Below are 113,799 nucleotides of genomic sequence, written 5' to 3' on the forward strand. Positions count from 1 at the left end.
CAGGACCGTTCCATCCCCCCTTGCCGCCTCCGGCGGGTGCAGTGCCGACGGGCCTGTTCGCTCACCACCGCCCTCTCGCCCCGGCAGGAGGCGGAGGCGAACCCCACGAGGGGCGCCCGAAAACCGCGGGCCGCAGGCCCGAAGGGACAACGCCCCACCGCCGAAGGCGAACAACCCGGGCCGCAGCCCCAGCGGCAGAGCCCGCACCGACCCACCCACCGCGACCACCCCCGCCGAAGGCGAAAAGGGCGGGCGGGTGGGCGAAAACCCCGGGCCGCAGGCCCGGCGCCAGCACAGGCGGGCGGAACCCCGAGACCGCAGGCCCGACGGCACAGCCCACCCCCCGCCGACAGGCGAAAACCCCCGGGCCGCAGGCCCACGGAAACGGCCCGGCAACCACCCCCCGCCGACAGGCGAGGAACCCGGGCCGCAGGCCCGGCGTCCGAGCGAGCCGCAGGCTATCCCTCGGCGATCACCACCGCCGACGCCACCCCCGCGTCATGGCTCAGCGACACGTGCCACGTCACCACCCCGAGAACCGCCGCCCGCGCCGCCACGCTCCCGCGCACCACCAGCCGCGGCCGCCCGTTCGCCTCGGGCACGATCTCCGCGTCCGTCCAGCGCAGCCCGCCCGGTGCGCCCAGCGCCTTCGCCACCGCCTCCTTGGCCGCGAAACGGGCGGCGAGCGACGCCACCCCGCGCCGTTCCCCCGTGGGCAGCCACAGCTCCCCCGGCGCGAACAACCGCTCGGCGAGCGCCGGCGTGCGCTCCAGCGCGGCGCCGAAACGTTCGATCTCCGCGACATCGATGCCGACGCCCACGATCACGCGGTGACCACGCTCCCCCCGGCGTCGGTGATCTCGCACCCCACGCCGTCCACGTCCCGCCGCAGCACCACCACCTGGTCATCCGCGAGCCCCACCACGTCCCGCGCCAGCCCGTCGAACGCCACCCCTTCCGACGCCACGAACAACTCCCCGTCCCCGAGCCCCACCACCAACGGCCGCCCGCGCCGCGCCCCCACCACCGTGAACGGCTCGTCCGCGTGCACCGCGAGCAGCGCGAACTCCCCCACGAGCGAACGGCACACCTGCCGCATCGCCTCCCCCAGGTCCTCGCACGACGAGAACTGCTCCGCCAGCAGGTGCGCCACCACCTCGGTGTCCGTCTCCGAGGCCAGCGCGTGCCCGCGCGCGGCCAACTCGGCGCGCAGCGCCGCGTGGTTGGCGATCTCCCCGTCGTGCACGACGGCCACGCGCCCGGCGTTGTCCAGCTGCGGATGCGCGTTGCCCTCCGACGGCGCGCCGTGCGTCGCCCGCCGCAGGTGGCCGATCGCGCTGCCGCCCGTCGGGAGCGGCCGCTCCCGCAGCACCCCGTGCAACGCCGCCAGCCCGCCCGCCGCCCGCGCCGCCGCGATGCCCCCGTCCTCCGCGAGCACCGCCACCCCCGACGAGTCGTGGCCCGGCCGCTCCAGACGGCCGAGCCCCACCAGGACCACATCGAGGGCGGACCGCGCCTGCGCCCCCACGTAACCGACCATCCCGCACATGCGGGCAGACTAGCCGGGCGGCGAGAATGTCCGGGTGGCAACCTCGCTCCAGCAGCACACCCCGTACGTCGATCTCAGCCGTGAGGAGTGGAGCGCCCTGCGCGCCCGCACGCCCCTGCCGCTGACCGCCGCCGAGGTGGAACGGCTGCGCGGCCTCGGCGACGTCATCGACCTGACCGAGGTCAGGGAGGTCTACCTGCCGCTTTCCCGCCTGCTGAACCTGTACGTCGGCGCCACGGAAGGGCTGCGCGGCGCGGTGAGCACGTTCCTCGGCGGGTCACCGCAGCCGCCGACGCCGTTCGTCATCGCCGTGGCGGGCAGCGTCGCGGTCGGCAAGTCGACGGTCTCCCGCCTGCTGCGCTCGCTCCTCGCCCGCTGGCCCGAACACCCGCGCGTCGAGCTGGTGACGACGGACGGCTTCCTGCTGCCCAACGCCGAGCTGCGCCGCCGTGGCCTGCGCAAGGGGTTCCCCGAGTCGTACGACCGGCGCGCGCTCACGCGTTTCGTGGCGGACGTCAAGGCCGGGCGCGCCGAGGTCGAGGCGCCCGTGTACTCGCACCTGACGTACGACATCGTGCCGGGCGCCCGGCTGACGGTGCGCCGCCCGGACATACTCATCCTCGAAGGGCTCAACGTCCTCCAGCCCGCGCCGCCCGGACGCGTCGGCCTCGCCGACTACTTCGACTTCTCCGTCTACGTCGACGCGCGCCCGGCCGACATCCGCCGCTGGTATCTGGACCGCTTCGGGAAGCTGCGCGCCACCGCATTCCGCGACCCGGATTCCTACTTCGCGAAATACGCGGCGGTCCCCGAGAAGGAGGCGATGGAGTACGCGGAGAACAATTGGCGCACCATCAACGAGCCCAACCTCCTGACCAATATCGCCCCCACCCGGGGCCGCGCCACCCTGGTCCTCCAGAAGTCGGAAAGGCACACGGTGAGAAGAGTGCGACTCCGCAAACTCTGATCCCGCCCACCCACCCCTTTCGGCCCCGGAGGCGGCCGTCGCGGGCGAGCCCCCGTGTCGACCCGACGGCCCAGGGACCCAGCACCACAGCCCCATGACCCGACCAACCGCCGAACCACCAGCCCGACAACACACCCCACAGCCAGCACCCCCCCGCCGAAGGCGAAACCCACCCGGACCGCAGGCCCGGCGTCCGAGCGAGCCGCAGGCTATCCCCGACGAGACCCACCACCCTCCCCCGCCCGCGGAGCGGGCGAAAACCCCCGGGCCGGAGGCCCGGCGTCCGGGCGAGCCGCAGGCGTCACCGTACGGCCGACGCGCGGGCGCGCCCTCCCCCCACCGCCGCCGGGTCCCCTCAGGGGCGGGTGGGCGGGAAAACCTCAGCCGAGCGCCGACTTCACCGCGTCCGCAAGGCCCGACGCCACCGCGCGGGCCTGGGCCGCGTCCGCGGCCTCCACCATCACGCGCACCAGCGGCTCCGTGCCCGAGGGCCGCAGCAGCACGCGGCCCGTCTCGCCGAGCACCCGCTCCGCCTCCGTCACCGCCTCGGCCAGCTCCCTGCTGTCGCCGACGCGCGCCTTGTCCACGTCGGGAACGTTGATCAGCACCTGCGGCAGCCGTTCCATCACGCCCGCCAGGTCCCGCAACGGGCGCCGCGTCGCCGCCACCCGCGCCGCGAGCAGCAGGCCGGTCAACGTCCCGTCGCCCGTGGTCGCGTGGTCCAGGACGATCACATGGCCCGACTGCTCGCCGCCGAGCGAGAAGCCGCCCCGCTTCATCTCCTCGAGCACATAGCGGTCCCCCACCGCCGTCTGCCGCAGCCGCAGCCCCTCGCGCTCCATGGCGAGCGCGAACCCGAGGTTGGACATCACCGTCGCCACCACCGTGTCCCCGCGCAGCGTGCCCGCGTCCCGCATCGCCACGCCGAGCACCGCCAGGATCTGGTCGCCGTCCACCTCGCACCCGCCGCCGTCGGCGGCCAGGCACCGGTCCGCGTCGCCGTCCACCGCGATGCCCAGGTCGGCCCCGTGCGCCGGGACCGCGGCCCGCAGCGCGTCCAGGTGCGTGGAGCCGTAGCCGTCGTTGATGTTCAGCCCGTCGGGCTCCGCGCCGATCGTCACCACCTCGGCGCCCGCCCGCGCGAACGCCTCGGGCGCCACGCGCGACGCGGCCCCGTGCGCCGCGTCGATGACGACCTTGAGCCCGTCGAGGCGGTTCGGCAGGACCCCCACCAGGTGCGCCACATAACGGTCGAAGCCCTCGCCGTACTCGGAGACCCGGCCGACCCCGGCGCCCACGGGGCGCTCCCACGGCGTGCCGCCCGCGTGCTCCCGGTAGGCCGCCTCGATGCGGTCCTCCGCCTCGTCCGCCAGCTTGTGGCCGCCCCGTGCGAAGAACTTGATGCCGTTGTCCGGCATGGGGTTGTGCGACGCGGACAGCATCACGCCGAAGTCCGCGCCGAGCGAGCCCGTCAGATACGCGACGGCCGGGGTCGGCAGGACGCCGACGCGCAGGACGTCCACGCCCGCGCTCGCCAGCCCCGCGACCACCGCCGCCTCAAGGAACTCCCCGGACGCCCGGGGGTCGCGCCCCACCACGGCCATCGCCCTGTGGCCGGACTCGCCCCCCGCTCCGGCGAGCACGCGCGCCGCCACGACCGACAGACCGAGTGCCATCTCGGCCGTGAGATCCGCGTTGGCGACGCCGCGCACGCCGTCCGTGCCGAAGAGTCGTCCCACTGTCATTCCTCCGAGCTTTTCCCAGCTTTCCGAGCAGCCATCCGCGTTAACCCTATAAAAGGAGCGCCCCGACAGCACGGAAGTGCTGTCGGGGCGTCAGCAAAAAGCTCCCGACCGGGTTAGCGCTTGCTGTACTGCGTCCCCTTGCGGGCCTTCTTCAGACCGGCCTTCTTCCGCTCGACCGCGCGGGCGTCGCGGGTCAGGAAGCCGGCCTTCTTCAGGGGGCTGCGGTTGTTGTCGACGTCGGCCTCGTTGAGCGCGCGGGCCACGCCGAGGCGCAGGGCGCCCGCCTGGCCCGAGATGCCGCCGCCGGAGATGCGGGCGACCACGTCGTAACGCTCGTCGAGCTCGAGCACCTTGAAGGGCTCGTTGACCGACTGCTGGTGCACCTTGTTCGGGAAGTACCCCTCCAGGGTGCGGCCGTTGATCTTCCACTTGCCGCTGCCGGGCACGATGCGCACGCGGGCGATCGCGTTCTTCCGGCGGCCGGTCCCGGCGCCGGGCTGCGGGTCGCCGAAACGGGCGGCCAGCGTCTCGGCGCCCGCGAACTCGTCGGGCGTGCTCTCGGTCGTGTACTCGTCGACCTCGGGGACCTCGGAGTCCAGGGTCTCAGGGGTGGTCTCGGCCACGGTTCTCCTCGAATTCTCTTTCGTGTTGACGGTGGCCGGGACTACTGCGCGACCTGGGTGATCTCGAACGGGACGGGCCGCTGCGCGGCGTGCGGGTGCTCGGGGCCCGCGTAGACCTTGAGCTTGGAGAACATCTGCCGGCCGAGGGTGTTCTTCGGCAGCATCCCCTTCACGGCCTTCTCGACGGCCTTCTCGGGGTTGTTCTTCAGCAGGTCCTCGTACCGGACGGACCGCAGACCGCCGGGGTAGCCGGAGTGGCGGTAGGCCAGCTTCTGGGTCCGCTTGTTGCCGGACAGGTGCACCTTGTCGGCGTTGATGATGACGACGAAGTCACCGGTGTCGACGTGCGGTGCGTAGACCGGCTTGTGCTTGCCCCGCAGAAGGGTGGCGGCCTGGGAGGCCAGACGGCCCAGGACGACATCGGCCGCGTCGATGACGTGCCACTGACGCTGGATGTCGCCGGGCTTGGGGCTGAACGTACGCACGGGTCGTAGCCTTCGCTTCTTCAGTGTTCGGGATCCTGACAAGGCCACCCAGAGAAGCCCGCAAAGGCCGCACACCGGTGACGCAAACCGGGTGCCGGCCGCTGACATCCATCCTGGTGGACCGGCGCAGGCCCCTCACGTGAGATCGAGCAAGCCATACGCATGATTTTTCGTTGTACGACGTTGCAGCGTACTGCCAGGGCCCGCACGGGGTCAAAACGGTGACGTCCACCGGCCCGCGAACCGCCGTTCTGCCCCCACCGCCCTGGCGCTAAGCTTCGCGCCATGAGTTACGGGCAGGGGGGACCAGGCGGCTGGGTCCCAGGGGGCTCGAGCACCCCCGACTGGAACGCTCTGGCCGCGGACGCGGAGCGGCGCCGCGGACGCCGTCGGACCACCGTCATCCTCGCCTCGGCGCTCGCCACCGTCCTGGTCGGCGCGGTCGTGGCCTTCCTCATCGTGAGCCAGAGCGGCGACGACGGCGAGCCCACCGCGAGCGGCGGCTCGTCCGACCTGCCCGACCCGTCGGACTCGGGCTCGGGCGAGCCGTCGTTCGAGCCCACGACCCTGCCGCCGCTGCCGCAGCCGCGCGAGTTCATATCCGACCCGGAGAAGGACATCGCGCCCTTCTCCGTCGACGAGTTCTACGCGGACGACACGATGGAGATCGAGGGCAGGTCGTACGCCAGGGCCGCCACCCAGGGCACGGCCGACTGCGCCGAGGCCGTCTCCACCGAGCTGGCGGGCGTCCTGGCCGACAACGGCTGCGCGGCCCTGCTGCGCGCCACCTACACCGGCGACGGCGTGGCCGTGACCGTGGGCGTGGCCCAGTTCGGCACCGAGGACGCCGCGATCGCCGCGCGCGAGGCCGCCACCGGGAACCTCCTGGCCCTCACCGGCGGCGACGCCCCCACGTTCTGCCAGCAGGGCGGCTGCCGCACCACGACGAACCAGGTCGGCCGCTACACCTACTTCACCATCGCGGGGAACGCCGACGGCTCCCCCGACAGCGGAGACGGAACGGCCGCCCAGCTGGCCGCCCGCGACGGCAACGACCACGCGTTCGCCCGCATCATCCAGCGCGGCGAGGCCCAGGCGTCGGCCTCGGCCAGCGCCCTGGTCGAGGAGCGCGAGAGCCAGCAGGAGTGAACGGGCCGGGCGGCGCTCAGCCCGTCGCGTCCGCATCCGCCAGCGTGCGCCTGGCGCGCGCCTCGGCGTTGCGCGCCGCCAGCTCGTCGGCCGACGGATAGGCGACCTCCTCGAGGGTCAGCCCGTGCGGCCGCACCACGTGCACCGCCGAGTCCCGCGTCCCGGCCGCGAGCACGGCCGCGGGCCACTGCCGCGGCCTGTGCCCGTCCCCCACGAACAGCAGCGCGCCCACGAGCGAGCGCACCATGTTGTGGCAGAACGCGTCCGCCCGCACCGTGCCCTCCACGATCCCGTCGGGCCTCCGCTCCCAGCGCAGGTCGCGCAGCGCGCGGATCGTGGTCGCGCCCTCGCGCCGCTTGCAGAACGCCGCGAAGTCGTGCGTGCCGAGCAGCCGCAGCGACGCGTCGTTCATCGCGGCCACGTCCAACGGCCAGTTGTGCCACAGCACATGGCCGCGCAGCAGCGGATCGACCCCGCCGGGGTGGTCGCTCACGCGGTACGCGTAGCGCCGCCAGATCGCCGAGAAGCGGGCGTTGAAGTACGGCGGCGCCTCCTCGGCCCGCCAGACCCGCACCTCGTGCGGCAGCCGCCCCGCCAGCCTGCGCACGAGCCGGTCCCGCTGCTCCGCCCACACGGCCTCGGGCAGGTCCACGTGCGCGACCTGGCCGCGGGCGTGCACGCCCGCGTCCGTGCGCCCCGCGACGGTGAGCTCGAAGCGCTCATCGGACCGCGTCACGATCCGCAGCGCCTCCTCGACCTCCCCCTGCACGGTCCGCCGCCCCTCCTGCCGGGCCCACCCGGAGAACGCCGCCCCGTCGTAGCTCAGATCGAGCCGCACCCGGACCAGGCCGGGCGCGACGAGGTCGCGGTCGTCGTACGCGGGGGTGCTCATGAGGAGGCTCTTCCCAACGGTGGCTGATCGGGGGTGGAAACGTCGCCGGGCCCGCCCCGGTGGTCAGGGCGGGCCCGGCGCGCGATGACGCGGAACGCCTCAGGCGTCCTTCTTCTCCTCGCCGTCCCCGGCGTCCTCGGCGGTCTCGGCGTTCTCCGCCTCGTCCTTGGGCTGCTCGCCCGCGGCCTCGTCGGCCGCCGCCTCGGGCTTCTTCTCCAGGTCCGCCGCCGCCGACTCCTTGACCGCGCGGCGCGTGGCGCCCTCGGCCTCGCCGACCGCCTCCTGCTGCACGGTCAGGGCCTCGACCAGCTCGATGACCGCCATGGGGGCGTTGTCACCGCGGCGCGGGCCGATCTTGGTGATCCGGGTGTAACCACCGGGCCTGTTGGCGAACTTGGGGCCGATCTCCGTGAACAGCGTGTGGACCACGCTCTTGTCGCGGATGGTCTGCATCACCTGGCGGCGGTTGTGCAGGTCGCCCTTCTTCGCCTTGGTGATCAGGCGCTCGGCCACCGGACGCAGGCGCCGGGCCTTGGCCACGGTGGTGGTGATGCGCCCGTGCTCGAACAGCGCGGTGGCCAGGTTCGCGACCATCATCCGCTCGTGGGCGGGGCTGCCACCGAGCCTGCGACCCTTGGTGGGCGTCGGCATGTCTCTCTCCTGTCGATCTGCACCGGCCGTGTCAGGTACCGATGTCAGCGAGAACGCTCCGAGGACGCTCCCCGGAACGCGGACCCCGGCGGGACGGCGCGAAACCGCCCCGCCGGGGTGTCGTTCAGTACTGCTCGGTCTCCACGAAGCCCGTGTCGCCGTCGTCCTCCGCGCCGAACGCGTCGGCCGCGGTGGTCGGGTCGAATCCGGGCGGGCTGTCCTTGAGGGCCAGGCCCATCCCGGCCAGCTTCGCCTTGACCTCGTCGATCGACTTCGCGCCGAAGTTGCGGATGTCGAGCAGGTCCGCCTCGGAACGCGCCACCAGCTCACCCACGGAGTGGATGCCCTCGCGCTTGAGGCAGTTGTAGGAGCGGACCGTGAGCTCGAGCTCCTCGATCGGCAGCGCCAGATCGGCGGCGAGCGCGGCGTCCGTCGGCGACGGGCCCATGTCGATGCCCTCGGCGTCGACGTTGAGCTCGCGCGCCAGGCCGAACAGCTCGACCAGCGTCTTGCCCGCGGACGCCATCGCGTCGCGCGGACGCATGGCCTCCTTGGTCTCGACGTCGACGATCAGCTTGTCGAAGTCGGTGCGCTGCTCGACACGGGTGGCCTCGACCTTGTAGGTCACCTTCAGCACGGGGCTGTAGATCGAGTCCACGGGGATGCGGCCGATCTCCTGGCCGACCTGCTTGTTCTGCACGGCCGAGACATAGCCGCGACCGCGCTCGACGGTCAGCTCCATCTCCAGCTTGCCCTTGCTGTTCAGGGCGGCGAGCACCAGGTCGGGGTTGTGCACCTCGACGCCCGCGGGCGGCGCGATGTCCGCCGCGGTCACCAGGCCAGGACCCTGCTTGCGCAGGTACATCACGACCGGCTCGTCGTGCTCCGACGAGACGACCAGCTGCTTGATGTTGAGGATCAGGTCGGTGACGTCCTCCTTCACCCCGGGCACCGTCGTGAACTCGTGCAGCACGCCGTCGATGCGGATGCTGGTGACGGCGGCGCCGGGGATGGAGGAGAGCAGCGTGCGCCGCAGGGAATTGCCGAGGGTGTAGCCGAAGCCCGGCTCGAGCGGCTCGATCACGAACCGCGAACGGAATTCGTCGACGACCTCTTCGGTCAGGGACGGGCGCTGAGCGATCAGCATGGGGATGACTCCAGTCTTCGGCACCCGCTATTTGATGCCGAGCCAGACGATATGTACAAGAAAAGGGTACCGGCGGGACCGCGTGACCACGCGACCCCGCCGAATCCCTGGCCGAGCCCTACTTCGAGTAGAGCTCGACGATCAGCTGCTCCTGCACCTGGGTGTCGATCACCTGGCGCTCGGGCAGCGAGTGGACGAGGATCCGCAGCCGCGAGGGGATGGCCTCGAGCCACGCGGGAACGGTCTTGTCCCCGGCCTCGGCCACGGCCACCTGGAAGGGGGTCAGGCCACGGGAGGACTCGCGCACCTCGACGATGTCGTTCGGCGAGACGCGCGCGGAGGGGATGTCGTTCTTCCGGCCGTTGATCAGGATGTGACCGTGCCGGACGAGCTGACGGGCGTGGTCGCGGGACTTGGCGAAGCCGGCCCGGTAGACCACGTTGTCGAGGCGGGACTCGAGGATGCGGAGCAGGTTCTCGCCGGTCTTGCCCTGCTGCCGGTTGGCCTCGTTGTAGTACCCGCGGAACTGCTTCTCCAGGACACCGTAGATCCGCGCGCACTTCTGCTTCTCGCGCTTCTGCTGGAGGTACTCGCTGTCCTTGGTGCGCCCGCGTCCGTGCTCACCCGGGGGGTAAGGACGGATCTCGATCGGGCACTTAGCGCTCTCGCACTTGGCTCCCTTGAGGAAGAGCTTCTGCTTCTCCCGACGGCAACGCTTGCAGTCGGCCCCGGTGTAACGCGCCATGATTCTTCTCGTCTCCTACTTCGCCTGGTCAGACTCGGCGGCGCTTGGGCGGGCGGCAGCCGTTGTGCGGGGTCGGGGTGACGTCCTGGATCGAGCCGACCTCAAGCCCCGTGGCCTGGAGCGAGCGGATCGCGGTCTCACGGCCTGAGCCGGGACCCTTCACGAAGACGTCGACCTTGCGCATGCCATGCTCCTGGGCGCGGCGCGCGGCGTTCTCCGCGGCCATCTGCGCGGCGAACGGCGTGGACTTGCGCGACCCCTTGAAGCCGACGTGGCCGGCCGAGGCCCAGGAGATCACGTTCCCGGTCGGGTCGGTGATCGAGACGATGGTGTTGTTGAACGTGCTCTTGATGTGGGCGTGCCCGTGAGCGACGTTCTTCTTCTCCTTGCGGCGCACCTTCTTGGCGCCGGCCGTACGGCCCTTTGGAGGCATCTGCTTCTGAACTCCCGTGGAGGTGGTCGGTCCTGGTGCACGGACCGCTGTCAGCGTCCGTGCGGACTACTTCTTGCCCGGCTTCTTCTTGCCGGCGATCGCGCGACGCGGGCCCTTGCGGGTGCGGGCGTTCGTCTTGGTGCGCTGGCCGTGGACGGGCAGGCCGCGGCGGTGGCGCAGCCCCTCGTAGCACTGGATCTCGACCTTGCGACGGATGTCGGCCTGGATCTCCCTGCGGAGGTCACCCTCGGTCCTGAAGTTGTTGTCCACGTACTCGCGGAGCTTGACCAGGTCCTCCTCCGCGAGGTCCCGCACGCGGGTGTCGGGGTTGACCCCGGTGGAGGCGAGGGTCTCCTTGGCAAGGGTGCGTCCGATGCCGAAGACATAGGTGAGGGCCACCTCGACGCGCTTGTCGCGCGGGAGGTCGACGCCTGCGAGGCGTGCCATTCTGTGTGGCTCCTGAACTGATATCGGCGGAGGTCTTCCGCAGCACCGTTCCCGAGAGCCCGGAATGAGCTGCCGGGCCGGGTCCCCGGCCTCCGACCGGGGGTGTCGTCCCCGCGCTGAGCGAGGGGTCGGGTGACTGCGTATCTGCTGGTGTCGCGTTGTCGAGGGACTGCGAAAGTGCTGCGGTCAGCCCTGGCGCTGCTTGTGGCGCAGGTTCTCACAGATGACCATGACGCGCCCGTGGCGGCGGATCACCTTGCACTTGTCGCAGATCTTCTTGACGCTCGGCCTGACCTTCATGGGTTGTGAGGTTCTCCGGTCGTGATCTGCTCGATCTGCTCGATCTACTTGTAGCGGTAGACGATCCGCCCGCGCGTCAGGTCGTAGGGCGAGAGCTCCACCACGACCCGGTCGTCGGGAAGGATACGGATGTAGTGCATCCGCATCTTGCCGCTGATGTGCGCGAGGACCTGGTGTCCGTTCTGGAGCTCCACCCTGAACATCGCGTTCGGCAGAGACTCGACGACGGTGCCCTCGATCTCGATGGCCCCTTGTTTTTTGGCCATACTTGAGCGCTTCACCTTCCGGGATCGGCTACCTGGATGATCCCGGACAGAAGGGTGCACGGGACCGACAAGCCAGTCTACGGCACCCCACCCGAAAAGACGAATCCATGATCTTTACCCGGTGAGGAGATCGTTAACCGCGCGATCCTCAGGCCAACGGGTCGGGAGCCGCCGTCACACCCAGCTCGGCCAGCCTCGCCCGGCCGCCGTCGGGGGCGGTCAGCACCAGCGGGCCCTCCTCGGTGAGGGCGACCGAGTGCTCCCAGTGCGCGGCCCACGTGCCGTCGTTCGTCTTCACGGTCCACTCGTCGGCCAGCACGTGCGTCTTCGGCGTGCCCAGCGCGATCATCGGCTCGATCGCCAGGCAGAAGCCCGGCACCAGCCGGGGCCCGCGGCCGCGCCGCCGGTCCACGTAGTTCAGCAGGTGCGGGTCCATGTGCATCTCGCTGCCGATGCCGTGGCCGCCATAGCTCTCGACGATGCCGTACTTGCCCGACGGCGGCAGCGGCTGCCGCCTGATGTAGGTCTCGATGGCCCGCGACACGTCCACGAGCCTGGCGCCCTTGCGCACCGCGGCGATGCCCGCCCACAGCGAGTCCTCGGTCACCCGGCTCAGCTCGCGCGCCTCGGGCGCGTGGCCCTCGCCCACGAAGACGGTCAGCGCCGCGTCCGCGTGCCAGCCGTCCACGATCGCGCCCGCGTCGATCGACAGGAGGTCGCCCGACGCGAGGACCGTCTCGCGGTCGGGGATGCCGTGCACCACCACGTCGTTCACCGAGGTGCAGATCGTCGCGGGGAAGCCGCCGTAGCCGAGGAAGTTCGGCTTGGCGTCCCGCTCGGCCAGCACCGCGGCCGCCACGTCGTCCAGGTCCTTGGTCGTCGCCCCCGGCACCGCCGCCTCCGCGCACCTGCGGTGTATCTCGGCGACGACCAGCCCGGCCGCCCGCATCCTGGCGATCTGCTCGGGGGTCTTGATCTCGACCATCAGCTGTCCCGGCCGCGCGCGGGAAGCGCCTCGATGGCGCGCCGCGTCACCTCGACCACGGGGGCCACCGCGGGGATCGTGGAGACCAGGCCCTGCTCGCGGTAGTACCCGATGATCGGCTCGGTCTCCTCGTGGTAGATCGCGAGGCGCTTGCGCACGGTCTCCTCGCGATCGTCGTCCCGCTGCTGCAACTCCCCGCCGCAGACGTCGCACACCCCCGGCGCGCGCGGCGGCTTGTTCTGGACATGGAACGTGTGGCTGCTGTCCTTCACACACGTGCGCCGCCCGGCGATGCGGCGCACCACCTCGTCCTCGGGGATCTCCAGGTCGAGCACCGCGTCCAGCGCGTGCCCGCCCTCGGCGAGCAGCTCGTCAAGGGCCTTCGCCTGCGCGATGTTCCGGGGGAACCCGTCGAGCAGGAAGCCCCCCGCGGCGTCGGGCCTCGCCATGCGGTCCGCCGCCATCGCCACCGTGACCTCGTCAGGGACGAGCCCGCCCTCGCTCAGGATCGACTTGACCTGTTCCCCGAGCTCCGTGCCCTGGGAGATGTTCGCGCGGAACAGGTCACCGGTGGAGATGTGGGGAATGGAGAGACGCTCGGCGAGCAGCGCGGCCTGCGTACCCTTGCCCGCGCCCGGCGGTCCTACGAGGACGATTCGCATCAGCGGAGGAACCCTTCGTAATTACGCTGGTGAAGCTGGCTCTCGATCTGCCGCACCGTCTCAAGACCGACACCCACGATGATCAGGATGGAGGTACCGCCGAAGGGGAAGTCCTGCTGCGCGTTGAACATCACCAGCGCCACGGTGGGCACCAGGGCGATCAGGCCGAGGTAGAGCGACCCGGGCCACGTGATGCGGTTCAGCACATAGCTCAGATACTCCACGGTGGGCCGCCCCGCCCGGATACCCGGGATGAAACCACCATACTTCTTCATGTTTTCCGCCACGTCCTCAGGGTTGAACGTGATCGCGACGTAGAAGAACGCGAAGAAGACGATGAGCAGGAAGTACGTGATGATGTAGTACGGGTGGTCGCCACCGGTGAAGTACCGCTGCACCCAGTCCGTCCAGCCGCCGGAGTCCGTCCCCGCGAACTGCACGAGCAGCTGGGGGATGTAGAGCAGCGAGGACGCGAAGATGACGGGGATCACACCCGCCTGGTTCACCTTGAGCGGGATGTAGGTGGACGTGCCGCCGTACGACCGGCGGCCGATCATGCGCTTCGCGTACTGGACCGGGATCCGGCGCTGGGCCAGCTCCACGAAGACCACGAGGCCGACCATCGCGAGACCGCACGCGACGACCACGCCGAACTCGATCCAGCCGTCGGCCAGGCTGCCCTGCTGCTTGATCTGCCACAGCGAGGCCGGGAAGCCCGCGGCGATCGAGACGAACATCAGCATCGACATGCCGTTGCCGATGCCGCGGTCGGTGATCAGCTCGCCCATCCACATGATCAACGCGGTGGCGGAGGTGAGCGCGATCACCATCACCAGCGTCGTGAAGATCGAGTCATCGGGGATGATGTCGTTCCGCACGGTGCACTGGGGGAAGAGGGTGCCACTGCGCGCGGTGGCCACAAGACCGGTGGCCTGGAGCACGGCAAGCGCCATCGTCAGATAGCGTGTGTACTGCGTGATCTTGGCCTGGCCCGACTGCCCCTCCTTCTTGAGGGCCTCCAGGCGAGGGATCACCACCACGAGCAGCTGAAGGATGATGCTCGCGGTGATGTAGGGCATGATGCCAAGGGCGAACACGGTCAGCTGGAGCAACGCCCCACCGCTGAACATGTTGACCAGACCGAACAGACCGGAGCCGGCCCCGAGGGCGTCGGCCTCCTCAACACACTGTTCGACGTTCTGGAAGCTGACCCCCGGGACCGGCACATGCTGGCCGAACCGGAACACCACGACGATGCCGAGGGTAAAGAGCAGCTTCTTACGCAGGTCGGGCGTCTGGAACGCCCGGGCGAACGCGGTGAGCACGGCTCCTCCTGCGCCCCCCGCACTCATCGCGAGAGGTGACGGTCTTGAAGTCCAACGGATATGACAGATCTGGTGACGACAACGGACGCCACCTTACCGGCGTATGTGCCAGGCCGGAACGACTGACCGGGGACGCCTATCACTCAGGCACCCCCGGTCACTCACATATCCGGCCAACCGCGCACCGGCTCAGGAACGCTCGGTGACCGTGCCACCGGCGGCGGTGATCTTCTCCTTGGCGGAGGCGGAGACGGCGTCCACCGTCACCGTCAGCGCCACCGAGATCTCGCCGCTGCCAAGGACCTTCACCAACTCGTTCTTCCGCACGGCGCCCTTGGCGACCAGGTCGGCCACGGTCACCTCGCCACCCTCCGGGTAGAGGACGGCGAGCCGCTCGAGGTTGACGACCTGGAACTGCTTGTGGGCGGGGTTGCGGAAGCCCTTGAGCTTCGGCAGCCGCTGGATCAACGGCAGCTGCCCGCCCTCGAAGCCCGCCTTCACCTGGTAACGCGCCTTGGTGCCCTTGGTGCCGCGACCCGCGGTCTTGCCCTTGGACGCCTCACCGCGACCGACGCGGATCTTGGCCCTCTTCGCGCCGGGCGCGGGCCTCAGGTCGTGGAGCTTGAGCGGCGAACCGCCACTCTCCGTGCTCTCGTTCTTGGCGAGTTCGGCCATGTCAGTCCACCTCCTCGACCGTCACCAGATGCCGCACGGTGTTGGCCATGCCGCGGATCTCGGGGCGGTCCGCCTTGACGACCACGTCGTTGATCCGCTTCAGCCCGAGCGAGCGCAGCGTCTCACGGTGGTTCTGCTTGGTCCCGATCCGGGACTTGACCTGGGTGATCTTCAGCTGCGCCATCACGCACCCACCCCGGCGCGCGCCCGCAGCAGAGCGGCGGGGGCGACGTCTTCGAGCGGCAGGCCGCGGCGGGCGGCGATCTCCTCGGGACGCTGAAGTCCCTTGAGAGCGGCCACCGTCGCGTGCACGATGTTGATCGGGTTGGACGAGCCGAGCGACTTGCTCAGCACGTCGTGGATGCCCGCGCACTCCAGGACGGCGCGCACCGGGCCACCGGCGATCACACCGGTACCGGGCGAGGCCGGCTTCAGCAGGACGATGCCCGCGGCCTCCTCGCCCTGGATCGGGTGCGGGATGGTGCCCTGGATCCGGGGGACCTTGAAGAAGTGCTTCTTGGCCTCCTCGACACCCTTGGCGATGGCGGCCGGCACCTCCTTGGCCTTGCCGTAGCCGACACCGACGGTGCCGTCGCCGTCGCCCACCACGACAAGCGCGGTGAAGCTGAAACGGCGACCACCCTTCACTACCTTGGCGACGCGGTTGATCGCGACGACGCGTTCGACGTACGCGGTCTTCTCGGCGGCGGCGCCGCCGTCTCGGCCCTTACGGTCCCGCCGCTCGCCGCCACCGGCGCCGCCACCGCGGCGCTGGGGTCCAGCCATGGGAATTACCTCTCTCGATTCAGTCGACGGGACCGGCTCAGAACTTGAGCCCCGCCTCGCGGGCGGCGTCGGCCAGTGCGGCGACCCGCCCGGCGTACCTGCTGCCACCACGGTCGAACACGACGGTCTCGACGCCCGCGGCCTTCGCCCGCTCGGCCACGAGCGCGCCGACGTGCTTGGCCTTGTCGCTCTTGTCGCCGTCGACGCCCCTGATGGAGACGTCGAGCGAGGACGCCGACGCGACCGTGTGGCCGATGGTGTCGTCCACGACCTGCGCCACCATGTGGCGGTTGGAGCGCGTCACGACCAGGCGCGGGCGCTCGGGCGTGCCCGAGATCTTCTTGCGGATGCGCACGTGGCGACGCTTGATCGCCGCGCGCTTCCTGGCGTCGCCCTTGGCGATCTTGACACCGTATGCCATGGCTACTTACCAGCCTTTCCGACCTTGCGGCGGATGACTTCGCCCTCGTACTTGACGCCCTTGGCCTTGTACGGGTCGGGCTTCCGCAGCTTGCGGATGTTCGCGGCGACCTCGCCGACCTTCTGCTTGTCGATGCCCTCGACGCTGAAACGCGTGGGGTTCTCGACCTTGAAGGCGATGCCCTCGGGCGGCTCGATCACAATCGGGTGGCTGTAGCCGAGCGAGAACTCCAGGTTGGAGCCCTTGGCCTGGACGCGGTAGCCGACGCCGCTGATCTCCAGCTTCTTGATGTATCCCTGGGTCACACCGGTGATCATGTTGGCGACCAGGGTGCGGGAAAGACCGTGCAGGGCACGGATCTTGTTCTCGTCGTTGGGACGGGTCACCAGGATGGTGCCGTCCTCGGCCCTGGCCACCTCGATGGGCGCCACGACGGTGTGCGACAGCGAGCCCTTGGGGCCCTTCACCGCGACCGTGCGGCCGTCGATCGTGACATCCACACCGGCGGGAACCGGGATCGGCTGCTTGCCAATGCGCGACATGCTGTTCCTCCGTTCCCTTCCGTCACCAGACGTAGGCGAGGACTTCCCCACCCACGCCCTTCTTCTGCGCCTGCTTGTCGGTGAGCAGACCGTTGGAGGTGGAGATGATCGCCACCCCGAGGCCGCCGAGCACCTTCGGCAGGTTCGTGGACTTCGCGTAGACCCGCAGGCCCGGCTTGGAGATGCGCTTGATGCCGGCGATCGAGCGCTCGCGGTTCGGGCCGTACTTCAGCTCGAGGACCAGGTGCTTGCCCACCTGGGCTTCCTCGGTCTTCCACCCGGTGATGTAGCCCTCCTGCTGGAGGATCTCCGCGATGTGCGACTTGATCTTGCTGTGCGGCATCACCACGTTGTCGTGGTACGCCGAGTTCGCGTTCCGCAGACGGGTCAGCATGTCCGCGATCGGATCGGTCATGGTCATGTAACGGCCTTCGGCCTCTCTCGCCGGGGTTTCCTCGCCTGTGCTGTGCCGCCTCGACGGACACGCACACGCACGGGACCTACGGCGTAGCAGTGTTTACCAGGAGCTCTTGGTGACGCCCGGCAGCTCGCCGCGGTGCGCCATCTCACGCAGGCACACGCGGCACAGGCCGAACTTGCGGTACACGGAATGGGGCCGACCGCACCGCTGGCAGCGCGTGTAGGCACGCACGGCGAACTTCGGCTTGCGGCTGGCCTTGGCGATCAAAGCCTTCTTCGCCATAGGTCACGCCTCCTTGTTCTGATCCTCAGCCCTCGTCACAGCTCAGGCCTCCTTGAACGGGAACCCGAGGTGACGCAGCAGGCTGCGGCCCTCGTCGTCGGTGGTCGCCGTGGTGACCACGGTGATGTCCATGCCGCGGACGCGGTCGATGCGGTCCGGGTCGATCTCGTGGAACATGACCTGCTCCGTGAGACCGAACGTGTAGTTCCCGCGGCCGTCGAACTGCTTCGGCGACAGGCCGCGGAAGTCACGGATGCGCGGCAGCGCCAGCGAGAGCAGCCGGTCGAGGAACTCCCACATCCGGTCGCCGCGCAGCGTCACATGGGCGCCGATCGGCTGCCCCTCGCGCAGCTTGAACTGCGCGATGGACTTCCTGGCCTTGGTGACGGTCGGCTTCTGACCGGTGATCGTGGCGAGGTCGCGCACGGCGCCCTCCATCAGCTTGGAGTCGCGGGCGGCGTCGCCCACACCCATGTTGACCACGATCTTGGTCAGGCCCGGGACCTGCATGACGTTCGGGTAGGCGAACTCGTCGCGCAGCTTGCCGACGATCTCCTCCCGGTACCGCGTCTTCAGGCGCGGAATGGCGGTGGTGGTGGCAGTGGTCATTTGATGTCCTCACCGGTCCGGCGGGCAACGCGGATCTTGTTGCCGTCCTCGTCGAAGCGGTAGCCGATACGGGTGGTGACCTTCTTGCCGTCCTTCTCCACCACGAGCGCCACGTTGCTCACATGGACCGGGGCCTCGGTCGTGATGATGCCACCGGTCTTGGAACCGCGCGGGGTCGTGCCGGACTTGACGTGCTTCTTGACCCGGTTCACACCCTCGACCAGGACGCGCTCCTCGCGGGGGAAGGCCACGATGACCTTGCCCTGCTTGCCCTTGTCCTTGCCGGTGATGACCTGGACCAGGTCACCCTTCTTGATCTTCATGTTCACAGCACCTCCGGCGCGAGAGAGATGATCTTCATGAACCTCTTCTCGCGCAGCTCACGGCCCACGGGGCCGAAGATGCGGGTGCCACGGGGGTCACCGTCGTTCCGCAGAATGACGGCGGCGTTCTCGTCGAAGCGGATGTACGAGCCGTCGGGGCGCCGACGCTCCTTCACGGCGCGCACGACGACGGCCTTGACGACATCGCCCTTCTTGACGTTGCCACCGGGGATCGCGTCCTTGACGGTGGCCACGATGACGTCACCGATGCCCGCGTAGCGGCGCCCGGATCCGCCGAGAACGCGGATGCACAAGATCTCCTTGGCTCCCGTGTTGTCGGCGACGCGCAGTCGCGACTCCTGCTGGATCATTGGTTACTTCGCCTTCTCCAGAATCTCCACGACGCGCCAGCGCTTGGTCGCGGACAGCGGACGGGTCTCCATCAGAAGAACGCGGTCACCGACGCCGGCGGCATTCTGCTCGTCGTGCGCCTTGAGCTTGCTCGTGCGGCGGATGATCTTGCCGTACAGGGCGTGCTTGACACGGTCCTCGACAGCGACGACGACGGTCTTGTCCATCTTGTCGCTGACGACCAGACCCTCCCGGGTCTTCCGCCGGCCGCGCTCAATCGTCTCAGTCACAGTCTTCTCACTCATCAGGCGTTCTCCACCGCCTCGGCGACGGGCTCCACCGTCTCGATGCCGAGCGCGCGCTCCTGCATCACGGTGTAGATCCGGGCGATGTCCTTGCGGGCGGCCTTGAGCCGGCTGTTGTTCTCCAGCTGTCCGGTCGCCGCCTGGAAGCGGAGCTTGAACAGCTCCTCCTTCGCCTCGCGCAGCTTCACAACGAGCTCGTCGTTGTTCAGCTCCCGCAGCTCGGTGACCTTGGTACCGGCTGCCATCACGCCTCACCTGCCTCGCGCCGGACGATCCGGCACTTCATCGGAAGCTTGTGCGCGGCGCGGATGAGCGCCTCACGAGCGATCTTCTCGTTGGGGTAGGAGAGCTCGAACATCACGCGTCCGGGCTTGACGTTCGCGATCCACCACTCGGGAGAGCCCTTGCCGGAACCCATGCGGGTCTCGGCGGGCTTCTTGGTCAGCGGACGGTCGGGGTAGATGTTGATCCAGACCTTGCCACCACGCTTGATGTGCCGGGTCATCGAGATACGCGCGGCCTCGATCTGCCGGTTGGTCACATAGGCGCCGGTGACGGCCTGGATGCCGTACTCCCCGAAGGCGACCTCGGTGCCGCCCTTGGCGGCACCCCTCCGCTTGGGGTGGTGCTGCTTGCGGTACTTGACCTTGCGAGGGATCAGCATGGTCTCAGCTCTCCGTTCCGGACGTTCCGGACGCGCCCTCGCCGCCCTGAGCGGCGGCGGGAGCCTCGGCCCTGGGGGCCTCGGCGGCCGGCGCGCCCTGCTGCTGCGGCCTGCGGCCGCGGCCGCCGCGCTCGCCACGGCCACGGGCCGGGCGGTCGCCGCCGCCACCGGGGCCGCCGCGCGCCGGGCGGTTGCCCGCGCGGGCCGCGGCGTTCTCGGCACGGACCTCGGCGATGTTCTTCACGTCGCCCTTGTAGATCCAGACCTTGACGCCGATGCGCCCGAACGTGGTGCGGGCCTCGAAGAAGCCGTAGTCCACGTTGGCGCGCAGGGTGTGCAGGGGAACGCGGCCCTCGCGGTAGAACTCCGAGCGGGACATCTCGGCACCGCCGAGACGGCCACCGCACTGGATCTTGATGCCCTTGGCGCCGGCCTTGAGCGTGCTCTGCATCGACTTGCGCATGGCACGCCGGAACGAGACGCGGGACGACAGCTGCTCGGCGACCGCCTGGGCCACCAACTGGGCGTCGAGCTCGGGGTTCTTGACCTCGAGGATGTTGAACTGGATCTGCTTGCCGGTCAGCTTCTCCAGGTTCCCCCGAAGGCGGTCGGCCTCCGCGCCGCGGCGGCCGATGACGATGCCGGGCCGTGCGGTGTGGACGTCGACGCGGACGCGGTCACGGGTGCGCTCGATCTCCACCTTGGAGATGCCCGCGCGCTCCATGCCCTGCGTCAGCATGCGGCGGATGGCGACGTCTTCCTTGACGTAGTCCTTGTACAGCTTGTCGGCGTACCAGCGCGACTTGAAGTCGGTCGTGACGCCGAGACGGAACCCGTGCGGGTTTACCTTCTGGCCCATTACCGGGTCCCTTCCTTGCTGCTGACGACCACCGTGATGTGGCTGGTCCGCTTGCGGATCCGGTAGGCGCGGCCCTGGGCGCGCGGCTGGAACCGCTTCAGGGTCGGACCCTCGTCGACGTAGGCCTCCTTGATGTAGAGGGTGTCGACGTCCGGGTGGTTGTAGTTGTGGGTGGCGTTGGCGATGGCACTGGCCAGCACCTTGCCCACCGGAACGCTGGCGGCCTGCGGGGCGAAGCGCAGGACCGCCTGGGCCTCCGTGGCGTCCATGCCCCGGATGAGGTCCACCACACGGCGGGCCTTCATGGGCGTGACGCGGATGTGCCGCGCGATAGCCCTGGCTTCCATGGTTGTCCCTTCGGTGTCGGTCGGGGAGTCGGTCATGATCTGCACACCCCGCTCAGCGCCGCCGTGACTTGCGGTCGTCCTTCACGTGGCCGCGGAAGGTGCGGGTCGGCGCGAACTCGCCGAGCTTGTGGCCGACCATCGACTCGTTGATGAACACCGGGACATGCTTGCGGCCGTCGTGCACCGCGATGGTGTGGCCCAGCATCGCCGGGACGATCATCGAGCGGCGCGACCAGGTCTTGATGACGTTCTTGGAACCGGACTCGTTCTGCGCGTCCACCTTCTTGATCAGGTGGTCGTCGACGAAGGGCCCCTTCTTGAGACTGCGCGGCATCGCACGTGCTCCTAGCGCTTCTTGTTCGTCTTGCGGCGGCGGACGATGTACTTGTTGCTTGCCTTCTTCGGCGAGCGCGTACGGCCTTCCTTCTTGCCCCAGGGCGAGACCGGGTGGCGACCACCCGAGGTCCGGCCCTCGCCACCGCCGTGCGGGTGGTCGACGGGGTTCATCACGACGCCGCGGACGCTCGGCCGAACGCCCTTCCAGCGCATCCGGCCGGCCTTGCCCCAGTTGATGTTCGACTGCTCGGCGTTGCCGACCTCGCCCACGGTGGCGCGGCAGCGGACGTCGACCAGGCGGATCTCGCCCGAGGGCATGCGCAGGTGGGCCATGCGGCCCTCCTTGGCGAGCAGCTGCACCGAGGCACCCGCGGAGCGGGCGAACTTGGCGCCGCCGCCCGGCTGGAGCTCGATGGCGTGGATGACGGTACCCACCGGGATGTTGCGCAGCGGCAGGTTGTTGCCGGGCTTGATGTCGGCCCCGGCGCCGTTCTCCACGCGGTCGCCCTGCTTGAGGGAGGCCGGCGCGATGATGTAGCGCTTCTCGCCGTCCGCGTAGTGCAGGAGCGCGATGCGCGCGGTGCGGTTCGGGTCGTACTCGATGTGCGCGACCTTCGCCGGCACGCCGTCCTTGTCGTGCCTGCGGAAGTCGATCACGCGGTAGGCGCGCTTGTGGCCACCGCCTTGGTGGCGCACGGCGACGCGACCGGCGTTGTCCCGGCCACCCTTGCTGTGCAGGGGGCGGACCAGCGACTTCTCCGGCGTGGACCGCGTGACCTCGACGAAGTCGGCGACGCTGGCGCCACGACGGCCCGGAGTCGTCGGCTTGTACTTGCGGATTCCCATGTTGTGTCCTCGTCCGGTATCGGACGGGCCATCGCCTAGGAGGCGATCGGCCCGCCGAAGATGTCGATGCTGTCGCCCTCGGCGAGGGTCACGATGGCGCGCTTGGTGCTCGCGCGCCTGCCGTAGCCGGTGCGGGTCCGCTTGCGCTTGCCCTGCCGGTTGATGGTGTGGACCGAGGTGACCTTGACCGAGAAGACCGCCTGGACGGCCTGCTTGATCTGGGTCTTGTTGGCGCGCGGGTCGACGATGAACGTGTACTTGTTCTCGTCGAGGAGCGCGTAGCTCTTCTCGGACACCACGGGCTTGATCAGGATGTCGTGGTGGTCCGGGAAGTGCTTGCTCGAGATGTCGGCGGCGGTGAGCACGTCACTCATCAGGCGTCACTCCCTTCGGGCTTCTTGTCGAGCGCGACGCCGACGGCCGTCGGGCCGGCCACGAAGCGGTCGAAGGCGGCCTTCGTGAACACCACGTCGTCGGACTCGAGGACGTCGTAGGTGTTGAGCTGGCCCGGGTCGATGAGGTGCACCTGCGGAAGGTTCCGCGCGGAGCGCCACGCCGTCTCGTCGGTGCGCTCGGCGACCAGCAGGAGCTTCTTGCGGTCGCTGATCCTGCCGAGCAGCGTGCGGGCGGCGCGCGTGGAGATCTCGCCGTCCACGACGCCGGTGACCACGTGGATGCGGTCGTGGCGGGCGCGGTCGGTGAGCGCCCCGCGCAGGGCCGCGGCCTTCATCTTCTTGGGGGTCCGCTGCGAGTAGTCGCGCGGCACGGGCCCGTGCACGACGCCACCGCCGGTGAACTGCGGTGCGCGCACCGAGCCCTGGCGGGCACGGCCCGTGCCCTTCTGGCGGTACGGCTTCTTGCCGCCGCCGCGGACCTCGCCACGGGTCTTGGTCTTGTGGGTGCCCTGGCGCGCGGCGGCCAGCTGGGCGACGACGACCTGGTGCATCAGCGGAACGCTGACCTTGGCGTCGAAGATCTCCGGCGGCAGCTCGACGGTGCCGGCCTTCTCACCCGCGGGCGAGAGGATGTCGATGTTCTTCGGGGTACTCATGGCTTAACTCAGGCCCCCTTGGCCGCGGTGCGGACCAGGACGAGGCCGCCGTTGGGGCCGGGGACCGCGCCCTTGATGAGCAGCAGGCCCTTCTCCGCGTCAACGGCGTGGACGGTCAGGTTCTGGGTGGTGACGCGCTCGTTGCCCATGCGGCCGGCCATGCGCAGGCCCTTGAACACGCGGCCCGGGGTGGCGCAGCCGCCGATGGAGCCGGGCGAGCGGTGCTTGCGCTGGGTGCCGTGCGAGGAGCCGAGGCCGCTGAAGCCGTGGCGCTTCATGACGCCGGCGGTGCCCTTGCCCTTGCTGGTGCCGGTCACGTCCACGCGGACGCCGGACTCGAAGACCTCGGCGGTGACTTCCTGGCCGAGCGTGTACTCGGCGGCGTCGCCGGTCCGGATCTCCACCAGGTGGCGGCGGGGGGTGACATCGGCCTTGGCGAAGTGGCCCTTGAGGGGCTTGTTCACCTTGCGGGGGTCGATCTCGCCGAACGCGATCTGGACGGACTCGTAGCCGTCCCTGTCGTTGGTGCGCACCTGGGTGACGACGCAGGGCCCGGCCTTGACGACGGTCACGGGAACGACTCGGTTGTTGTCGTCCCAGACCTGGGTCATGCCGAGCTTCTCGCCCAGGACACCCTTGATCTGCTTGGTCATCTCTCTTCCGCGCCTCTCAGAGCTTGATCTCGATGTCGACGCCGGCCGGGAGGTCAAGGCGCATCAGCGAGTCAACGGTCTTGGGGGTCGGGTCGAGGATGTCGATCAGGCGCTTGTGGGTGCGCATCTCGAAGTGCTCGCGCGAGTCCTTGTACTTGTGCGGCGACTTGATGACGCAGTACACGTTCTTCTCTGTGGGCAGCGGCACCGGGCCCGCGACCGACGCACCCGTGCGGGTCACCGTCTCGACGATCTTCTTCGCCGAGTTGTCGATGACCTCGTGGTCGTAGGCCTTGAGCCTGATGCGGATCTTCTGTCCCGCCATGGCTACTTCGTGATCCCTGTCTCTTGCGCCCTGGCCCCCGGCGGGACGTCTCCGAACCCGCGCCTTCCGACCCACGCGGTCGGGCGTGTCGCGCTCGCTCCCATGGGTCACCGCTGAAGAACCTCCCGGCCGAGGGGCTGGAGGAGGTTTCCTCTACGAGGAGTGGGGGGAGAACTTCCACCGGGCGCCTGGTCGATACGTCGCCCACGCTTCCCGGAAGATCCCGGTATTTCCGCCCCTGCCCTGATCAGGGCGTATATGGAGCGACGAATACAGTGGGACTCGCTTCCAGTCCTCCCGGCGGGAGGCGCGCGGCATCGACTCTCAACCGAGCAACCTGGTCAGTGTGCCACAAGGCCCGCCACGGGTGCCAATCGGCCCGGGGCCGACAGGACGCCCGGCCCATCCGTCCATGCCTTTCCGCTGTGGCGTTGATCACGTCAACGCGTCGGGCGGCGCGCGGCGTTGACGCGCGGGGCCGCCTCACGCGTTCGGGCTGTGCAGCCGCAGCACCGCGCGTTCGGCCCACTCGGGCGGGCGGCCGAGCAGCGAGACGCCGATCATCACGGCGAACGCCAGCGGGACGGTCCAGGCCGCGGGCTGGGCGAGCAGCACGACGAGCCAGCCGGGGCCCGGGTCCGTGAGCACGGAGGCGAGCGCGGAGCCCGTCGCCGCGCACACCCCGGCCGCGAGCCCGGCGGCCGCGCCCGCCGGGGTGAGGCCGCGCCACCAGATGCCGAGCACGAGCAGCGGGCAGAACGTCGAGGCGGCCACGGCGAACGCCCAGCCCACCGCGACGTTGATGTCCACGCGCTGCGCGGGCAGCGAGAGCAGCACGGCGACGAGCGCGCCCGCGGCCACCGCGAGCCGCAGGCGCGGCACGCTGGGGCGGGTCAGGTCGTGCGAGAGGCCGCCGGCGAGCGCCATCAGCAGCCCGGACGACGTGGAGAGGAACGCCGCGAACGCCCCGGCCGCCACCACCGCGGTGAGCACCGAGCCCCAGGTACCCGGCACGATCTCGCCGGGGAGCACGACCGTCACCGTGTCCGTGTCGCCGCCGTCGACGAGCTCGGGCGTGAACACCCGGCCGAGGAGCCCGTAGACGGCGGGGAAGAGATAGAAGACGCCGAGCAGCACGATCACGCCGACCGCGACCCTGCGGGCCATCCACGCCGACGCGCTCGTGTGGAAGCGCATGATGACGTGCGGCAGCCCGACCGCGCCGAGCGTGGTGGCGAGCAGCACCGACCAGGTGGCGAGCAGGGGTTGGCCCGAGCTCTCCAGGTCGAGCAGCGGGCGGCTCCAGTCGGAGACGTCCATGCGCAGCGCCTCGGTGCGCGCCCCGTCCCCGGCGTGGGCGACGAGGAAGACCGCGGGGACGGCGATGAACAGCAGCTTCACCACGTAGTGGAAGCCCTGCACATAGGTGGCCGAGCGCATCCCGCCCGCCGCGATCGACGCGGTGACCACGGCGCCCGCGAGCACGACCCCGACCCAGTAGGGGGTGCCGCTGACCAGGTGGAGCACGACGCCCGCGCCCTTGAACTGCGGCACGAGGTAGAGCCACATGATGACGAGCACGATGACCGCGCACAGCTTGCGGATGCGTTCGGAGCCAAGACGGTAGTCCGCGAAGTCGGGCACGGTGTACGCGCCCGAGCGGCGCATCGGCCCGGCGACCAGGGCGGCGACGGCGACATAGCCCGCGGTGAAGCCGACGGCGTACCAGAGCGTGCCGATGCCGTTCTTGAGCATGAGCCCGGCCAGGCCGAGCACGGAGGCGGCGGAGACGTACTCGCCCGCGATGGCCATGGCGTTCCAGCCGGGCGAGACGCGGCGCGAGGCGACCAGGAAGTCCGGGGTGGTCGAACGGGTGGCGCGGACGCCGTAGACGCCGATCGCCATGCTCGCGGCGAAGAGCAGGCCGATCGCCAGCAGCGCCGTCATCGTCCCCGTCTCCTGGATGGTCCCCGTCTTTCGGATGGCCCAGGTCTCTCGGATGGCCCAGGTCTCCCGGATCGTCCAGGTCTCTCGATCCGCTCGGCGCCGCGGACGTGGAACACGGCGATGACCAGCAGGAGGGGGTAGCTCGCGGCCATCAGCAGCAGCCAGGAGACCGGGATGCCGAGGACGCTGACGCGGCCGAGCCACGCGGCGGCGCCGAGCAGCCCGCTGAGGCCGAAGAGCAGCAGGGCGAGCAGGCACAGGGTGCGCGCCGCGAGCCGCCGCTGGCGGTGGAACACCGCGCGGGCATGGGCGAGTTCGCCCTCGTCGGGCGAGCCGGGGACGGGCTGGGGCAGCAGGTGCTGGGCGGGCCTGTGGCCGCGCGAGAGGGCGATCCTGGTCTGCGGGCTGGTGACCCTGACCCGGCGCGGGCCGCTCATGCCCGTTCCGCCTCCCTCATCTTGTCTCGTCTCTCATCTCGTCTCGTCCCGCACAGCGGCGAGCAGGCGCTCCTTGAGCGCGCGGGCGTGACGCCTGCTGACCGGCACGTCGCCCGCGGGCGTCGAGGCGAGCAGCCCCGACGAGCTGGTGACGCGCAGGTCGCGGACCCAGCGGATGGCGACGAGGTAGCCGCGGTGGGCGCGGACGAAGCCCGCGGGGGCCCAGACCTCCTCCAGGTAGCTGAGGGAGAGCCGGATGAGGTGGGACTCCTCCGCCGTGTGCAGCCTGACGTAGTCGCCGTGCGCCTCGGCGAACTGGATGTCGTCGCGGTGCACGAACAGCGTGTGCCGCCCGCTCTCGATCTGGACGACGGACAGCTCGTCCGCGGGCGGCGGCCCGGCGCTCGGGCGGCGCTGCGCGCCGGCGCGCGAGACGGCTTCCGCCAGGCGCTCGTGGCGTATGGGCTTGAGCAGGTAGTCGGTCGCGCCGATGCCGAACGCCTCGACCGCGTGGTGCTCGGACGCGGTGACGAAGACGATGGAGGGCGGCGCGGAGAGCATGCTCAGCACGCGGGCGACGGCCATGCCGTCGAGTCCGGGCATGGAGATGTCGAGGAACACCGCGTCGAACGTCTCGGTGCCGAGCAGCCGCATGGCGTCCTCGCCGCCCTCGGCCTCGGTGACCGCGTGGATCTCGGGGAAGGCGGCCAGCATGTCGGCCAGCTCCTCCCTGGTGGACGCCTCGTCCTCCACGACGAGCGCGCGCAGCGCCTGTCCGATCAATTCGCCACCACCCCCCGCATGAAGCGCGGCACCCGGATGACGACCTTGGTGCCGCCGCCCCGCGCCGTCTCGATGACCAGCCCGTACTCGGGGCCGTACACGGTCCGCAGCCGCTGGTCGACGTTGGCGAGGCCGACGCTCGCGCGGCCCGTGTCGGGCGAGACCACCGCGCGGCCCCCCGAGCCCGCGAGGATGGCCTGGGCGAACTCGGGCTCCATGCCGACCCCGTCGTCCTCGATCTCGATCACGCAGAGCGGGCCCTCGCCGAAGCCCGAGACGCTGATCGAGCCGGGTCCCGGCTTGGGCTCGAGCCCGTGTCGTACGGCATTCTCCACGATGGGCTGGATGACGAGGAAGGGGATGGCGACCGGAAGGATCTCGGGGGCCATGCGCACCGAGAGCTCCATGCGGTCGTCGAAGCGGGCGCGTTGCAGCTCCAAGTAGGTCTGGATCGCCTGGAGTTCGTCGGCGACGGTGGCGTAGTCGCCCTGGGCGGAGAAGCTGTAGCGCAGATAGTCGGCGAAGTCGTTGAGCAGCGTGCGGGCGCGGGCGGGGTCGGTGCGGATGCGGGCGCCGATGACGGAGAGGGCGTTGTGCAGGAAGTGCGGGGAGATCTGGGCGCGCAGCGTCCGCAGCTCGGCCTGGGCGATGCGGCCTCGGGCCCGGCGCAGCGCGGCGTGGTCGAGCGAGCGTGACACCAGCGTGCCGACGGCGGCCAGCTCGGCCTCGGCGCCCTCGCGGACGGCGAGCGCGCCGGACAGCTCGCCCGCGACGATCAGCGGGACGGCGGACCAGGGCGGGCGGTGGGCGGGGGTGCCGTTCTCATAGGTCTGGGCGAGGAGCGCGGCCAGCTCGTCCGGGTCGGGGTCGGGCCCCGCGACGGCCACGGTCCCGTCGAGCCCGGCGAGCACCACGGCCTGGGCGGCCAGCAGCCGGCGCAGCCGCCGGGCGGCCGAGGGCGCGCCCCGGCCGCCGAGGCCGTGGCGCAGGTCGGTGTCTATGTCCTGGACCACGGTGAGCACGCGAATGGTCATGCCCTCGTCGGGTCGCGGTCGACGCATCCGGTCCAGCATGGCCGCACGCTAGCCGAGTGCGGGCGAACCGAGTAGGCCCCTGACAAGGGGCGTATCCCGCGGGGGCGCTCACTCGCCGCCGTGCGCCGCGCTCTCGCCCTCCGCGCCCGCACCCTCGGCGTCCGCGCCTTCCACGCCCGCGCCCGCCGCCCTGGCGCGCTCCTCCTCGGCCTTCTTGCGCGCCTGGTACTCCTCGACCTCGGCGAGCGGCGGGTGGATCTGCATCGGCCCGTAGGGGTCCTGGTCGGTGGGGCGCGGGGTCTCGGGCCCGTCGGGGCCGATGCGCATCAGGCGCTCGACGCGGATGATGCTGAAACGCCGCCCCAGCACGTCGAGCGCGTCGCTCGGCGGCCCCTTCCGGTAGGTCTCGGCCGCGCGGGCGTAGGTCTCGGCGTCCTCATGGGAGACCCCTTGCTCCAGCTTGGGCAGGAACTCCGAGAGGTAGTTGTACAGCGTGGTGCGCGCCTCGTGCGGCGTGCACTGGGGCCCGGCCATCGGCTCCCAGGCGTTGGCCTTGCGCTCGGCGAAGGTGAACGTGGCGGGCAGCAGCACGACGCCGGGGTGGGTCGTCAGCGCGCGGCGCGAGTCCTCGCGGACGTCCTCGGGGATGCGCGTCGCCTCGTAGTGCAGCGAGAGCAGCTCCATCCGCTGGAGGCTCTCCATGATCCCGGTGGGCCTCGCGTGGTCGATGACGAAGCCCTTGGTGCGGCTGACCGTCTCGCGGCGGCTGCGGTCCCCGATGTCGCGCGAGGGGTCGTCGGGGTCGGTGGGGCGCGGGCCTTCGAGCCCGTCGTCGCCGATGCGGGCGAACTCGTCGCCGCGCACGACGCGGTACCTGACGTCGCCGACCATGATCTCGTCGAGCGGCTCGGTCTCGAGGCGGGCGACGGCGGCGAGCAGCTGCTCCCGGTAGGGGTCGCCGGGCCGGGTCTCGTCCCTGGCCTTGAACCAGAGGTATGAGTTCAGCCCGTCGCGCGAGTGCTGGGCGAAGCCGTCCCCGACGTCGCTCAGCAGACGCCACGCGGGCCCGTCCTCGGGTCGCTGCTCGGCGAATCCGAAGACGGGCCCACGGACGATCACATGGGGGTAACGTTCCGCGGCGCGCATGGCGTCCTGCTCGACGACCTCGGAGACCGGATCGTCCCGATGTGTCACGCGGAAGGTGAGATGGCGTGGTGGGCTCTTGGGGTGATCCTCCATGCGCTCAGTGTGAGGGCAAACCCGGGGCGCGGTCAGTCGATTACACAAAGTCCCCCCGAGGGAGGGGCTAACTTGCCCCCATGTTCACGTCCTCCCGCCGGTGTTCTCCATGGCTCGGGGCCGCCTCGACCGTTTCGCCATGGCTGATCCTCGGGAGCCACGAGAGCGCGCGCGGCAGGTACCAGCTGCGCTCGCCGAGCAACGCCATCAGCGCCGGGAGCAGCACCATCCGCACCAGGGTGGCGTCGACCAGGACGGCGACCGCGAGGCCGATGCCCATCTGCTGCATGTCCTGCATCCGCAGGAGGGCGAAGACGGAGAAGACCGCGATCATGATCGCCGCCGCCCCGATCACGGGCCCGGCCGTGGCGCGTATGCCATCGGTGATGGCGTCGCGGTTGGCGAGCCCGCGGTCGTGGGCCTCGCGGATCCTGGAGACGACGAAGACGTGGTAGTCCATGGAGAGCCCGAAGAGGATCACCAGGACGAACAGCGGCATCCACGCCTCGATCGAGCCCGCGGGCTCCATGCCGAGCAGGTCGGCGCCCCAGCCGTGCTGGAAGACCGCGGTCATGGCGCCGAACGCCGCGCCCACCGACAGCAGGTTGAGCACGATCGAGGCCAGGGCGATCGGGACCGATCGGAAGCTAAGCAGCATCAGTACGAAGGTGATCGCGGCGACATACAGCAGGACCGGGAACAGGTCCTCGCCGAGCTGATCGTTGAAGTCCTCTGAGCCCGCCAGGTCACCGCCCACATACGCCTCGTCGGCCACCGGCTCCAGGGTCTCGGGAACAACCGTGCCTCGCAGCGTCTCGAGGGCGTCGCGCGACGTGTCGTCCGACCCTGACCCGGCCAGCGGGACGGCGATGACGGCGACGTTCTCCTCCTCGTGCAGGGTCACCTCGACGGCCTCGCCGAACTGCCCGGCGTCGGCGAGCCGTTGCTCGAACGCGACGAGCGCGTCGGCGAACTCGGGCGCGGTGACGTCGTCGGCGCGCACCACGACCTCGGCGGGCGCGGGCCCACCGGGGAAGCTCTCGCTGATCTCGGAGTACGCCACGCTCAGCTCCGCCTCGGAGCCGAACTGCTTCTCCAGGCCCAGGAGTTCGGTCTTCATGCCCAGCGCGGGCGCGCACAGCGTGAGCAGCACCACGGCCGAGGCACCGGCCGCGATCACGGGCCGCGCGAGCACCGCCCGGATGAGCGACCCCACGACCCGACCGCCGGGGCGCCGCCCGCCGTTGCCCTGACGCGCGCGCCGGTTGAGCAGCGGAACGCGCCCGGCCTCGACGCGGTCGCCGAGCCAGGAGAGCGTGGCGGGCAGCACGGTGACCGAGCCGACCATGGCGAGCAGCACCACCAGGATGGTGGCCACGGCGAAGCCGTGGAAGAGCAGCAGCCCCGAAAGGAACATCCCTGACATCGCCAGCATCACGGTGATGCCGGAGATCAGCACGGCGCGGCCGCTGGTGCTCGCCGCGATCCGCAGCGCCGTCTCGGCGTCCCGCCCCGCGGCGCGCTCGTCCCGCTCCCTGCGCAGGTAGAACAGGCAGTAGTCGACGCCGACCGCGAGGCCGACCAGGAACATCACGGAGTTGGTCGACTCGAAGATCGGCACCTGGTGCGAGGCGAGCGCCAGCAGCCCGAACGTGCCCGCGCACGCCGTCAGCGCCAGGAACACGGGCAACAGGGCGGCGGCCAGCGCCCCGAAGACCACCAGCAGGATGCCGAGGGCCAGCGGAACGGCCGTGAACTCCGCCGTCCTCAGGTCCTCCGTCAGCATGTCGGACAGCGCGGCGTCGGCGCTCGCCTTGCCGAACTGGTGGATCTCCAGGTCGTCATGGGCCTCGGCGACATCCGCGACGACCTCGACCACGGGCTCCACCCGGTCCCCCGCGGTGGCCGGGTCGCCGTCCATCGCGAAGCCGATCAGCCCCTCGTGCCCACTCTCGGAGCGCAGCGGCTCCTGAACGCCGAGCACCTCGCCGGTGGCCTCGATCCCCGCGATCAGCTCCTCGGCGGCCACCGTCCAGCCGTCGGGCTCGGCGCTGCGGAGCAGCACCTGCTCCGCGGCCGGGCTCACCAGGTCCGTGTCCTCGAGGACCTCGTCGGCGCGGCCCGAGTCGCCCGCGCCGCCCTCGGAGTCCGTCATCTCCCTGGCCCCGGTCGCCCCACCCACCACGGCCGCGACCACGACGAGGAGTAACCACCCCGCGATGGCCGCCCTGCGGTGCCGTGTGCTCCAGCCACCCAGCCGGGCGGCGATCCCTTTCGGTATGTCCTTCACATCACGTGTCATGCACTCGACGTTAGAAAGGCGAAGGGCCGCGTCCCAGCCGTTGGGCCCCCCACACGAAGAGTGTCAACAGGTCTACCCCGGACGGGCGTTGGGACACCCACATCGGGGTGTCAGCACCCTTGACAGAATCTGTACCAGGCGGCAGGACCCGCGCCGTCGGCGGCCGTCCCCCGTCGGACGCGCCGTCCGACTCAGTATCCGACGGTGAAGCGCCGCCCGGTGTGGCGGCCCTCCTCGATCTCGTCCACGACCGCCACCGCGAAGTCCTCCGTGGAGATGCGGCTGACCCCCGCGTCGTCGGCGACCAGCTCGTCATAGGCAGTGCGGTACTCCCCGGTCCGCTCCCCCGGCGCGAGCTCGGCCGCGGGCGAGACGGAGGTCCACCGCAACTCCCCCGCCACGGTCCGCAGATAGGCCAGCGCGTCGCCGTGCGCGCGCATGACCCGCCGCGCCTCGTCCGGGACGTCGGGCGCGTCCCACAGCGGGCGCCCTTCCCTGGTGCGCAACGAGCCCGCGCCGCCCACCATGATCAGCCGCGGCGCCTCGGGGCCCAGCGCGTGCAGCCCGGCCACCAGCGCCTGGGCCGCGGGCCGCAGCACCGCCTGCGCCCCCGCGCCGTCCCGCCCGCCCACCGCGCTCACCACCACGTCCCGCCCCTCGGCCACCGCGCTCACACAGGCCGGGTCGAGCACGTCGCCGCGCGTGACGGTCAGCCGCTCGTGCTCGTCGGGGACGGTCGCGGGGTCGCGCACCACCGCGGTGACCCGGTGACCGCGGTCGAGCGCCTCGGCGACCAGCCTGTGGCCGATGGCGCCGTTCGCCCCGAAGATCGCGATGGTGGCCATGGCCGCCTCCCTGGGCTCGCCGCGCTTTCCCCCAACAGCCTGCCACCGGCCCCTCCCCCGCGCACGGCGAGGCGGGCACGCGGGTCAACGCCCCCCGCGCAACGCGCCCGGACAGCAACGCGCCCGGACAGCAAGGAGCCCGGGGCCCTGAGAGGGGAAGCTCAGGGCCCCGGGCGGGGAGCCGGGCGGGGATTCCCGGCGGCGTGGCAGTCGGCTCAGTGCGTGGTCGCCCGCTCGGCGCCCGCGCCGGTCAGCGCCCTGACCTGGAGCTTGGCGAAGCGCTGCGGGTCGCTCTCGTTCGACGACAGGGTCCCGATGATCGCGAAGAGCAGGCCGACGGGGATGGAGACAAGGCCCGGGTTCTCCAGCGGGAACCAGGAGAAGTCCACGTTCTCGGGGAAGAGCGACAGGTTGTTCCCGGCCGCGTCCACGCCCTTGCCCGACACGACGGGCGAGAAGAACACCAGGCCGACCGAGCTGATCAGGCCCGCGTAGATGCCCCACACCGCGCCCCTGGTGTTGAACCGCTTCCAGAAGAGGCTCAGCAGGATCGTCGGCAGGTTGGCCGACGCGGCGATCGCGAACGCCAGCGCCACCAGGAACGCCACGTTGAGGTTCTGCGCGAAGACCGCGAGCACGATGGAGATCGCGCCCACGCCGATCGCCGCGAACCGCGCGACCCGCACCTCCTCCTGCTCGCTCGCCTGCCCCTTGCGGAGCACGCTGTTGTAGAAGTCGTGCGCCAGCGAGGACGACGACGCGATGGTGAGGCCCGCGACCGTCGACAGGATCGTCGCGAACGCCACCGCCGCGATGAACGCCAGCATCACCGCGCCCCAGAAGTCACCGCCGAAGTGGTCGCCGACCGCCTGCGCGAGCTGTGGCGCCGCGGTGTTGCCCGCGGTGTTCTGCTCCGTGATCGCCTCATGGCCGACCACCGCCGCCGCGCCGAAGCCCAGGATCAGGGTCAGCAGGTAGAAGGTGCCGATGATGCCGATGGCCCAGTTGACCGACTTCCGCGCGGTCTTGGAGTCGGGGACCGTGTAGAAGCGGATCAGGATGTGCGGCAGGCCCGCGGTGCCGAGCACCAGCGCGAGGCCGAGGCTGATGAGGTCGAGCTTGTTGACCATCGTCTGCCACGCGTCGCCCGCGACTTCGACGCCGTAGCGTTGCCCCGGTTCGAGGAACGCGTCACCCGCGGCGCTCGATGCCGCCGCGTCGTTCATGAGCGAGCCGAAGTTGAAGTCGTACATCGACAGGACGAGCAGGCTGACCAGCAGCGCGCCGCCCATCAGCATCACGGCCTTGATGATCTGCACCCACGTCGTGCCGGTCATGCCGCCGAACGACACATAGGTGACCATCAGGATGCCGACGACCACGATGCCGACGATCTTGGCGACATCCGCGCTCATCCCGAGGTAGGTCTCGCCCTCCTCGATGCCCAGCAGCAGCGCCACGAGCGCGCCCGCGCCCACCATCTGGGCCAGCAGGTAGAAGATCGACACCGTCAGCGTGGAGACCGAGGCGGCGGTGCGCACCGGGCGTTGCCTCATCCGGTACGAGACGACGTCCGCCATGGTGAAACGGCCGGAGTTCCGCAGGAGTTCGGCGACCAGCAGCAGGGCCACGAGCCACGCGACCAGGAAGCCGATCGAGTACAGGAAGCCGTCGTAGCCGAACAGCGCGATCGTTCCCGCGATGCCGAGGAACGACGCGGCCGACATGTAGTCGCCGCCGATCGCGAAGCCGTTCTGGATGCCGGTGAAGCCGCGGCCTCCGGAGTGGAAGTCGGTGGCCGACTTGGTCTGCCTGCTGGCCCAGACGGTCACCCCGAGGGTGACGGCGATGAGGACCGCGAACAGGATGACCGTGATCAGCCGCTCCTGGTTCGTGGTGTCCTGAGCGATGACGTTCACGCGTCCTCCCCCTTACGGGCGCCGGGGACGGCGGCCGCGCCCTCGAGTTCCTCGCGCAGCTCGTCGGCCAGCGGGTCGAAACGGCGGTTGGTGTAGCGGGAGTAGAGGACCGCGATGCCGAACGTCGTCACGAACTGCGCCAGGCCGAAGAAGAGGGCGACGTTGGCGCTGCCCACGACCTCCGTGGACATCACGCCGCCCGCGTAGGCGGACATCAGCACATACAGCAGGTACCAGGCGAGGAACGCGACGCTCGCCGGTACCACGAACCGCAGCAGGCGCGAACGCAGCTCCTTGAAGCGCGGATCGTCGTGCAGCGCGGCCGAGCGGGCCTCCAGCTCGCTCTCGGAGGGTGGATTCCCTCCTCCGCCCTGCGGCGGGGGATCGCTGCCTTCCGGCACGGAGTGCGTCGTCGTCATCACCGGCTCCTGGTCGAGGGGAGTGCTCCGGGAAATGTAAGGAGCGTCACACCGGAAGGACACCGCGCGCCCGGCACCGCGCGCCGAGCGGTCGTAATCAGCGCCGAGCGGACGACAAGGGGGCCCCTCGATCGACGGGGCCGACACGCGACAGGGCCGACACGCGACGAGGCCCCGTTCCCCGACGGGAACGGGGCCTCGTACGGCCCTGAGGGTCAGCTCACTTGACGATCTTGGTGACCTGACCGGCGCCCACGGTGCGGCCACCCTCGCGGATGGCGAACTTCAGGCCCTCCTCCATGGCGACGGGCTGGATCAGCTCGACGCGCATGTCGGTGTTGTCGCCGGGCATGACCATCTCGGTGCCGTCGGGCAGGTGCACGACACCGGTCACGTCCGTCGTCCTGAAGTAGAACTGCGGGCGGTAGTTGTTGAAGAACGGGGTGTGACGACCACCCTCGTCCTTCGACAGGATGTACGCGGTCGCCTCGAACTCCGTGTGCGGCGTGACCGAACCCGGCTTGATGACGACCTGGCCGCGCTCGACGTCCTCGCGCTTGATGCCGCGGAGCAGCAGACCGACGTTCTCACCGGCGCGACCCTCGTCGAGCAGCTTCCGGAACATCTCGATGCCGGTCACCGTGGTGGTGGCCTTCTGCTCCTTGATGCCGATGATGTCGACGGTCTCGTTGACCTTGAGGATGCCGCGCTCGATACGGCCGGTCACGACGGTGCCACGACCGGTGATCGTGAAGACGTCCTCGATCGGCATCAGGAACGGCTTGTCGACGTCGCGCTCCGGCTGCGGGATGGACTCGTCCACCGCCGCCATCAGCTCGAGAACGGTCTTGGCCCACTCCGGGTCGCCCTCGAGCGCCTTGAGCGCCGAGACCTTGACGACGGGCACGTCGTCGCCCGGGAACTCGTACTCCGTGAGCAGCTCACGGACCTCGAGCTCGACGAGCTCCATGATCTCCTCGTCGTCCACCATGTCGGCCTTGTTCAGGGCGACGACGATGTACGGGACGCCGACCTGGCGGGCCAGGAGCACGTGCTCCTTGGTCTGCGGCATCGGGCCGTCGGTGGCGGCGACCACGAGGATGGCGCCGTCCATCTGGGCGGCACCGGTGATCATGTTCTTGATGTAGTCCGCGTGGCCCGGGCAGTCGACGTGGGCGTAGTGACGGCTCTCCGTCTGGTACTCGACGTGCGCGATGGAGATGGTGATACCGCGCTGGCGCTCCTCGGGCGCCTTGTCGATGTTCTCGAACGCGAACGTCTCATTCAGGTCCGGGTATGCGTCGTGCAGCACCTTGGTGATCGCCGCGGTGAGCGTCGTCTTGCCGTGGTCGATGTGACCGATGGTGCCGATGTTGACGTGCGGCTTAGTCCGCTCGAACTTCGCCTTCGCCACTGGGGTCCTCCTGTGGACTGGTGCTGTACGCCCCCCGCACCTTGCGGAAGGTTTCAGATGGTCGACCGAACCGGTCAGGACCCCGAGGGGATGCCCTTGACCGCTTCGCTGAAGGGCCGGACACCGGGGGCGAAATGCCCCCGGATGCCCGTTGCTCAAGCTTAGGGGTTACTCGCCCTTGGCCTTCGCGATGATCTCCTCGGCGACATTCTTGGGAACCTCGCCATAGGAATCGAACTGCATGCTGTAGCTCGCCCGACCCGAGGTCTTGCTGCGCAGGTCACCGACGTAACCAAACATCTCGGACAGCGGCACGAGCGCCTTGACGATCTTGGCGCCGCTGCGGTCCTCCATGGCCTGGATCTGGCCACGGCGGGAGTTGATGTCACCGATCACATCGCCCATGTAGTCCTCGGGCGTGGTGACCTCGACGGCCATCAGCGGCTCGAGAAGCGCCGGGCTGGCCCGCCGCGCGGCCTCCTTGAACGCCATGGAACCGGCGATCTTGAAGGCCATCTCGGAGGAGTCGACGTCGTGGAACGCGCCGTCGAGCAGGGTCACCTTGACGCCGGTGAGCGGGTAGCCGGCGAGCACGCCGAACTCCATCGCCTCCTGGCATCCCGCGTCCACCGAGGGGATGTACTCCTTGGGGATGCGGCCACCGGTGACCTTGTTCTCGAACTCGTACCCGTCGCCCTCGAGCGGCTCCAGGCGGATCTGCACCTTCGCGAACTGACCGGAGCCACCGGTCTGCTTCTTGTGCGTGTAGTCGACCTTGTCGACGGCGCGGCGCAGGGTCTCCCGGTAGGCGACCTGCGGCTTGCCGACGTTGGCCTCGACGCGGAACTCGCGCCGCATGCGGTCGACCAGCACATCGAGGTGCAGCTCGCCCATGCCCGAGATGATCGTCTGACCGGTCTCCTGGTCGGACTTGACCTGGAAGGACGGGTCCTCCTCGGCCAGGCGCTGGATCGCGATGCCCAGCTTCTCCTGGTCGCTCTTGGACTTGGGCTCGATGGCGACCTCGATGACCGGGGCCGGGAAGTCCATCGACTCCAGGATCACCGGGTTGCCGGGGTCGCACAGGGTCTCGCCCGTGGTCGTCTGCTTCAGGCCCATGACGGCCACGATGTCGCCGGCGCCGACGCGGTCGATCTCCTCACGCTTGTTGGCGTGCATGCGGTAGATCTTGCCGATGCGCTCCTTCTTCTCCTTCACGGAGTTCTGCACCTGCGCGCCCGCGGTGAGCACGCCGGAGTAGATCCGGATGAAGGTGAGCTTCCCGAGGTGCGGGTCGCTCGCGATCTTGAAGGCGAGCGCGGCCAGCGGCTCCTCCTCGGACGGCTTGCGGAGGATGACCTGCTCCGCGTCGCGCGGCGAGTGCCCCTCGACGGCCTCGACGTCGAGCGGCGACGGCAGGTACCGCACGACCGCGTCGAGCAGGGGCTGAACGCCCTTGTTCTTGAACGCGGTGCCGCAGAACACCGGGGTGACCGTGATGGAGCCCTCGGCGCCCGTGGAGGCGAGGGTGACCCGGCGGATGGCCGCCGTGAGCTGCTCCGGGGAGGGCTCCTCGCCCTCCAGGTACAGCTCCATGATCTCCTCGTCGTTCTCCGCGACGCCCTCGACCAGCTTGCCGTGCCACTCCTCGGCCTGGTCCTGGAGGTCCGCGGGGATGTCGACGACGTCGTACATCTCGCCGAGCTTGGTCTCCTCGGACCACACCAGGGCCTTCATGCGGACCAGGTCCACCACGCCCTTGAATCCGGCCTCGGCGCCGATCGGCAGCTGCATGACCAGCGGGGTCGCGCCCAGCCGGTCGACGATCATGTCGACACAGCGGAAGAAGTCGGCCCCGGTGCGGTCCAGCTTGTTCACGAAGCAGATGCGCGGCACACCGTAACGGTCCGCCTGGCGCCAGACGGTCTCCGACTGCGGCTCGACACCGGCCACACCGTCGAACACCGTGACGGCCCCGTCCAGGACGCGCAGCGAACGCTCCACCTCGACCGTGAAGTCGACGTGCCCGGGGGTGTCGATGATGTTGATGGTGTTGTCGACGTCGTCGAGGGACCAGTGACAGGTGACCGCGGCGGACGTGATCGTGATGCCGCGCTCCTGCTCCTGCTCCATCCAGTCGGTGGTCGCCGCACCGTCGTGAACTTCACCGATCTTGTAGCTCATGCCGGTGTAGTACAGGATCCGCTCGGTGGTCGTCGTCTTGCCCGCGTCGATGTGGGCCATGATCCCGATGTTGCGGACCCTGGCCAGGTCAAGTGAAGTGGTAGCCATCTGGCTTCAGTCTTCTCTCGGTCTCGATGGGGTTGCGACTACCAGCGGTAGTGCGCGAAGGCCTTGTTGGACTCGGCCATCTTGTGGGTGTCCTCACGCTTCTTCACGGAGGCACCGAGCCCGTTGGAGGCATCGAGCAGCTCGTTCATCAACCGCTCGGTCATGGTCTTCTCGCGACGGGCACGGGAGTAGCCCACGAGCCAGCGCAGGGCGAGGGTCGAGGAACGACCCGGGCGGACCTCGACCGGCACCTGGTACGTCGCGCCACCGACGCGGCGAGAGCGGACCTCGAGGGTCGGCTTGACGTTCTCCAGCGCGCGCTTGAGCGTGATGACCGGGTCGTTGCCGGTCTTGTCCCGCAGACCCTCCATGGCGCCGTAGACGATGCGCTCGGCGGTGGAGCGCTTGCCGTTCAGCAGCACCTTGTTGATGAGGGAGGTCACCAGAGGAGAGCCGTACACCGGGTCGATGTGCACGGGACGCTTCGGGGCTGGGCCCTTACGAGGCATGCTTACTTCTCCTTCTTGGCGCCGTAACGGCTGCGGGCCTGCTTGCGGTTCTTGACGCCCTGGGTGTCCAGGGAGCCACGGATGATCTTGTAGCGAACACCCGGCAGGTCCTTCACACGGCCACCGCGCACCAGCACGATGGAGTGCTCCTGAAGGTTGTGGTTCTCACCCGGGATGTAGGCCGTGACCTCGATCCCGTTGCTCAGCCGCACACGGGCGACCTTGCGCAGGGCGGAGTTCGGCTTCTTCGGGGTGGTGGTGAACACACGCGTGCAGACGCCGCGCCGCTGAGGGGAGCCCTCGAGCGCCGGCGTCTTGTTCTTCTCGACCTTGTCCTGCCGGCCCTTACGGACCAGCTGCTGGATCGTTGGCACGATTTCTCCGGTTTCTCTGTGCCGATCTCAATAAAGCTAACCTGGGCCACAGCACCGACCCACGCGGTCGGGCGTGTCGAAGACTCCACGGTCCAGCTGCCACGCGCGTGCGGGGAGCGGATGCAGATCCCGGAGTTCCTGTCTGCGGCTGAAAGAGCGCAGGGAACACCCCAGGCACAAGGTCAGAGCGTACCTACCCCACGGGCTGGGGTCAAAACGCGTTCTCTCCACGCGAAGAGGCGGGCGGATGGGGATCCCATCCGCCCGCCTCGGCGCCGTATCAGCCCTGGTAGGGACCGTAGTCGTAGTCCTCGAGCGGGACCGCCTGGCCCGAGCCCGAGCCGAAGGGCGAGTAGTCGATGTCGTCGTAGCCGACGGCCGAGTACATCGCGGCCTTCGCCTCCTCGGTGGGCTCCACCCGGATGTTCCGGTAACGGGACAGGCCCGTGCCGGCCGGGATCAGCTTGCCGATGATCACGTTCTCCTTGAGGCCGATCAGGGAGTCCGACTTGGCGTTGATCGCCGCGTCGGTGAGCACCCGGGTCGTCTCCTGGAACGACGCCGCCGAGAGCCACGACTCGGTGGCGAGCGACGCCTTGGTGATGCCCATCAGCTGCGGGCGGCCCGAGGCCGGGTGACCGCCCTCGGCGACCACGCGGCGGTTCTCCGACTCGAACTTCGAGCGCTCGACCAGCTCGCCCGGCAGCAGCTCCGCGTCGCCGGACTCGATGATCGTCACCCGGCGCAGCATCTGCCGGACGATGATCTCGATGTGCTTGTCGTGGATGGCCACACCCTGGGAGTTGTAGACCTTCTGGACCTCGCCCACCAGGTAGATCTGCACGGCCCGCTGGCCGAGGATCCGCAGCACGTCGTGGGGGTTGGCGGCGCCGACCGTCAGCGGCTGGCCGACGGTGACGTGGTCGCCCTCGCCCACCAGGAGCCTGGCCCGCTTGGAGACCGCGTAGGAGGTCTCGTCGGAGCCGTCGTCCGGCGTGACGATGACCTTCTTGGTCTTCTCGGTCTCCTCGATCCGCACGCGGCCAGCCGACTCGGAGATCGGCGCGACGCCCTTGGGCGTGCGGGCCTCGAACAGCTCGACCACACGCGGCAGACCCTGCGTGATGTCCTCACCCGCGACACCGCCGGTGTGGAACGTCCGCATGGTCAGCTGCGTACCGGGCTCACCGATCGACTGGGCGGCGATGATGCCGACCGCCTCGCCGATGTCCACCAGCTTGCCGGTGGCCAGCGAACGCCCGTAGCACATCGCGCACGTGCCGACGGCCGACTCGCAGGTGAGCACGGAGCGGGTCTTGACCGTCTCGACGCCGTGCCTGATCAGCTCGTCGATCAGCACGTCGCCGAGGTCGGTGCCGGCCGGGGCCAGGACCTTGCCGTCCGCCACGATGTCCTCGGCCAGGCAGCGGGCGTAGACGCTGGACTCGGCGTCGTCCGCCTTGACCAGCGCGCCGTCCGTGCCCTTGGAGGCGATCGTCAGCTTCAGGCCGCGGTCGGTGCCGCAGTCCTCCTCGCGGATGATGACGTCCTGGGAGACGTCCACCAGACGCCGGGTGAGGTACCCGGAGTCGGCGGTCCGCAGGGCGGTGTCGGCCAGACCCTTGCGCGCGCCGTGCGTCGAGATGAAGTACTCGAGCACGGTGAGGCCCTCGCGGAACGACGCCTTGATCGGCCGCGGGATGGTCTCGTTCTTCGCGTTGGACACCAGGCCGCGCATACCGGCGATCTGGCGCATCTGCATCATGTTCCCTCGGGCGCCCGAGTCGACCATCATGAAGATGGGGTTGGTCTTCGGGAAGTTGTCGCTCATGGCCTCGGCGACCTCGGCGGTCGCCTTCGTCCAGATCGCGATCAGCTCCTGCGTGCGCTCGTCCTTGGTGATCAGACCGCGCTCGTACTGCTTCTGGACCTTCTCGTCCTGTGCCTCGTAGTTGGCGATGATGCTCTTCTTCGCCTCGGGCACGACGATGTCCGAGACCGCGACGGTGACGCCGGACCGGGTGGCCCAGAAGTAACCGGCGGCCTTGAGGTTGTCCAGCGCGGCCGCGACCACGACCTTGGGGTACCGCTCGGCCAGGTCGTTGACGATGCGGGACAGCTCCCGCTTGCCCACGGACTGGTCGACGAACGGGTAGTCCTCGGGCAGCAGCTCGTTGAACAGCGCGCGGCCCAGCGTGGTGCGGAGCCTGAAGCTGTCGCCCGGCTGCCACTCGCCCGCGGCGGAGCCGCCGTCGGACCCGCCCTCGGCGGGCTCCGGCGGAGTCCAGCCGCGGTAGGGCACCGAGCCGACGGGGAAGCGGATGTCGATCTTCGCCTGGAGCGACAGCTCCCCGGCGTCGAACGCCATGATCGCCTCGGCGGTCGAGGCGAACGAACGCCCCTCGCCGCGGACCTCCCGCTCCTCCTCGTCGGTCGTGAGGAAGAACAGGCCGAGCACCATGTCCTGGGTGGGCATGGTCACGGGGCGGCCGTCGGCGGGCTTCAGGATGTTGTTCGACGACAGCATCAGGATGCGGGCCTCGGCCTGGGCCTCGGCGGACAGCGGCAGGTGCACCGCCATCTGGTCACCGTCGAAGTCGGCGTTGAACGCCGTACAGACCAGCGGGTGGATCTGGATGGCCTTGCCCTCGACCAGCTGCGGCTCGAACGCCTGGATGCCGAGCCGGTGCAGGGTCGGCGCTCGGTTCAGCAGGACCGGGTGCTCGGCGATGACCTCTTCGAGGACGTCGTACACCACGGTCCGCTGGCGCTCGACCATGCGCTTGGCCGACTTGATGTTCTGCGCGTGGTTCAGGTCGACCAGGCGCTTCATCACGAACGGCTTGAACAGCTCGAGCGCCATCGCCTTGGGCAGCCCGCACTGGTGCAGCTTGAGCTGCGGGCCGACGACGATCACGGAACGGGCCGAGTAGTCGACGCGCTTGCCGAGGAGGTTCTGGCGGAAGCGGCCCTGCTTGCCCTTGAGCATGTCGGACAGCGACTTCAGCGGCCTGTTCCCCGGGCCCGTGACGGGACGGCCGCGGCGGCCGTTGTCGAACAGGGCGTCCACGGCCTCCTGGAGCATGCGCTTCTCGTTGTTCACGATGATCTCGGGGGCGCCGAGGTCGAGAAGCCGCTTCAGGCGGTTGTTCCGGTTGATGACGCGGCGGTACAGGTCGTTCAGGTCGGAGGTCGCGAAGCGGCCACCGTCGAGCTGCACCATCGGGCGCAGGTCCGGCGGGATCACCGGGACGCAGTCGAGCACCATGCCGCGCGGGCTGTTGGACGTCTGGAGGAACGCGGAGACGACCTTGAGCCGCTTCAGGGCGCGGGTCTTCTTCTGGCCCTTGCCGGTGCGGATGATCTCCCGCAGCCGCTCGGCCTCCTCGTCGAGGTCGAACGTCTCAAGGCGCTTCTGGAGCGCGGCGGCGCCCATCGAGCCGTCGAAGTACGTCCCGAAGCGGTCGCGCAGCTCGCGGTAGAGCAGCTCGTCGCCCTCGAGGTCCTGGACCTTGAGGTTCTTGAAGCGGTTCCACACCTCGTCGAGGCGGTCGAGCTCGCGCTGGGCCCGGTCGCGGAGCTGCTTCATCTCGCGCTCGGCGCCCTCGCGCACCTTGCGCCTGGCGTCGGCCTTGGCGCCCTCGGCCTCGAGCTCGGCCAGGTCGGCCTCCTGCTTCTTGGCCCTGGCCTCCAGGTCCGCGTCGCGGCGCTGCTCGATCTGCTGGCGCTCGACGGAGATGTGCGCCTCGAGCGACGGCAGATCGCGCGTGCGGCGCTCCTCGTCCACGAACGTGATCATGTACGCCGCGAAGTAGATGACCTTCTCGAGGTCCTTCGGGGCGAGGTCGAGCAGGTAGCCGAGGCGGGAAGGAACGCCCTTGAAGTACCAGATGTGGGTGACGGGCGCGGCAAGCTCGATGTGGCCCATCCGCTCACGGCGCACCTTGGCGCGGGTCACCTCGACGCCGCAGCGCTCACAGATGATGCCCTTGAAGCGGACGCGCTTGTACTTGCCGCAGTAGCACTCCCAGTCCCGGGTGGGGCCGAAGATCTTCTCGCAGAAGAGTCCGTCCTTCTCGGGCTTGAGCGTGCGGTAGTTGATGGTCTCCGGCTTCTTGACCTCGCCGTGTGACCACTGACGAATGTCGTCAGCGGTGGCCAGGCCGATCCGCAGCTCGTCGAAGAAGTTGACGTCGAGCACTCTCGTCAATCCCTCTCAGGGTCGTGTCAGTCAATGGTCTGTCGGGGTCCGGGGTGGGGAGGCCGGCCGGGGTGAGAAGCTCGCCCCGGCCGACTCGGCCCGTCAGACCTCTTCGACGCTGCTCGGCTCGCGCCGGGACAGGTCGATGCCGAGCTCCTCCGCGGCGCGGAAGACGTCCTCGTCGGTGTCCCGCATCTCGATGGACATGCCGTCCGATGACAGCACCTCCACGTTGAGGCAGAGCGATTGCATTTCCTTGATGAGCACCTTGAAGGACTCGGGGATCCCGGGCTCCGGGATGTTCTCGCCCTTGACGATGGCCTCGTAGACCTTCACGCGGCCGGTGACGTCGTCGGACTTGATGGTCAGCAGCTCCTGGAGGGCGTAGGCCGCGCCGTACGCCTCGAGCGCCCAGACCTCCATCTCGCCGAAGCGCTGGCCGCCGAACTGGGCCTTACCGCCGAGCGGCTGCTGGGTGATCATCGAGTACGGCCCCGTCGAGCGGGCGTGCAGCTTGTCGTCCACCAGGTGGTGCAGCTTGAGGATGTACATGTAGCCGACGGAGATCGGCTCGGGGAACGGCTCTCCGGACCGGCCGTCGAACAGCTGGGCCTTGCCCGAGGGCAGCACGAGCCGGTCGCCGTCGCGGTTGGGGATGGTCGACTCGAAGAGACCGGCCATCTCGTCCTCGCGGGCGCCGTCGAACACGGGGGTCGCGACGTTGGTGCCGGGCGCGACGTCGTCGGCGCCGATGGCCGCGAGCCGCTCCTTCCACTCCGCGTCGAGGCCCTCGACCCGCCAGCCCTGGGAGGCCAGCCAGCCCAGGTGGATCTCCAGGACCTGCCCAGGGTTCATCCGGGAGGGGACGCCCAGGGGGTTCAGGATGATGTCCACCGGGGTGCCGTCCTCGAGGAACGGCATGTCCTCCACGGGCAGGATCTTGGAGATGACGCCCTTGTTGCCGTGGCGGCCCGCCAGCTTGTCGCCGTCGGTGATCTTGCGCTTCTGCGCGACATAGACGCGGACCAGCTGGTTCACGCCGGGGGGCAGCTCGTCGCCCTCCTCGCGGTCGAAGACGCGCACGCCGATGACCTTGCCGGTCTCGCCGTGCGGCACCTTCAGCGAGGTGTCGCGGACCTCACGGGCCTTCTCGCCGAAGATCGCGCGCAGCAGCCGCTCCTCGGGGGTCAGCTCGGTCTCGCCCTTGGGGGTCACCTTGCCGACCAGGATGTCCCCGGCCTCCACCTCGGCGCCGATGCGGATGATGCCGCGGTCGTCGAGGTCGGCGAGGACCTCCTCGGAGACGTTCGGGATGTCCCGGGTGATCTCCTCGGGGCCCAGCTTGGTGTCGCGGGCGTCGACCTCGTGCTCCTCGATGTGGATCGAGGAGAGGACGTCGTCCTGCACCAGGCGCTGGGAGAGGATGATCGCGTCCTCGTAGTTGTAGCCCTCCCAGGGCATGAACGCGACCAGTAGGTTCTTGCCGAGGGCCATCTCGCCGCGCTGGGTCGAGGGGCCGTCGGCGATGACCTGCCCGGTCACCACGCGCTCGCCCTCCTCGACCTGCACCTTCTGGTTGTACGAGGTGCCCTGGTTGGACCGGTGGAACTTGGCGAGCCGGTGCGTGACGTGCGTGCCGTCGTCGTTGGCGATGGAGATGTAGTCGGCGGAGACGTCGGTGATGACGCCGTCCTGCTCGGCCTTGATCACGTCGCCCGCGTCCACCGCGGAGCGGTACTCCATGCCGGTGCCGACCAGCGGCGACTCGGCCTGGATGAGCGGCACGGCCTGGCGCATCATGTTCGAGCCCATGAGCGCTCGGTTCGCGTCGTCGTGCTCGAGGAACGGGATCATGGCGGTCGCGACCGACACCATCTGGCGCGGCGAGACGTCCATGTAGTGGACCTCGGTGCCGGTGACGTAGTCGATCTCACCGCCGCGGCGGCGGACCAGCACGCGGGACTCGGCGAAGTGGTAGTCGTCGGTCAGGCGGGCGTTCGCCTGCGCGATGACGTACCGGTCCTCCTCGTCCGCGGTGAGGTAGTGCACCTCGTCCGTCACGACGCCGTCGGTGACCTTGCGGTACGGGGTCTCGACGAAGCCGAAGGCGTTGACCCGGCCGAACGCCGCGAGCGAGCCGATCAGGCCGATGTTCGGGCCCTCGGGGGTCTCGATGGGACACATGCGGCCGTAGTGCGACGGGTGCACGTCACGGACCTCGAGACCGGCCCGCTCACGGCTGAGGCCACCGGGGCCGAGCGCCGAGAGGCGGCGCTTGTGGGTCAGCCCGGAGAGGGGGTTGGTCTGGTCCATGAACTGCGACAGCTGGCTGGTGCCGAAGAACTCCTTGATGGAGGCGACGACCGGCCGGATGTTGATGAGCGTCTGCGGCGTGATCGCTTCGACGTCCTGCGTGGTCATGCGCTCGCGGACGACGCGCTCCATCCTGGCGAGGCCCGTGCGGACCTGGTTCTGGATGAGCTCGCCGACGTTGCGCAGGCGGCGGTTGCCGAAGTGGTCGATGTCGTCCGTCTCGACCACGATCGTCCGGCCCGTGCCCGTGGCCGTCTCGGTCTCCCCCGCGTGCAGCCTGACCAGGTACTTGATGGTCGCGACGATGTCCTCGACCGTGAGCACGCCCGCGTCGAGCGGCTCGTCCCCGCCGAGCTTCTTGTTGATCTTGTAACGGCCGACCTTGGCCAGGTCGTACCGCTTGGGGTTGAAGTACAGGTTCTCCAGGAGGGTCTGCGCGGCCTCGCGGGTCGGCGGCTCGCCCGGGCGGAGCTTGCGGTAGATGTCGAGCAGCGCGTCGTCCTGGCCCTGGGTGTGGTCCTTCTCCAGGGTGGCCCGCATCGACTCGTAGTCGCCGAACTCCTCGAGGATCTGGTCGGAGGTCCAGCCCAGCGCCTTGAGCAGCACGGTCACCGACTGCTTGCGCTTGCGGTCGATGCGCACGCCGACCATGTCGCGCTTGTCGATCTCCATCTCGAGCCAGGCGCCCCTCGAGGGGATGATCTTGGCGGAGAAGAGGTCCTTGTCCGAGGTCTTGTCGATCGTGCTGTCGAAGTAGACGCCGGGGGAACGGACCAGCTGGGAGACGACCACGCGCTCGGTGCCGTTGATGACGAACGTGCCCTTGTTGGTCATCAGCGGGAAGTCGCCCATGAAGACCGTCTGGGACTTGATCTCACCGGTCTCGTTGTTCGTGAACTCGGCGGTGACGAAGAGCGGCGCGGCGTACGTGAAGTCGCGCTCCTTGCACTCGTCGATCGAGTTCTTCGGGGGCTCGAAACGGTGATCGCGGAACGTCAGGGACATCGACCCCGAGAAGTCCTCGATGGGGGAGATCTCCTCGAAGATCTCCTCGAGACCGGACTTCGTCGGAACGTCCTGTCCACTGTCAAGCGCGGCCTCGACGCGGGCTTTCCAGGCGTCGTTCCCGAGCAGCCAGTCGAAACTCTCGGTTTGCAGCGCAAGGAGATTCGGAACCTCGAGAGGCTCCTTGATCTTCGCAAAAGAGACACGCAGGGGTGCGGTGCTGGTGCCATTATTCGTACTGTTGGTCGAGGCGGTGCGCGAGGCGGCCAAGAGGGGGTCCTTCCGAGGGCTCGGACTCTCTGCGCGCGGACCGGCTCTCCTGGTGACGGGCAGGGAGCAGCCAGGCAGCGCAAAGGGTCAGTGTAGCCACAAGACCCACTGATGTCCAATGTGCCGGTCAAGCATCGAGGAGCCACCCTCGGTGTTCTTCACGCAGTGCCCATCGTGCGGTACTTCCCTGCCACTTCGCCGTGCTGCCCTCGGGGTCTGCTCCCGGCCGCCTCGATGGCCGAGGTGCGGACCCGCCTGCCGCATCACTTCCCGCCCCGCCGTGGATTCATGCCTCGGATCATGGACCGATCTGGCGGCGCGTGAAGGAGAATCGCGCGCCCGGTGCGGTTCGTCAAGGCCCCTGCTCCGTCGCCACCCGTCAGGGGCGCGACCGGTGAGCGACCGAAGATCACCATACCCCGCACCGCGCGAAGGGCAAGGAGACAGTCGCCACAACGTCAGGGGGCGACCACCCAAGTGGGTGATCGCCCCCTGAGAGCGTCAGCGGTTCAGACCGGTGTCACTTGACCTCGACGCCCGCGCCGGCGGCCGCGAGGGACTCCCTGGCCTTCTCCGCGGCCTCCTTGTTGACCTTCTCGAGGACGGGCTTCGGGGGGTTGTCCACGAGCTCCTTGGCCTCCTTGAGACCCAGCGAGGTCAGCTCGCGCACGACCTTGATGACCTGGATCTTCTTCTCGCCCGGGCCGGTGAGGATGACGTCGAACTCGTCCTTCTCCGGCTCGGCCTCGGCGGCGGCCGCGCCACCACCCTGCGCGGCGGCGGCGACGGCGACCGGGGCGGCGGCCTCGACGTCGAACTTCTCCTCGAACTTCTTCACGAACTCCGAGAGCTCGAGCAGGGTCATCTCCTCGAACTGCCCGAGCAGCTCTTCCTGGCTGAGCTTCGCCATGATGGCGGTCCTTCCACGTAAGTCGGCTGGTGCCGGTTGGATATGACGGGCGGGCGGTTGCCTACTCGGCAGGAGCCGGCTCCCCGGCACCGCCCTGCTCCACCTTGCTGCGCAGCGCGTCCGCGGTGCGGACGAACTTCGAGAGCGGGGCCTGGAAGGTCGCCGCGGCCTTGGCCATGGACGCCTTCATGCCACCGGCCAGCTTGGCGAGCAGCACCTCACGGGACTCGAGGTCCGCGAGCTTGTTGATCTCTTCGGCGCTGAGCGCCTTCCCGTCGAGCACGCCACCCTTGATGACGAGCGAGGGGTTGTCCTTGGCGAAGTCACGCAGGCCCTTCGCCGCTTCGACCGGGTCGCCGGTGACGAACGCGACGGCCGTCGAGCCCTTGAAGAACTCGTCGAGGCCGGAGACCCCGGCCTCGTTGGCCGCGATCTTGGTCAGCGTGTTCTTCGCCACACGGTACTGGGCGTTCTCGCCGAGGGAGCGGCGGAGCTCCTTCAGCTGCGCCACGGTGAGCCCGGTGTACGCGGTGACGACGGCCGCGTTGGAGACCTCGAACTTCTCCTTGAGATCCTCGACGGCCGCGCTCTTGTCGGGACGCGCCATAACCTCGGCCCTCCTTCCGGGGTGCTGTGTTCCCGAGTGCTTGGCTCCCGAGAGATGGGACCGCACGGAAGGTGCCGGACACGGCAAAACGCCCCGGGCGCAGGCGCACTCGGGGCAAGAAACGAACTCTCTCCACGGTCACCTGCGCAGGCCGTCCGCGTCTGCGGATCCTTCGGCCACCGAACGCTCCTCGCGGAGCACACGGCGGCAACCAGCGGTCTTTGGCTACCGTGCGAGAGTACGTGACGGGGCGGGCGGCGGGCAAATCGGCCCGCGGGGCTCAGCCCTGCGCCATCCCGCTCTCCAGCTGCTCGAGCAGCTCCATGAAGTCCACGACCGTCTCGGCCGGCGGGGCCTCGGCGGTGACGTCGGCGCCGTAGTCGCTGTACCTGACCTCGTACTCCACGGGCCCCGCGTCGGTGTCGAAGGACTGGTGGATCTGGACCGGGTAGTCGTGTTCGTCGACCCACACGTCGAGCTCGTAGCTCTCGATCCCCTGGGAGTTCATCGCCTCGACGAGCTGGTCGCGCTCCCCGTCGGTCAGCAGCGCCTCCGTGCTGCCGTCGCGCTCGATCGCGTCCTCGACGGAGATGGTGCCCTGGTAGCGCGTGGTCCCGACGCCGTCGAGCGTCTCCTCGCCGACCAGCTCGATCTCGGGGGCCTCGAGGAGCAACGCGAGCTGCTGCGCCGGGTCCTGGTTCGCCGAGTCGAGGCCGAACGACATCGAGTCGGCCACGGTCGGGTCGCCCGTCTCCTCGGCCAGGGACATGAGGTCCATGGCCATCCAGCTGCGCCCGTCGAACTCGGCCGCGAACTCCTGGCCCATGTCCATGTACATCACGCCGTCGACCCAGACGACGTCGACCTCCTGGGGCACGGCCGGGTCGGCCGCGAGCGCCTCGCCGGTCATGGTGAGGTCCATCGCGAGCTCGGGGTCCCACGACATGGCGCCCGACATCTCGACGTTGCCGCCCGCCTGGGCGGGGCTGCTCATCGTGGCCTCGAAGCGGGCCGAGGTGACCTCCCGCGTCGTCTCCGCGGCCGCGGAGACCGCCTCGAAGGGTGATCCAGCCGAGCGGTCCCCGCCGTTCCCGGAGCTGCCGTCCGTCGTCTCGTCCGAATCGCCGCACGCCGCCGTGCCCGCGAGCAGGGCGGCCGTCGCGATGCCGAACGCGACCTTCCGTGTGGGACGCATGTCTCCCGGTCCTTTCGTGGTCCGTCAACGCCTGTGTCGATCTCGTTTCACGCTAACTCGACCCCCTGACAACGAAAATGCCCGCCCCCGCTCTGTGACAGAACGGGGACGGGCGCGACATCTCCGGCTCAGACGCCGGCTTCCTCCGCCAGGAGGTCACGCGTGCGGTTGGTGTCGACCGGCACGCCGGGGCCCATCGTGGTGGTGATGGTCGCCTTCTTGAGGTAGCGCCCCTTGGCCGCGGACGGCTTGAGCCTGAGGATCTCGTCGAGCGCGGCGGCGTAGTTCTCCACCAGCTTGTTCTCGTCGAACGAGACGCGGCCGATGACGAAGTGGAGGTTCGCGTGCTTGTCCACGCGGAACTCGATCTTGCCGCCCTTGATGTCCGTGACGGCCTTGGCGACATCGGGGGTCACGGTGCCGGTCTTGGGGTTCGGCATGAGACCCCGGGGGCCGAGCACGCGGCCGAGGCGGCCGACCTTGCCCATCAGGTCGGGGGTGGCCACGACGGCGTCGAAGTCGAGGCGCCCGCCGGCCACCTCGTCGATCAGCTCGTCGGAGCCGACGATGTCGGCCCCCGCGGCCTCCGCCGCGGCGGCACGGTCACCGGTCGCGAAGACCAGGACCCGGGCGGTCTTGCCGGTGCCGTGCGGCAGGTTGACGGTGCCGCGGACCATCTGGTCGGCCTTGCGCGGGTCGACACCCAGGCGCATGGCGACCTCGACGGTCGCGTCGAACTTGGTGATCGAGGTGTCCTTGGCGAGGCGGACGGCCTCGAGCGGTGCGTAGACGCGGGTCCTGTCGACCTTGGCGTCCGCGCCGCGGAGGTTCTTGCTGCGCTTCACTGCTGCTCCTACGGGCGTATCAGGGGAGTCGTGGTCCGGGCCTGCGCGGGCCCTGCCACGGTGGGCTTGCGGTGCGCCGAATCGCGCGTCGCGCGTCAGCCCTCGACGGTGACGCCCATGGAACGGGCGGTACCGGCGATGATCTTCTCGGCGGCGTCCAGGTCGTTGGCGTTGAGGTCGGGCATCTTGGTGGTGGCGATCTCCCTGACCTGGGCGCGCGTGATCTTGGCGACCTTGGTCTTGTGGGGCTCGCCCGAGCCCTTCTCCACGCCCGCGGCCTTGAGGATCATCTTCGCGGCCGGCGGGGTCTTGGTGATGAAGGTGAAGGAACGGTCCTCGTAGACCGTGATCTCCACCGGGATGACCCAGCCGCGCTGCGACTCGGTCGCGGCGTTGTAGGCCTTGCAGAACTCCATGATGTTCACGCCGTGCTGGCCCAGCGCCGGACCGACAGGCGGCGCGGGGTTGGCCGCGCCGGCCTGGATCTGGAGCTTGATCAGCCCTGTGACTTTCTTCCTCGGCGGCATGCGCTCGCCCTCCGGGTCCTTCTGGGGGTTGGTGTTCGCCGAACGCGGGGGGCATGTGCCGTGCCCGTCCGCGGGCATACCGCACTACGGTAATGGCTGACATCACCCGGCCCAAATCCGAGCCGGGTGATCAGGGTTCTCGCGGCGGCGGTACGAGGTCCTGTCCGCCCGGACAGGACCTAGCTAGTTCTTCTGGATCTGGTCGAAGCTCAGCTCGACCGGGGTTTCGCGGCCGAAGATCTCGACCAGGCCCTTGACCTTCTTCGAGTCGGCGTTGATCTCGTTGATCGTCGCCTGGAGGGTCGCGAACGGGCCGTCGGTGACCGTGACCGAGTCGCCGACCTCGAAGTCGAGGACCTGGACCTCGACCTTGCGGCCGCCCGCCTGGCCGCCGCCCTCGGCCGCGGCCTCCGCGGCCTTCTGCTCGGCCTCGGGGGCCAGCATCTTGACGATCTCGTCGAGCGTCAGGGGGTAGGGGTCGTAGGCGTTGCCCACGAAGCCGGTGACGCCTGGGGTGTTCCGCACGACGCCCCAGGACTCGTTCGTCAGGTCCATGCGCACCAGGACGTAACTCGGCAGCTTGTTCTGCTTGATGGTGCGGCGGTCGCCGTTCTTGATCTGGACGACCTCTTCCTGCGGCACCTCGACCTGGAAGATGTAGTCCTCGACGTTCAACGAGACGGCGCGCTGCTCGAGGTTCGTCTTGACCCGGTTCTCGTAACCGGCGTAGGTGTGCACGACGTACCACTCGCCGGGGAGGACGCGCAGCTCCTCGCGGAGCTGGGCGATCGGGTCGACCGGCTCGGGCTCGGGCTCCGGCTGCTGCTCCGGCTCCTCCGCCGCCGCCTCCGCCTGATCGACGTCGGTGGCGTCCGCGGTGTCGACCGCCGCCTCCGCGGTATCGCGGGCGGTCTCCTCCTCGCCCTCGGCGTCGGGCGCGGCGTGGTAAGGATTCGGGTCAGACACGGTAGCTGCTTCTTCCTGACTTTCGGGAGAGGGGAGCGAATCAGCCGAAGACGTACTCGACGGCCCGGCTCATTCCCCAGTCAAGCACGGTCAGGATCAGGATGACGACGACGACGAAGACGATCACCGCTGTCGTGTACGTGGACAGCTGGCGCCGCGACGGCCAGACGACCTTGCGCAGCTCCGCGATCACCTGGCGGTAGAACAGCGCGAGACGGCCGAAGGGCCCCCTCTTGGCGCGCCTACCCCGGCGGCCGGTGCTGCCCTCGCCCCGGGGCTCCCGGGGCTCTGGCGTCTCCACGGAGTCCGTGATCCCAGCCACTCGTCCTCACCTGATCCCGGTCATGGTCATAAGCCGCCCGGCCACCCGGACGGCTGTTCACTTTGTGTAGCAGGGCCGGAGGGACTTGAACCCCCAACCGCTGGTTTTGGAGACCAGTGCTCTACCAATTGAGCTACGACCCTCTGCCGCGTGGTGCCCGACAACGTACCGCATCGGAGGCGCCACCGGTGAGGAGTGTACGTGGTGAATCATCAATCGTCGAACGGTTCATGGGTCCACCGCCCGCAACCTCCCGGCAACCCGGGTGCCACGTCAGGGGGCGGTCTGGGACGATGCCCCCATGAGTGCCGTTTCCCCTTCCTCCGCAGCCTCCTCCCCAGCCTCTCCCTCCCCCTCCCCCTCAGGACGCCGGGTCTCCGCCCGGGTCGGGGCGATCTCGGAGTCCGCGACGCTCGCGGTGGACGCCAAGGCGAAGGCCCTCAAGGCCGCCGGGCGGCCCGTGATCGGCTTCGGCGCGGGAGAGCCCGACTTCCCCACGCCCGACTACATCGTGGAGGCCGCGGCGGCCGCGTGCCACAACACCCGCTTCCACCGTTACACCCCGCCCGGCGGGCTCCCCGAGCTGAAGGAGGCGGTGGCCACCAAGACGCTGCGCGACTCGGGGCTGCGGGTCGAGCCGTCGCAGGTGCTGATCACCAACGGCGGGAAGCAGGCGATCTACGAGGCGTTCGCGGCGCTGCTCGACCCGGGCGACGAGGTGATCGTTCCCGCCCCGTACTGGACCACCTACCCCGAGTCGATCCGGCTCGCGGGCGGCGTTCCCGTCGAGGTGGTCACGGACGAGACGAGCGGCTATCTGGCCTCCGTCGCGCAGCTCGAGGCGGCGCGGACCGAGCGGACGAAGGTGCTGCTCTTCGTCTCCCCCTCGAACCCCACGGGCGCCGTCTACTCCCGTGAGCAGACCGAGGAGATCGGCCGCTGGGCGCTCGAGCACGGCCTGTGGGTGCTGACCGACGAGATCTACGAGCACCTGGTGTACGGCGGCGCGAAGGCCACGTCGCTGCCGGTGGCCGTGCCGGAGCTGGCCGACCGCTGCGTCGTGGTGAACGGCGTCGCCAAGACGTACGCGATGACCGGCTGGCGCGTGGGCTGGCTGCTCGGCCCCGGCGACGTGGTCAAGGCGGCGACCAACCTCCAGTCGCACGCGACGTCGAACGTCAGCAACGTCGCGCAGGCCGCCGCCCTGGCCGCCGTCTCGGGCGACCTGACGGCGGTGGCGGCGATGCGGGAGGCGTTCGACCGGCGGCGCAGGACGATCGTGCGGATGCTCAACGAGATCGACGGCGTGGAGTGCCCCGAGCCCGTGGGCGCGTTCTACGTGTACCCGTCGGTCAAGGGCCTGCTCGGCCGCGACATCCGCGGGCGGCGCCCGGCGACGAGCCTGGAGCTGTCCGGGGTGCTGCTCGACGAGGCGGAGGTCGCGGTGGTGCCGGGCGAGGCGTTCGGCACGCCGGGGTATCTGCGGCTGTCCTACGCGCTCGGCGACGACGATCTCGTCGAGGGCGTCTCGCGGTTGCAGAAGCTGCTGGGCTGAGGCGGTTGTTCGGGCGGGCCACACGTCCGGGTCATGCGACTACCAGCGATCTGCCAGGATGCGGCAAGATCTTGGGATGGCTCGTGTTGGTCCAGGACGTGATGTCCATTCGCTTCCCAAGGCGCATCTGCACCTGCACTTCACCGGCTCGATGCGGCCCGGCACGTTGATCGAGCTGGCGGACAAGTACGGCGTTCACCTGCCCGAGGCGCTGAGCGGCGCGCGGCCGCCGCGGCTGCGCGCCACGGACGAGCGGGGCTGGTTCCGCTTCCAGCGGCTCTACGACATCGCGCGCTCGTGCCTGCGGCGGCCCGAGGACATCCAGCGGCTGGTGCGCGAGGCGGCCGAGGAGGATCTGCGGGACGGGGCGCGCTGGCTGGAGATCCAGGTCGACCCGACGTCGTACGCGCCGCGCCTCGGCGGGCTCTCCCCCGCGTTGGAGATCATCCTGGACGCGGTCGAGACGACGTCGCGCGAGACGGGGCTCGGGATGCGGCTGCTGGTCGCGGCGAACCGGATCAAGCACCCCCTCGAGGCCAGGACGCTGGCGCGGCTCGCGGTGCGCTACCGGGACAGGGGGATCGTGGGGTTCGGCCTGTCCAACGACGAACGCCGGGGCTTCGCACGGGACTTCGACCGCGCGTTCGCGATCGCGCGGGAGGGCGGGCTGCTCGCGGCGCCGCACGGGGGCGAGCTCTCGGGGCCGCGCAGCGTGCGGGACTGCCTCGACGACCTGCGGGCGAGCCGGATCGGGCACGGGGTGCGGGCGGCGGAGGACCCGCGGCTGCTCGAGCGGCTGGCCGAGGCGCGGGTGACGTGCGAGGTGTGCCCGGCGTCGAACGTCGCGCTCGGCGTGTATCCGACGCTTGCGGACGTGCCGCTGCGGACGCTGTTCGGGGCGGGCGTGCCGATGGCCCTGGGGGCCGACGACCCGCTGCTGTTCGGCTCGCGGCTCGCGGCGCAGTACGAGATCGCGCGCGAGCACCACGGCTTCACGGACGCCGAACTGGCCGAGCTGGCCCGGCAGTCGATCCGCGCCTCGGCGGCACCCGAGGACGTGCGGGACAAGATCCTGGTGGAGATCGACGAGTGGCTGGCCCTTTGAGGACTCTCGGGGCGAGGGCCCCTGGGCCGGGCGGCTACGGGCTGGACGTCCTCCCGTTCGCCGTCGGCCGGGTGGTCGGCTTCGTGGTGGGTGCGGGTAAGAGCTGGCACCTACGGGGGAGGGGGCGTCGGGTGACCGGCCGTCCCGGTAACCGGTCGGTTTCGTCGTGGGTTGGACCCGTTCGCCGAACGGGCGCGGCCGCGTCCCTCGTTGGCGGCCGCCTGGCCGGTGGTCGGTTGCGGTGGCGCGCACCCTTCGGGCCTGCCCTGGCCGCCGCTCTCGTCGTTCACCGCGCGCACGTTGAGCTGAGGTAGCGGGTCGGTGCGAGGCCAGGGCGCGCGTCATTCAGCGGGCGCGCTCGCGCTTATGCCCCGCTTACGCGGGGAGGTGGTCTCTTCCGAAACGCGGCACACTTTGTTCAACACACACCGTGCCGACGGGCTCGGCCGGATCTCGGCGTGGCCAGCGCAGCGTCAGAGCGTGGTGCCCACCAGCACCGGCTCGTTGGTCAGGGTCACGCCGAACGTCGTGCGTACGCCGTCGCGGACCTCGCGGGCCAGGGCGAGCAGGTCGGCGGTGCGGGCGTCGCCGCGGTTGGTCAGGGCGAGGGTGTGCTTGCCCGAGATGCGGGCCGGGCCCGTTCCATAGCCCTTGGTGAACCCCGCGCGTTCGATCAGCCAGGCCGCCGACGTCTTGGTGAGGCCGTCCTCGGCCGGGTAGGCGGGCGCGGCGACATCGGGGCCGAGGCGGTCGGCGACGCGGTCGAGGAAGTCGGCGAACTGACCCTCGTCGAGCAGGGGGTTGGTGAAGAACGAGCCCGCCGACCACGTGTCGTGGTCCTCGGGGTCGAGGACCATGCCCTTGCCGGTGCGCAGCTTGACGACCGCGTCGCGGGCCTCGGCCGCGGGAACGCGGTCGCCGGGCTCGACGCCGAGCAGCCTGGCGGCCTCGGCGTAGCGGATGGGCGCGGACAGGCCCCCGGCGTCCTCGAGCGCGAACCGGACGCGCAGCACGACGAAACGGTCGGGGTCGGCCTTGAACCTGCTGTGCCGGTAGGCGAATCCGCACGCCGTGGCGGGGAGGGTGACCGTCTCGCGGGTGAGGCGGTCGTAGGCGACGACCTCGGTGAGGACGGTGGAGACCTCCTGGCCGTAGGCGCCGACGTTCTGCACGGGGGTGGCGCCCGCCGACCCCGGGATCCCGGCGAGGCACTCGATCCCGGCGAGCCCGGCCTCGACGGTGCGGGCGACGGCGGCCGACCAGTCCTCGCCCGCGGCCAGCTCGAGGCGGGTGCCGTCGAGGGCGAAGCCGGTGGTGGCGATGCGCAGGGCGGTGCCGGGGAAGCCGCTGTCGGCGATGACCAGGTTGCTGCCGCCGCCGATGAGGAGGAGCGGCGTGCCGCTCGTGTCCGCCTCGGCGACGGCGGCGACGATCTCGTCGTCGGTGGTGGCGGTGATCAGGCGTGCGGCGGCCCCGCCGAGCCTGAGGGTGGTCAGCGGGGCGAGCGGCGCGTTACGGGTCTCGTGCACGGTCCTCAGGGTAAGGGGGACGCCCCCCGCCCGCCCCTCCACCGCGGGCGGGGGGCGCCGGTCATGCGGTCGTGGTGACCGGGGTGCGCGGGGGCTCCTTGGCGAGGGGTGAATCGGGCTCGGGGCCCGGGCGGCGGGCGTTGGTGGTGAACAGGATCGCCACCGTCGCCGCGAGCAGGGCCGCGACGCCGATCCACAGCGCGGGGACCAGCCCGTCGGTGAAGCGCCGCGGGGTCTCGTAGCCGCCCTGGGAGGCGAAGACGGAGGCCAGGACCGCGACGCCGAGGGCGCCGCCGACCTCGCGGAGCGCGTTGTTCACGCCCGAGGCTATGCCCTCCTCCTCGGGGGAGACGGTGCCCATGACCATGGCCCCGGTCGGCGCGAAGAACATCGCCATGCCGATGCCGCAGATCACGAACGCGGGCACCTGGCTCGCATAGCTCACGTCGGGCTCGGCGAGCAGCGCGAACCAGCCGAGGCCCGCGGCCATCAGCGCCAGGCCCGTGGCCACGATGGGCCGCCCGCCGACGCGGTCGCTCAGCGCGCCCGCGAGGGGCGCGACGACCATGGGCATCGCGGTCCACGGCAGCATGCGCAGGCCCGCCTCCATGGGTGAGTAGCCCTGGATCAGCTGGAGGAACTGCGTCAGCAGGAAGATCGAGCCGAACATCCCGAGGTACATCAGGAGGCTGGCCACGTTGATCGCGGCGAACGACCGGGACCTGAAGAAGCGCATCGGGAGCATCGGGCGCGGCGTGCGCAGCTCCCACAGGACGAACGCCACGAGCAGCACCGCGCCCACGGCGAACCCCGCGAGCACGGGGCCCGAGGTCCAGCCGTGCTCGTGGCCGCGGACGATCGACAGCACGATCCCGAAGAGGCCGCCGCTGGCGAGGGCCGCGCCGATCAGGTCGAGGCGGTTGTTGGGGCCGCGGCTCTCGACGAGGCGCGAGTGGACGAGGGGCAGGAGGGCGATGCCGATCGGGATGTTCAGCCAGAAGATCCACTGCCAGGTCAGGTGTTCGGTGATGGCGCCGCCGACGAGCGGGCCGCTGGCGATGGCGAGGCCGTTGACCGCGCCCCAGATGCCGAACGCGGCGCCGCGGCGGGCCGGGGGCACGGCCGCGGAGATCAGGGTGAGGCTCAGCGGCAGCAGGATCGCCGCACCGGCGCCCTGGGCGGCGCGCGCGGCGATCAACGCGCCGGGCGATCCGGCGAGCGCGGCGGCCGCGGAGGAGAGGGTGAAGAGCGCGACGCCGATGCCGAAGATCCGGCGGCGCCCGAAGCGGTCGCCGAGCGCCGCGCCGAGCAGCAGGAGGCAGGCGAACGGGAGCGTGTAGCCGTTGACGATCCACTCGAGGTCGGCCAGGTCGCCGCCGAGGTCGTCGCGGATGACGGGCAGGGCGGTGGTGACGACGAGGTTGTCCAGGGAGGCCATGAAGGTGGCGGCCCCGGTGATGAGCAGGGTCCAGACGACCAGGGCGCGATGGGCGCCGGGCCGCGCGGGCGGTGCGTTGTCGGACATGTCCCCCTCCGGAGAACGGCGTTGGCGGTCCGGGCGACCGCGAAGATAGTGATCGGTCAATAACTTTTCGGTACACACGGGTGCACCGCGCGTGACGAGAGAGCGAATCGGCGGGCGGTCAGGCGTCGTGCATGCCGGGGCAGATGTTCCAGACCCGGTGCTCCGGCGGGAAGCCCATGGCCACCAGGACGTTGATCAGCATGCCCGCGCTGAAGAACGCGCCGATCAGCTCGTCGTCGCCGCCCAGGTGCATGCGCGCGGAGTCGTACAGCTCGAGCCACGCGGCCCTGATCCGCTCGCCGAACTCCGCGTCCCCCGACGCCTCGGCGATCTGCACCGCCACATACATCTGGAGCTGGAACAACAGGCCGTCGCGATCCTCGACCAGATCCAGATAGGCGCCGGCCATCGCCTCCTTGACCTCGAGGATCTCGGACGGGTCGACCTTCCGCGCCGCCTCGTCGAAAACGCGGCAGATGTCCTGCGTGCACCGCTCGGCGGCGGCCAGGAAGATCTCGCGCTTGTCGGGGAAGAGGCGGAACAGATACGGCTGGGAGACCCCCACGCGGCGGGCGATGGCAGCCGTCGAGGTCCCCGCGTACCCACCACGGGCGAACTCGACGATGGCGGCCCGCACGACGCTCTCGCGCCGCTCCTCGGCCGACATCCGGCTGCTCTCCTTGGCCATGGGGAGTAAGTTAGTGCTCGATCACTAACTTGGTCAACCCTGCGGGCAGCTGGCGACGGCGGCCGCATGGGGCACGGTGTGTGTTGAACAAAACGTGCCGCGTTTCAGAAGAGACCACCTCCCCGCGTAAGCGGGACATAAAGCCCGGTGTGCCCGCTGAACGACGCGCGCCCCGGCCCCGGACCGGCCCGCTCCATCAGCTCAACGTGCGCGCGGTGAACGACGAGAGCGGCGGCCAGGGCAGGCCCGAAGGGTGCGCGCCACCGCAACCGACCACCGGGAAAACGGCCGCTAACGAGGGACGCGGCCGCGCCCGTTCGGCGAACGGCCCCAGCCGTCGATGAGACCTCCCGTTTACCGAGACGGCCGCACACCCGACACCCCTCCCCCCGTAGGTGCAAGCCCTGACCCGCACCCCCACAACACCGGACACCCGGCCGACGGCGAACGGGAGGACGTCCAGCCCGTAGCCGCCCGCCAGGCCAGCGCAGCGCGCACGCAGCGATTCACGCCAGGCGGACGACCGCTCGCGCCATGCCCAGGACCTTCTGGCCCGCGCTTCGTGCCGTCAGGTCGACGCGGACCGTGCGGGCCTCGTCGTCCAGCTTCGCGGCCACCGTGCCGGTGACCTCGATCAGCGCACCCGTCTCGTCGTTCGGCACGACGACCGGCTTGGTGAAGCGGACGCCGTACTCCACGACCGCCGCCGGGTCACCCGCCCAGTCGGTCACCACGCGCGCGGCCTCGGCCATCGTGAACATGCCGTGCGCGATGACGTCGGGCAGGCCGACCTCGCGGGCGAACTTCTCGTTCCAGTGGATGGGGTTGAAGTCCCCCGAGGCCCCGGCGTAGCGCACGAGCGTCTCGCGGGTGACGGGGAACGTCGCCGCGGGCAGCTCGGTGCCCGTCTCGACGTCCGCGTAGGCGACCGTGGCGGTCATGACGCCTCCTTCTTGCGCGACACCAGCTTCGTGAACGCGGTCACGACGTGCTCGCCCGTCTCGTCGTGCACGTCGCCGCGCACGTCGATGACCTCGTTCCCGGCCATGGAGCGCACCGACTCGATCGTGGACGTCACGGTGAGGCGATCGCCCGCGCGCACGGGGCGTGAGTACGCGAACTTCTGGTCGCCGTGCACCACCCGCGTGTAGTCGAGGCCGAGCGCCGGGTCGCGCACCACCTGGTGCGCGGCGCGGTAGGTGATCGAGAAGACAAACGTCGGGGGCGCGATCACATCGGGGTGGCCGAGCTGCTTGGCCGCCTCCGGGTCGGTGTACGCCGGGTGGGAGTCCCCGATGGCCTCGGCGAACTCGCGGATCTTCTCGCGCCCGACCTCATAGGGCGGCGTGGGCGGGTAGCTCCGCCCGGCGAAGGACTGATCCAGGGCCATCGATGACTTCCTCGTCGGGTCCGGATGCGCCGGAAGGCCGCCCCCCATGGAGGAGCGGCCTCGAGGCGATGCGATGGGGAGTGAGGGGCGCGTCAGCGCGTTTCGCGGTGGGCCGTGTGGGCGTTGCAGCGCGGGCAGTGCTTCTTCATCTCCAGGCGGTCCGGGTCATTGCGCCGGTTCTTCCTGGTGATGTAGTTCCGCTCCTTGCACTCCACGCAGGCCAGCGTGATCTTCGGGCGGACGTCTGTGGCAGCCACGTGAGTGCTCCTTGACGGATGAACGGGTGAAACGGGATCGAACGCGATCGAACACGTACGAGAGTAGCCGATCGGAGGACCGACCCCGCAATCGGCTACTGTGCGTAGCGGCGACCGGACTTGAACCGGTGACATAACGATTATGAGCCGTTTGCTCTACCGACTGAGCTACGCCGCCATGAGATGAGCTACCCCGCGTCGCGAACGGGAGGTCTCACACCTCAGAGCCCCAAAACGGAATCGAACCGTTGACCTTCTCCTTACCATGGAGACGCTCTGCCGACTGAGCTATTGGGGCGAGCGCTCAAGAGATTACACGCTGAGGCGGCCAAGGCGAAATCCGATTTGGGTGGAGGCGACCGACCGCGCCGGGGGGCCGGGGACGCCCGCAGGGCCACACCGGTATGACTATTCTCTCCCTCCCCACGCCCACCTGGCCCGAGCCTTACGCTCCTTCCGATGCCAGAGCGTCTCGTACTCAGCGGACCCCGGCTCGCCGACGGCCGGACCGTCGACGTCCGGCTGTACGGCGGCCGGATCGAGGCCGTCGGCACCCCAGGAAGCCTCGCGCCGCGCGGCGCCGCACCGGCCGAGGGAACGCGGGTGGACCTCGCGGGTCATCTGCTGCTCCCCGCCCCCGCCGAGCCGCACGCCCACCACGACACCGCGCTGACCGGCATCGCGGCGGACCCGCCGCCCGACACTCCCGACGAGCTGCGCCGCAGGATCACCGAGGCCGCGCTCATCCAGCTGGGCCACGGGGCCACGGCGCAGCGCAGCCACATCAGGATCGGCGACACGCGCGGCCTGGCCGATCTCGAGGGGGCGCTGGCCACCCGGCGGGCCCTGCGCGGGCTCGCCGAGCTGACCACGGTGGCGATGCCGCGCCTGCTCACCGGTCGCGCGGGCGCGGACAACCGCGCGCTGTTGCGCGACGCGTTGAAGATGGGCGCGGGCGCGCTGGGGGGTTGTCCTGATCTGGACCCCGATCCGGCCGGATATCTCGAGATCCTGCTCTCCCTGGCCGACGAGCACGGCTGCCCGATCGACCTGCACACCGAGGCGGACGACCCCGCGCGGGTGGCCCGGCTGGCCTCCGCCGTGGCGGCCTGCCGCTCGGGCGTCGCCGTGGGCCCCTGCACGGGCCTGTCCCGGCTGCCCGCCCCGCTCGCCGCCCGTTGCGCCGAACGGCTCGCCGCCGCCGGGGTCACCGTGATCTGCCTGCCGCAGGGCGGCTGCGGCCTGGCCCACCGGGCGCGTGGGACCACGCCCGTGCGGCTGCTCTCCGCGGCGGGGGTCGCGGTGGCGGCGGGCGGGGGCGCGCTGCGGGACGCGGCCAACCCGGTGGGGCGTGGCGATCCGCTGGAGGCGGCGTTCCTGCTGGCCTCGCGCGGGGCGTGCGAGGCGCCCGAGGCGTATGACGCCATCAGCGGGCGCGCGCGGCGCGCGCTCGGGCTGCCCGAGGTGCGGATCGAGGCGGGGTTCCCGGCCGAGCTGCTCGCGCTGCGCGGCGAGACGGTCGCGGGCGTGCTGTCGCAGGCGTACAGCAGGCTGGTGATCCACCGCGGCCGGATCGTGGCCAGGACGAGCGCGGTGCGCGAGTACTGCGGCTCGCCCGCGGACGGCGGGCTCGAGCTGCCGCGCCAGGCCACCGGCTGAGGCCCCCACGCACAACGCCCCGCAGCGCCCTCCAACCGCCGCCCCACGAAAGGCAGTCGAGACATGGCGTCAGCCCTCCCCGTTCCGCTCCGCAGGGCGGCGGGTCCGGCCGCCGCGGCGGCGTTGGTCCTGCCGCTCGCCCTGGCGCCCGAAGCGCCCGCGGCGGTCGCCGAGCCCGAGCAGAGCGTGCTGTTCTCGGCCGCGGACGACGACGGCTACGCCTGCTTCCGGATCCCGGCGCTCGTGCGCACCACCGACGACACCCTGCTCGCGTTCGCCGAGGGGCGCCGCGAGCACTGCGGCGACGCGGGCGACATCGACATCGTGCTCAGGCGTTCCGACGACGAAGGCCGCACCTGGGGCCCGGTCGAGCTGGTCGACGAGGGCGGCGGCGACACCCATGGGAACCCCGCGCCGATGGTCGACGCAGCGACGGGCCGCGTCCTGCTGGCCAGCACGCGCAACCCCGACGCGGGCACGGGGAACTGCCCGGCGCCGTGCGAGCGCGTGCCGTTCCTGTCGGTGAGCGACGACGACGGCGTCACATGGTCGGAGCCGCGCGACCTGGGCGCCGAGCTGCGCCCCGACGGCTGGAACTCCTGGTACGCGACCGGGCCACTGCACGGCGTCCAGCTGGCGTCGGAGCCGCACGAGGGCCGCCTGGTCTTCAGCGTCAACGCCGAGAGCTGGGCGGATGGCCGGATCACCGAGAACCACGCGGCCCTGGCCCTGAGCGACGACGGGGGCGCGACGTGGCGGCTCGGCGCCGTGGACAGCTGGCCCGTCGCGGCCGACGGCACCCACCGACAGCGGCCGTCCGAGATGGCCGTCGCCGAGCTGGGCGACGGCTCGGTCTATGTCAACACCCGCGAGCAGGACGGCACCGACCTCGGGCACCGCGACCACGCGGTCAGCAGGGACGGCGGCGAGAGCTTCGCGGCGCCGTTCGAGGCGATCCCCGACCTGTACGCGCCGCAGGTGCAGGGCTCGCTGCTGCGGCTGCGCACGGCGGCGGACGACGGCCACGACCGGCTGCTGCTCGCCGTGCCCGCCGACCCCGACCGGCGGCGCACGATGATGATCCGCTCGTCGTGGGACGAGGGCCGCACCTGGGACTCGGCGGACCGGGGCGCGGTGCTGACGACCGACTGGGCGGGCTACTCGGACATGGCCGAGACGGCGGACGGCGCGGTGGCGCTGCTCTACGAGGCGGGCGCGGTGGACGCGCGGGACGAGATCCGTTTCGCGCGGGTCTCCGAGGAGTGGCTCGGCCCCCGGCGCGCGCCCGACCCCGTGACCCCGGACGACGCGCCGGGCGCTCCCCCCGCGCCGGTGCTCGGGGGCGCGGCGCCCGTGGCGGGGCGGTTCGGGAACGGGCTGGCCTTCGACGGGGTGAACTCGGCGGTGCGGCTGCCGTTCAGGACGTCGCTGCCGCTGGGCGAGGCGGACTTCACGGTGAGCCTGTGGTTCAGGTACGAGGCGGGGAGCGGGGAGCACCCGTTCCTGTGGATGGGCGGGGTCGGGGGCGCGCCCCAGGTGTGGGTGCGCGGGGAGCCGGAGCGCGGCCGGGTCCGCGCGCTGCTGACCGCGGTGGAGGGCGGGAACGAGCCCGCGAACGCCGAGGTGGCGACGGAGGGCGCGTTCAACGACGGGGGGTGGCACCATCTCGCGCTGACCCGCTCGGGCGGGAGCCTCTCGCTCGCGGTGGACGGCGGCGCGGCGGTGACGGCGCCCGATGTGCCGGGGACGGTGAGCCGCTCGTCGACGTTCGGCGTCCACCTGGGCCAGCGCCCCGACAACGCCCAGCGCCTGGTGGGCGCGCTCGACGAGGTCCGCGTGTGGCGGCGGGCGCTGACGCCCGATGAGCTGACGGACGTCCGGGAGTCCAACGCGGCCCCGCCGGAGGCCGATGACGCCGCGGTGCTGCGGCTGCCGCTCGACACGGTGGACGAGCCGTAGTGCGCCGGGGGCGTACGGTCGGGGCATGCGTACTGTCATCGCTGGAGGACATGGCAAGATCGCCCGCCGCCTGGAGAGGCTGCTGGCGAGCCGGGGCGACCAGGTCGCCGGGCTGATCAGGAACGGGGACCACGCGGGCGACCTGCTCGACGCCGGGGCCGAGCCGATCGTGTGCGACCTGGAGTCGGTGAGCGCCGAGGAGGTGGCCCGCCACCTCGCGGGGGCGGACGCGGCGGTCTTCGCGGCGGGGGCGGGCCCTGGCAGCGGGGCGGCGCGCAAGGACACGGTGGACCGGGGCGCCGCGGTGCTGTTCGCCGACGCGGCCGAACGGGTCGGCGTGCGGCGGCTGATCGTCGTCTCGGCGATGGGCGTGGACCACGAGCCGCCGCCGGGCACGGACCCGGTGTTCGCGGCGTATCTGCGGGCCAAGGGCGCGGCGGACGCCGACGTGCGGGCGAGGTCGGGGCTCTACTGGACGATCCTGCGGCCAGGGCGGCTGACCGACGACCCGGGAACGGGCACGGTGCTGCTCGCGGAGAGCACCCCGCACGGCGCGGTGACCAGGGACGATGTGGCGGCGGTGGTCGTGGCGTTGCTCGACCACCCGGCGACGGCAGGGCTGACGCTCGACCTGGTGGGCGGCCCGACGCCGATCGACGAGGCCGTGGCGGCGGTGCTGACCTGACGGGGCGTCGGGAGCGTTCGGGTGTGTTCCGGTGCGTCGGGTGCGTCGAGGTGCCTTGTCGGGTGGGGGGTTTGCTCGTATCGTCCCCGGAGGTGGGACGTCCCATCTCCTGTCCCGCCGCCACCCCACAGCGAAGGGACCTCCGACGCGATGAAGTCCTCGATCCCGGCCCTGCGCGTGCTCGTCGTGACGACGACCGCCGTGCTCGGCGTGCTGGCCACCTCCGTGGTGGCCCTGGCGGACCCGGGCCCCGACGGCGAACGGGAGGGGGCGCGCGACAGGCCGTCGTGCGACTCGTCGGTGCCGTTCGCCTCGGGCACCGAAGGCTATGACACCTTCCGCATCCCGGCCGTGGTGACCACGGCGGACGGCGCGCTGCTCGCGTTCGCCGAGGGCCGGGTCGGGGGCGCCGGGGACACCGGCAACATCGATGTGGTCGCCAGGCGTTCGGATGACGGCGGGTGCACGTGGGGCGCGTTGCTCCTGGTGGCGGGCGGCGAGGGGGACACCAGGGGCAACCCCGCCCCGGTCGTGGACCCGGCCACGGGCCGCGTGGTGCTGCTGACATCGTTCAACAGCGGCGAGGTGACCGAGGCGCAGATCATGCGCGGGGAGGTCACGCCCGAGCAGAGCCGCCGGGTGTTCGTGCAGACGAGCGACGACCACGGGCGGACGTTCGGGCCGCCGCGGGAGATCACCGAGGACGCCAAGCTGCCGCACTGGCGCTGGTACGCCACGGGTCCAGGGCACGCCGTCGCGCTCACGCGCGGGGAGCACGCGGGCCGCCTCGTCGTCCCGGCGAACCACTCGGCCGCGCCGCCCGATGGCTCGACGGACACCGGGCAGGAGGCCAAGTACTACGGCTCGCACGCGCTGTTGAGCGACGACGGCGGCGCGACGTGGCGGATCGGCTACGTCGACGACGACTACGAGGGCGTCAACAACTCCAACGAGTCCATCGCCGCCGAACTCCCGGACGGGCGGCTCTACTTCAACGTCCGCGACCAGAACGGCACCAGCGCGGGCAACCGCCTCGACTCCTATTCGAGCGACGGGGGCGAGACGCTCGACCGGGACTTCGCGGTGCAGCCCACGCTCTCGGATGTGCCGGTCGTCCAGGCGACCGTGCTCCAACTCGAAGGCCGCCGGGCGCCGTTGCTCTTCGCCGGGCCCTCGGTGCCGACGCGCAGGGCGGCCCTCGCGGTGTGGCGGAGCGACGACGCGGGGCAGACGTTCACGCGCGTGGAGACGCTGTCGGAACGGCCCGCCGCGTACTCCGACCTGGTCCAGATCGATCGGCGCACGGTCGGGGTGCTCTATGAGACGGGCACCGAAGGACCGTACGAGACCATCGAGTTCCGTCGCCTGACCGACCTCTGATCAACGGCGTTCGACCGGCCGCCGGGCCCGCCTCCGCGTCATCACAGCAGCCCGGCGGCCGTCAGGTGTCCCGCGATCAGGGCCGTCTCCTCGTCGGTCAGCGGCGTCTGCGGCTCGGCGACCGTCGCGTGGTCGATGACCCCGCGCAGCCGCAGCGCCGCCTTGAACGCCCCGATCCCCGCCGCGCCCCTGCCCATGCGCGCGGGCGAGCCGACGCCCACGATGGCGAACAGCGCGGCAAGCCGCTCCTGTTCGGCGCGGGCGGCGGCCCAGTCGCCCGCGACACAGGCCCGGTGGACGCGGACATAGCCCGCGGGGTCCACATTGCCGAGCCCGGGCACGGCGCCGTCGGCGCCGATCAACATCGCGGTGTCGACCAGCAGTTCGGAGCCGGTGAGCACGCTGAAGCCGGGGGCGCGGCCGCGCACCACCTCGCGCAGCGCGCCCTCGTCGCCGCTTGAGTCCTTGAGCCCCGCGAGCACCCCGTCGGCCGCCAGGCGCAGCACGACGTCGGTGGGCAGCTTGGTGCCCACCGACGTGGGCAGGTCGTAGGCGACCACGGGAACGCCCGCGGCCTCGGCGATCAGCCGGTAGTGCCGTTCGATCTCGGCGGGGTGGGTGCGGGTGTAGAACGGCGCGGTGGCCACGATCGCGTCCGCGCCCGCCGCGACGGCCGCGCGCGCGTGGTCGAGGACGCGCGGCGTGGTCATGTCGATCGCCCCGGCGAGCACGGGCAGCGCGCCGCCGACGTGGGCGACCACGGCCTCGGTCACCGCGCGGCGCGCGCGGTCGGTCAGGAACGCGGCCTCGGACGACGAGCCGAGGACGAACAGGCCGTCCACGCCCGCGCCCATGAGGTGGTCGACGAGCCGGAGCAGCGAGCCGGTGTCGAGCTCGCCGTCCGGGGTGAACGGGGTGCAGACGGGTGGGATGACGCCGGTGAGCCGGAGCGGGTCGCTCATGGCAGCCGCTCCGTGGCGGCCGCGCCGGGCGCGCCGCCGGTGGCCTGGGCGACGAGGTCGCGCGTCGACTCGTGCTCGCCCACGGGGTGATGACAGCGGAATCGGTGCATACCGTCAGTCTTCCCGCCGTCCGCGCTGACGTCGGGCATCGACTCGGCGCACACGTGGTCGGCCTTCCAGCACCGGGTGCGGAACGGGCAGCCGCTGGGCGGGCGCACGGCCGAGGGCACGGGGCCGACCAGCGGGATGGGGTCGATGGGGTCGAGGAGCCCGGGGGTCGCGGAGAACAGCGCGCGGGTGTACGGGTGCCGCGCGTGCGCCGTGACGCGCGCCGCCGGGGTCTCCTCGACGATCCGGCCGAGGTACATGGTGATGACGCGGTCGCTCACGCGGCGCACGGTCTGGATGTCGTGCGACACGAAGACCAGGGCGAGGCCGAGCCGTTCCTTGAGGTCGAGGAGGAGGTTGAGGATCTGGGCGCGCACGGAGACGTCCAACGCGCTCGTCGGCTCGTCCGCGACGACCAGCTCGGGCTCGAGGGCGAGCGCGCGGGCGATGGCGACGCGTTGGCGCTGGCCGCCGGAGAGCTGCCCCGGCAGCGCGTCGGCCAGCTGCCGGGGCAGGCCGACCAGGCCCATCAACTCCCTTACCCGCTCCTCCCGTCGGGCCGGGGTGCCCACGCGGTGCACATCGAGGGGGTCGCGCAGGACGCGGCGCACGGGCAGCCTGCGGTTGAGGGCGGTCGAGGGGTCCTGGAAGACCATCCCGACCTGGGCGCCGATCGTGCGGCGGCGCTCGTCGGCGGTCATGGCCCACAGGTCGCGGCCCCGGTAGGACACCGTGCCGCGGGTGGGGCGTTCGACCCCGACGAGGACGCGGGCCAGGGTGGACTTGCCGCAGCCGGACTCGCCGACGACGCCGACCGTCTCGCGCGGGGCGATGTCCAGGTCCGCGCCGGTCAGCGCGTGGACCTTGTCGGGGCGGAAGAGGCCGCCGGTGCGGGCGTGGTAGACCATGTGCGCGTCGCTGACGGTCATCAGGGGCGTCGTGGGGGTCATCGGGCTGCCTCGCTGCTCTCTGAGCCGTCGCTTCCGGCGACGGTCGCCGGGTGGTGGCAGGCGACCGTGTGCAGGCGCCCAGGGGCGCGGACGTCGGGGAGCGGCGTCGCGCACACGTCGGTGGCCATGGGGCAGCGGTCGCCGAAGCGGCAGCCCTCGGGGAAGTCGGCGGGGGACGGCACCACGCCCCGGATCTGGGTGAGCCGCTCGGCGGCGGACTCGAGGGAGAGCACCGAGCCGAGCAGGCCACGCGTGTAGTGGTGCGCCGGGTGCTCGACGAGGTCGGCGGTGACGCCCTTCTCGACGAGCTGCCCCCCGTACATCACGACCACCCGGTCGGTGACGTCGGCGACGAGCGCCAGGTCGTGGGAGACCAGGATCAGCGCGAAGCCGAGATCGGCGCGCAGCCGCAGCAGCAGCTCGATGACCTGCGCCTGCACGGTGACGTCGAGCGCCGTGGTGGGCTCGTCGGCCACGATGAGGCGGGGGTCCCGGGAGAGCGCCATCGCGATCAGCACGCGCTGCCGCTGGCCGCCCGACAGCTCGTGGGGGTAGGCGCGCAGGGTGCGTTCGGGGTCGAGGCCGACGAGCGCGAGCAGCTCGGCCGGGGTCCTGCCGCCGCCGCGCCGCACGAGCTGCTTGAGCTGGGCGCGGATGGGCATCGCGGGGTTGAGCGAGGAGAGCGCGTCCTGGTAGACCATCGCCATCTCGTGGCCGAGGAGGGGGCGGCGGGCGCGCGGCGGGAGACCGTTGAGCTCGCGCCCGTCGAAGCGCACGCTGCCGCCCACGCGGGCCGTGCGCGGCTGGAGGCCCATCACGGTCAACGCGGTCAGCGACTTGCCGCAGCCCGACTCGCCGACAAGACCGAGGACCTCGCCGGGGTGGACGTCGAAGCTGACGCCGTCCACGACGTCACGCCCTCCGTGGGCGCGGTCGAAGCCGATGGTCAGGTCGCGCACGGACAGGATCGGCTCGCCCAGGCCCGTGGGGCGGGCGCGCTCGCGCAGCCGGTGGGCGGCCTCGGCGAGGCCGGGCAACGCCAGGGGCGCGCGCGGGCGTTCCCGCTCGTCCGCGGGCCCGGCCGCCTGCTCGGGCAGCGCCGGAACGTCCCGCGCGGGCGCCTCGGGAACCCTTCGCGCGCGGGGCGCGGCCCAGGCGTCGGAGACGCCCTCGGCGAGGATGTTGAGCGACAGGACGGTGGCCAGCATCAGCAGCCCGGGGAAGACGGTGGCCCACCAGCCGCCGAGCAGGACCAGGTTCTTGCCCTCGGCGATGACGCTGCCCCACGACGGCTCGGGCGGCCGCACGCCCGCGCCGATGAACGAGAGCGACGCCTCGAGCACGATCGCGTCCGCCACCATCACCGTGCAGAACACCAGGATGGGCGCGGCGCAGTTGATGGCCACGTGCCGGATCAGGATGTGCCGGGTGCGGGCGCCGATGACGCGCTCGGCGGTGACATAGTCCTCGCCGTACTGGGCCATGACGTTGGCGCGCACGACGCGCGCGATCGGCGGCGTGTAGAGGAACGCGATCGCGCAGATCAGCACGGGGATGCCGCCGCCGAAGACGGAGATCAGCACGGCGGCGAGGGCGATGCCGGGGAAGGCCATCACGATGTCGAGCGAGCGCATCAGCGTCTCGTCCACCGCCTTGCGCGACGTGGCGGCGATCGCGCCCAGGACCGCGCCCGCGGCCAGCGCGAGCAGCGTGGCGCCGAGCCCGATGGCCAACGACCAGCGCGCGCCGTGCATCAGGCGGCTGAGGATGTCGCGGCCGAGGCTGTCCTGGCCCATCCAGTGCTCGCCTGAAGGGCCTTCGGCCGCGGCGTCCTGCGCGTACGGATCGTGCGGGGCGACGAGCGGCGCGAGGAGCGCGGTCAGGACGATGACGGCGACGAGCAGGAGCGCGCCGCGGGAGAGCGGCGGGAGCCGGGTGAACCACGCGGGGGACTTCATGTGGCGCTCCTCAGCCGGGGGTTGACCAGGAGGTAGAGGATGTCGATCACGAGGTTGACGACGACGAACCCGGCGGCCGTGGTGAGGACGACGCCCTGGACGACGGCGGGGTCGCCGTTGCGCACGGCGTCGATCATCAGCTTGCCCATGCCGGGCAGCGAGAAGATCGTCTCGATCACGACCGCGCCGCCGAGCAGGTAGCCCACGCGCAGCCCGAGCACGGTCAGGGGGTTGATGAGGGCGTTGCGCAGAACGTTCCGCCCGACCACGACCACCGGCGGCAGTCCGCCGCCGATCGCGGTGCGGACGTAGTCGCGGTCGAGCTCCTCGACCACCGCCGTGCGGACGATGCGGGTGAGCTGCGCGGCGACCGGCAGGGAGAGCGCGAGGGCTGGCAGCGTCATCGTCTCCAGCCAGCCGGTGAACGAGTCGGCGGGGTTGGTGTAGCCGCCCGTCGGGAACCAGCCCCACTCGACGCCGAAGTACTGGATCATCAGCAGCGCCAGCCAGAAGCTGGGCGCGGCCACGCCGGTCAGCGACACGACGCGGATGAGCTGGTCGAGCGCCCTGTCGCGGTGGATCGCCGCGGTGACGCCCAGCACGAGGGAGAGGACGACGGCGATCCCGAGGCCGAGGAAGGTGAGTTGGAGGGTGAGCGGCAACGCCGTGCTCACCTGGTCGATCACGGGGGCGCGGGTCAGCACGCTGATGCCCAGGTCGCCGGTGAGCAGGTCGCCCACGAAGTCGAGGTAGCGCACGGGCAGCGGGTCGAGGAGCCCGTTCTCCTCGCGGAACCGGTGGAGCTGCTCCTCGGTGGGGTTGGCGCCCTGGAAGTAGGCGGAGGCCGGGTCCATGTCCGAGAACCGCATGACCAGGAAGACGAAAAGGACGATGCCGAGCATGAGCGGGATCAGCAGGAGGACGCGCCGCAGCAGCATCCGGGCGACGACGATCACGACGAGGCGGGCCTTGCCTGGAGCACGTTGATGCCGGGGTAGGCCTGGGCGCGGACCCCGGTGATCCGGTCGGGGTCCCAGGCGGTCAGCAGCTCGGTGTGCACGATCGGGTAGAGCACGGCCTGCTCGGCGACGATGTCCAGGTACTCCTGGGTGAGCTCCAGCTTGCGCCCCGGGTCGGGCTCGGCGCTCGCCTCGTCCATGCGCGCGAACAGGTCGGCGGCGTCGTCGCTGCCGCCCCAGCGCGCGTACCGCATCCACAGCCCGTCGGCCGTGTAGTTGTAGCGCAGGATCAGGTCGGCGTCGAGGCCGAACTGGTTGGGGTTGGAGACGGCGGCGACGACCTGGTAGTCCTGGTTCTGGTCCATCTTGGTGAAGAGGGCCGAGGTCTCCTGCGGCTCCAGCGTCGTCGAGACGCCGATCGCGTCCCATGACTCCTTGATGGTCGGCAGGCAGTCCACCAGCCAACTGACGTTCACCGCCATCAGGTTGACGCTCAGATCGGTGACGCCCGCCTCGGCGAGCAGCTCCCTGGCGCGGTCGGGGTCGTAGGCGTAGACGGTGCTCGCGGGGCGGTGCGTGGGGTTGCCCTCGTCGAGGAACGACGTGGCGGGGGCGCCGTAGCCGCGCAGGCCGACCTCGACGAGCTGGTCGATGTCGACCGCGTACAGCAGCGCCTGCCTGACGCGGACGTCGTCGAACGGGGCGTTGGCCGTGTTGAACATGAGGAAGGCATGATTCATGCCCGCGCCGCCCCGCACCTCGCGGCCGTCGTCGCGCAGCTGCTCGACGTTGGCGTAGGGGATGTTCTCGGCGATCTGGGCCTCGGCGCTGTCGCCGGAGACGCGGGCGACGCGGGGGGCGGCGTCCACGACGCTCAGCCAGTTCATGCGGGGGAACGCGGGCGGGCGCGGGCCGTTGTAGCCGTCGAACGCCTCGAACGTGGTGTTGGACTTGGGCTGGTGCGAGGCCAGCCGGTAGGGGCCCGAGCCCACGACGAGGCCGCCGGTGGCCTCGTCCCACGCGCCCTCCTCGCCGAAGACGTGCCGCGGCATGATCTTGGCGATGCCGAGGCGCTTGGCGGCGTCGGGGAACGCGTAGTGGAAGCGCAGCTCGACGGTCCGGTCGTCGACCCGGGTGACCTCGCGCAGCCAGGTGTGGAAGAACGACCTGGTCAGCACCATGGCCTCGGGGTCGAGCACCCGCTCGAACGTGAAGACCACGTCATCGGCGGTCACCGGCTCCCCGTCGTGCCATGTCGCGCCCTCGCGCAGGGAGAAGCTCCACGTGGTGGCGCTCGTGTCGGCGGGCAGCGCGGTGGCGAGCGCGGGGTAGGGCTCGCGCGTGATCGGGTCGGTGTCGAGCAGGCCCTCGTAGAGGTGCTGGATCGCCGCCATGGAGAACGCGGACGCGGTCTGGGTCGGGTCCCAACTCTGGTCGTTCCCATAGCCGATGACCGCGGTCAGCTCGTCGAGCCCGTCACCTCCCGCGCCGCTGTCGTTGGTCGAGGCGGGGCCCGAGCAGGCCCCCACGGTGGCGGTGATCGCTCCCGCGGCGCCGAGGGCGCCGGTGAACTTGAGAAAGGCCCTGCGGTCAAGACTGTGGCTCACGTCGCCTCCAGCGGCTCCGGGGAGGTCCTACGTTCTACGTCCTACGCCCGAACGTAGGAGGGCGCCGGGAGAGAGGTCAAGACCTGTGCGCATACCGTCAACGGACCAGACATCCCATGTCCCACCTCCGGTGGCAGAATGTGAACTCGGGGTCAGGAGTTGGTGCTCATCCGTCCGGGGGGAAGGAAGGGGCAGGCCATGGCAGCCCGCCGCATGATGTCCGACGAGGTCCAGGAGCAGATCAAGAAGCTGATCCTGCGCCGCCGCCTCGCCCCCGGGGACCCGCTGCCCACGGAGACCGACATGATGGGCCTGTTCGGCGTCAGCCGGAACTCCGTGCGGGAGGCGCTCAAGGCGCTCCAGGCCGTCAGCATCGTGGACATCAGGCACGGCTTCGGCACCTATGTGGGCTCGCTCAGCCTGGACTCGTTCATCGACGGCATGGTCTTCAGGGCCGCCGTCAGGCACCGCAGGGGGGAGGCCAGCCTCGACGAACTCCTGGAGGTGCGGGAGGCGTTGGAGGCCGGGCTGATCGTCGGCGTCGCGGGGCGCGTGCCGCGGGAGGACCTGGGGACGCTGCGCGAGGTGGTCGCCACGATGGAACGTGAGGCCGCCGTGGGCCGGGTGACCGCGGCGACGGACCGCGCGTTCCACCTCGCGCTCTACCGCTCCCTGGGGAACCACCTGCTGAGCGAGGTGCTCGACGCGTTCTGGGCGGCGTTCCACCGGGTGCGCGAGGAGCTGAGGGAGGACCGGCACGACCCGCGCGTCACCTGCGACCGGCACAAGGAGATCCTCGCCGCGCTCGAGTCGGGCGACGGGCCGCGGGCGGCCGAGGCGATGCGGCGCCACTTCGCGGGGATCCGCCAGGTGCTGAGCGAGAGCGCGACGCGCTGAGGGGGCGCGGCGGGGGCCGCGCCGAGAAGCGGCGGCGAGGCGTCGGACGGGTCGATGACGATGTCGATGTCGCCGCGCTCGACGCCCTCGGTGCTGGCGGATCCGGTGCGGATCATGGCGTTCCCTGCCCCGTGGCCAGCGCACCGACCACGTGCGCGAGGTCCTCGTCGAGCGGCACGGGCGAGCCCCAGCTCCGCCACTCGCCGCGCCGCTCCGGCTGGCGCACCGCGTAGAACGAGAGGATGCCGAGCAGGCCCCACAGCTCGAAGTGCGGCACCATGGCCGCGTCATCGGGGCAGAGCCGCTCCGCCGCGGCCGCAAGGAACGGGCCGCGGGGCGCGCGCCCGCGCAGGTGCGTGGTGATCGCGCCCACGGCGTGCGCGGGCGTGGAGTAGCCGGCGATCGGCACGTTGAGGGTGACGATGCGGCGGTCGGGGGTCATGAGGAAGTTCTTCAGGTTGGCGTCGATGGCCACCACGGTGAACGGCGCGGGATGCCGCCGCGCCGCCGCCGCGAACCCCCCGTCGAGCCACGCGTCGACGGCCAGGCCCACGGGCGTGTCCACATAGAACGGGCGCGCCCGGCCCCAGTAGCGGCGCGCGTAGTGCTCGACGAACGCCTGATGCGCGTCGTGGACGGGCGCGTCGCGCTTGTAGAGGCCGAACCCCTCGTGCGGGCGCGGCAGCTCGCGGCACGCCAGGACGAACCGGCACAGGTGGTCGACCAGCTCATCGGTCGTCGGCGCGCGCCGCTCGTCCTGCATGACCGACGCGAGGTCCTCGCCCTCGACATACTCGGAGAAGACCGCGTCGAACGGGTCGCCGCGCTCCGTCTCGAACACCCGGAGGATCCGCTGGACGGGCAGGAACGAGGCGAGCGTGGCGTTCGACTCCGCCAGGTAGGACAGCGGGATGTCGGTGTCCGTCACATGCTTGGCCACGACGGTCTCGTCGGCGGACTTCACCAGGAACACCGCGTTGTTCGAGTCGCTCAGCTCGCTGATGTGCGCGCCGGGGAACTCGGCGGCGAGGAAATCTCGGAACATACGCATTCACTCTCCGATCGGGCGCGATGAACTACCCACTGAACAGCGGCGCGTAACGCGACGACCGGGGGTGCCAGCGGAAAGCTCGGTGTTGACCCCTGAGGGACACCCGTCATCCCGCGCGGCGCCGCTGACCGACTTTGACTGGGAAGCCGGACGGCGGGCGGGGCCGGGCGTGACGATGCTGGCCACAGAAGGAGGGAACACCTTGCGCTTTCTCCCACGACTCCTGGCGCCCGTGGCGATCGTGATCGCTGCGCTCCTCGGCTCACTCATGACCGCGACCCCCGCGGCTTCCGCCGCGGCGACCGCTCCGGCCAACATCCCCCTGTCCCTCGGCCCCGGCGAGGCCTCCGGCCTCGACGGGGACATCGGCACCGCGGCCTACAGCGACTGTCCCAGCGGCTCCATCTGCTTCTGGTCCGGCGCCAACGGCCAGGGCCTGCGGTGCACGTTCGGCAGGAACTACCCGGACGTCCTGGCGGCGTGCTCCTGGATGGCCAACGGGGTCATCCCCCACTCGGTGTACAACCGCACCGCGTACCGCTACCACTACTACATGGACGCGGACTACGAGACCCGCATCGGCAGCACCGTCGCGGGCGACAGCGGCAACCTCAGCGGCCGTTACCTCGTCGGCTCCCTGTGCCGCCACAACTCCACCGGCTGCCCGAACTGACCGCCGCGAGAGGCGGCGATCCCGGCCGCGCCCGGCATGGCCGGGCGCGGCCGCGGGTAGGGTGACCGCTGGCACCGGACGGGTCACCGAGGGGAGTGGATGACGTCCTCCGCACGCGACGGCGACGACGGCGCGCCGCCCGAGCCCGACGGCGCCAGGACGGTGGACGACCTGGTGTGCAGGCTACGGGAGTTGCGCGCCTGGGCGGGCGTGTCGGAACGGGAGGTGCACCGGCGGGTCGGCCGTGCCAGGGCCGCCCGCGGGGTGCCGGAGACGCCCGCCTACGACACCGTGCACCGGTGCTTCAGGCCGGGCCGCCGCCGACTCGACGCGGACCTGCTCGCCGACGTCGCCGAGGCGCTGGTGGACGGCGGTGCCGCCAGGTGGCGGGCGGCCTACGCGCGGGTGGTCGGCGCGTCGGCGGGCGCCGGGGTGGTCACGGTGGCGGGCGCGCCGCCTGACGACCTGCCGGGGTTCACGGGCCGGGCGGCCGAGTTGGAGGCGCTGCTCGCGCCGGGCGCGGACCCGCGGGTGACGGTGGTCGAGGGCATGGCGGGGGTCGGCAAGACCACCCTGGCCGTGCGCGCCGTTCACCTGCTGCTGCGGCGCGAACGGTATGGCGCGGTGCTCTGGGTCAACCTCCACGGCCACGCTCCCGACCTGCCACCGGCCGCCCCTGAGGCGGTGCTCGAGGGGTTCCTCCGGCGGCTCGGGATGTCCGCCGACCGCATCCGGCTGCTCAACGGGGCCGACCGGGCACGGGAGTTCCGCCGCCGGACCGCAGGGCTGCGCGCCCTGGTGGTGCTCGACGACGCGGGACCGGCGGCGCAGGTGGCGCCGCTGCTGCCCGGCGAGGGCTGCCGGACCCTGGTCACCAGCCGCCACCGGCTGACCGGGCTGACCGGCGCCGCGCGGCTGCCGCTCGAGGTGTTCAGCCCCCGGGAGTCGCTCGACCTGCTGCGGAGGACCGCGGGCGCGGAGCGGGTGGACGCCGACCCGGCGACCGCCGCGCTGATCGCCGACTCGGTCGGCCACCTGCCGCTGGCCCTCGGGGTGGTGGCGAGCCGCGTCAAGGAGCGGTTCGGCTGGACCCTCGCCGACCACCTGGAGCTGCTCACCGGGCACAGGACCCGGCTGCGCTGCGAGGACAGCGTCGAGCTGGCGCTCCGGCTCTCCTACGAGAGCCTGACGCCCGACTGCCGGCGGCTGTTCCGGCTGCTGGCCTGCCACCCGGGCCCCGAGGTGGACCCCTGGGCCGCCGCCGCGCTCACCGGGACCGACAGGGCGACCGCCGCGACCGGCCTCGCCACCCTGCACGCCGCCCATCTGCTGCGCCAACCGGCGCCCCACCGTTACGAGTTCCACGACCTCGTGCGCGTCTACGCGACCGCCCGCGCCCACGAGCAGGAGCCCGCGCACGCCCGCAGGGCCGCGTTCGACCGGCTGTTGTCCTACCACCGGCACGCCGCCGCGCGGGCGATGGACGCGTTCGCGCCCTATGAGCGGCACCGCCGTCCCGCGCCCGGTCCTGGCCGACCCGAGCTGCCCGCGCCGCCCGACCGGCGGGCCGCCGCGGCCTGGCTGGAGAGCGAGCTTGACGGGCTGATCGCCGCCGCGGTGGCCGCCGCCGAACGGGGCGGCACCGACCACCCCGGCGTGCTCTCGGGGCTGCTCGCCCGCTACCTCGACACCGCGGGCCACTACCCGGAGGCCGAGGCGCTGCACGGCCTGGCCGCCCGCGACCCCGACCCCGCGACCCGGGCCGTCGCGCTGGCCCGACTCGGCGCGGTGCACTGGCGGCTGGGCCGCTACCCGCGGGCGGCGGCCAGCTTCGGGGAGGCGCTGACGGGGTTCCGCGCGCTGGGCGACCGGGTGGGCGAGGGCTGGGTGCTCGGCAACCTGGGCGAGGTGCTCCAGCACCAGGGCCGTTACCCCGAGGCCCGCGACCACTACAACGCGGCGCTGGCCATCGCGCGGGAGCTGGCCGCGGCGGACGGCGGACGCGAACGGCTGGGCGCGCACGGGGTGTTGTACGAGCCGCTGGGCCGCTACGTGAAGAGGTTCGTCACCGACGCCGAGGCGCTGGCCATGAACCGGGAGGTCCTGGCCATCGCGCGAACGGTGGGCGACCGGGTCAGCGAGGCCAACGTGCTGGGCAGCATGGGCTCCATCCAGCGGCGGACCGGGCGTTATCCGGCGGCCATGGCCGCCATCCGCCGGGCGCTCGACGTGGTCCGCGAGATCGGCCACCACAGCGCCGAGGTGGCGCTGCTCAACGAGCTCGGCACCGCGCGGCGGGTCTCAGGCGGGGCGGCGCGGGCGCGGGAGGCGCTCGAGTGCCACCGGCTTGCCGCCGATCGCGCCGCGGAGCTCGGCGACCGGTACGAGCAGGCGCGGGCGCTCGAGGAGACCGGCCACTGCCACCGGCTGCTGGCGGAGCCTGGCGCGGCCCGCGCCGCATGGCGGCGGGCCCTCGAGCTGTTCGGCGAGCTCGGCACCCCCGAGGCCGCCGAGCTCGCCGCCCGGCTGGCCGATGACCCCGCACCGGCATGTCGACCGCCGGGAGAGGGGCCCGCGGCTCAGGAGACGTACAGCCAGTAGGTGCCAGGGAGGTAGGCGAAGACACAGCGGTAGTCGTTCCACGCACCGGCGTACTGGCCGCGGTACCCGATGATCTCGCACCCCTGCCAGGTGTCGTGCTCGCTGTGGAACCGCTCCCCGGCGACCGACACGGACGCCGCGCCGTGCGCCTGGGCCGTCGTTCCCGCCGTCCCGGCCACGCTCAGCGCGAGAGCGGCCACGCCGATGCCGACACGATGGATCGCCTTCATTCTTCCTCCTGTTGGTGCCCCGCGGTTCCAGGGTGGATCGAGGGCTGGGAAGAGCCTGGCAGCCGGTCCCCCGGCCGTCGCGCGCCTCGGTCAAAGTCGGTCAGGGACGACCGGGGAAGGTCACCGGCCGAGCCGGATCGTCCCGCGAGAGGATCGTGCAAGCATCAGCGAGAAAGATTCTACTGTTCGCCCAGGTCAGAGCGATTCAATGGAATCACCGGCTCTCCTGCGGAGCAGGAAAGTGCCGGTCCCACCACGGATCCCCCGACCTCGTAAGGACCCCACCATGCAGACGATCCTGATCACCGGCACCTCCTCCGGCTACGGGCGGGCGACCGCGCGCCACTTCCACGCCCAGGGCTGGAACGTCATCGCCACGATGCGCACACCGCGCCCCGACGTCCTTCCCGAGTCCGACCGGCTCCGCGTCGTCGCGCTCGATGTGACGGAGCCCGAGAGCATCGCCGCCGCTTTGGAGGCGGCGGGGCCCGTCGACGCCCTGGTCAACAACGCGGGCGTCCCCTCGATCAGCGTGTTCGAGAACACGTCCATGGGCCATGTGCGGGACGTCTTCGAGACCAACACGTTCGGGGTCATGGCGACGACCCAGGCGGTGCTGCGGCAGTTCCGCGAGCGCGGCTCCGGCGTGGTGGTCAACGTCACCTCGAGCGTGGTGCTCGGGCACATGCCGCTCTCGGCGGTCTACAAGGCGAGCAAGATGGCCATCGAGGGGTTCACCTCGTCCCTCGCGCTCGAGCTCGCGCCGTTCGGCGTGCGGGCGAAGACGGTCGAGCCTGGCGCCTGCCTGACGACGAACTTCGCGGCCAGGGCGACGAACGGCGCCTCGGTGGAAGGGCTTGTCCCCGAGCCCTACGCCGAGTTCGCGAAGAAGGCCATGGAGGCCTTCGCGGGCCAGGACGTCTTCACCCAGGAGAGCGACGTCGCCGAGACCGTGTGGCGGGCTGTGCACGACACGACCGGCCAACTCCGTTTCCCCGCGGGGCCCGACGCGGTCCAGCTCGCCCAGGCGAGGTGACCGACGTCGGCGCGGAAGACGTCAAGGGAGATGTCAGGGGCCGTGCGGGACATGGCCGCGAATTCGCCGCGCGGGACGAAGCGCCGACGTCGCCGCAGGGGGATCAGCCAGGACGCCACCGCCGATCAGGACCTGGACGACCCCTATGCCCGTTGAGCACCGGCAGGGCCTGATCGACACCAACATCATGATCCTGCGCAGGTGGGTGAACCCCGACGAGCTGCCTGCCGAGATGGCCATCAGCGCCATCACCCTGGCCGAGCTCTCCGCGGGCCCGCACGAAGTCCGAAGCAACGCGGAGCAGGACGACTACGAGGAGCACGCCGAGCGCGCCCGGCGCGTGGACATCCTCCAGCGCGCCGAGAACGAGTTCGACCCGATCCCCTTCGACGCGGAGGCGGCCCGCGTCTACGGGAGAGTCCGCGCGGCGGTCATCGGCACCGGGCGCAAGCCGCGGCGCAGGGTGGCCGACCTGATGATCGCCGCGATCTCCATCGCCGAAGGACTCCCTCTGTTCACCACGAATCCCGGCGACTTCACAGGTCTCGACGGCCTGCTCACCGTCGTCCCCGTCACACGCCCCCCGACACCCCGCGACGCCTGACCCGGCGTTGCCGTCGCGCGCCCTACACCTTGAGCCAGACCGTGGTGTCAGGGGGGAGCGTGTCGGAGGTCAGCGGTCCGGTCGCCAGGACGACCTCTCCCGCGGGGAGCCGAACGCCCGCGTCGCCGACGGTGGCCACGACGAGGATGTCGCCGACGCGAAAGGCGATCACCTCGTCGGCGGCGCCTGGCAGTTCGACCCAGTGGAACGTTTCCGCACCCAGGTTGTGCTTGGTGCGCAGCGCCAGGGCCGCCCGGTACAGCTCGTACGACGAGCCCTCCACGCCGCGCTGCGACTCGACCGCGTAGGGGCCCCAGTCCGCGGGCTGCGGCAGCCATGTGCGCCCGGTGGGCGAGAAGCCGTACGCGGGCTCCCCGTTCCGCCACGGCAGCGGGACCCGGCAGCCGTCGCGGCCCGCGGCCCTGCCGCCCGAGCGGGCGAAGATGGGGTCCTGGCGTGCCTCGTCGGGTATCCCGGTGTGCTCGGGCAGCCCGAGCTCCTCGCCCTGGTAGAGATAGGCGGCTCCGGGGAGCGCCAGCATGACGCCGGTCGCCGCGCGGGCCCGGCGGGCGCCGAGGGCGAGGTCGGGCTGGGGGTCGCGCGGGCCGATGCCGTCGTCGGTCGGGGTGCCGGTCGGGAGCCCGAACCTGCTGACGTGGCGCACGTCGTCGTGGTTGTTGAGCACCCAGGTCGCCGGTGCGCCCACGGCGCCGTAGGCGTCAAGGGACTCCTGGATCACCAGGCGCAGGTCGGCGGCCCGGTAGGGGCAGTCGAGGTACTCGAAGTTGAACGCCTGGTGCATCTCGTCGGGGCGCACATACGCGGCCAGCCGCGACGGGGGCCTGAGGTGCGCCTCGGCGACCAGGACCCGGCCGGGACCGAAGGCGTCGAGCACCGCCCGCCAACGCCGGTAGATCTCGTGCACGCCCGGCTGGTCGAGCAGCGGGGTGCGGCTGCCGTCCGGCGCGGGGTGCCCGCTGTGCTGGTACTCCACCGGGTGGTCGGGCAGCCCCTCGGCCTTGACCAGCCCACGGGCGACATCCACCCTGAACCCGTCGACGCCGCGCGCGAGCCAGAACCGCAGGATGTCGTCGAACTCCGCGCGGACCTCTTCGTTGCCCCAGTCGAAGTCGGGCTGCTTGCTGTCGAACAGGTGCAGATACCACTGCCCCGGCGTGCCGTCGGGCTCGGTGACCCGGGTCCAGGCCGGGCCGTAGAACGTCGACCGCCAGTTGTTGGGCGGCAGATCCCCGCCGGGTCCGCGGCCCTCGCGGAACATGTACCGCGCGCGCTCGGGGCTGCCCGGCCCCGCGGCAAGCGCCTCGCGGAACCACGGGTGCTCGTCGGAGCTGTGGTTCGGCACGATGTCCACGATCACCCGCAGCCCGAGCCCGTGCGCCCGGGCGACCAGGGCGTCGAAGTCGGCGAGGGTGCCGAACAGCGGGTCGACGTCGCGGTAGTCGGACACGTCGTAGCCCGCGTCGGCCTGCGGCGAGCGGTAGAAGGGCGAGAGCCACACCGCGTCGACGCCCAGGTCGGCGAGGTGGTCGAGGCGGGCGGTGATGCCGCGCAGGTCGCCCATGCCGTCGCCGTCGGAGTCGGCGAAGGACCGCGGATAGATCTGGTAGATGACGGCGTGCCGCCACCAGTCGGTCGCGGGGACGGGTGGGTGGGCGTGGTTCATGGCGCGGTCCTCGCTGTGCGGGTCGTCATGTCGGGGATCGGGAAACGGGGATCGGGAAACGGGGGGCGGCTCACAGGGCGCCCACCCGCCGCAGGAAGAGGTCGAGGAAGGCGGGGACGTCCACCGTGTCCGCGATCTCGCAGTTGGGCTCGGGCGCGTCCCTGGTGCCCAGCAGGTCGGCCACGGTGATGCCCCGGGCGACGCCGTCGGTCGCGACCGCGACATGAGCCCGCCGCCAACCGATCAGCTCGGGGTGGGTGACGGCCGCGACGGCGAGCGGGTCGTGCAGGTGGAAGCTGTCCCGGGTGGCCGAGCCGGGGTAACGGTGCCGCAGGGTCTCGATCCACGCCAGCCCGCACTCTCCGGCGAAACGGCCGAAGTCGCCGCCGTGTGACGCCAGTCGGGCCGCCTGATCCCGGCTCATCCGCACCTGGTAGGTGACGTCGAGCCCGACGAAGCGCAGCCGCGCTCCCGAGCGCAGCACGATGCGCGCCGCTTCGGGATCGGCCCAGATGTTGAACTCCCCCGGCACCCTGACGTTGCCCTGGTGACCGGTGAAGTAGCCGCCCATCACGACGATCTCGCGCACGTCGCGGGCGATCCGCGGCTCGAGCAGCATCGCCGTCGCGACGTTGGTCAGCGGTCCGATGGCCACCAGGGTGATCTCGCCCGGGCTGGCGGTGATGTGCCGGACGAGCGCCTCGGCGGCGCGCCCCGGCACGGGGCGCCGGTGGCCGAATCGCTCCAGCACGTCGGCGGCCCGCTCCCGCGGCCGCCATGGATCGGCCAGCGGGCCCGCGGCGCCCCTGACCACGGGGACCTCGCCGTGCCCAAGACGGTGCAGGAGCTCCACGGCCAGCGCGGTGGCGCTGTCCACGTCGGTGTTGCCGTCGACCGTCGTCACCAGCTCGAGCCGCAGCGCGGGGTCGGCCACGGCCAGGGCGATCGCGAAGCCGTCGTCGATGTCGCTGCCGGGCGCCCCCATCGCGACATCGGTGTCGAGCACCAGGCGCCGCACTCCGGCGGCGGAGGGCGCGGGGGCAGGCGGGGTCATAGTTCCTCCGGAAGCGGTGAGGTCCTTGCGTTCGGTGGCTGCGCGCCGCGGTGCCCGACCGCGCGGGCTCCCGCGGCGTTGCCCGCCCGCACCGCCGCCACCAGGTCGTCGTCGGCGGCCAGGCGCGCGGCGAGCGTGCCGACGAACGCGTCGCCCGCGCCCGTGGTGTCCACGACGGGCACCGTCAGGCCCGGGATGACCGTGACATCCCCGGCACGGGCCACCACGGCGCCCCCCGCGCCCCTGGTCACCACCGCGCTCCGGGCGCGCCGAGCCAGGTCGAGGGCGGCGTCGGCCGCGTCCGCGCCGGTCGCCACCCGCCGCCCCAGCGCCTGGCCCGCCTCCGACTCGTTCACGACGAGCGGGTCGCAGACCGCGAGCACATCGTCGGGAAGCGGGGTGTACGGCGCGAGGTTCAGCACGACCCGGGCGCCGCGCGCCGCGGCGGTCCGCACCCCGTCCACGACGGCGCCGATGGGGATCTCGCACTGGAGCAGGACCACGGGGGCACCACCGTGACGTTCCTCCGCCGCGGCCTCCTCCGCCGCGACGACCCGCTCGGCCTGTTCGGCGGTCAGCAGCTCGTTGGCTCCCGGGGCGACGACGATCGAGTTCTGGCCGTCGGTGGTCACCAGGACGACCGCGAGGCCGGTCGTGCTCCCGGTGATCTCGACCGCCGAGACATCGACGCCGCCGTCACCGAGCGCGCGGACGAAAGAGGTGCCGTCGGGTCCCGCGCTGCCGACGAAGCGCACGCGGGCGCCCGCGCGGGCCGCGGCCATGGCCTGGTTGGCGCCCTTGCCGCCGGGCGCGAACGTCGCCTCCGTGCCCAGCACGGTCTCGCCGCCGTCCGGGCGGTGCGGGACGCGAAGCGTGAGATCGCGATTGATCGATCCCACCACCACGAGCGCTCGGCCGCCGCCCTCCGGCCGCCCGCCGCTCACCGTTCCCCCGCGCCGCGCACGACGAGTGCGGCGGTGCGGTCGGCGAGCGCGGTGATGCGGGAGAAGTCGTAGCCGCGCACCGCGCTGCGGATCCGGTCATCGAGCGGGGCGATCAGCGCGTCGGGCAGCGCGGCGGCCCCGTTCAGGGCGCCGAGGACGGAGCCCACCGTCGCGGCCGACGAGTCGGTGTCGAGGCCCGCCTGCACCGTGAGGCCGAGCGAGAGCGCCACATCGCCCTCGCCCCAGAGGAGTCCCGCGGCGATCACCGCGGCGTTGTTGAGGGTGTGGACCCAGCTGTGCCCGGCGAACGCCTCGTCCACCCAGGCGATCGCGTCCTCCCAACGCGCCCCTTCCACGTGCAGATCGAGCACCGTGGCGAGGGTCGCGGACAGGCGGCTGCGCTCCGGGACCCAGTCCGCGGAACGGCGCACGGCCGCCGCGGCGTCGGGGGCGACAAATGCCTCCGCGACCAGCGCCGCCGCCCACATCGCGCCGTAGACGCCGTTCGCGGTGTGGGACAGGCTGGCGTCCGCGTGGGCGAGCCGGGCCGCGGCGAGCGGGTCGCCGGGGTTGACGTAGCCGAAGACGTCGGCGCGGATCAGCGCGCCGATCCACTCCCGGTAGGGGTTGTCGAACGTGGCGGCCTCCGCCGCGTCGACGCCCGAGACGAGGTTGCGGTAGACCGCGCGCTCGGCGGTGAACGTCTGCGTGAAGGGCAGCTTGTCCAGCCACTCGCGGGCGACGTCGCGCGGCGAGAAGCCGCGCCCGTACCGTTCGAGCAGGTGCAGGCCGAGGATGGTGTAGTCGGTGTCGTCGTCCCGTGGCATCCCGGTCACCCGGCCGAGCGTCGCCTCCTCCCACGAGGGGTTGAGCCGCTCGATGCCCTCCGGAAGGGGATCGAGGAGAGGCACATAGCCGCGCAGCGGCCAGGCGTCGGCGGCGCGCAGATAGCCGCGGATCTGCTCGGGCCGCAGCCCCTCGAGCGGCTTGCCCATGCAGCACCCGGCGCAGCGGGCCTGCCACGCGCCCCGCACGCGGTCGCCGAGCTCCTCGGGGCCGCCGCCGAACGGCACGGGTCGGCGCCCCGCGGCGACGCCGGGCAGCCGCGCCTCGATCGCGGCGAGATCCGCCGCGCCCGTCGGCTCGTCGTAGGGCCAGTCGGCGCGGCGGCGGGCCGTGCCGGTCACGCGCGGCAGCAGCGCGCGCAGCGCGGCCCGGTCTCCCCGGTCGGCCGCCTCGCCCACCGCCTCGAGCAGCGCGGGGTCGATGTCGAAGCCGCTCGTGGTGAGTTGTTCGACCTCGTCGGGAACGGTGTCACGGGGGTCGAGTACGTCGTGCGTGGAAGAAGCGGGCCTTGAAGAAGCAGACATCGAAGAAGTCCTCCGCCGGGTGGTCAGACGCGCCGCCTCGGCGTGCGGGGCACGTCCGGCGCCCGTCATTTCACGGCACCGCGCGCCACGCCGCCGATGATCCAGCGCTGGGCGAACAGGTAGATGACCAGCATGGGGGTGAGCGCCATGAGGTAGCTGGCGAAGGCCAGGTTGTAGTCGGTGCTGAACTGGCCCTGGAACGCGTACTGCACCAGCGGAAGCGTGTACTCGTCCTGGTCGGAGAGGATGACGAGCGGCAGCAGGAAGTCGTTCCAGGTGTGCAGCCCCGTGAGGATCGCCACGGTGGCGTTGACCGGGGTGAGCAGCGGGAAGATCACGCGCCAGAACGTCTGCCAGGCGCTCGCCCCGTCCAGGAGCGCGGCCTCCTCGATCGCCTCGGGGACGGTCCTGAGATAGCCGGTGTACAGCAGCACGTTGAACGCGAGGTTGTAGACCACGTAGAGCAGGACGAGTCCCCACCGGTTGTCGAGCCCGAGGAAGCTCATCTCCTTGACCAGGGGAAGCATCACGATGGGGAAGGGGATGAACAGGGCCGACAGGAAGTAGATGAAGATGATCTTAAAGGGGGTGCGGTGCAGGTTGCGGGCTATGGCGTAGCCGACCAGTGAGTTCGTCAGGACCGTCAGGACGATGACGGCGCCCGTGATCAGCAGGCTGTTGAGCAGCGCCTGGCCGAACCCCGTGATCCTGATGGCCTCGCCGAAGTTCTCCCAGTGCCACTGGGTGGGGAGGGACCACAGGTTCCCGGCCATGTCCGTCCGCGACTTGAGCGCGGTGACCACGGTGAAGTACATCGGGATGAGAATGGTCAGGGAGCCGAGGAACAGCAGGCCCGTCGCAGCCAGTTCGCCCTCTTGCGCGCGTTGTCCATCAGACGCTCACCTCCCGTGCCCTGAGGAACCGCAGCTGGACCACCGAGATCAGCGCGATCACCAGGAAGTAGATGACGGCGTTGGCCGACTGGTAGGCGAACTCGCCGCCGGTGAAGCCGTCGCGATAGATCTGGTAGGAGATCGACTGCGTCGCCGTGCCGGGGCCGCCCTCGGTCAGCGCGACGATCTGGTCGAAGACCATGAGGAAGTTCTTCAGCGACAGGACCATGTTGATCGTGAAGAACGGGGCGAGCAGCGGGAAGGTGATGCGCCAGAAGCGCTGCCAGGCGCTCGCGCCGTCCAGCAGGCTCGCCTCCCTGACCTCGTCGGGAATCGTCTGGAGCCCGGCCATGTAGATGACGATCGTCGTGGCGCAGCCCTGCCAGACGGCGACGATGACCACGCCGACCCAGGCCAGGTCGGGGTCGCCGAGGATGTTCCGCGAGAGGGTGTCGAAGCCGAGGGACTCGCCCACCTCGGGCAGCGGGTTGGCGAACAGGAAGTTGAAGATGTAGCCGACGACGATGGTGGCCAGGATCGCGGGCAGGAAGTAGACGCCGCGCAGGAATCCCCTGAACCGGACGTTCGACGTCAGCCCGACGGCGATCGCCAGGCTCAGGACGTTCGCGGCGATCGTGGCGACCACGGCGAAGAGCAGCGTGAAGCGGTAGCTCTCCCGAATCTGCGGGTCGCGGAACAGCTCGGCGTAGTTGTCGAACCCGATGAACGACCAGTCGCCGTAGCCCCGGCTGTCGGTGAAGCTGTAGAAGACGCCCTGCAAGGCGGGCAGGGTGTGGAAGACGAAGAAGAGGAGGACGGCGGGCAGGGCCATCCAGTAGTAGATGTGGCGTCTTTGGGACATGGGATCACCGTCTCGGTGCGGGGGTGTCCGCCGGGGGGACCGGGCGGACACCCCGGCTCACCGATCTCTCACTGGATGCCGTGCGACTGGAAGTCCGTGTCGAGCGCTTCGAGGAAGGCTCCGGCGTCCTCGTCCTGGAGGAACGTCTGCGTCAGCGCCGCCAGGTCGCTCGCCCCGGTGAACATGCCGTCCGGGTACATCGCCGTCCGCCCGGTGTCGATCCAGTCGGTCTTCAGCGGAGCCAGCACGGCCTCGTCGGACGTGACGTCGTCGCGCACGGAGAACAGCCGCTGGTCCTCGGTGAACGTCGCCTGGCCCTGCGCGGAGAACAGGTAGTCGACGAACTCCTGCGCCGCCTCGGCGTTCCCGCTGTTCTCGGCGATGCCGACGACCGAGTCGGGGGCGGAGAGGATGACGCTGTCGTCCGCGGCGCCGTGGACCGGCTCATGTCGCAGATGAAGAACCCCTCGACCGAGCCCGTCCACGAGGTGCTCGACGTGGCACTCGTGGTCCAGGAGTCGACGGCGCCTCGTCCGGCTGGCCGGGCTGTGGGACCGGGTCGCGCGACTACGCGGAGCTGACGCGGCGCGCCGCGCCCGAGACGGCCCGCATCACGTGCCTCGAGGGGGAGGAGAACGAGTACGGGGCCCACGCCGTACGGGTGTTGGTGGTGCCGCAGGCCCACGACGCGCTCTACCGCCACCTCGATCCGCTGACCGGCGGGGCCGAGGGGGCGGGGTGGCCGTTCGGGCGCGCCAGCTTCTCGTCCCCGTCGCCGACCCGGCGAGCGCGGCCGACCCGTCGGCCGTCAGCCCTGTCCTGCCGGGCCGCCCCGACGCCGTGCACCCCCATGTGCAGACGGCAGCACGACGACGCGGGAGCTCACCCCCGACCAGGGCCTCGGGCCGCAGCACCGGCGGTTCAGGGCCGAGGGCGTGACCAGCGTGCGCTTCACCGTCCTGTCGTCCTACGGGGCGAGCGCCGACCGGCAGGTGGCCATCGCCGAGATCGAGTTCTTCGGCCCGTCGTCCGGCAACCGCCTGTGACGGGCGAACGGCGGCCGGAGCGGGCACGGTCACGGGTGGCGCCAGGTCACCACGGGACGTCGATGTTCTCCCATGTCGTGAAGGTGCCGGTCGGTCCGTCAGGGCCGAGGCGGGCGACCCGCACCACCTCGCGGACGGCGTCTTCGACCGACTCCGTCCCCTGGAACTTGACCAGCGCGGTGTTCGCGAACCCCGGTGAGACGAGATTGACCTTGATGCCGGTCGACTCCAGCTCGACCTTCATGGCGAGTGTGATGGCGTTGAGCGCTGTCTTCGACGCGGCGTAGACCGGTTCGAAAGCCGCGTGGAGCGGGGATGCCGGATCGGCGGCGGTCGTCAGGGATCCGAGAGCGCTCGTCACGTTCACCACGCGGGCGTCGGATGACCTGCGCAGCAGCGGGAGCATGGCCTGGTACACCGCCAGGGGGCCGAAGACGTTCACCTCCCAGACCGCCCGCACCTCGTCGATCGGGACGACGCTCGGCTTCGACAGGTCGCGGAGCTCCGCCACGTCGTCGACATCGGTGCGCGTGGTCGAGATGGCGGCGTTGTTGACGAGGAGGTCGAGCCGACCGGCCTCCTCGCCGATCCGCTTGGCGGCCGCGTCGATCGAGGCCGCGTCGGTCACGTCGAGCTGAAGCGCGGTGGTCCCGCCGCCGATGTCAGCCGCCGCGGCCTCTCCACGGGCGAGATCGCGGGAACCGAGGAACACGGCGACGCCGTCGCCGGCCAGCTCTTCGGCGACCTGCTTGCCCATGCCCTGGTTGGCTCCGGTGACGAGAGCGACACGGTTCGCGGGCATGACAGCCCCTCCTTCTGTCCGGTGTGCGGAGGTGGACGAGCGTCCGCGCCCCTGGCGCGCCTCGCCGCACAGCAACTGTGCGAGATCCAGGACCGGCCGGGAAGGCCCTTCCGCCCCTGGTACCGGCAGGGCCAGCCCGAGGCGTCATCGTCCGTCGGAGGCATCATGGTCCGTATGCAGCCACAGCTCAGGACGGATTTCGGGAAGTTCCTGCGAGGCAGGCGAGGCAGAGTGGTGCCGCCCGGGCCGTCGGCCACCGGCCGGGCGTCGCGCCGCCAGGTGCCGGGGCTGCGCCGACAAGAGCTGGCGGAGGCGGCCGACATCTCCGTGGAGTACTGCACCCGCCTCGAGCAGGGACGAGCGCCGCGTCCGTCGCGGGAGGTCCTGACCTCCTTGGCGAGGGCCCTCGATCTCACGGCGGCCGAGCGGGACCATCTGTTCCGTCTCGCCGGCGAGTTGCCTCCCGAGCCGCTCGCCCCCGGCAGCGAGGTCCGCCCCGGGCTCCAGCGCCTGCTGCGCGAGCTCGACAACACCATCCCGGTCACCGTCCATGACGGCCGCCTCAACGTCATGGCGCGCAACGCCGCCGCCGCCGAACTCCTCGGGGCCCCGTCCGGCACGAGCCGGTTCCGGCACAACATCGTCCACCAGGGCTTCACGGCCCAGGCCCGGGACCTTCTCGGGGCCGAGGGAGCCCACTCCTACACCCGGTGGGCCACGGCCGCGCTCCGCTCGGCGATGGGCCGATACCCTGACGACGCGTACCTCCAAGCCCTGCTCGCGGAGCTCTCCGCGACCAGTACCGACTTCAGGGACCATTGGCACAGGGCCGAGGTCACAGCGCGGCGGTCAGGCGTGAAGCACCTGCACCACCCGGCCCGCGGACAGCTGACGTTCCAGAACGAGATGCTCCACGACCCCGACCGCGACCACTGGATCGTCGTCTACCTGCCCTGCTGATCCCCGCCACCCACCGGGTACCGGTCCGGAACGGGCGGGCGATCGCGTCGATCACCCCACGATGGTCCCGGCAAGGCCCGTTCTCGTCACCCCGACGAGCTGGAGCCCTGTCGCTCGGACAACGGCCTTGCGTTGCGGATGGACGAGTACGTCAACGGCGAGTCCGACCAGCGCCCCTACCTCGCACCGGGAGACACGGTCCGGATCAAAGTGCGGGAACTCGGCGCGATCTTCGCACGGACCACCGCGCCGGAAGCGTCCTGATCTACCCGACAGGTCCCTCGCGCCCCCTCACCCGACGTCGCTCCCTCGATTCGCCAGGAGATACCCCGCGATGCGTCCCGTCCCCACCCGCGAAGAGGTGCTGCCACGGAACGTCGCCGACGCTCGCGCTGCACGTTTCCTCCGCCCGGCTTACTTGACGCCTGTTCAGCCTCGTCGGCGGAACCAGCGGCGCTGCCTGGTGGCCAGGGGCGCGGCCGCTGTCCGACCGACACTGGCCAGCGCATCGCGCAGCATCCGCAGGTTGACGGAGGCAAGGTCGGAGACGCCGCCGAGGGCCTCGGCGAGGGCGGCGGCCTCAGCCAGCCGCCGTTCCGCCGCGTGCCGGTCGCCCTGTGCCAGCAGGAACAACCCCGAGAAGCAAAGTGCCCCGACGAGTTGGTCCTGGCCGTAGCCTCCGGACCGGACGACCGTGGTGAACTCCCTGACCGCGTCCTCGGCCGCAGCCGAGCCGTCCTCCAGCGCCGCCGGGAGGAAGGCGTAGAACTGCTCGGCGCTGTAGAGCGCGAGGCCCCCGAAGCAGTGGTGGTCCCACAGATCCAGGCGTTGCGACGGGCAGTTCCGGTACACCCGCAGTCCTTCGGCCGCGGCTTCCTCGATGACGTCGACGCGGCCGAGTTCCTCACCGAGCGCGTGCAGCCCCCACATGGACCGGGCCATGCCTGGCTCGTGATCGGCGTTGTCACCGGCCAGCAGCCGGTACGCCCTCACAGCCGGCCGCCCGCCGCCCGGCGAGTCGGGGGCACCGTCCCCCAAGGCCACGCGCCGCGCGGCCTGTTCCCGTCCCCCTCCGGGGCCCGGCTCACAGCCCGGCTGGGAGGCCACCAGCATGTCGAAGATTCCCAAGGAGTGTTCCGCGGCGGTGGCCGCCCCGCCGGTCAGCCCGAGCCCGGCCAGCACGACCGCGTGTTCGTACAGCCGCTCGGCGAGCTCCAGCAGTGTGTTCAGATCGCCCGGGTCTTCAGCGCACAGCTCCTCCAGCACCGCCAGTGCCTGCTCGCGCGATGCCCTGGCCCGCTCGGCGTCGCCAGTCCGCTCGGCGTCGCGGACCTGTTGGTCCAGTTCACCGAAGCGCTCCTGCAGTGCCTCGATCCGCGCCCACTTCGCGGACTCCCCGGCCGTACCCACCTCTTCCCCCTGGCCGCCTGTCATGCGTAGCGCCCCCTCAACTCTCGTCCGCGCTCCGGCACCGCCTCGCTCACCACATTCCATCAGCGTTCCCCGGACGCTGACCAGTGCTATGGTCGCGCTCCCCAGCTGGATGCCGTGGACCTGAGCAATCTCGATGCCGTGGATGTTCGGCGCCGGTCAGGCCGACGGGCCGGTGCGGCGCACCGGCCCGTCGGGTGTTTCCGGGTGTTTCCGGGTGTCAGTGGCGTCCGTGGTGTCGTGCGCGCCGCTGACGGGTGACGAAGACCGCTGCCGTGCCCGCGCCGAGCAGCACGGCGGTGAGGGCGATGACGCCTCCGAGGCCGGACGTACCGGTGTGGGCGAGGCCGCCGCCCGGTGACCGTCCGGCCGGTGCCGGGTCGTTGGGCGCCGGGTCCGTCGGCTCCGCCGGGGGCGGCGTCGGGGACGGGGAGTCGGGCGGCGTCGGTGCCGGGGACTCCGGCTCCGGGATGTGGACACCGGCGTCGATCGTGTGATCGACCCCTCCCGGTGTGTCCGGCGCGGTGACCGGGGCGTAGCCGTTGCAGAGTCGGCCGGAGGTCGGCGGGGTCACATTGGAGTCATGGACCCGGTCGTCACCGGCGCGCGGCAGGGTGAACCGCAGGTCGGCGGCCGCCGGCTCGCCCGGCACCCCGCTGGTGTCCGCCGTGCAGACATCGAACTGCACGGTGTACTCGGCGCCCGGGGTCAGCTCGTAGTCCGCGCCGACCCCGCCGAAGTAGTACTCACCGGCGGCATCGGTCGTGGTCGTGGCGACCTGCTCGCCATCGGCGTCCAGGAGGTTGATCGTCGCGCCAGGCAGCAGTACGTGCCCGGGGTCCTGGAGGCCGTTGCGGTCGCCGTCGTACCAGACGACGTTGCCGATCTGGATCGGTGCGTTCGCCGCGGCGTACGCGATGTCGCCGAGGCCGCCCGCCTTGCCGAACCCGTTCTGGTTCGGGCCGACGAACTCGTACGCGTTGTTGACCGGGTCGTTGCCGGGGCCGAGGCCGGTGGCGACGTCGTAGTAGCCGGTTCCGCTGGTGATGACCCGCCCGGCCGGGTCCATCTGGGTACTGACGGCCCACTGCTGCTGCGGGATGTAGGCGACCGATCCCAGGGCGGACTCCTGGTGCGGCCCTGGCTGGGTCGCGGAGCCGCCGTTCGGGAAGAAGTCACCCGGGAAGTACTCGACCACGCTGCCGGGCTGGACCCCGTCGAGGGTCGGGTCCGTCGCGTGGTCGGGGCAGATCCCGGTGCCTTCCCAGTCGTACCCGCCGTCGGGCCTGGCGCAGGCCATGTTGATGTCGCCGCCGGACATCCCGTTCTGCGGTGTGTCGATGCCCGGCCTCGGGTCGAGGCCGCCCCAGCTCACGACGTCCATGAACCGGTCACGGAAGCCGAGGATCAGCGAGCCGTCGCGGGTGAAGGCCATACTGGCCAGCGCCGGCTGCGGATTGATCATCGCGCCGCCCAGTTGGAAGGAGTCCCAGTCCGCCAGGCCGGTGTGCCACGGGTTCCAGTGGTTGCCCTGGCCGCTGCCGGAGTTGCCGACGTGCACCTGGCCGCGCTCGAAGTCCAGCGGCTGGGACAGCACGGTGGTGAAGTCGTCGCCGTCATAGGTGGCGACGACGGCCCTCAGGTCCGCACGGTTCTGGGTGCTCTCGGCGCTGCACACACCCCCGACATACAGGCTGCCGTCGTGGGCCGCCACACTGAACGGACGCCAGTCCCCGTCCGACGCGCAGCCCGGGTCGGGGATCGGCACGGTCTCCTCGGGCGCCGAGGCCGTGGGCCCGGTCGCGTCGAAGCTGACCAGGCTACGGGTGAGCAGGTTCACCGCGTACAGGGTCGAGCCGTCCTCCGACAGGGCCAGGCCGCCGATGCTCTCCTTGCCCGGCGCGTCGGTGAACTCGGCGTCCTTGATCAGGTTGTCGGTGTCGTGCGGTGTCTCCGTGGCGCCCGGCACCGTCGCGAACAGCGTCGGGGCACCGCCGTCGACCGGCTGGGCGTAGATCGCGCCACCGCCCTCAGGGCCGTACTCGGTGTACCGCCGGGCGAACGCCGACTGGAACAGCTGGTCGCGGTACCGGTCGTAGGCCAGCCCGTAGGTCGTGCCCACCTGGTCCTGGGTGTTGAGGACCTCAGGGCACACCGCCCCTTCGGTACAGACGCCCCGGACGTCCGTCCCGAACGCCACCAGTGCCCGGGTGTCCGTCCCGCCCGCGCCGCTCTGGATCGGCACGAAGTAACGGGAGTCGGGCAGTGCGTAGTCGGCCGGGTTCCAGACCCCGGTGGTCACCGAGTCGTCCGTGCCGTCCGAGACGTCCACGAACGAGGTGAAGCTGTCGAAGTGGTTCTCCGCGGTCGAGGCGGGCGCCGCCCGCAGATAGCCGTCGTAGGGTTCCGGTACGGTGACGTCGACCCGGTACCGGCCGCCGGTCAGCTCGCCCGACGGCGGCACGACGACCCGTCCCGTGACATCCGTGACACCGGTGACGCGGTTGCCCGCGGGGTCGGTGACATCGACCTGGATTCCCCGCTGGGGCACATCCATGGTCGCGTTGATCACGCCGGTGCCGAAGAAGTCCCGCAGTACCTCGACGGTCAGGGTGCCGTCGGAGGCCGCGGCTCCGGCCTGCCCGGCACCGGCCACGATCGTGCCGACACCGCCCCCTACCAGGAGCACGCCGGACAACCCCATCCGCAGCAGTGCACCTAAACGCATAGCGCTCCCTTCGTCCTGGGCCAACGCGAACCCAGCGACTTCCCGCGCAGAGACTACAGTTGACGACCCGTAGTGTTCGGCCAATCACGGAAATCGAGGGTGCCTCGGTGAGAACCGTTATCTCGCGCCGCGTGCGGAGCACCGACATCGAGCGGCGTCGCCGGTGGCCACGGCTACGTTGGGCAGCGGCCGTCGCCTGCGTCGCGGCAGCCGCGACCAGCGCCTTCGTCCTCCTCGGCGGCGGTGAGGACCCCGCCGCACCACGGGCGTTGACCTCGGACGAAGTGAACCGGCTGGCGGTCACGCGATTCCTCAACTACCAGGCGGAAGGCCGGGCGGTGACGCTCAACGTGCCGAACGTCGACGGTGGGCTGGTCATCACCGCGTCCGTCGACTACCGCACCCACACCGGTTACGGGGTGGTGCGCGGGACCGGGCGCGACACGTCGAGCGACGGGCTGATCCGGTGGACGGCCACCACCGTCCTCGTCCACCCCATGGCGGACCCCCCGGACGTTGTCCCGGCGTCACCGCCCGAGTCCGGTTGGTACAGCCGTCCGCTGCTGACGTCCGGCATGACCCTGGACAGTGCGCTGGCCATCGTGCTCGACCTCGGCAGCGACCGGCCGGACAACGCCGCGCTGCTGCCGCAGAACGGCGCCACCTGGGTCGGGCATGAGCAGGTACGCGGCCATCGGACGGACATCATGAACGGGCCGCGTGCCGAGTCCGGTGCCGAGGTCCCTGGCGGCGACACCAGCACCGGTACGTCAGGGACCGTGCGTTACTGGATCGGCTCGGACGGCACCATGTACCGGGTCGAGGCCGGTATCGCCTCCGCGCCCGAGCCGGTGGTCATCGACTTCGACACCCAGGCGCATGTCCCCGTCCCACCGCTGCCCGGAGCCACCCCGACGCCGTAGCCGGCGCTCATGAGGCCCGTACCCGCGTGCCGTCGGCGAGCAGTGAAGGCGACGGCAGCGCGATGTCCTCGATGACCGGCAGCTCAGGAACGTCCGGCACGACGGTGGCGCCGACCGTGCGCGCATCCGGGAGCTCCGGCAGCGGTCCTGGCGCGGCCACGTCGGTGAAAGGAATGCCCGCGGGCGCCGCCGGGCCCTGCCAACTGCCGGAGGGCGTGGGGGATGTGGCCGGGACAGGGCAGGACGCGGTGGACGCGAGCCCCTCGGGCACGGTCGTCCGAAGCTCGTTCCCCTCCAGGCAGTTGCCCTGTCCCCCGGTGGCGGCGGGGAACGTCCAGCCGATGTCGACGCCGTTGTCGGTGAAGGTGTTGTCCGTGATCCGGTTGCCGTCCGCCGTCAGGTCGGCGGTCGCGGTGATCACGAGACCGGCGTTGGTGTTGCCGGTGACCAGGTTGCGGATGAACCGGTTGTCGCTGCCGCCGTCGACGCCGATGCCGATGCCCCAGCCGCCGTCGGCCTGTTCGGGGGTCTCCGGCTGCTGGTTGTCCGCGATCAGGTTGCCCGCGATGACGGCGTCGCGCTGCGGGAGCAGCTTCTCCTGGTGGTCGGAGTTGGTGGTCAGCCCGACACGGTTGCCGACCAGGCGGTTGCCGACCACATACATGTCACCACTGGCGTTGGTGCCCTCGTAACCGACCGCGTTGAGCTCGGAGACGTTGTCCCGCACCACGATCCGGCACGGCCTGCACTGGCCGACATAGATCCCCGAGTCCGCCCCGCCCGAGGTGTAGGAGTGCTCGATGACGCCGTTCTGCGCGGAGAACGCGTAGATGCCATAGAGGCCGTTACGGGTCGCGGTCACATGCGACACCAGGAACGACTCCAGGAGGCTGACGGGTTCGTCGCCGGTGTCGTAGCCGCCGCTCCCCGGCAGTGCGTCGACCGCCGCCGCCGAACCGGTGACCAGCAGCCCGTTGTGCGTGTTGTTCCGCACGGTCAGGTTCTCCACGGCCACCCCGGGCGCCGTGACGACCACACCGTTCGGCTGCCGCACCTGCCCGTCGATGACCACCTCTGCCCGGGACTCGCCCCGCAGCGTGACGCGCTCCGTGTCGATCAGCACCGACTCGTGGTACACGCCCGGCGCCACCAGTACCAGGTCGCCGGGGCGGGCCAGGGACACCGCGTCCGAGATCGTCGGAGCGTCGGCGGGCACCCGGATCGTCACCTCCGCGCCGTCCGGCCGCCGCCCCTCGCCCGATCCGTCGTCGCCACCGCCGCTACAGCCGGTCACCAGCGTCAGCGCGCCCAGGGCAGCCGTCATGACGCGAAGAGCCACTCGAGACATGATCCCAGTCTGGCACGGCGTCAGGCCGCCTGAACGTCGAACTCCCGCTCGCAATACGACGGTTGAGCGGCAGCCCCAGACCGGGTGTGGCAGGGTACGCATCATGCCGAGCGCCGACCGTCCCCCGTCACGCCGCGCGTTCCTCGATGTCACGGGTGTCACGGTGGCCACCGGTCTCATCGCCGGGTGCTCAGGGGACTCCGCCCGGTCCGCCCGGTCCGGCGATCCCACCAGGTCCGGCGATCCCGCCCGGTCCGGCGATCCCGCCCCTTCCGCGTCGGCCACGCCCGCGCCGGTCGCGGCGACGGGCCGGTATCAGGCGGGCGTGACGCTTCCCCGCACGGCCCAGCCCCACCTGCTGGCCCTGGTGGCCGACCTCGGCGACACGGTGACGCCAGGGCCGCTGCTGGCCGAGCTCGGCGAGACCATCCAGACCCTCACCGCCGGGTCCGACCCACGCCTGTTGGGCCTGTCCCCCGGCGATGTGACCGTGACCGTCGGCGTGGGCCCACGGCTGGTACGGACGGCCGGTGCCACGCTGCCCGGCGCGACCGACCTCCCGCCGTTCTCCCGCGAGCGTGTCAACTCGCGGGAACGCGACGGTGATCTGCTGCTCCAGATCTGCGCGGGCGACGCCCTGCTCCTGCCGCTCGCCGCCGCCGCGCTCCTGGACCAGGCAGGCGACCGCCTCCAGGAGCGCTGGCGGCAGTTCGGACGCCGCGGTGCGGAGGTGCCCGTGGCCGAGGACCGCTCCGCACCGCGCAACCTGCTCGGTTTCATCGACGGCATCGTGGGCCCGCACACCACCGCCGAGCAGGAACGTGACCTGTGGCTGGCCGACCCGCCCGCGGTCGCCGGCGGCACCCTGGCCGTTCTGCGGCGCATGGAGATCGACCTGACACGGTTCGCCGCCCTGTCCGTCGCCGAGCAGGAGGCGGTCTTCGGGCGGCGCCGGGCCAGCGGCGTACCCCTCTCCGGCGGCAGCGTCGACTCGGCCCCGGGACTCAGCGCCAAGACACCCGACGGACGCTATCTCGTCCCCGTGGACGCCCACGTACGCAGGGCGAACCCCACGGTGGTCGGCGTCGGCCACATGCTCCGCCGCTCCTACAGCATCGACGACCCCGCCCCCGGTCTGCTCTTCATCAGCTTCCAGAACGACCTGCGGACCTTCACGGCCACGCTCGCCCGCATGGACACCTCCGACGCGCTGCTGCCCTTCACCACCACGACCGCCAGCGCGACCTTCCTGATCCTCCCCGGCTACGACGCACGACGCCCGCTCGGTTCCACCCTGTTCGGCTGATCCACACCGCCCCTGCGGGGGGGTACCAACGCGCGCTGGCCGACGCGACATCCGGTGGGGCATAGGCCGCATTGCGCCCGCGGAGTGTTCGATTGAACGAGAACGGCCCCTGCCCGCGTTTTCGCAGATCTGAGGCCGTTTCACCAGGGGAGGCCGAGTCGACAGATTCGCAGTGGGCTCAGCCTCACCCGGCCGCACTACCTCTGACCTGCGTCTTTCCCACCCCGAGCGACCAAGACCGCGCTCCCGGGGAAGACCTGGGGGGGGACGCCCCTCTTTGAGGCCCGTTCACCCTGTTCCGGCAGCAACGACTGGTCCAGGTCGTGCTGGCCCAAGGTCAGGGACCGGAGGTGGTGGGCAGCGGGTCGAAGCGGTGGTCGGGGTCCGACAAGTCATCCAAGATCTCGGACTGTCGTCGTCCTGTGAGCAGCGCCGCCAGGAACCCGGTGCTTCCGGTGTCGTGGCGCTCCCAGTAGGGGCCGTGGCCTTCGCTGACCATCACGGTCCAGCGGGCCGGCCCGACTCACCCAGTCCTGGGCGTCGGAAAACGAGGCTTGGGCGGAGGACAGGTCCGCCTGGGCGGCTATCGCCCGGTCCGGGGCGCGGTCCGCCATGCCCTGCGCTGTCTCCAGCTTGGGCCAGTACGTCTTTAATGCCTGGGCGGCCATGTCGTACGAGGTCTGGAGCTTCTCCAGATCCCACCGGCACCGGCCGAAAGCGCTGGACCAGCCGCTGGAAGACCGCGCTGAACGCATTCGACATCACCTTCGACGGCCGCCTCACCGCAGCCCGCCAGTAGACCCCAACTCAATCGAGTACACCGGCTCGTTTGACAGACCCTCACCCCACCCGCTCAAGTCTTCGTGTTGGTCAGGTGCGGGCCGAGGTAACCGACGTACACCAGGCCGGTGTTGGGTCCGTCGTCGTAGAAGTAGAGCCGTGGGGAGACCATGTTGCCACCGCCGATACGAAGGTGGGCCTCCATGAACAGCCTCTTGCCCGGGTCGACGGCCTGGGGGACCGGGAACGTGCGCTCGCGGCGCCAGTCGTCGCGGTTGCCGACGGTCTTGGACTCCTTCATCTTGACCTTGCCGGCCGGGAAGAGGTGCTCGCAGTCGTCGGGCAGGTGGGCGCACCAGTAGCGGAAGTCGCCGCCTGCCGTACCGGCGGCTGACGCGGCGGCGTAGTCGTCGAGTGCGCACAGGGCGTCCCAGGCGACCTCGAGCCAGTTGCCGATGGACTGGGCGTCGAGTTCCCTGGCCTTCCGCTTGTCTCCGGTGAAGCGGAGGTGGGTGAACTCGTTCATCCGGTCGAGCATTTCGGCGAAGGTGGCGGGTACGTCGGTCGGTGCGTCGGCCGGGGCGTGGGCGAGGTCGTACCGACCGGTCCTTTCCAGCCCTATCTGGAGGGTCCGCACCTGTCGCTCGGCGTGCTTGAGCTTGGCGTACAGGTCCTGGTTCTCCGCCGCCGCCTCGAACTCCTGCTCCTCCGCGATCTGGAGCTGCTGGCGCAGGTCGCGCAGGGCGTCCGCGTTGGCGTTCTCCCGCTGCTCGGCCTCGGTGAGCATCTTCGTGAGGGTCTCGTTCTCGGCGCGGAGTTCGTCCAAGCCGGAGCCGTGGGCCGCCGGGCGGGGGCGGGTGCGCTGGACGGGGAGGGTGTCCAGTGGCGCGGGGAGGGGGAAGCGTAGGGCCAGCCGTTGGGGGAGGGCGGCAAGGATGGTCGCCGCGCGCCTCGGGCTCGCCTCGAGCGTCGTCCGGGACATCACCAGGTGGCGCTGAGCGTCGGGCTGCCAGGCTGGGTCGACACCGGGGAGGTAGGTGCGGATGCCACCGCCGAAGACGCGGTGGTAGTCGAGGGTGGTGTTGAAGAGGGTCTGGGCTTCGGGCCTGAGGACGTACACCACGGCGAGACCGGTGAGGTGTTTGTAGGCCGGTTCGACGATCTTTTGCGTCCAGACTTCGGGGTCCTGACCGTAGGGGACGCTCGCGATCACGATGGGCAGCCTGCGGTCCTGGTCGCAGAGTTCCTCGATGACCTCCTCGACGTCGTCCGGCTCGATGAACTTGGGTTCGGTGGTGACATCGGCGAGGCCGTCCTGGGCGGGGATCGCGTCGAGCAGGAGCTTTGCTATGCCGGGGGTGTTGGCCGGGATGGGGCGGAGGTCGGGGGACGCCGGGTGGTGCTCGATGTCCACCTGGAGCCAGGTGCGGCGGTCGTCGTCGCGGTTGCCGGAGCGGACGACGAGGGTGGACTGCCAGGTGCCCCGGTTCTTCTGGCGGCTTTCACGCAGTCGCCAGCGCGAGTACGAGCCGCGCCGACCCGCTGCCGCGTCGTGGTCGAGGGTGACGCCTTCCGCTAACTCGTTGCGGCCCTCGTCCAGGGCGGAGGTGTCCAAGCGCTTGAGCTCGCCGAGCCAGCGGTGCAGCTGGCGGTCGGCTTCGGCGGAGGTCGTCACGAAGTCCTGCGTGGTCGAGACAACCATGCGGTAGTTGCGGGGTTCCATGGGCTGCTGCCTGTGCGGTGTGGTGGGCGGGCGGTGGATATGCCGAGTACGGCGCGCTGCCCTGGGAGGGCGGTGCGCAGGTGGGGGTGCTCAGGCGAGGTGGGGTTGTGCGGTGCGTGGGGCTACGCCGGGTGGCGGGGGCCCTGGCCGGGGGGTGGGTCGAGGATGGTCTGGTAAGGGGTGCCGGTCACGCGGGCTTCGGCCATGCGGTCGTAGATGTCGAGGATCAGGTCCTTGGTGCGGTAGGTGCCGTGGGTGGCCTCGTCTTCCCGCTTGACGATGGGGAACGTCTCCATGACGTGTTCGACTTCGTCGCGGTCCAGGCCGTAGAGGTGGAAGAAAGCGGCGTCCAGTTCGGCACGGAGGAGTTCGCGGCGGGGTTCGTGCCAGCGGAACGGGGGGCCGTCGTCGCCGAGGTCGCAGGCGTAGTCAGCCATGTCGTGTGAGGTGTAGGCGAGTTCCGCAACCCGAAGCATGATCCAGTCGTCGGCCACGTGTAGGACGCCCAGCTCGGCGGGTTGCGGGACGGGGAGCTGGTACAAGTAGCCGTACGTGAGGTGAGTGCCGGCGATCTTCTGCCGAATCGCGTAGTCGAAGGCGAATGAACTGAGGCATGTTTGCAGCAACGCGGCGGCGGTGGCGTCCTCGGGAAACAGCAGCGGGTAGGTGTGGCCGACGCCGTAGGGCGGCAGCGCTGTGAGCATGGTGGTGCGGGTGTCCGTGCCACGGGCGATGTCCCGCCAGCCCATCAACCAGCCTCGGTACCACTCCCGCTCAGCCAACCGCGAAGCCACCCCAGACTCCTTGACCGGATTACCCTTCCTGTCCCGCTTCCCCGTCTCCACGTCGAACTCCGGCACCCAGTACCGCGGCATCGGCACAAACCCCGGATCATCATGCTGCTCCGCCGTAACTCGAGGCAGGGTCCCCATGTTGGCCTGCGCCTCGGTCTGCCTCTCGTACGTTCCGAGCCGGTGGTCGTAGTGGTGCAGCATCTTCGCCTCGTACAGCGGCAGGTACCGCTTGCCGTCCCGCTCGAAGACGTTGCCGTTGAGAGTCCAGCCCTCGACCGCCAACTGCTCCTGTGTGCGGAACAGGTGGGAGTCGTTCGACATGTCGAACATCCTCATGAACGACAGCCCCCAGGGGTTGCCCTCAGGGTCCCCCTCCCGGATGAGCACCGGCACCCGGCGATAGATCCCCAGCGTGATCTCCGCATCCCGCCGCGACCGGAACACCGGCAAGGTGCCCGTGTTGGGGTTGACGAGCAGGATCTCCTCCGGCGGCATCGAGAAGCGGCGGCTCGGCAGGTCCTCCATGTACCGCGTGCCGAAGGCGAACGACGCCTCCCGTACCCGCTCCTCGCGGCCCGCCACCGTCAGGAGACAGAAGCGGACCGAGTGGTGCACGGCCCGGCTCAGCAGGAACGCCTCGTTCTCGAAGTCCAGGAAGGACGCGAGCCGCGCGCTGCGCACCAGGTCCGAGAAGAACGGCGCCGTCGTCGCGTCCGTCGCGATGCCCGTCGGCAACACCAGGCCGAAGCGGCCGTGCGAGGCGATCCCGAGGGACGCCGTCTCGGCGAACACCGCGTAAGTGTTCACGTCACCGCGGCCCGCGAGCGGGAAGCGGCCGGAGTCGCGCAGCAGGTGGCTCACGCCTTCCGCCTGACGCTTGGCGGCGACGAAGTCCTTGAGCAGTGCGCGCTCCGCGGGCTCCTCGCTCGTCGCCAGCGCCCTGATCAGCCGCTCGCGGGCCGCCTTGTTGGCCGCCGTCGCGATCTTCTCGCTGCGCGTGGCGAAGAACTCCTGCTCCTGGAGCTTGACCCGTTCCCACGGCGGATTCCCCAGCACGCAGCTGAAGCCCCCACCCCACCCGGTCCGCTCATCCACCCCCACGGCCGAGCTGGCGTCCGGGTCGTCCGGCACCGAGAACACGTCGGGAAACTCCAGGTGCCAGTGGAAGAACCGGTACGCGTTCCGCAGCTCGGCGACCTTCTCCCGCGTGCCCTCCGGCAGCTTCTTCCAGCCGCCCTCCCGCAGGCCGAGCAGCCCCTCCAGCGTCAGTGCCGGCGGACGCGCCTCCTCCGTCTTCTCCCAGACGAACGCCGCGCACCACGCGTCCGCGAGGTCCCGCTCCCGCACGTACTCCGAGTCGGGGCCCTCCATCAGCTCCGCGTAGGCGTCCCGCTGCTTGTGGACGTACTCCAGCTTGTCGTTCCGCGCCGTCGTGATCCCCGCCGCGGCCTTCCCCAGCTTCACGTTCGATGCCGCCAGCGCCGTCGTCGCCCCGAACAGCTCGCCCTGGTGGACGCCCGCCAACCGAGCCTTCCACGCCTCCCGTTCCGCCTGGTTGCGCTTCCTGAGCCCGGTCACCCACTTCTTCTCGTCGCCCTCGATCGGCTTGAAGGCGTCGTCCGGCAGCCCCTCCGCCAGGAGTTTCGGCGTCGCGCCGACCAGGCCGTTGCCGTGCTTGATGTGCGAGTCGAGGAAGCTGAGCGGCTTGCCCGGCTCAAGGGACTCGATCCACAGCGAAACCTTGGCCAGCTCCACCGCCATGGGGTTGAGGTCCGCCCCGTAGACGCACCGGCTGATCACGTCCCGCAACGCTGTCCGCGTCGCCTCCGCGCTCGGTTCCGGCGAGTCCGTACGGACGGCCGCCAGCCGCTTGGCGATACGACGGGCCGCCGCCACCAGGAAGTGCCCGGAACCACAGGCCGGGTCGCAGACCGTCAGCCGCAGCAGCGCCGCCTCCTGCTCCTCCCGCGTCGCGCCCGACTTGACCGCGTCATCTATCACCGGGTCGAGCGCCGAGTCGAGCAGACAGTCGATCAGTGACGACGGCGTGTAGTACGAACCCGTCGTCTTGCGTTCGTTGCCCGCGAGCGTGCGCAGCTCGAAGGTGTTCGCCACCGGGTTGAAGCGGGGAACCAGCTCCAGCAGGGACTCGTAGATCGAGCCCAGTTCCTCCGCGCCCAAGTGGCGGTAGTCCACACGGCGTGGACGGTTCAGCTTCGGGTCGATCACGACCGACAGGGCCTTCACCGCCGTGTACAGCGCCTCGTTCGGCAGCTCCAAGTCGTCCAGGACCGCGTCCGCCTCCGCGCGCTCGAACAGACCCCCCAGACCGGGCAAGCCCAGCTCAGGCCGGCCGCCCTCCTGGCCAAGACCCTCCAGCACCAGGCGCAGCGCGTGCCACTGGTCGCCGTGCGGGCCGCCCGTGCGACGCGTGGCCGTGCGGCGCAGACGGGCCGTGGAGAAGTACTTCTCGTAGCGCTCGCGGGCCTCGGCCGGGGCGTCGTCCGGGATCAGCAGGCCGCGGTCCTCCGCCACGAACAGGAACAGCAGCCGGTACACCAGGTGCAGCAGCGCCGGGTGCATGGCCCGGACCGTCACCTCGGACTCGTCCAACTTCCGGCGGAACTCCGCGTTGTCCCGGTGCTGGATGAAGCCACTGCCCAGCGTCACCAGGGCCTTCTCCACGCCCAGGCGGAGCTGCTCCATGGCCCGGGTGCCGCTGGCGATCGCCTCGGTGCGCCACTTCTCCAGCCAGCAGGCGGCCACCCCGCTCTCGCCCCGCGGTTCGAAGCGGGAGCGGTGCGTCAGGCGCCAGAGCAGCAGGAAGTCCGCGAAGCGGTCGCCCTCGAAGATCGCCTCCACGTCGAACTCGACGTACGCCGAGCCGACCAGGGACGTCGAGTCCCGGAGCAGGCGCAGCAGGCGGCCGTTGGACAGGACGCCCCACAGGGTGTCCGGGCCGCTGCGGTTCAGGTACTCCTGGAGCAGGGACTGCGGGGCCGGGCCCGGCAGGGACGGTGTCCTGCGGTCCAACTCGACGTTCCAGCCGGTCAGGTGGACCGGCACCGCCTGCCAGACGTGGCTGACCCGGAACCTCTTCTCGCCGTCCGCCGACGGCAGCCCCTCGGCCAGGGCGTCGGGCAGGCGGCCATAGCCCAGCTGTTCGAACAGCGGCAACAGCCAGCGCTCGACGGTCACGCCGACCGCCGGGATGCCCGTGGTGTCGAGGGCGCCGTCCTTGCCGAGCGCCTCCTGGTAGGCCGTCCACACGCCCTTCAGGTACGCCCAGGAACGCTCAGCCGCGTCCCGGACGGTGTCGTTGACCGCGAACAGGCCGTAGTCCTTGGGGTGGGCGCCCGGCACGTCCTTGCCGTCGCGGACGCGGGTCAGCATGTCTGGCGGGAGGAGGCCGCCCACAGTGAGGACGGAGTCGGTGACGATGGTCTTCGCGAGGCTCATCAGCGGGCTTCCCCGTTCGTGGTCGCGGCGTCCGCGGCCGTCGTGTGCGTGCCGTCGAGGACGGGGACCGGCAGGTAGTGGTACACGCCGAGCACGTCCGGGCGGCCCTGGACGTCCACGCGCAGCCCCCGGCGGGCCGGGCCGGTCGCGCCGCGTACGTCGCGGAAAGCGCCGCGCACCCGGCGGTGCGCGTCGAGGAGGCGGGCCGCGAGGTCCTCGCCGCGCTCCTCAAGGACGGGCATCAGGGACTCCAGGGAGGCGAGGGTGCCCTCGACGCGTTCCTGGGCGAAGGCGCGGTCGGTGTTCTGCGCCGCCCGGGCCTCCAGCAGCGCGATCGCCTCGTCCTCCGGGAGCCAGTCGGGGCTGGCCGCCGAGCCCCGGAACGCCAAGAGGCGGGCGTCCTCGGCCAGTTGCTGCCGCAGTACGCCGTCACGGCCTGGTAGCGACAGCTGGAAGCGGTAGCGGATCAGGAGGAGCGTGGTGCGCCTGGCCACGGCCGTCGTACGGACCACTCCGCAGCGGCGGGCGGGGCGCTGCCACTGCGGCATCCGGTCGTCCAGCGCCGTGTCGAGCACGAAGCGGGCCGCCGCCGCCACCACCGGGTCGGTGCGGGTCAGGGCCACCTCGCCACGCGGGGCGGTCGGGGTGGCGTGGAAGGCGACCGGGCGGGGGTGGCGCGGGCCGAGTAGCGTGGCGAAGGCGTCCCGCAGCGGTGCGGGCAGGGCCTCGGAATCCAGCGTGAAGCCGTCCGGTTCGCCGCGCAGGGGGCCCGCGACGCCGCGCAGGGCAGTGAGCGCGTGGCGGGTGAAGCGGCGTACCTCCTCGCCGGTGCCGAGCGAGGCCCGGACCTCGGCGACTTCCTGGGCCACCTCCTCTCGCTTCACCGCGTGCTGCGCGTACCGGGAGCGCGAGGCCTTCTCGCGCTCGGCGGCGCTCTGCCAGGCCTGGTGCAGCTCGGCCGTCTGCCGGCCGACCTCCGACTCCACCGCGAACAGCGTCTCCTGCTCGTACTCCGGGCGCTCACCGCGCAGGATCAGGCCCTCCAGGACCGCCTGCATCACGTTCTCGGACGAGTCCGGCACCGGCACCGAGATGCCGGTGGCCTTGCGGATGCGGGCGTGCTTGCGCAGCAGGACGTCCAGGACGATGCCGTCGATCGCGTTGTCCGCGCCGTAGAGGGTGACCGCCTTGACGACGTCCCGGCGCTGGCCGAAGCGGTCGACGCGGCCCTCGCGCTGCTCGTGGCGAGTCGGGTTCCAGGCGAGGTCGTAGTGGATGACCGCGTCGAAGCTCTCCTGAAGGTTCACGCCCTCGGAGAGGCAGTCGGTGGCGACCAGGACCCGGCGCTCCGGGGGCGCCTCGCCGTCCTCGCCCTCCTCGGTGAGCTCGGCGATGCGGGCGACGCGCTGGTCGGGGGAGAGCTCGCCGGTGACCGCCTCGACGGCGTACGCCTTCGTCTTGCGGTTCTTGTTGAGGGCCTTGTCCAGGTGGTCCTTGACGTACTCGGCGGTGGAGATGAAGCGGCAGAAGACGATCGAGTTGTAGCCCTCCTCCAGCAGCTCCTTCACCGTGTCGATCAGCTGCTTCAGTTTGCGGTCCTTGGCGGGTCCGGCGAGTTCCTTCGCGGCCTGAGCCATGGCCAGCAGTCGGGCCTTGCCCTCGTCGTCCAGCGTCTCCGCCTCCGGGTCGGTGGCGCCGGGGGCGAGCAGCGCGCCCGGTACGGCGTCCGCGGACTCCGCCGACTCGTCGTCCGCCGGGTCGGTAACGGTACGGCTGCCGATCGCGTCGGCCTCGGTCACCGAGTCGGCGTCCTGCACGCCGGCCCGTGTGTGGAGGGTTTTGCGGACGGCCGCGGGCGAGGAGCCCAGGGCACGCAGCAGGGCGAGCGCCGACCACCAGCGGATGCGCTGCTGGAGGGCGCCGTCGGCGCTGCGGATGGTCTCGCGGGCGTAGGCGATGACCTCGTTCAGGAGCTGCCGGTAGTCGGGGTGCAGGGTGTAGTCGACCTCGGCCGAGAGCCGGTCGCTCGGGAAGTTCGCGTCGTCACGGAAGTCGTCCCGGATGTCGGCGCGGCGGCGCTGAACGAAGTGCCGGGCGAGCAGGTCGCGGCCCGCCTGCCGGTCGAGGCTGATCGACTCCAGCCGCGTATCCAGCAGACCCAGCAGGTTCCGGAACGGCTCCTCCTTGCCGCTGTGCGGGGTCGCCGTCACCAGCAGCAGATGGCGGTCCGGGGCGTCGGCGAGGGCGCGCAGCAGGGCGTAACGCTGCTGGCGCTGCTGCCTGGCGCCGCCATTGCCCGAGTCCGCGACGCAGGTGTGCGCCTCGTCAACGATCACCAGGTCGGGGCAGTTCCTGATGAAATCGTCCCGGTGGCGGGGGGACTTGATGAAGTCGGTGGAGACGATGTAGTTGCGGTCCGGGCGGAACACCGACTGCCCGTACAGGCGGCTGCGCTCCAGGCGGCCGATCGTGGAGGCCAGCACCAGCTCGGCGTCGATGCCGAACTTGCCGCACAGTTCGGCCCGCCACTGCTCGGCCAGCGCCGGGCTGCACAGCACCACCAGGCCGCGGGCGTCGCCCTGGGCGAGCAACTCGGTCGCGATCAGGCCGGATTCGACCGTTTTGCCGATGCCGACGTCGTCGGCGATCAGCAGTCGTACGGTCTCCTGGCGCAGCGCCATCAGCAGCGGCACCAGCTGGTACGGGCGCGGCTCCACCGAGACCCCGGCGAGCGAGCGGAACGGGCCCGCGCTGGAGCGGAACCCGATCCGCAGGGCGCTGCGCAGCAGGCCGGCCGCGCCCTGGTCGCCCAGGTCCGACGGGCTCGGCGGGGCGAAACGGGCGTGCTCGACCGGCTCCAGGGCGGTCAGTACCCCGGCGATGTCGTCGTCCGTGCCGCCCAGCGGGCGCAGCACCAGCAGCTCTGACGTCGAGTCGGGCAGCACGACCCATTCCCGGCCGCGCGCGTGCACGAGCGAGCCGACCGCGAATTCCCGGCTGCCGTCCCGGGCGGGCGCGGTGGTGGTGGGCGGCGTCATCGGCGGGCCTCTCAGGAGAAACGTATGTGAAGGGGGATGGGGTCAGTCGTCGCTGACGCCGAACACCGAACGGTACCTGCGGGTGATCCCGGACCAGTCGTCGTCGTGGCGGAAGCGGATGACCTCCCACCCGTCGTCGTACAACCGCTCCTGCGCGTCCTCGTCGCGCTGAGCCTGTACCTCGGAATCGTGGTGCGGGCCGTCGATGAAGACGGCGACCGGGCCCACCTTCGTCCGGTACACGAAGTCGGGGCGGGAGAGCGCGCTGGAGACGAAGAACTGCTGCTGGTCGGGCAGCCGCAGGCCGTTGCGGGCGAGGAACGCCACGAACTTCTGTTCCAGCGTGCTGTCGGCGCCGTCCAGGAGCGCCTGGGCGTGCTCATCGCGGGAAACCCCTGGGACGGTGTCGGTCACCTTGGCCCCGGCAAAGCGCAGCAGCAGGTCCCGCACCAGCTTGCGGTCGATGACCTGGTGGTGGCGCTGGTTGCCGAACGACAGCAGGCAGTCGTAGCAGCCCATCTCGCAGGCGGGGCCGCCCTCCCGTCCGCCTTTGTCGCTGCCGTCCCTGCGGAAGTGGGCGATCTCCAGGGCGCGGGCCGCCGCCCGGCGCAGGGCGTCCGGCTCGGCCTGGAGCCGGCGCAGCACGCCGGCGCCGCCCTCAGCGCTCTCGATGAAGAGGATGCGGTCGCGCGGGCCGTCGTAGGGCGGCAGCTGCTCGGTGTCCAGCTCGCCGTCCTCCAGCTGGAACTCGGCTTCGATGCCCCGCTCCAGCGCGTACTGGAGCGTTACCGCCACGTCTGGCGCCACCTTCTCCGCGAGCTGCAGCACCAGGATGTTCCGCGTGTCCTGGACGTACGGGATCACCGGGACCTTGCGCTCCGCCTTCTCCGCGCTGTCCAGGCCTTCCTGCTCGTCGGTGGTCAGCGTGCCCGGCTTGTCCTTGTCCTTCTTGGCGTCCAGCCACTTGCCCTCGACCGGGTCCAGCCAGAAACCGGAGCGCTGCCTGCTGCGACGGTAGCCGAGATTGGTGAGGCGGACCGTCGCGCTGTCGCCGTAGGTCAGCTCGACGAGCGGGGCGCCGTCGGCGTCGCGGGCGGCGGCGTTCAGCGAACCGTCGCGGTCGCCGTGCTTGTTGAACTTGTACGACACCTCGACCACGTAACCCGTGCGCTGCCGCTCCTCCTCGTCCGAGGAGATCCGGTCCCGTCGCTTGGTGAAGACCGTCCGCAGCTGGAGGAGGTTGTAGCGGGCCTCGGTCAGCTCGGTGTCACAGAAGTCGCACCTGTTCTCCAGCTGCTCGCCGATGTGCAGATAGCCGCAGTGCTCGCACACCTTGGCCTCCTCGGTCTGCAGATCACCGGAGGCGCTGGTGGCCAGCTGGACGCGGTCCACCTGGAAGCGGCTGCCCTCGTGGTAGATGAAGGCACCCGGGCCGAACTCGCGGATCGCAATGAAGCGGGAGCGCTGGAGGTAATCGCCGTCCCGGCCGCGTGCGGCCCGGCCCGTGCCGGCAATGAACGCGGCGAGCGGCAGCCGGGGGAAGGAGTAGCCCGGCAGGAAGCCCTCGGAGGCGAGGTAGCGGTACGGGGTGAAGTCCGACAGCGGGCTGTTGCCTCCGGTGTCCTCGTTCTTCAGCAGCTTCAGCTGGGTCTCCGCCTGGTGGCGGCGGCGCTCAGCCTGCGCCGAGGCGTCCTTGCCCAGGGTGTTGTCGAGGATCCGCCGGTGCTGGATGTCCCGCTCCTTCAGCGCCTTGCGGAACAGCTCCTCCCACCGGCCGAGCGCCTTCTTGAAACGTCCCGGCGCCATCTCAACGGTCCGCTCCAGCCACCGCTCGTCCCACCAGGAGGTACTGGAGAGGCGGTCCATCGACTCCTTGAGCACCGCGGTGGCCCGACGCAGGGCGCGCCGCTGGGCGGCGGGGTCCTGGATCTGCTCGACGACATCCGGGAACAGCCGCAGCGACGGCGCGTCGCCGGCGGCGTCCAGGATGTGCGGGATGCGCTTGCCCAACTCCAGCCCCGTCTCGGCGAGCCATATGGCGTGGATGTGCGAGCGGACCAGGTCTTCGTTGGCGAGATCCAGCCGGGGCGGGGCGACCGCGCCCGCCACCATCAGGTTCGAGCGGCGGAAGTAGTACTGGTCGTGGCTGTTGCCGGTGGCGCAGTACGTCGTGACCAGCGCGGGCTGGCCGGACCGGCCGGCGCGTCCGCTGCGCTGCGCGTAGTTGGCGGGAGTCGGCGGGACGTTGCGCATCCCGACCGCGTTCAGGCTGGCGATGTCGACGCCCAGCTCCATGGTGGGCGAGCAGTACAGCACGGGCAACTTCTTGCCCTTGCGGAAGTCCTCCTCGCGCTCCTCGCGGATCTCCGTGGGCACCTGCGCGGTGTGCTCGCGGGCGACCAGGCCGGCGAGGGTCGAGGCGACCTCCTTGTAGAGGTTCTTGAAGAACGGGTTCACCCGGGGGCCGCGGCCGTCGCCGTAGGTGCGGCGCAGCCGGTCGACGGCGCCGAATTCGTCGTCGCGGGCCGTCCACACCACCGTGGTGTGGTTGATGCGGTAACCAGGCTCTTCGCCACGCCCGGTGGGCACCTCGGTGAGCAGGCCGGCCTCCGCCAGCACGTGCGCGAGGTCGACGATCACCTCCTGGGCCTCCTTCATGTCCAGCGGCCTGCCCGCCCCCGGGAACTGTCCCGGCCTGCGCAGGAACCGGCCGAAGCCGCCGCGGGCGGTGATGTTCAGCTCGCTGCGCGACCGGTTCGGACGACCCGGCCGGACGTACGCCGTACCGGGCGGCGGCGGGGTGCGCTCGGTCTCGGCCAGCCCCCAGGCGTCGTTCAGCAGGTACGACAGCTTGCGCATCTCGTCGAAGTCGGCCTGCTCGAAGGTGGGGAAGTCCACGGCGCGCACGCGGCGCAGCTCGTCGAAGAGGATGCGGGCGAGCTCCGCGCGCTTGGCCGGGTCGGCGGTGCGCAGCGGGCGACAGGTCCCCTCCCAGCGCTCCTCGTCCTCGGCGATCTCCTCCAGGTCCGCGTACTCCAGCCGCAGCAGGCCGGTCTGCTCCAGGTTGGGCATGGTGACCCGCCAGCCACGCTCCAGGTCCAGGTAGAGGCGGTACTCCACCACCTTGGTCAGAGCCCGCTTGGTGCGCTTCGCCTGGTGGGTCGCCTCCTTGGGGTTCTTGGAGTAGTCCTGCGGCACCAGGCAGAGCTTGGCGACCACGGCGGGGGCAATGTCCTCGTGCGGCAGCCCCTCCTCGCCGGCCTCGACCATCGCCCGGTAGAGGCCGCCGCGCAACTGGGTCACCAGGACGAAGTCGTTGAAGTGCCCGGCCTGCAGGCTGGCGTCCTGGCGGTTGTCGACGAAAGTGAGCAACTTCCGTGCGTCTTCGGCGAGTTCGTTCTCCGGCAGCTCCTTGAGGTGGCGCACGATGCTGGAGCTGATGAGGGAGGTCGCCGTGGAGCGGCCCTCGCGCTCCATCGTCATCAGCTTGGCGAAGTCGTTGCCGCGGGGCGTCTCGTAGCTGACCCCGCAGTTGAGGCAGAACATGAAGGGCATGGGGATGTAGGCCGCGTACAGGCCCTGGCCGCGGTCGACGACCGAGCCGTCGGGCCTCACCCACACCGGCTGCGGCACCCGCTTGCGTCGGCTGTCGGCCAGTACCTGGGTGCCCTTCTTGTCGTCCGTCACGATCCAGCTGTCCGGGAAGCGCTGCTCGTCGATGGCCCGGCCGGTGTCGTCGGGCCACGGGTTCTCCGCGCTCACGTACAGGTAGCCGTTGTCCTCGTCCTCCTCGGTGCGCTGCCGGAAGCCGAGGGAGCCGTTCTTGCGCTCCTCCCGGGCCACGGTCAGGTACTCCTGGCCGCACTCGCGGCAGAAGGACAGCGGCAACAGGATCGTGTCCTTGGCGCCGGGCACCCGCAGCTGGTACGTGCGACTGATGTGCCGAGTCTCCTCGTCCTCCAGTGACACGTACACCGAGTTGCCCTTGGACAGGAACTGGTGCAGGCGGAAGGCGAACAGGGGCCGCTTGTCCTCGTTCTTGGCCTGCGAACCCGCGTGCAGGGTGTCGCGGATCGCGGCCACGCAGCTCTCGTACGACTCACTCGTGCGCTTTTCGAGCCTGCGGGCCGCCTTTTCCACCGTCGTCGGCTCGGCCCGCACCAGGGCGCCCTTGTCGGGGCCCTGAGTGAGCGTGCGCAGGCCGAACTCAGTCTCGATCCAGCAGGCGAGCGGGTCTTCCTTGAGGACGTCGTAGTCCGTCGAGGGCGCGTTCGCCCTGACCCGCTCGGCCAGTTCGGCGTCAGTCGGCTCCTGGTCGCGGGTGGCCCGGACCAGGGTCTCGCCCACCACACGGTCCGGAGTGACGGTGGAGGAGAAGAGAGTGGTCGCGACCTCGGCCACGGCCTTGCGCCGCTCCTCCAGGGTGCCCTCCGTGGACATGGTCGCCGAGGTGCCGACGACCTGGAGGTCCGGTGCGGCGCAGGCGTCCCGGACCCGGCGTACCAGCAGGGCGACGTCCGCGCCCTGGCGGCCGCGGTAGGTGTGCAGTTCGTCCAGGACCAGGAACTTCAGGCCCTGGGCGGCGGGCATCAGGACCTTGCGCTCGTTGGGCCGGGTGAGCATCAGCTCCAGCATCACGTAGTTGGTGAGCAGGATGTCCGGCATCTTCTCGAGGATCCGCTCGCGCTCGTCGTCCTTCTCCTGGCCGGTGTAGCGCTCGAACGTGACCGGCTCCCTGCCCTCGCCGTAGCCGTGGCGCAGGAACTTCTCCAGCTCGAACTTCTGGCTGTTGGCCAGAGCGTTCATGGGATAGACGATGATCGCCTGGACGCCGGAGGCGGCGCCCCGCTCCTTCGCGCGCAGCACCTGGTCCACGATCGGGACGATGTACCCGAGGCTCTTGCCGGAGCCGGTGCCCGTGGTCAGGACATAGCTACCGCCCGCGCGGGCGGCCTCGATGGCGTCCCGCTGATGCCGGTGGAAGGCGATGAGCCGGCCCTCTTGGAGGGAGCCGTCCTTCTTCTTGCCCGTACGGAAGATCTGCTCGCACTCGGGGTGCAGCAGCCCTTCCTCGACGAGCCGGGTGACCTTGCCGCCGGGAGCGAAGCTCGGGTTGAGGGAGAGCCAAGGGTCGGGCCACTGGTCGCCCTGCACGAGGGCCTCGTCGACGGTGCTCTGGATCCGGTCGTTCTTCACGAGGACCGAACTCGTGGTGAAGGCCCGGTAGTCGGCGATCAACTGCTCGTGCACCTTGAAGACGTCCACAACACCCTCACTCGCTGCCGCGCCTACCTGCACCTTTCACCGTATCGGGTGAGATGGGGCTGGTGGAGCTCAATGCCGGAGTCTCCATGACATCACGATTCCGTGAACTCAGTCAACGCACATGAATTGCCTGGGGTGTGAATCCGTCGGGATGGGGGTGTGATGCCACGCCGTACATGACAGTGGCACACTCGGTCACCTATGGACATCGGAACCCTCATCGCCAAGCGCTACCGTGTCAAGAGCGCCATCGGCCACGGCGGCATGGGCCAGGTGTGGATGGCGGACGACGAACACCTGGGCCGGAGTGTCGCCATCAAGACGATGACTCCGGCGAGCGGGCTGACGCCCTCTCAGATCGCGCACGACAGCGCACGGTTCGAGCGTGAGGCCAAGGCGGTGGCCAGGCTCGACCACACCGGGCTCGCGGCCGTGTACGACCTGGGTGTCGAGACCGGCACGCACTACCTGGTCATGCAGTACGTCCAAGGGCTCGACCTCGGCGACTACATCGTGGAGCGCGAGCGGCTCACGCTGGAGGAGGCCACTGCCGTCGGCGTGCAGATCTGCTCGGTGCTGGCGGCAACCCACTCGCGGGGCATCGTCCACCGGGACCTCAAGCCGGGCAATGTGCGCATCCGTACGGACGGCGTCGTCAAGGTGCTCGACTTCGGTGTCGCGGCCATCCTCGACGGCGACACCCAGAAGCTCACCACGACCAGCGAACGGCTCGGTACCTTCCAGTACATGGCGCCCGAGCAGATCATGGGCGAGCCCGTCGATCCGCGTACGGACCTTTACGCCCTCGGGTGCCTGCTCCACGAAATGCTCACCGGCAGGCCGGTCTTCGAGCACGAAGCTCCGCTGATGGTGCCGAGCCTGCACACCGGGGCGGCGCCCGAACCTCTGCGGGCGCTGCGCCCGGACGCTTCGGAGGACGTCGAGAACCTGGTCCTGGAACTGCTGGCGAAGAAACCGGCCGACCGGCCCGTGCACGCGGGCGAGGTGTACCGGCGCCTGGCCGTCCACCTGCCGGCGCCGGGCGCACCGGAGGCCGCCCTGGTGCCGTGGGCGGAGCCCGATCCGCGCCGGCCCTTCCGCCACCCCATGGCTCCGGATGCCCGCCCCGTCCGCCAGTGGGCGAGGGAAGCGGGCGGGGCCCGGTAACCGCATGGTCAG

Annotated in this window: 106 protein-coding genes, 3 tRNA genes and 3 pseudogenes (1 of these 112 only partly in view); 19 read left to right on the forward strand and 93 right to left on the reverse strand. The window is 70.9% G+C overall.

Going from position 1 to position 113,799, the window contains the following annotated elements; translation table 11 throughout:
* Positions 1-458: 458 nt before the first annotated feature.
* Entirely contained in the window at positions 459-827 is a 369-nt protein-coding gene (locus tag D7318_RS18215; RefSeq protein ID WP_120698188.1) for a holo-ACP synthase, read from the reverse strand.
* Positions 828-838: 11 nt separating this feature from the next.
* A pseudogene (locus D7318_RS18220) lies at positions 839-1,549 on the reverse strand (glutamine--fructose-6-phosphate transaminase (isomerizing)); the annotation flags it as partial.
* A 34-nt stretch (positions 1,550-1,583) separates the two neighbouring features.
* Between D7318_RS18220 and coaA the strand changes: the two are divergent.
* On the forward strand, positions 1,584-2,516 hold the full coding sequence (gene coaA, locus D7318_RS18225) for a type I pantothenate kinase (protein WP_120698190.1): 933 nt from the start codon (positions 1,584-1,586) through the stop codon (positions 2,514-2,516).
* Between the two features lie 380 nt (positions 2,517-2,896).
* Here coaA and glmM read toward each other — a convergent pair whose 3' ends face one another.
* The 3 genes from glmM to rplM form a co-directional block, all read right to left on the reverse strand.
* On the reverse strand, positions 2,897-4,255 hold the full coding sequence (glmM, locus tag D7318_RS18230) for a phosphoglucosamine mutase (protein WP_120698191.1): 1,359 nt from the start codon (positions 4,253-4,255) through the stop codon (positions 2,897-2,899).
* Between the two features lie 119 nt (positions 4,256-4,374).
* The gene (gene rpsI, locus D7318_RS18235) at positions 4,375-4,884 is read right to left on the reverse strand and encodes a 30S ribosomal protein S9 (RefSeq protein WP_120698192.1); all 510 of its coding nucleotides are present in this window, start codon (positions 4,882-4,884) and stop codon (positions 4,375-4,377) included.
* Between the two features lie 41 nt (positions 4,885-4,925).
* On the reverse strand, positions 4,926-5,369 hold the full coding sequence (gene rplM / locus D7318_RS18240; protein WP_113689473.1) for a 50S ribosomal protein L13: 444 nt from the start codon (positions 5,367-5,369) through the stop codon (positions 4,926-4,928).
* A gap of 285 nt (positions 5,370-5,654) precedes the next feature.
* On the opposite strand from rplM, the gene D7318_RS18245 reads away from it, so the two are divergent.
* A complete protein-coding gene (locus tag D7318_RS18245) occupies positions 5,655-6,518 on the forward strand; it encodes a hypothetical protein (RefSeq protein ID WP_120698193.1) in 864 nt (287 codons plus the stop codon).
* 16 nt (positions 6,519-6,534) lie between these two features.
* On the opposite strand, the gene truA is transcribed toward D7318_RS18245, so the two are convergent.
* The 55 genes from truA to D7318_RS18520 form a co-directional block, all read right to left on the reverse strand.
* A complete protein-coding gene (truA, locus tag D7318_RS18250; protein ID WP_120698194.1) occupies positions 6,535-7,410 on the reverse strand; it encodes a tRNA pseudouridine(38-40) synthase TruA in 876 nt (291 codons plus the stop codon).
* 99 nt (positions 7,411-7,509) lie between these two features.
* The gene (rplQ, locus tag D7318_RS18255; RefSeq protein ID WP_120698195.1) at positions 7,510-8,061 is read right to left on the reverse strand and encodes a 50S ribosomal protein L17; all 552 of its coding nucleotides are present in this window, start codon (positions 8,059-8,061) and stop codon (positions 7,510-7,512) included.
* Between the two features lie 124 nt (positions 8,062-8,185).
* Positions 8,186-9,208, reverse strand: a complete 1,023-nt coding sequence (locus D7318_RS18260; protein ID WP_120698196.1) for a DNA-directed RNA polymerase subunit alpha — start codon at positions 9,206-9,208, stop codon at positions 8,186-8,188.
* A gap of 118 nt (positions 9,209-9,326) precedes the next feature.
* On the reverse strand, positions 9,327-9,953 hold the full coding sequence (gene rpsD, locus D7318_RS18265) for a 30S ribosomal protein S4 (RefSeq protein ID WP_120698197.1): 627 nt from the start codon (positions 9,951-9,953) through the stop codon (positions 9,327-9,329).
* A 28-nt stretch (positions 9,954-9,981) separates the two neighbouring features.
* Positions 9,982-10,386, reverse strand: a complete 405-nt coding sequence (gene rpsK, locus D7318_RS18270) for a 30S ribosomal protein S11 (RefSeq protein WP_016473404.1) — start codon at positions 10,384-10,386, stop codon at positions 9,982-9,984.
* A 66-nt stretch (positions 10,387-10,452) separates the two neighbouring features.
* Positions 10,453-10,833, reverse strand: coding sequence for a 30S ribosomal protein S13 (rpsM, locus tag D7318_RS18275; RefSeq protein WP_120698198.1), 381 nt, complete (start codon positions 10,831-10,833; stop codon positions 10,453-10,455).
* Positions 10,834-11,019: 186 nt separating this feature from the next.
* On the reverse strand, positions 11,020-11,133 hold the full coding sequence (gene rpmJ, locus D7318_RS18280) for a 50S ribosomal protein L36 (RefSeq protein WP_049567412.1): 114 nt from the start codon (positions 11,131-11,133) through the stop codon (positions 11,020-11,022).
* Between the two features lie 44 nt (positions 11,134-11,177).
* The gene (infA, locus tag D7318_RS18285; RefSeq protein ID WP_004927214.1) at positions 11,178-11,399 is read right to left on the reverse strand and encodes a translation initiation factor IF-1; all 222 of its coding nucleotides are present in this window, start codon (positions 11,397-11,399) and stop codon (positions 11,178-11,180) included.
* Between the two features lie 148 nt (positions 11,400-11,547).
* The gene (gene map, locus D7318_RS18290; RefSeq protein WP_120698199.1) at positions 11,548-12,384 is read right to left on the reverse strand and encodes a type I methionyl aminopeptidase; all 837 of its coding nucleotides are present in this window, start codon (positions 12,382-12,384) and stop codon (positions 11,548-11,550) included.
* The gene (locus D7318_RS18295; RefSeq protein WP_120698200.1) at positions 12,384-13,046 is read right to left on the reverse strand and encodes an adenylate kinase; all 663 of its coding nucleotides are present in this window, start codon (positions 13,044-13,046) and stop codon (positions 12,384-12,386) included. Before D7318_RS18295 ends, map begins: the two co-directional genes overlap by 1 nt.
* The gene (gene secY, locus D7318_RS18300; RefSeq protein ID WP_120698201.1) at positions 13,046-14,371 is read right to left on the reverse strand and encodes a preprotein translocase subunit SecY; all 1,326 of its coding nucleotides are present in this window, start codon (positions 14,369-14,371) and stop codon (positions 13,046-13,048) included. Before secY ends, D7318_RS18295 begins: the two co-directional genes overlap by 1 nt.
* A 189-nt stretch (positions 14,372-14,560) precedes the next feature.
* Positions 14,561-15,046: a 50S ribosomal protein L15 gene (gene rplO / locus D7318_RS18305; RefSeq protein ID WP_120698202.1), complete on the reverse strand. Its 486-nt coding sequence runs from the start codon at positions 15,044-15,046 to the stop codon at positions 14,561-14,563.
* A gap of 1 nt (position 15,047) precedes the next feature.
* Positions 15,048-15,230: a 50S ribosomal protein L30 gene (gene rpmD, locus D7318_RS18310; protein WP_120698203.1), complete on the reverse strand. Its 183-nt coding sequence runs from the start codon at positions 15,228-15,230 to the stop codon at positions 15,048-15,050.
* Positions 15,230-15,832, reverse strand: coding sequence for a 30S ribosomal protein S5 (rpsE, locus tag D7318_RS18315; RefSeq protein WP_120698204.1), 603 nt, complete (start codon positions 15,830-15,832; stop codon positions 15,230-15,232). The genes rpmD and rpsE overlap by 1 nt, the downstream gene beginning before the upstream one ends.
* A gap of 37 nt (positions 15,833-15,869) precedes the next feature.
* Positions 15,870-16,253 (reverse strand): 50S ribosomal protein L18, encoded by a 384-nt coding sequence (gene rplR / locus D7318_RS18320; protein ID WP_120698205.1) that lies wholly within the window; start codon positions 16,251-16,253, stop codon positions 15,870-15,872.
* A gap of 2 nt (positions 16,254-16,255) precedes the next feature.
* Complete coding sequence (gene rplF, locus D7318_RS18325; protein WP_120698206.1) at positions 16,256-16,795, reverse strand: 50S ribosomal protein L6; 540 nt, start codon at positions 16,793-16,795, stop codon at positions 16,256-16,258.
* Positions 16,796-16,817: 22 nt separating this feature from the next.
* Positions 16,818-17,216, reverse strand: a complete 399-nt coding sequence (rpsH, locus tag D7318_RS18330) for a 30S ribosomal protein S8 (RefSeq protein WP_120698207.1) — start codon at positions 17,214-17,216, stop codon at positions 16,818-16,820.
* A gap of 96 nt (positions 17,217-17,312) precedes the next feature.
* Positions 17,313-17,498 (reverse strand): type Z 30S ribosomal protein S14, encoded by a 186-nt coding sequence (locus tag D7318_RS18335; RefSeq protein ID WP_113689457.1) that lies wholly within the window; start codon positions 17,496-17,498, stop codon positions 17,313-17,315.
* A 42-nt stretch (positions 17,499-17,540) separates the two neighbouring features.
* Entirely contained in the window at positions 17,541-18,107 is a 567-nt protein-coding gene (rplE, locus tag D7318_RS18340) for a 50S ribosomal protein L5 (RefSeq protein ID WP_113689456.1), read from the reverse strand.
* Positions 18,104-18,430: a 50S ribosomal protein L24 gene (gene rplX / locus D7318_RS18345; RefSeq protein WP_120698208.1), complete on the reverse strand. Its 327-nt coding sequence runs from the start codon at positions 18,428-18,430 to the stop codon at positions 18,104-18,106. Before rplX ends, rplE begins: the two co-directional genes overlap by 4 nt.
* A gap of 2 nt (positions 18,431-18,432) precedes the next feature.
* Complete coding sequence (gene rplN, locus D7318_RS18350) at positions 18,433-18,801, reverse strand: 50S ribosomal protein L14 (protein ID WP_049567372.1); 369 nt, start codon at positions 18,799-18,801, stop codon at positions 18,433-18,435.
* A 3-nt stretch (positions 18,802-18,804) separates the two neighbouring features.
* Positions 18,805-19,086, reverse strand: a complete 282-nt coding sequence (rpsQ, locus tag D7318_RS18355) for a 30S ribosomal protein S17 (protein ID WP_049567370.1) — start codon at positions 19,084-19,086, stop codon at positions 18,805-18,807.
* Entirely contained in the window at positions 19,086-19,331 is a 246-nt protein-coding gene (gene rpmC / locus D7318_RS18360) for a 50S ribosomal protein L29 (protein ID WP_113689454.1), read from the reverse strand. The genes rpsQ and rpmC overlap by 1 nt, the downstream gene beginning before the upstream one ends.
* Entirely contained in the window at positions 19,331-19,750 is a 420-nt protein-coding gene (rplP, locus tag D7318_RS18365) for a 50S ribosomal protein L16 (RefSeq protein ID WP_049567363.1), read from the reverse strand. Before rplP ends, rpmC begins: the two co-directional genes overlap by 1 nt.
* 4 nt (positions 19,751-19,754) lie before the next feature.
* Positions 19,755-20,609, reverse strand: coding sequence for a 30S ribosomal protein S3 (rpsC, locus tag D7318_RS18370; RefSeq protein ID WP_120698209.1), 855 nt, complete (start codon positions 20,607-20,609; stop codon positions 19,755-19,757).
* Positions 20,609-20,956 (reverse strand): 50S ribosomal protein L22, encoded by a 348-nt coding sequence (gene rplV, locus D7318_RS18375; RefSeq protein ID WP_113689494.1) that lies wholly within the window; start codon positions 20,954-20,956, stop codon positions 20,609-20,611. Before rplV ends, rpsC begins: the two co-directional genes overlap by 1 nt.
* Positions 20,957-21,008: 52 nt before the next feature.
* Positions 21,009-21,290 (reverse strand): 30S ribosomal protein S19, encoded by a 282-nt coding sequence (gene rpsS / locus D7318_RS18380; RefSeq protein ID WP_113689451.1) that lies wholly within the window; start codon positions 21,288-21,290, stop codon positions 21,009-21,011.
* Positions 21,291-21,301: 11 nt separating this feature from the next.
* A complete protein-coding gene (gene rplB, locus D7318_RS18385; RefSeq protein ID WP_120698210.1) occupies positions 21,302-22,138 on the reverse strand; it encodes a 50S ribosomal protein L2 in 837 nt (278 codons plus the stop codon).
* A 35-nt stretch (positions 22,139-22,173) separates the two neighbouring features.
* The gene (gene rplW, locus D7318_RS18390; protein WP_120698211.1) at positions 22,174-22,512 is read right to left on the reverse strand and encodes a 50S ribosomal protein L23; all 339 of its coding nucleotides are present in this window, start codon (positions 22,510-22,512) and stop codon (positions 22,174-22,176) included.
* The gene (gene rplD, locus D7318_RS18395; RefSeq protein WP_120698212.1) at positions 22,512-23,189 is read right to left on the reverse strand and encodes a 50S ribosomal protein L4; all 678 of its coding nucleotides are present in this window, start codon (positions 23,187-23,189) and stop codon (positions 22,512-22,514) included. The genes rplW and rplD overlap by 1 nt, the downstream gene beginning before the upstream one ends.
* An 8-nt stretch (positions 23,190-23,197) precedes the next feature.
* A complete protein-coding gene (gene rplC, locus D7318_RS18400) occupies positions 23,198-23,842 on the reverse strand; it encodes a 50S ribosomal protein L3 (protein WP_120698213.1) in 645 nt (214 codons plus the stop codon).
* Between the two features lie 16 nt (positions 23,843-23,858).
* Entirely contained in the window at positions 23,859-24,167 is a 309-nt protein-coding gene (gene rpsJ, locus D7318_RS18405; protein WP_016473429.1) for a 30S ribosomal protein S10, read from the reverse strand.
* Between the two features lie 483 nt (positions 24,168-24,650).
* A complete protein-coding gene (locus tag D7318_RS18410) occupies positions 24,651-26,114 on the reverse strand; it encodes a sodium/solute symporter (RefSeq protein WP_120698214.1) in 1,464 nt (487 codons plus the stop codon).
* Positions 26,111-26,551, reverse strand: coding sequence for a hypothetical protein (locus D7318_RS18415; RefSeq protein ID WP_120698215.1), 441 nt, complete (start codon positions 26,549-26,551; stop codon positions 26,111-26,113). Before D7318_RS18415 ends, D7318_RS18410 begins: the two co-directional genes overlap by 4 nt.
* Before the next feature lie 33 nt (positions 26,552-26,584).
* Positions 26,585-27,334 carry a LytR/AlgR family response regulator transcription factor gene (locus D7318_RS18420; RefSeq protein ID WP_268987349.1) on the reverse strand — a complete coding sequence of 250 codons (750 nt, stop codon included), beginning with the start codon at positions 27,332-27,334 and terminating at the stop codon, positions 26,585-26,587.
* Entirely contained in the window at positions 27,331-28,395 is a 1,065-nt protein-coding gene (locus D7318_RS18425) for a sensor histidine kinase (protein ID WP_230423861.1), read from the reverse strand. Before D7318_RS18425 ends, D7318_RS18420 begins: the two co-directional genes overlap by 4 nt.
* Positions 28,396-28,476: 81 nt before the next feature.
* Positions 28,477-29,607 (reverse strand): DUF5954 family protein, encoded by a 1,131-nt coding sequence (locus tag D7318_RS18430; protein WP_220729687.1) that lies wholly within the window; start codon positions 29,605-29,607, stop codon positions 28,477-28,479.
* Positions 29,608-29,674: 67 nt separating this feature from the next.
* Positions 29,675-31,909 carry an MMPL family transporter gene (locus D7318_RS18435; protein ID WP_120698217.1) on the reverse strand — a complete coding sequence of 745 codons (2,235 nt, stop codon included), beginning with the start codon at positions 31,907-31,909 and terminating at the stop codon, positions 29,675-29,677.
* Between the two features lie 191 nt (positions 31,910-32,100).
* The gene (locus tag D7318_RS18440) at positions 32,101-32,754 is read right to left on the reverse strand and encodes an NAD(P)-dependent oxidoreductase (protein WP_120698218.1); all 654 of its coding nucleotides are present in this window, start codon (positions 32,752-32,754) and stop codon (positions 32,101-32,103) included.
* Positions 32,755-32,969: 215 nt separating this feature from the next.
* Positions 32,970-34,673, reverse strand: a complete 1,704-nt coding sequence (locus D7318_RS18445) for a solute symporter family protein (protein WP_120698219.1) — start codon at positions 34,671-34,673, stop codon at positions 32,970-32,972.
* A complete protein-coding gene (locus D7318_RS18450) occupies positions 34,670-35,092 on the reverse strand; it encodes a DUF485 domain-containing protein (protein WP_120698220.1) in 423 nt (140 codons plus the stop codon). The genes D7318_RS18445 and D7318_RS18450 overlap by 4 nt, the downstream gene beginning before the upstream one ends.
* Positions 35,093-35,312: 220 nt before the next feature.
* The gene (gene tuf, locus D7318_RS18455) at positions 35,313-36,506 is read right to left on the reverse strand and encodes an elongation factor Tu (RefSeq protein WP_113689430.1); all 1,194 of its coding nucleotides are present in this window, start codon (positions 36,504-36,506) and stop codon (positions 35,313-35,315) included.
* A gap of 168 nt (positions 36,507-36,674) precedes the next feature.
* The gene (gene fusA / locus D7318_RS18460; protein WP_120698221.1) at positions 36,675-38,798 is read right to left on the reverse strand and encodes an elongation factor G; all 2,124 of its coding nucleotides are present in this window, start codon (positions 38,796-38,798) and stop codon (positions 36,675-36,677) included.
* A 38-nt stretch (positions 38,799-38,836) separates the two neighbouring features.
* A complete protein-coding gene (rpsG, locus tag D7318_RS18465; protein WP_049572475.1) occupies positions 38,837-39,307 on the reverse strand; it encodes a 30S ribosomal protein S7 in 471 nt (156 codons plus the stop codon).
* Between the two features lie 2 nt (positions 39,308-39,309).
* A complete protein-coding gene (gene rpsL, locus D7318_RS18470; protein ID WP_049572471.1) occupies positions 39,310-39,681 on the reverse strand; it encodes a 30S ribosomal protein S12 in 372 nt (123 codons plus the stop codon).
* Between the two features lie 280 nt (positions 39,682-39,961).
* Positions 39,962-43,882, reverse strand: coding sequence for a DNA-directed RNA polymerase subunit beta' (locus D7318_RS18475; protein WP_120698222.1), 3,921 nt, complete (start codon positions 43,880-43,882; stop codon positions 39,962-39,964).
* Between the two features lie 102 nt (positions 43,883-43,984).
* The gene (gene rpoB / locus D7318_RS18480; RefSeq protein ID WP_120698223.1) at positions 43,985-47,470 is read right to left on the reverse strand and encodes a DNA-directed RNA polymerase subunit beta; all 3,486 of its coding nucleotides are present in this window, start codon (positions 47,468-47,470) and stop codon (positions 43,985-43,987) included.
* Positions 47,471-47,990: 520 nt separating this feature from the next.
* The gene (rplL, locus tag D7318_RS18485; protein ID WP_120698224.1) at positions 47,991-48,380 is read right to left on the reverse strand and encodes a 50S ribosomal protein L7/L12; all 390 of its coding nucleotides are present in this window, start codon (positions 48,378-48,380) and stop codon (positions 47,991-47,993) included.
* Between the two features lie 61 nt (positions 48,381-48,441).
* Positions 48,442-48,987 (reverse strand): 50S ribosomal protein L10, encoded by a 546-nt coding sequence (rplJ, locus tag D7318_RS18490; RefSeq protein WP_120698225.1) that lies wholly within the window; start codon positions 48,985-48,987, stop codon positions 48,442-48,444.
* Positions 48,988-49,267: 280 nt separating this feature from the next.
* Complete coding sequence (locus D7318_RS18495; protein WP_120698226.1) at positions 49,268-50,182, reverse strand: LolA-like protein; 915 nt, start codon at positions 50,180-50,182, stop codon at positions 49,268-49,270.
* Between the two features lie 128 nt (positions 50,183-50,310).
* A complete protein-coding gene (rplA, locus tag D7318_RS18500; RefSeq protein WP_120698227.1) occupies positions 50,311-51,027 on the reverse strand; it encodes a 50S ribosomal protein L1 in 717 nt (238 codons plus the stop codon).
* 95 nt (positions 51,028-51,122) lie between these two features.
* On the reverse strand, positions 51,123-51,554 hold the full coding sequence (gene rplK, locus D7318_RS18505; RefSeq protein WP_113689416.1) for a 50S ribosomal protein L11: 432 nt from the start codon (positions 51,552-51,554) through the stop codon (positions 51,123-51,125).
* Between the two features lie 183 nt (positions 51,555-51,737).
* Positions 51,738-52,520: a transcription termination/antitermination protein NusG gene (gene nusG / locus D7318_RS18510; protein WP_120698228.1), complete on the reverse strand. Its 783-nt coding sequence runs from the start codon at positions 52,518-52,520 to the stop codon at positions 51,738-51,740.
* A gap of 40 nt (positions 52,521-52,560) precedes the next feature.
* Positions 52,561-52,842, reverse strand: a complete 282-nt coding sequence (secE, locus tag D7318_RS18515) for a preprotein translocase subunit SecE (RefSeq protein WP_408055505.1) — start codon at positions 52,840-52,842, stop codon at positions 52,561-52,563.
* Between the two features lie 70 nt (positions 52,843-52,912).
* Positions 52,913-52,985, reverse strand: a tRNA-Trp gene (locus tag D7318_RS18520).
* A gap of 158 nt (positions 52,986-53,143) precedes the next feature.
* Here D7318_RS18520 and D7318_RS18525 point away from each other — a divergent pair.
* Both D7318_RS18525 and D7318_RS18530 read left to right on the forward strand, forming a co-directional pair.
* A complete protein-coding gene (locus tag D7318_RS18525) occupies positions 53,144-54,397 on the forward strand; it encodes a pyridoxal phosphate-dependent aminotransferase (RefSeq protein WP_120698229.1) in 1,254 nt (417 codons plus the stop codon).
* A 76-nt stretch (positions 54,398-54,473) separates the two neighbouring features.
* Complete coding sequence (locus D7318_RS18530; RefSeq protein ID WP_120698230.1) at positions 54,474-55,502, forward strand: adenosine deaminase; 1,029 nt, start codon at positions 54,474-54,476, stop codon at positions 55,500-55,502.
* Between the two features lie 473 nt (positions 55,503-55,975).
* Here D7318_RS18530 and D7318_RS18535 read toward each other — a convergent pair whose 3' ends face one another.
* The 8 genes from D7318_RS18535 to D7318_RS18570 form a co-directional block, all read right to left on the reverse strand.
* Positions 55,976-57,073, reverse strand: a complete 1,098-nt coding sequence (locus D7318_RS18535; protein ID WP_408055506.1) for a UDP-N-acetylmuramate dehydrogenase — start codon at positions 57,071-57,073, stop codon at positions 55,976-55,978.
* A gap of 19 nt (positions 57,074-57,092) precedes the next feature.
* A complete protein-coding gene (locus D7318_RS18540; RefSeq protein ID WP_120698232.1) occupies positions 57,093-58,556 on the reverse strand; it encodes a DHA2 family efflux MFS transporter permease subunit in 1,464 nt (487 codons plus the stop codon).
* A 118-nt stretch (positions 58,557-58,674) separates the two neighbouring features.
* On the reverse strand, positions 58,675-59,244 hold the full coding sequence (locus D7318_RS18545; protein ID WP_230423862.1) for a TetR/AcrR family transcriptional regulator: 570 nt from the start codon (positions 59,242-59,244) through the stop codon (positions 58,675-58,677).
* A gap of 506 nt (positions 59,245-59,750) precedes the next feature.
* Positions 59,751-60,185, reverse strand: a complete 435-nt coding sequence (locus D7318_RS18550) for a MaoC family dehydratase (RefSeq protein ID WP_120698234.1) — start codon at positions 60,183-60,185, stop codon at positions 59,751-59,753.
* Entirely contained in the window at positions 60,182-60,634 is a 453-nt protein-coding gene (locus D7318_RS18555) for a MaoC family dehydratase N-terminal domain-containing protein (protein ID WP_120698235.1), read from the reverse strand. The genes D7318_RS18550 and D7318_RS18555 overlap by 4 nt, the downstream gene beginning before the upstream one ends.
* 92 nt (positions 60,635-60,726) lie before the next feature.
* Positions 60,727-60,891, reverse strand: a complete 165-nt coding sequence (gene rpmG, locus D7318_RS18560; protein WP_077059582.1) for a 50S ribosomal protein L33 — start codon at positions 60,889-60,891, stop codon at positions 60,727-60,729.
* A 105-nt stretch (positions 60,892-60,996) separates the two neighbouring features.
* Positions 60,997-61,069: transfer RNA gene (locus D7318_RS18565), tRNA-Met, on the reverse strand.
* A 47-nt stretch (positions 61,070-61,116) separates the two neighbouring features.
* Positions 61,117-61,189: transfer RNA gene (locus tag D7318_RS18570), tRNA-Thr, on the reverse strand.
* Between the two features lie 161 nt (positions 61,190-61,350).
* Here D7318_RS18570 and D7318_RS18575 point away from each other — a divergent pair.
* The 4 genes from D7318_RS18575 (at position 61,351) to D7318_RS18590 (ending at position 66,574) form a co-directional block, all read left to right on the forward strand.
* Entirely contained in the window at positions 61,351-62,550 is a 1,200-nt protein-coding gene (locus D7318_RS18575) for an amidohydrolase family protein (RefSeq protein ID WP_120698236.1), read from the forward strand.
* A 63-nt stretch (positions 62,551-62,613) separates the two neighbouring features.
* Positions 62,614-64,509, forward strand: a complete 1,896-nt coding sequence (locus D7318_RS18580) for a sialidase family protein (RefSeq protein WP_120698237.1) — start codon at positions 62,614-62,616, stop codon at positions 64,507-64,509.
* A gap of 25 nt (positions 64,510-64,534) precedes the next feature.
* Positions 64,535-65,194 (forward strand): NAD(P)H-binding protein, encoded by a 660-nt coding sequence (locus tag D7318_RS18585; RefSeq protein WP_120698238.1) that lies wholly within the window; start codon positions 64,535-64,537, stop codon positions 65,192-65,194.
* A 150-nt stretch (positions 65,195-65,344) separates the two neighbouring features.
* Positions 65,345-66,574 (forward strand): sialidase family protein, encoded by a 1,230-nt coding sequence (locus tag D7318_RS18590; RefSeq protein WP_120698239.1) that lies wholly within the window; start codon positions 65,345-65,347, stop codon positions 66,572-66,574.
* A gap of 41 nt (positions 66,575-66,615) precedes the next feature.
* On the opposite strand, the gene D7318_RS18595 is transcribed toward D7318_RS18590, so the two are convergent.
* From D7318_RS18595 to D7318_RS18615, 5 genes are read right to left on the reverse strand one after another with little or no spacing between them, the layout of a single operon-like run.
* Entirely contained in the window at positions 66,616-67,536 is a 921-nt protein-coding gene (locus D7318_RS18595; RefSeq protein WP_120698240.1) for a dihydrodipicolinate synthase family protein, read from the reverse strand.
* Positions 67,533-68,594 carry an oligopeptide/dipeptide ABC transporter ATP-binding protein gene (locus D7318_RS18600; RefSeq protein WP_120698241.1) on the reverse strand — a complete coding sequence of 354 codons (1,062 nt, stop codon included), beginning with the start codon at positions 68,592-68,594 and terminating at the stop codon, positions 67,533-67,535. The genes D7318_RS18595 and D7318_RS18600 overlap by 4 nt, the downstream gene beginning before the upstream one ends.
* On the reverse strand, positions 68,591-70,552 hold the full coding sequence (locus tag D7318_RS18605; RefSeq protein WP_120698242.1) for a dipeptide/oligopeptide/nickel ABC transporter permease/ATP-binding protein: 1,962 nt from the start codon (positions 70,550-70,552) through the stop codon (positions 68,591-68,593). The genes D7318_RS18600 and D7318_RS18605 overlap by 4 nt, the downstream gene beginning before the upstream one ends.
* Positions 70,549-71,508, reverse strand: coding sequence for an ABC transporter permease (locus D7318_RS18610; RefSeq protein WP_120698243.1), 960 nt, complete (start codon positions 71,506-71,508; stop codon positions 70,549-70,551). Before D7318_RS18610 ends, D7318_RS18605 begins: the two co-directional genes overlap by 4 nt.
* Entirely contained in the window at positions 71,505-73,118 is a 1,614-nt protein-coding gene (locus tag D7318_RS18615; RefSeq protein WP_120698244.1) for an ABC transporter substrate-binding protein, read from the reverse strand. Before D7318_RS18615 ends, D7318_RS18610 begins: the two co-directional genes overlap by 4 nt.
* A gap of 198 nt (positions 73,119-73,316) precedes the next feature.
* Here D7318_RS18615 and D7318_RS18620 point away from each other — a divergent pair, with 198 nt between their 5' ends.
* On the forward strand, positions 73,317-74,015 hold the full coding sequence (locus D7318_RS18620) for a FadR/GntR family transcriptional regulator (protein ID WP_408055507.1): 699 nt from the start codon (positions 73,317-73,319) through the stop codon (positions 74,013-74,015).
* A 112-nt stretch (positions 74,016-74,127) separates the two neighbouring features.
* On the opposite strand, the gene D7318_RS18625 is transcribed toward D7318_RS18620, so the two are convergent.
* A complete protein-coding gene (locus D7318_RS18625) occupies positions 74,128-75,060 on the reverse strand; it encodes a hypothetical protein (RefSeq protein ID WP_220729689.1) in 933 nt (310 codons plus the stop codon).
* 208 nt (positions 75,061-75,268) lie between these two features.
* On the opposite strand from D7318_RS18625, the gene D7318_RS32885 reads away from it, so the two are divergent.
* Together D7318_RS32885 and D7318_RS18635 are read left to right on the forward strand one after the other, a co-directional pair.
* Positions 75,269-75,739, forward strand: coding sequence for a peptidase inhibitor family I36 protein (locus D7318_RS32885; RefSeq protein ID WP_183091458.1), 471 nt, complete (start codon positions 75,269-75,271; stop codon positions 75,737-75,739).
* A 99-nt stretch (positions 75,740-75,838) separates the two neighbouring features.
* Entirely contained in the window at positions 75,839-78,340 is a 2,502-nt protein-coding gene (locus D7318_RS18635) for a tetratricopeptide repeat protein (protein ID WP_120698247.1), read from the forward strand.
* Here D7318_RS18635 and D7318_RS18640 read toward each other — a convergent pair.
* Positions 78,319-78,570 carry a hypothetical protein gene (locus D7318_RS18640; protein WP_120698248.1) on the reverse strand — a complete coding sequence of 84 codons (252 nt, stop codon included), beginning with the start codon at positions 78,568-78,570 and terminating at the stop codon, positions 78,319-78,321. The two genes, D7318_RS18635 and D7318_RS18640, sit on opposite strands and share 22 nt — an antisense overlap.
* Before the next feature lie 286 nt (positions 78,571-78,856).
* Here D7318_RS18640 and D7318_RS18645 point away from each other — a divergent pair, with 286 nt between their 5' ends.
* On the forward strand, positions 78,857-79,606 hold the full coding sequence (locus D7318_RS18645; protein WP_120698249.1) for an SDR family oxidoreductase: 750 nt from the start codon (positions 78,857-78,859) through the stop codon (positions 79,604-79,606).
* Between the two features lie 5 nt (positions 79,607-79,611).
* Here D7318_RS18645 and D7318_RS34020 read toward each other — a convergent pair.
* Positions 79,612-79,725 (reverse strand): annotated as a pseudogene (locus D7318_RS34020) (prevent-host-death protein); the annotation flags it as partial.
* 26 nt (positions 79,726-79,751) lie between these two features.
* Here D7318_RS34020 and D7318_RS18655 point away from each other — a divergent pair.
* Positions 79,752-80,210 carry a type II toxin-antitoxin system VapC family toxin gene (locus D7318_RS18655; protein ID WP_120698250.1) on the forward strand — a complete coding sequence of 153 codons (459 nt, stop codon included), beginning with the start codon at positions 79,752-79,754 and terminating at the stop codon, positions 80,208-80,210.
* Between the two features lie 22 nt (positions 80,211-80,232).
* Here the strand turns inward: D7318_RS18655 and D7318_RS18660 are convergent, their stop codons facing one another.
* The 7 genes from D7318_RS18660 to D7318_RS18690 form a co-directional block, all read right to left on the reverse strand.
* A complete protein-coding gene (locus D7318_RS18660; RefSeq protein ID WP_120698251.1) occupies positions 80,233-81,894 on the reverse strand; it encodes a glycoside hydrolase family 13 protein in 1,662 nt (553 codons plus the stop codon).
* A gap of 70 nt (positions 81,895-81,964) precedes the next feature.
* On the reverse strand, positions 81,965-82,948 hold the full coding sequence (locus D7318_RS18665; RefSeq protein ID WP_120698252.1) for a nucleoside hydrolase: 984 nt from the start codon (positions 82,946-82,948) through the stop codon (positions 81,965-81,967).
* A complete protein-coding gene (locus tag D7318_RS18670) occupies positions 82,945-83,892 on the reverse strand; it encodes a PfkB family carbohydrate kinase (RefSeq protein ID WP_120698253.1) in 948 nt (315 codons plus the stop codon). The genes D7318_RS18665 and D7318_RS18670 overlap by 4 nt, the downstream gene beginning before the upstream one ends.
* Complete coding sequence (locus tag D7318_RS18675; protein ID WP_120698254.1) at positions 83,889-85,262, reverse strand: ADP-ribosylglycohydrolase family protein; 1,374 nt, start codon at positions 85,260-85,262, stop codon at positions 83,889-83,891. The genes D7318_RS18670 and D7318_RS18675 overlap by 4 nt, the downstream gene beginning before the upstream one ends.
* 65 nt (positions 85,263-85,327) lie before the next feature.
* Entirely contained in the window at positions 85,328-86,077 is a 750-nt protein-coding gene (locus D7318_RS18680) for a carbohydrate ABC transporter permease (protein WP_120698255.1), read from the reverse strand.
* A gap of 76 nt (positions 86,078-86,153) precedes the next feature.
* On the reverse strand, positions 86,154-87,017 hold the full coding sequence (locus tag D7318_RS18685; RefSeq protein ID WP_120698256.1) for a carbohydrate ABC transporter permease: 864 nt from the start codon (positions 87,015-87,017) through the stop codon (positions 86,154-86,156).
* Between the two features lie 68 nt (positions 87,018-87,085).
* Positions 87,086-87,502 carry a type 2 periplasmic-binding domain-containing protein gene (locus tag D7318_RS18690; protein ID WP_120698257.1) on the reverse strand — a complete coding sequence of 139 codons (417 nt, stop codon included), beginning with the start codon at positions 87,500-87,502 and terminating at the stop codon, positions 87,086-87,088.
* Between the two features lie 369 nt (positions 87,503-87,871).
* Here D7318_RS18690 and D7318_RS34025 point away from each other — a divergent pair.
* Positions 87,872-88,063 (forward strand): annotated as a pseudogene (locus D7318_RS34025) (NADase-type glycan-binding domain-containing protein); the annotation flags it as partial.
* 46 nt (positions 88,064-88,109) lie between these two features.
* Here D7318_RS34025 and D7318_RS18700 read toward each other — a convergent pair.
* A complete protein-coding gene (locus D7318_RS18700) occupies positions 88,110-88,865 on the reverse strand; it encodes an SDR family NAD(P)-dependent oxidoreductase (protein WP_120698258.1) in 756 nt (251 codons plus the stop codon).
* A 174-nt stretch (positions 88,866-89,039) separates the two neighbouring features.
* Here D7318_RS18700 and D7318_RS18705 point away from each other — a divergent pair, with 174 nt between their 5' ends.
* Both D7318_RS18705 and D7318_RS34610 read left to right on the forward strand, forming a co-directional pair.
* Entirely contained in the window at positions 89,040-89,825 is a 786-nt protein-coding gene (locus D7318_RS18705) for a helix-turn-helix transcriptional regulator (protein ID WP_120698259.1), read from the forward strand.
* 138 nt (positions 89,826-89,963) lie between these two features.
* On the forward strand, positions 89,964-90,089 hold the full coding sequence (locus D7318_RS34610; protein ID WP_268987350.1) for a hypothetical protein: 126 nt from the start codon (positions 89,964-89,966) through the stop codon (positions 90,087-90,089).
* 165 nt (positions 90,090-90,254) lie between these two features.
* On the opposite strand, the gene D7318_RS18710 is transcribed toward D7318_RS34610, so the two are convergent.
* Positions 90,255-91,259 (reverse strand): hypothetical protein, encoded by a 1,005-nt coding sequence (locus D7318_RS18710; protein ID WP_120698260.1) that lies wholly within the window; start codon positions 91,257-91,259, stop codon positions 90,255-90,257.
* A 217-nt stretch (positions 91,260-91,476) separates the two neighbouring features.
* Entirely contained in the window at positions 91,477-93,984 is a 2,508-nt protein-coding gene (locus D7318_RS18715; protein ID WP_120698261.1) for an SdrD B-like domain-containing protein, read from the reverse strand.
* Between the two features lie 269 nt (positions 93,985-94,253).
* On the opposite strand from D7318_RS18715, the gene D7318_RS18720 reads away from it, so the two are divergent.
* Positions 94,254-94,907: a hypothetical protein gene (locus D7318_RS18720; protein ID WP_120698262.1), complete on the forward strand. Its 654-nt coding sequence runs from the start codon at positions 94,254-94,256 to the stop codon at positions 94,905-94,907.
* 7 nt (positions 94,908-94,914) lie between these two features.
* Here D7318_RS18720 and D7318_RS18725 read toward each other — a convergent pair whose 3' ends face one another.
* Complete coding sequence (locus D7318_RS18725; RefSeq protein WP_120698263.1) at positions 94,915-96,255, reverse strand: right-handed parallel beta-helix repeat-containing protein; 1,341 nt, start codon at positions 96,253-96,255, stop codon at positions 94,915-94,917.
* 103 nt (positions 96,256-96,358) lie between these two features.
* Here D7318_RS18725 and D7318_RS18730 point away from each other — a divergent pair, with 103 nt between their 5' ends.
* A complete protein-coding gene (locus D7318_RS18730; RefSeq protein WP_120698264.1) occupies positions 96,359-97,561 on the forward strand; it encodes a Dyp-type peroxidase in 1,203 nt (400 codons plus the stop codon).
* Between the two features lie 337 nt (positions 97,562-97,898).
* Here D7318_RS18730 and D7318_RS32890 read toward each other — a convergent pair whose 3' ends face one another.
* The 5 genes from D7318_RS32890 to D7318_RS18750 all read right to left on the reverse strand — a co-directional run bounded on the left by D7318_RS32890 (position 97,899) and on the right by D7318_RS18750 (position 112,620).
* Positions 97,899-98,060 (reverse strand): hypothetical protein, encoded by a 162-nt coding sequence (locus tag D7318_RS32890; protein ID WP_183091459.1) that lies wholly within the window; start codon positions 98,058-98,060, stop codon positions 97,899-97,901.
* Between the two features lie 354 nt (positions 98,061-98,414).
* Positions 98,415-100,064 (reverse strand): hypothetical protein, encoded by a 1,650-nt coding sequence (locus D7318_RS18735; RefSeq protein ID WP_230423863.1) that lies wholly within the window; start codon positions 100,062-100,064, stop codon positions 98,415-98,417.
* A 122-nt stretch (positions 100,065-100,186) separates the two neighbouring features.
* A complete protein-coding gene (locus tag D7318_RS18740; protein ID WP_120698266.1) occupies positions 100,187-104,317 on the reverse strand; it encodes an Eco57I restriction-modification methylase domain-containing protein in 4,131 nt (1,376 codons plus the stop codon).
* A complete protein-coding gene (locus D7318_RS18745) occupies positions 104,317-107,355 on the reverse strand; it encodes a helicase-related protein (protein ID WP_120698267.1) in 3,039 nt (1,012 codons plus the stop codon). The genes D7318_RS18740 and D7318_RS18745 overlap by 1 nt, the downstream gene beginning before the upstream one ends.
* A 42-nt stretch (positions 107,356-107,397) precedes the next feature.
* Positions 107,398-112,620: a DEAD/DEAH box helicase gene (locus D7318_RS18750; protein ID WP_120698268.1), complete on the reverse strand. Its 5,223-nt coding sequence runs from the start codon at positions 112,618-112,620 to the stop codon at positions 107,398-107,400.
* A gap of 201 nt (positions 112,621-112,821) precedes the next feature.
* Between D7318_RS18750 and D7318_RS18755 the strand changes: the two genes are divergently transcribed.
* Positions 112,822-113,787, forward strand: coding sequence for a serine/threonine-protein kinase (locus D7318_RS18755; protein ID WP_120698269.1), 966 nt, complete (start codon positions 112,822-112,824; stop codon positions 113,785-113,787).
* A gap of 8 nt (positions 113,788-113,795) precedes the next feature.
* Here the strand turns inward: D7318_RS18755 and D7318_RS18760 are convergent, their stop codons facing one another.
* On the reverse strand, positions 113,796-113,799 hold the 3' portion of the coding sequence (locus tag D7318_RS18760) for a pPIWI_RE module domain-containing protein (protein WP_120698270.1). Its footprint extends 2,933 nt past the window's final position; the window shows 4 of its 2,937 coding nt (coding positions 2,934-2,937); its start codon lies off the right edge, out of view — the gene reads right to left on this strand; its stop codon occupies positions 113,796-113,798.

This window comes from Streptomyces radicis (genome assembly GCF_003626575.1).
Lineage (GTDB): Bacteria > Actinomycetota > Actinomycetes > Streptomycetales > Streptomycetaceae > Streptomyces > Streptomyces radicis.

Coding starts and splice junctions, on each gene's coding strand:
- D7318_RS18245 (WP_120698193.1), top strand. CDS start 5,655: ATGAGTTACGGGCAGGGGGGACCAGGCGGCTGGGTCCCAGGGGGCTCG.
- truA (WP_120698194.1), bottom strand. CDS start 7,410: ATGAGCACCCCCGCGTACGACGACCGCGACCTCGTCGCGCCCGGCCTG.
- rplQ (WP_120698195.1), bottom strand. CDS start 8,061: ATGCCGACGCCCACCAAGGGTCGCAGGCTCGGTGGCAGCCCCGCCCAC.
- D7318_RS18260 (WP_120698196.1), bottom strand. CDS start 9,208: ATGCTGATCGCTCAGCGCCCGTCCCTGACCGAAGAGGTCGTCGACGAA.
- rpsD (WP_120698197.1), bottom strand. CDS start 9,953: ATGGCGCGTTACACCGGGGCCGACTGCAAGCGTTGCCGTCGGGAGAAG.
- rpsK (WP_016473404.1), bottom strand. CDS start 10,386: ATGCCTCCAAAGGGCCGTACGGCCGGCGCCAAGAAGGTGCGCCGCAAG.
- rpsM (WP_120698198.1), bottom strand. CDS start 10,833: ATGGCACGCCTCGCAGGCGTCGACCTCCCGCGCGACAAGCGCGTCGAG.
- rpmJ (WP_049567412.1), bottom strand. CDS start 11,133: ATGAAGGTCAGGCCGAGCGTCAAGAAGATCTGCGACAAGTGCAAGGTG.
- infA (WP_004927214.1), bottom strand. CDS start 11,399: ATGGCCAAAAAACAAGGGGCCATCGAGATCGAGGGCACCGTCGTCGAG.
- map (WP_120698199.1), bottom strand. CDS start 12,384: ATGGTCGAGATCAAGACCCCCGAGCAGATCGCCAGGATGCGGGCGGCC.
- D7318_RS18295 (WP_120698200.1), bottom strand. CDS start 13,046: ATGCGAATCGTCCTCGTAGGACCGCCGGGCGCGGGCAAGGGTACGCAG.
- rplO (WP_120698202.1), bottom strand. CDS start 15,046: ATGGCCGAACTCGCCAAGAACGAGAGCACGGAGAGTGGCGGTTCGCCG.
- rpmD (WP_120698203.1), bottom strand. CDS start 15,230: ATGGCGCAGCTGAAGATCACCCAGGTCAAGTCCCGGATCGGGACCAAG.
- rpsE (WP_120698204.1), bottom strand. CDS start 15,832: ATGGCTGGACCCCAGCGCCGCGGTGGCGGCGCCGGTGGCGGCGAGCGG.
- rplR (WP_120698205.1), bottom strand. CDS start 16,253: ATGGCATACGGTGTCAAGATCGCCAAGGGCGACGCCAGGAAGCGCGCG.
- rplF (WP_120698206.1), bottom strand. CDS start 16,795: ATGTCGCGCATTGGCAAGCAGCCGATCCCGGTTCCCGCCGGTGTGGAT.
- rpsH (WP_120698207.1), bottom strand. CDS start 17,216: ATGACCATGACCGATCCGATCGCGGACATGCTGACCCGTCTGCGGAAC.
- D7318_RS18335 (WP_113689457.1), bottom strand. CDS start 17,498: ATGGCGAAGAAGGCTTTGATCGCCAAGGCCAGCCGCAAGCCGAAGTTC.
- rplE (WP_113689456.1), bottom strand. CDS start 18,107: ATGACCACTGCCACCACCACCGCCATTCCGCGCCTGAAGACGCGGTAC.
- rplX (WP_120698208.1), bottom strand. CDS start 18,430: ATGAAGATCAAGAAGGGTGACCTGGTCCAGGTCATCACCGGCAAGGAC.
- rplN (WP_049567372.1), bottom strand. CDS start 18,801: ATGATCCAGCAGGAGTCGCGACTGCGCGTCGCCGACAACACGGGAGCC.
- rpsQ (WP_049567370.1), bottom strand. CDS start 19,086: ATGAGTGAGAAGACTGTGACTGAGACGATTGAGCGCGGCCGGCGGAAG.
- rpmC (WP_113689454.1), bottom strand. CDS start 19,331: ATGGCAGCCGGTACCAAGGTCACCGAGCTGCGGGAGCTGAACAACGAC.
- rplP (WP_049567363.1), bottom strand. CDS start 19,750: ATGCTGATCCCTCGCAAGGTCAAGTACCGCAAGCAGCACCACCCCAAG.
- rpsC (WP_120698209.1), bottom strand. CDS start 20,609: ATGGGCCAGAAGGTAAACCCGCACGGGTTCCGTCTCGGCGTCACGACC.
- rplV (WP_113689494.1), bottom strand. CDS start 20,956: ATGGAAGCCAGGGCTATCGCGCGGCACATCCGCGTCACGCCCATGAAG.
- rpsS (WP_113689451.1), bottom strand. CDS start 21,290: ATGCCGCGCAGTCTCAAGAAGGGGCCCTTCGTCGACGACCACCTGATC.
- rplB (WP_120698210.1), bottom strand. CDS start 22,138: ATGGGAATCCGCAAGTACAAGCCGACGACTCCGGGCCGTCGTGGCGCC.
- rplW (WP_120698211.1), bottom strand. CDS start 22,512: ATGAGTGACGTGCTCACCGCCGCCGACATCTCGAGCAAGCACTTCCCG.
- rplD (WP_120698212.1), bottom strand. CDS start 23,189: ATGAGTACCCCGAAGAACATCGACATCCTCTCGCCCGCGGGTGAGAAG.
- rplC (WP_120698213.1), bottom strand. CDS start 23,842: ATGACCAAGCAGATCAAGGGTGTCCTGGGCGAGAAGCTCGGCATGACC.
- rpsJ (WP_016473429.1), bottom strand. CDS start 24,167: ATGGCGGGACAGAAGATCCGCATCAGGCTCAAGGCCTACGACCACGAG.
- D7318_RS18410 (WP_120698214.1), bottom strand. CDS start 26,114: ATGACGGCGCTGCTGGCGATCGGCCTGCTCTTCGCCGCGAGCATGGCG.
- D7318_RS18415 (WP_120698215.1), bottom strand. CDS start 26,551: ATGAGCGGCCCGCGCCGGGTCAGGGTCACCAGCCCGCAGACCAGGATC.
- D7318_RS18425 (WP_230423861.1), bottom strand. CDS start 28,395: ATGCGTCGACCGCGACCCGACGAGGGCATGACCATTCGCGTGCTCACC.
- D7318_RS18430 (WP_220729687.1), bottom strand. CDS start 29,607: ATGGAGGATCACCCCAAGAGCCCACCACGCCATCTCACCTTCCGCGTG.
- D7318_RS18435 (WP_120698217.1), bottom strand. CDS start 31,909: ATGACACGTGATGTGAAGGACATACCGAAAGGGATCGCCGCCCGGCTG.
- D7318_RS18440 (WP_120698218.1), bottom strand. CDS start 32,754: ATGGCCACCATCGCGATCTTCGGGGCGAACGGCGCCATCGGCCACAGG.
- D7318_RS18450 (WP_120698220.1), bottom strand. CDS start 35,092: ATGACGACGACGCACTCCGTGCCGGAAGGCAGCGATCCCCCGCCGCAG.
- fusA (WP_120698221.1), bottom strand. CDS start 38,798: ATGGCTACCACTTCACTTGACCTGGCCAGGGTCCGCAACATCGGGATC.
- rpsG (WP_049572475.1), bottom strand. CDS start 39,307: ATGCCTCGTAAGGGCCCAGCCCCGAAGCGTCCCGTGCACATCGACCCG.
- rplL (WP_120698224.1), bottom strand. CDS start 48,380: ATGGCGAAGCTCAGCCAGGAAGAGCTGCTCGGGCAGTTCGAGGAGATG.
- rplJ (WP_120698225.1), bottom strand. CDS start 48,987: ATGGCGCGTCCCGACAAGAGCGCGGCCGTCGAGGATCTCAAGGAGAAG.
- D7318_RS18495 (WP_120698226.1), bottom strand. CDS start 50,182: ATGCGTCCCACACGGAAGGTCGCGTTCGGCATCGCGACGGCCGCCCTG.
- rplK (WP_113689416.1), bottom strand. CDS start 51,554: ATGCCGCCGAGGAAGAAAGTCACAGGGCTGATCAAGCTCCAGATCCAG.
- D7318_RS18525 (WP_120698229.1), top strand. CDS start 53,144: ATGAGTGCCGTTTCCCCTTCCTCCGCAGCCTCCTCCCCAGCCTCTCCC.
- D7318_RS18530 (WP_120698230.1), top strand. CDS start 54,474: ATGGCTCGTGTTGGTCCAGGACGTGATGTCCATTCGCTTCCCAAGGCG.
- D7318_RS18540 (WP_120698232.1), bottom strand. CDS start 58,556: ATGTCCGACAACGCACCGCCCGCGCGGCCCGGCGCCCATCGCGCCCTG.
- D7318_RS18545 (WP_230423862.1), bottom strand. CDS start 59,244: ATGGCCAAGGAGAGCAGCCGGATGTCGGCCGAGGAGCGGCGCGAGAGC.
- D7318_RS18550 (WP_120698234.1), bottom strand. CDS start 60,185: ATGACCGCCACGGTCGCCTACGCGGACGTCGAGACGGGCACCGAGCTG.
- D7318_RS18555 (WP_120698235.1), bottom strand. CDS start 60,634: ATGGCCCTGGATCAGTCCTTCGCCGGGCGGAGCTACCCGCCCACGCCG.
- D7318_RS18575 (WP_120698236.1), top strand. CDS start 61,351: ATGCCAGAGCGTCTCGTACTCAGCGGACCCCGGCTCGCCGACGGCCGG.
- D7318_RS18580 (WP_120698237.1), top strand. CDS start 62,614: ATGGCGTCAGCCCTCCCCGTTCCGCTCCGCAGGGCGGCGGGTCCGGCC.
- D7318_RS18585 (WP_120698238.1), top strand. CDS start 64,535: ATGCGTACTGTCATCGCTGGAGGACATGGCAAGATCGCCCGCCGCCTG.
- D7318_RS18590 (WP_120698239.1), top strand. CDS start 65,345: ATGAAGTCCTCGATCCCGGCCCTGCGCGTGCTCGTCGTGACGACGACC.
- D7318_RS18595 (WP_120698240.1), bottom strand. CDS start 67,536: ATGAGCGACCCGCTCCGGCTCACCGGCGTCATCCCACCCGTCTGCACC.
- D7318_RS18600 (WP_120698241.1), bottom strand. CDS start 68,594: ATGACCCCCACGACGCCCCTGATGACCGTCAGCGACGCGCACATGGTC.
- D7318_RS18605 (WP_120698242.1), bottom strand. CDS start 70,552: ATGAAGTCCCCCGCGTGGTTCACCCGGCTCCCGCCGCTCTCCCGCGGC.
- D7318_RS18620 (WP_408055507.1), top strand. CDS start 73,317: ATGGCAGCCCGCCGCATGATGTCCGACGAGGTCCAGGAGCAGATCAAG.
- D7318_RS18625 (WP_220729689.1), bottom strand. CDS start 75,060: ATGTTCCGAGATTTCCTCGCCGCCGAGTTCCCCGGCGCGCACATCAGC.
- D7318_RS18635 (WP_120698247.1), top strand. CDS start 75,839: ATGACGTCCTCCGCACGCGACGGCGACGACGGCGCGCCGCCCGAGCCC.
- D7318_RS18640 (WP_120698248.1), bottom strand. CDS start 78,570: ATGAAGGCGATCCATCGTGTCGGCATCGGCGTGGCCGCTCTCGCGCTG.
- D7318_RS18645 (WP_120698249.1), top strand. CDS start 78,857: ATGCAGACGATCCTGATCACCGGCACCTCCTCCGGCTACGGGCGGGCG.
- D7318_RS18655 (WP_120698250.1), top strand. CDS start 79,752: ATGCCCGTTGAGCACCGGCAGGGCCTGATCGACACCAACATCATGATC.
- D7318_RS18660 (WP_120698251.1), bottom strand. CDS start 81,894: ATGAACCACGCCCACCCACCCGTCCCCGCGACCGACTGGTGGCGGCAC.
- D7318_RS18665 (WP_120698252.1), bottom strand. CDS start 82,948: ATGACCCCGCCTGCCCCCGCGCCCTCCGCCGCCGGAGTGCGGCGCCTG.
- D7318_RS18675 (WP_120698254.1), bottom strand. CDS start 85,262: ATGTCTGCTTCTTCAAGGCCCGCTTCTTCCACGCACGACGTACTCGAC.
- D7318_RS18680 (WP_120698255.1), bottom strand. CDS start 86,077: ATGTACTTCACCGTGGTCACCGCGCTCAAGTCGCGGACGGACATGGCC.
- D7318_RS18685 (WP_120698256.1), bottom strand. CDS start 87,017: ATGTCCCAAAGACGCCACATCTACTACTGGATGGCCCTGCCCGCCGTC.
- D7318_RS18700 (WP_120698258.1), bottom strand. CDS start 88,865: ATGCCCGCGAACCGTGTCGCTCTCGTCACCGGAGCCAACCAGGGCATG.
- D7318_RS18705 (WP_120698259.1), top strand. CDS start 89,040: ATGCAGCCACAGCTCAGGACGGATTTCGGGAAGTTCCTGCGAGGCAGG.
- D7318_RS34610 (WP_268987350.1), top strand. CDS start 89,964: ATGGACGAGTACGTCAACGGCGAGTCCGACCAGCGCCCCTACCTCGCA.
- D7318_RS18710 (WP_120698260.1), bottom strand. CDS start 91,259: ATGACAGGCGGCCAGGGGGAAGAGGTGGGTACGGCCGGGGAGTCCGCG.
- D7318_RS18715 (WP_120698261.1), bottom strand. CDS start 93,984: ATGCGTTTAGGTGCACTGCTGCGGATGGGGTTGTCCGGCGTGCTCCTG.
- D7318_RS18725 (WP_120698263.1), bottom strand. CDS start 96,255: ATGTCTCGAGTGGCTCTTCGCGTCATGACGGCTGCCCTGGGCGCGCTG.
- D7318_RS18730 (WP_120698264.1), top strand. CDS start 96,359: ATGCCGAGCGCCGACCGTCCCCCGTCACGCCGCGCGTTCCTCGATGTC.
- D7318_RS32890 (WP_183091459.1), bottom strand. CDS start 98,060: ATGGTCAGCGAAGGCCACGGCCCCTACTGGGAGCGCCACGACACCGGA.
- D7318_RS18735 (WP_230423863.1), bottom strand. CDS start 100,064: ATGGAACCCCGCAACTACCGCATGGTTGTCTCGACCACGCAGGACTTC.
- D7318_RS18740 (WP_120698266.1), bottom strand. CDS start 104,317: ATGAGCCTCGCGAAGACCATCGTCACCGACTCCGTCCTCACTGTGGGC.
- D7318_RS18745 (WP_120698267.1), bottom strand. CDS start 107,355: ATGACGCCGCCCACCACCACCGCGCCCGCCCGGGACGGCAGCCGGGAA.
- D7318_RS18755 (WP_120698269.1), top strand. CDS start 112,822: ATGGACATCGGAACCCTCATCGCCAAGCGCTACCGTGTCAAGAGCGCC.